At 60.3% G+C, this 112,327-nt stretch carries 112 protein-coding genes and 1 pseudogene (2 of these 113 cut by a window edge); 56 read left to right on the forward strand and 57 right to left on the reverse strand.

Annotated features, from left to right (window positions below):
• The 5 genes from mnmE to rpmH form a co-directional block, all read right to left on the reverse strand.
• A protein-coding gene (gene mnmE, locus M2397_RS19840; protein ID WP_259244283.1) for a tRNA uridine-5-carboxymethylaminomethyl(34) synthesis GTPase MnmE crosses the window boundary here: on the reverse strand, positions 1-122 show its 5' end (the start). It extends 1,249 nt beyond the left edge of the window; 122 of the gene's 1,371 nt are visible here — the first part of the coding sequence; the start codon lies at positions 120-122; the stop codon falls past the left edge of the window.
• Between the two features lie 79 nt (positions 123-201).
• The gene (gene yidC / locus M2397_RS19845; RefSeq protein WP_259244284.1) at positions 202-1,905 is read right to left on the reverse strand and encodes a membrane protein insertase YidC; all 1,704 of its coding nucleotides are present in this window, start codon (positions 1,903-1,905) and stop codon (positions 202-204) included.
• A 2-nt stretch (positions 1,906-1,907) separates the two neighbouring features.
• Positions 1,908-2,153, reverse strand: coding sequence for a membrane protein insertion efficiency factor YidD (gene yidD / locus M2397_RS19850; RefSeq protein ID WP_010207715.1), 246 nt, complete (start codon positions 2,151-2,153; stop codon positions 1,908-1,910).
• The gene (gene rnpA, locus M2397_RS19855; protein ID WP_053128141.1) at positions 2,146-2,550 is read right to left on the reverse strand and encodes a ribonuclease P protein component; all 405 of its coding nucleotides are present in this window, start codon (positions 2,548-2,550) and stop codon (positions 2,146-2,148) included. The genes yidD and rnpA overlap by 8 nt, the downstream gene beginning before the upstream one ends.
• Positions 2,551-2,566: 16 nt before the next feature.
• Positions 2,567-2,701 (reverse strand): 50S ribosomal protein L34, encoded by a 135-nt coding sequence (rpmH, locus tag M2397_RS19860; RefSeq protein ID WP_003213577.1) that lies wholly within the window; start codon positions 2,699-2,701, stop codon positions 2,567-2,569.
• Between the two features lie 585 nt (positions 2,702-3,286).
• Between rpmH and dnaA the strand changes: the two genes are divergently transcribed.
• Genes dnaA through gyrB form a run of 4 tightly spaced genes read left to right on the forward strand, consistent with a single transcriptional unit; the run spans position 3,287 to position 9,495 of the window.
• A complete protein-coding gene (gene dnaA, locus M2397_RS19865) occupies positions 3,287-4,807 on the forward strand; it encodes a chromosomal replication initiator protein DnaA (RefSeq protein ID WP_259244285.1) in 1,521 nt (506 codons plus the stop codon).
• A gap of 38 nt (positions 4,808-4,845) precedes the next feature.
• Positions 4,846-5,949, forward strand: a complete 1,104-nt coding sequence (dnaN, locus tag M2397_RS19870) for a DNA polymerase III subunit beta (RefSeq protein ID WP_065926810.1) — start codon at positions 4,846-4,848, stop codon at positions 5,947-5,949.
• Positions 5,950-5,969: 20 nt separating this feature from the next.
• Positions 5,970-7,073: a DNA replication/repair protein RecF gene (recF, locus tag M2397_RS19875; protein ID WP_012721452.1), complete on the forward strand. Its 1,104-nt coding sequence runs from the start codon at positions 5,970-5,972 to the stop codon at positions 7,071-7,073.
• A gap of 4 nt (positions 7,074-7,077) precedes the next feature.
• Entirely contained in the window at positions 7,078-9,495 is a 2,418-nt protein-coding gene (gene gyrB / locus M2397_RS19880) for a DNA topoisomerase (ATP-hydrolyzing) subunit B (protein WP_027608163.1), read from the forward strand.
• Between the two features lie 99 nt (positions 9,496-9,594).
• Here the strand turns inward: gyrB and M2397_RS19885 are convergent, their stop codons facing one another.
• Positions 9,595-10,317 (reverse strand): response regulator transcription factor, encoded by a 723-nt coding sequence (locus M2397_RS19885; RefSeq protein WP_131699626.1) that lies wholly within the window; start codon positions 10,315-10,317, stop codon positions 9,595-9,597.
• A gap of 286 nt (positions 10,318-10,603) precedes the next feature.
• On the opposite strand from M2397_RS19885, the pseudogene M2397_RS30570 reads away from it, so the two are divergent.
• Both M2397_RS30570 and M2397_RS19890 read left to right on the forward strand, forming a co-directional pair.
• Positions 10,604-10,764: pseudogene (locus tag M2397_RS30570) on the forward strand (hypothetical protein); the annotation flags it as partial.
• 3 nt (positions 10,765-10,767) lie between these two features.
• Entirely contained in the window at positions 10,768-13,050 is a 2,283-nt protein-coding gene (locus M2397_RS19890) for a CHASE2 and HATPase_c domain-containing protein (protein WP_259244286.1), read from the forward strand.
• A gap of 178 nt (positions 13,051-13,228) precedes the next feature.
• On the opposite strand, the gene M2397_RS19895 is transcribed toward M2397_RS19890, so the two are convergent.
• From M2397_RS19895 to glyQ, 4 genes are all read right to left on the reverse strand, one after another.
• A complete protein-coding gene (locus M2397_RS19895; RefSeq protein ID WP_131699624.1) occupies positions 13,229-13,999 on the reverse strand; it encodes a 1-acyl-sn-glycerol-3-phosphate acyltransferase in 771 nt (256 codons plus the stop codon).
• 82 nt (positions 14,000-14,081) lie between these two features.
• Positions 14,082-14,621 (reverse strand): D-glycero-beta-D-manno-heptose 1,7-bisphosphate 7-phosphatase, encoded by a 540-nt coding sequence (gmhB, locus tag M2397_RS19900; RefSeq protein WP_178116801.1) that lies wholly within the window; start codon positions 14,619-14,621, stop codon positions 14,082-14,084.
• Positions 14,621-16,675 carry a glycine--tRNA ligase subunit beta gene (glyS, locus tag M2397_RS19905; protein WP_131699623.1) on the reverse strand — a complete coding sequence of 685 codons (2,055 nt, stop codon included), beginning with the start codon at positions 16,673-16,675 and terminating at the stop codon, positions 14,621-14,623. The genes gmhB and glyS overlap by 1 nt, the downstream gene beginning before the upstream one ends.
• On the reverse strand, positions 16,672-17,625 hold the full coding sequence (glyQ, locus tag M2397_RS19910) for a glycine--tRNA ligase subunit alpha (RefSeq protein WP_003187265.1): 954 nt from the start codon (positions 17,623-17,625) through the stop codon (positions 16,672-16,674). Before glyQ ends, glyS begins: the two co-directional genes overlap by 4 nt.
• Before the next feature lie 81 nt (positions 17,626-17,706).
• Between glyQ and M2397_RS19915 the strand changes: the two genes are divergently transcribed.
• Positions 17,707-18,264, forward strand: a complete 558-nt coding sequence (locus M2397_RS19915) for a DNA-3-methyladenine glycosylase I (RefSeq protein ID WP_145338372.1) — start codon at positions 17,707-17,709, stop codon at positions 18,262-18,264.
• A 40-nt stretch (positions 18,265-18,304) separates the two neighbouring features.
• Entirely contained in the window at positions 18,305-19,192 is an 888-nt protein-coding gene (locus tag M2397_RS19920; protein ID WP_131699621.1) for a lysophospholipid acyltransferase, read from the forward strand.
• Between the two features lie 123 nt (positions 19,193-19,315).
• Here the strand turns inward: M2397_RS19920 and M2397_RS19925 are convergent, their stop codons facing one another.
• The 5 genes from M2397_RS19925 to def all read right to left on the reverse strand — a co-directional run bounded on the left by M2397_RS19925 (position 19,316) and on the right by def (position 23,878).
• Positions 19,316-19,627, reverse strand: a complete 312-nt coding sequence (locus tag M2397_RS19925) for a lipopolysaccharide assembly protein LapB (RefSeq protein ID WP_131699620.1) — start codon at positions 19,625-19,627, stop codon at positions 19,316-19,318.
• 18 nt (positions 19,628-19,645) lie between these two features.
• Complete coding sequence (trkA, locus tag M2397_RS19930) at positions 19,646-21,019, reverse strand: Trk system potassium transporter TrkA (protein WP_131699619.1); 1,374 nt, start codon at positions 21,017-21,019, stop codon at positions 19,646-19,648.
• A 22-nt stretch (positions 21,020-21,041) separates the two neighbouring features.
• Complete coding sequence (rsmB, locus tag M2397_RS19935; RefSeq protein ID WP_131699618.1) at positions 21,042-22,352, reverse strand: 16S rRNA (cytosine(967)-C(5))-methyltransferase RsmB; 1,311 nt, start codon at positions 22,350-22,352, stop codon at positions 21,042-21,044.
• Positions 22,349-23,302 carry a methionyl-tRNA formyltransferase gene (fmt, locus tag M2397_RS19940; protein WP_131699617.1) on the reverse strand — a complete coding sequence of 318 codons (954 nt, stop codon included), beginning with the start codon at positions 23,300-23,302 and terminating at the stop codon, positions 22,349-22,351. The genes rsmB and fmt overlap by 4 nt, the downstream gene beginning before the upstream one ends.
• Positions 23,303-23,371: 69 nt before the next feature.
• Positions 23,372-23,878 (reverse strand): peptide deformylase, encoded by a 507-nt coding sequence (def, locus tag M2397_RS19945; protein ID WP_053127413.1) that lies wholly within the window; start codon positions 23,876-23,878, stop codon positions 23,372-23,374.
• Between the two features lie 136 nt (positions 23,879-24,014).
• Between def and M2397_RS19950 the strand changes: the two genes are divergently transcribed.
• The 3 genes from M2397_RS19950 (at position 24,015) to M2397_RS19960 (ending at position 26,591) form a co-directional block, all read left to right on the forward strand.
• Positions 24,015-24,791, forward strand: a complete 777-nt coding sequence (locus tag M2397_RS19950; protein ID WP_184745271.1) for a peptidoglycan-binding protein — start codon at positions 24,015-24,017, stop codon at positions 24,789-24,791.
• Positions 24,792-24,854: 63 nt separating this feature from the next.
• Positions 24,855-25,958 carry a DNA-processing protein DprA gene (gene dprA / locus M2397_RS19955; RefSeq protein ID WP_184745273.1) on the forward strand — a complete coding sequence of 368 codons (1,104 nt, stop codon included), beginning with the start codon at positions 24,855-24,857 and terminating at the stop codon, positions 25,956-25,958.
• A gap of 75 nt (positions 25,959-26,033) precedes the next feature.
• Positions 26,034-26,591, forward strand: a complete 558-nt coding sequence (locus M2397_RS19960; RefSeq protein ID WP_027608149.1) for an L-threonylcarbamoyladenylate synthase — start codon at positions 26,034-26,036, stop codon at positions 26,589-26,591.
• A gap of 102 nt (positions 26,592-26,693) precedes the next feature.
• Here the strand turns inward: M2397_RS19960 and M2397_RS19965 are convergent, their stop codons facing one another.
• A complete protein-coding gene (locus M2397_RS19965) occupies positions 26,694-27,671 on the reverse strand; it encodes a quinone oxidoreductase (protein ID WP_184745275.1) in 978 nt (325 codons plus the stop codon).
• Between the two features lie 160 nt (positions 27,672-27,831).
• Between M2397_RS19965 and hemF the strand changes: the two genes are divergently transcribed.
• Positions 27,832-28,764, forward strand: a complete 933-nt coding sequence (hemF, locus tag M2397_RS19970; RefSeq protein ID WP_053127403.1) for an oxygen-dependent coproporphyrinogen oxidase — start codon at positions 27,832-27,834, stop codon at positions 28,762-28,764.
• Positions 28,764-29,585 (forward strand): shikimate dehydrogenase, encoded by an 822-nt coding sequence (gene aroE / locus M2397_RS19975; RefSeq protein ID WP_184745277.1) that lies wholly within the window; start codon positions 28,764-28,766, stop codon positions 29,583-29,585. The genes hemF and aroE overlap by 1 nt, the downstream gene beginning before the upstream one ends.
• Here the strand turns inward: aroE and M2397_RS19980 are convergent, their stop codons facing one another.
• The 3 genes from M2397_RS19980 to betC all read right to left on the reverse strand — a co-directional run bounded on the left by M2397_RS19980 (position 29,586) and on the right by betC (position 33,758).
• The gene (locus tag M2397_RS19980) at positions 29,586-31,154 is read right to left on the reverse strand and encodes a SulP family inorganic anion transporter (RefSeq protein WP_167655877.1); all 1,569 of its coding nucleotides are present in this window, start codon (positions 31,152-31,154) and stop codon (positions 29,586-29,588) included. It abuts the gene before it with no gap.
• A 159-nt stretch (positions 31,155-31,313) separates the two neighbouring features.
• Entirely contained in the window at positions 31,314-32,228 is a 915-nt protein-coding gene (gene choX, locus M2397_RS19985; protein WP_053127397.1) for a choline ABC transporter substrate-binding protein, read from the reverse strand.
• A gap of 15 nt (positions 32,229-32,243) precedes the next feature.
• Complete coding sequence (betC, locus tag M2397_RS19990; RefSeq protein WP_145338366.1) at positions 32,244-33,758, reverse strand: choline-sulfatase; 1,515 nt, start codon at positions 33,756-33,758, stop codon at positions 32,244-32,246.
• Positions 33,759-33,861: 103 nt separating this feature from the next.
• Between betC and M2397_RS19995 the strand changes: the two genes are divergently transcribed.
• The 6 genes from M2397_RS19995 (at position 33,862) to M2397_RS20020 (ending at position 39,558) form a co-directional block, all read left to right on the forward strand.
• Positions 33,862-34,812, forward strand: a complete 951-nt coding sequence (locus M2397_RS19995; protein WP_167655874.1) for a choline sulfate utilization transcriptional regulator — start codon at positions 33,862-33,864, stop codon at positions 34,810-34,812.
• Between the two features lie 31 nt (positions 34,813-34,843).
• Entirely contained in the window at positions 34,844-35,170 is a 327-nt protein-coding gene (locus M2397_RS20000) for a DOPA 4,5-dioxygenase family protein (protein WP_131699609.1), read from the forward strand.
• Between the two features lie 177 nt (positions 35,171-35,347).
• Complete coding sequence (locus M2397_RS20005; RefSeq protein ID WP_131699608.1) at positions 35,348-36,313, forward strand: 2-dehydro-3-deoxygalactonokinase; 966 nt, start codon at positions 35,348-35,350, stop codon at positions 36,311-36,313.
• A 1-nt stretch (position 36,314) separates the two neighbouring features.
• Positions 36,315-36,935 (forward strand): 2-dehydro-3-deoxy-6-phosphogalactonate aldolase, encoded by a 621-nt coding sequence (locus tag M2397_RS20010; protein ID WP_131699607.1) that lies wholly within the window; start codon positions 36,315-36,317, stop codon positions 36,933-36,935.
• Between the two features lie 48 nt (positions 36,936-36,983).
• Complete coding sequence (gene dgoD / locus M2397_RS20015) at positions 36,984-38,132, forward strand: galactonate dehydratase (RefSeq protein ID WP_003170741.1); 1,149 nt, start codon at positions 36,984-36,986, stop codon at positions 38,130-38,132.
• A 115-nt stretch (positions 38,133-38,247) separates the two neighbouring features.
• Positions 38,248-39,558: an MFS transporter gene (locus M2397_RS20020; RefSeq protein ID WP_131699606.1), complete on the forward strand. Its 1,311-nt coding sequence runs from the start codon at positions 38,248-38,250 to the stop codon at positions 39,556-39,558.
• A gap of 113 nt (positions 39,559-39,671) precedes the next feature.
• Here M2397_RS20020 and M2397_RS20025 read toward each other — a convergent pair whose 3' ends face one another.
• The 3 genes from M2397_RS20025 to trpB form a co-directional block, all read right to left on the reverse strand.
• Entirely contained in the window at positions 39,672-40,112 is a 441-nt protein-coding gene (locus tag M2397_RS20025) for an anti-virulence regulator CigR family protein (RefSeq protein ID WP_131699605.1), read from the reverse strand.
• Positions 40,113-40,247: 135 nt separating this feature from the next.
• Complete coding sequence (gene trpA, locus M2397_RS20030; protein ID WP_131699604.1) at positions 40,248-41,057, reverse strand: tryptophan synthase subunit alpha; 810 nt, start codon at positions 41,055-41,057, stop codon at positions 40,248-40,250.
• Positions 41,058-42,284 (reverse strand): tryptophan synthase subunit beta, encoded by a 1,227-nt coding sequence (gene trpB, locus M2397_RS20035; protein ID WP_131699603.1) that lies wholly within the window; start codon positions 42,282-42,284, stop codon positions 41,058-41,060. It lies immediately after the preceding gene.
• A gap of 110 nt (positions 42,285-42,394) precedes the next feature.
• On the opposite strand from trpB, the gene M2397_RS20040 reads away from it, so the two are divergent.
• A complete protein-coding gene (locus tag M2397_RS20040; RefSeq protein WP_131699602.1) occupies positions 42,395-43,291 on the forward strand; it encodes a LysR family transcriptional regulator in 897 nt (298 codons plus the stop codon).
• A gap of 8 nt (positions 43,292-43,299) precedes the next feature.
• On the opposite strand, the gene M2397_RS20045 is transcribed toward M2397_RS20040, so the two are convergent.
• Positions 43,300-43,626, reverse strand: coding sequence for a YqjD family protein (locus tag M2397_RS20045; protein ID WP_003170746.1), 327 nt, complete (start codon positions 43,624-43,626; stop codon positions 43,300-43,302).
• Positions 43,627-43,782: 156 nt separating this feature from the next.
• On the opposite strand from M2397_RS20045, the gene M2397_RS20050 reads away from it, so the two are divergent.
• Positions 43,783-43,998 (forward strand): dodecin, encoded by a 216-nt coding sequence (locus M2397_RS20050; protein ID WP_027608132.1) that lies wholly within the window; start codon positions 43,783-43,785, stop codon positions 43,996-43,998.
• 115 nt (positions 43,999-44,113) lie between these two features.
• On the forward strand, positions 44,114-44,338 hold the full coding sequence (locus M2397_RS20055) for a DUF1161 domain-containing protein (RefSeq protein WP_131699601.1): 225 nt from the start codon (positions 44,114-44,116) through the stop codon (positions 44,336-44,338).
• A 59-nt stretch (positions 44,339-44,397) separates the two neighbouring features.
• On the opposite strand, the gene M2397_RS20060 is transcribed toward M2397_RS20055, so the two are convergent.
• Complete coding sequence (locus tag M2397_RS20060; RefSeq protein WP_145338362.1) at positions 44,398-45,399, reverse strand: LLM class flavin-dependent oxidoreductase; 1,002 nt, start codon at positions 45,397-45,399, stop codon at positions 44,398-44,400.
• 216 nt (positions 45,400-45,615) lie between these two features.
• Between M2397_RS20060 and M2397_RS20065 the strand changes: the two genes are divergently transcribed.
• A complete protein-coding gene (locus M2397_RS20065; RefSeq protein ID WP_027608131.1) occupies positions 45,616-46,047 on the forward strand; it encodes an OsmC family protein in 432 nt (143 codons plus the stop codon).
• 207 nt (positions 46,048-46,254) lie between these two features.
• On the forward strand, positions 46,255-46,494 hold the full coding sequence (locus tag M2397_RS20070; protein ID WP_017734725.1) for a DUF1161 domain-containing protein: 240 nt from the start codon (positions 46,255-46,257) through the stop codon (positions 46,492-46,494).
• Here M2397_RS20070 and M2397_RS20075 read toward each other — a convergent pair whose 3' ends face one another.
• On the reverse strand, positions 46,495-46,917 hold the full coding sequence (locus M2397_RS20075) for a hypothetical protein (RefSeq protein WP_145338361.1): 423 nt from the start codon (positions 46,915-46,917) through the stop codon (positions 46,495-46,497).
• A gap of 110 nt (positions 46,918-47,027) precedes the next feature.
• Between M2397_RS20075 and M2397_RS20080 the strand changes: the two genes are divergently transcribed.
• Positions 47,028-48,065 carry an aminopeptidase gene (locus M2397_RS20080; RefSeq protein ID WP_259244287.1) on the forward strand — a complete coding sequence of 346 codons (1,038 nt, stop codon included), beginning with the start codon at positions 47,028-47,030 and terminating at the stop codon, positions 48,063-48,065.
• Positions 48,066-48,104: 39 nt separating this feature from the next.
• Here M2397_RS20080 and M2397_RS20085 read toward each other — a convergent pair whose 3' ends face one another.
• Entirely contained in the window at positions 48,105-48,764 is a 660-nt protein-coding gene (locus tag M2397_RS20085) for an HAD family hydrolase (RefSeq protein ID WP_259244288.1), read from the reverse strand.
• Positions 48,761-49,303, reverse strand: a complete 543-nt coding sequence (locus tag M2397_RS20090) for a gamma carbonic anhydrase family protein (protein WP_259244289.1) — start codon at positions 49,301-49,303, stop codon at positions 48,761-48,763. The genes M2397_RS20085 and M2397_RS20090 overlap by 4 nt, the downstream gene beginning before the upstream one ends.
• Positions 49,304-49,357: 54 nt before the next feature.
• Here M2397_RS20090 and prlC point away from each other — a divergent pair, with 54 nt between their 5' ends.
• The 8 genes from prlC to M2397_RS20130 all read left to right on the forward strand — a co-directional run bounded on the left by prlC (position 49,358) and on the right by M2397_RS20130 (position 59,562).
• Positions 49,358-51,457: an oligopeptidase A gene (gene prlC, locus M2397_RS20095; protein WP_259244290.1), complete on the forward strand. Its 2,100-nt coding sequence runs from the start codon at positions 49,358-49,360 to the stop codon at positions 51,455-51,457.
• The gene (locus M2397_RS20100; protein WP_167655865.1) at positions 51,454-51,729 is read left to right on the forward strand and encodes a YheV family putative zinc ribbon protein; all 276 of its coding nucleotides are present in this window, start codon (positions 51,454-51,456) and stop codon (positions 51,727-51,729) included. Before prlC ends, M2397_RS20100 begins: the two co-directional genes overlap by 4 nt.
• A 262-nt stretch (positions 51,730-51,991) precedes the next feature.
• Positions 51,992-52,744: a gluconate 2-dehydrogenase subunit 3 family protein gene (locus M2397_RS20105; RefSeq protein WP_259244291.1), complete on the forward strand. Its 753-nt coding sequence runs from the start codon at positions 51,992-51,994 to the stop codon at positions 52,742-52,744.
• A gap of 2 nt (positions 52,745-52,746) precedes the next feature.
• Positions 52,747-54,531, forward strand: coding sequence for a GMC family oxidoreductase (locus M2397_RS20110; protein ID WP_131699596.1), 1,785 nt, complete (start codon positions 52,747-52,749; stop codon positions 54,529-54,531).
• 12 nt (positions 54,532-54,543) lie between these two features.
• Positions 54,544-55,842 (forward strand): cytochrome c, encoded by a 1,299-nt coding sequence (locus M2397_RS20115; RefSeq protein WP_259244292.1) that lies wholly within the window; start codon positions 54,544-54,546, stop codon positions 55,840-55,842.
• Positions 55,843-55,912: 70 nt separating this feature from the next.
• A complete protein-coding gene (locus tag M2397_RS20120; protein WP_259244293.1) occupies positions 55,913-56,971 on the forward strand; it encodes a PA0069 family radical SAM protein in 1,059 nt (352 codons plus the stop codon).
• Between the two features lie 226 nt (positions 56,972-57,197).
• A complete protein-coding gene (locus tag M2397_RS20125) occupies positions 57,198-57,929 on the forward strand; it encodes a carbonic anhydrase (protein WP_027608119.1) in 732 nt (243 codons plus the stop codon).
• Positions 57,930-58,014: 85 nt separating this feature from the next.
• The gene (locus M2397_RS20130) at positions 58,015-59,562 is read left to right on the forward strand and encodes a SulP family inorganic anion transporter (RefSeq protein WP_259244294.1); all 1,548 of its coding nucleotides are present in this window, start codon (positions 58,015-58,017) and stop codon (positions 59,560-59,562) included.
• Positions 59,563-59,631: 69 nt separating this feature from the next.
• On the opposite strand, the gene M2397_RS20135 is transcribed toward M2397_RS20130, so the two are convergent.
• A complete protein-coding gene (locus M2397_RS20135) occupies positions 59,632-60,279 on the reverse strand; it encodes a hypothetical protein (protein ID WP_259244295.1) in 648 nt (215 codons plus the stop codon).
• Positions 60,280-60,646: 367 nt separating this feature from the next.
• Between M2397_RS20135 and coxB the strand changes: the two genes are divergently transcribed.
• From coxB to M2397_RS20155, 4 genes are read left to right on the forward strand one after another with little or no spacing between them, the layout of a single operon-like run.
• Positions 60,647-61,774, forward strand: coding sequence for a cytochrome c oxidase subunit II (gene coxB, locus M2397_RS20140; RefSeq protein ID WP_259244296.1), 1,128 nt, complete (start codon positions 60,647-60,649; stop codon positions 61,772-61,774).
• A gap of 58 nt (positions 61,775-61,832) precedes the next feature.
• Positions 61,833-63,422: a cytochrome c oxidase subunit I gene (gene ctaD / locus M2397_RS20145; RefSeq protein ID WP_131699590.1), complete on the forward strand. Its 1,590-nt coding sequence runs from the start codon at positions 61,833-61,835 to the stop codon at positions 63,420-63,422.
• A 33-nt stretch (positions 63,423-63,455) separates the two neighbouring features.
• Positions 63,456-64,007: a cytochrome c oxidase assembly protein gene (locus tag M2397_RS20150; protein WP_065926844.1), complete on the forward strand. Its 552-nt coding sequence runs from the start codon at positions 63,456-63,458 to the stop codon at positions 64,005-64,007.
• A gap of 35 nt (positions 64,008-64,042) precedes the next feature.
• Positions 64,043-64,930: a cytochrome c oxidase subunit 3 gene (locus M2397_RS20155; RefSeq protein WP_259244297.1), complete on the forward strand. Its 888-nt coding sequence runs from the start codon at positions 64,043-64,045 to the stop codon at positions 64,928-64,930.
• 6 nt (positions 64,931-64,936) lie between these two features.
• On the opposite strand, the gene M2397_RS20160 is transcribed toward M2397_RS20155, so the two are convergent.
• On the reverse strand, positions 64,937-65,140 hold the full coding sequence (locus tag M2397_RS20160; protein WP_016978774.1) for a twin transmembrane helix small protein: 204 nt from the start codon (positions 65,138-65,140) through the stop codon (positions 64,937-64,939).
• A gap of 45 nt (positions 65,141-65,185) precedes the next feature.
• Between M2397_RS20160 and M2397_RS20165 the strand changes: the two genes are divergently transcribed.
• Genes M2397_RS20165 through M2397_RS20185 form a run of 5 tightly spaced genes read left to right on the forward strand, consistent with a single transcriptional unit; the run spans position 65,186 to position 69,109 of the window.
• Positions 65,186-65,950, forward strand: coding sequence for an SURF1 family protein (locus M2397_RS20165; RefSeq protein ID WP_259244298.1), 765 nt, complete (start codon positions 65,186-65,188; stop codon positions 65,948-65,950).
• Entirely contained in the window at positions 65,916-66,500 is a 585-nt protein-coding gene (locus M2397_RS20170; RefSeq protein WP_131699587.1) for a hypothetical protein, read from the forward strand. The genes M2397_RS20165 and M2397_RS20170 overlap by 35 nt, the downstream gene beginning before the upstream one ends.
• 10 nt (positions 66,501-66,510) lie before the next feature.
• Complete coding sequence (locus M2397_RS20175) at positions 66,511-67,590, forward strand: heme A synthase (protein WP_145338350.1); 1,080 nt, start codon at positions 66,511-66,513, stop codon at positions 67,588-67,590.
• Positions 67,578-68,477 carry a heme o synthase gene (cyoE, locus tag M2397_RS20180; protein WP_259244299.1) on the forward strand — a complete coding sequence of 300 codons (900 nt, stop codon included), beginning with the start codon at positions 67,578-67,580 and terminating at the stop codon, positions 68,475-68,477. The genes M2397_RS20175 and cyoE overlap by 13 nt, the downstream gene beginning before the upstream one ends.
• The gene (locus M2397_RS20185; RefSeq protein WP_259244300.1) at positions 68,474-69,109 is read left to right on the forward strand and encodes an SCO family protein; all 636 of its coding nucleotides are present in this window, start codon (positions 68,474-68,476) and stop codon (positions 69,107-69,109) included. Before cyoE ends, M2397_RS20185 begins: the two co-directional genes overlap by 4 nt.
• A gap of 144 nt (positions 69,110-69,253) precedes the next feature.
• On the opposite strand, the gene M2397_RS20190 is transcribed toward M2397_RS20185, so the two are convergent.
• From M2397_RS20190 to M2397_RS20200, 3 genes are read right to left on the reverse strand one after another with little or no spacing between them, the layout of a single operon-like run.
• Positions 69,254-70,024, reverse strand: coding sequence for a MetQ/NlpA family ABC transporter substrate-binding protein (locus M2397_RS20190; protein WP_259244301.1), 771 nt, complete (start codon positions 70,022-70,024; stop codon positions 69,254-69,256).
• Between the two features lie 51 nt (positions 70,025-70,075).
• Complete coding sequence (locus M2397_RS20195) at positions 70,076-70,768, reverse strand: methionine ABC transporter permease (RefSeq protein WP_259244302.1); 693 nt, start codon at positions 70,766-70,768, stop codon at positions 70,076-70,078.
• A complete protein-coding gene (locus tag M2397_RS20200) occupies positions 70,768-71,775 on the reverse strand; it encodes a methionine ABC transporter ATP-binding protein (protein WP_131699581.1) in 1,008 nt (335 codons plus the stop codon). Before M2397_RS20200 ends, M2397_RS20195 begins: the two co-directional genes overlap by 1 nt.
• Positions 71,776-72,040: 265 nt before the next feature.
• Between M2397_RS20200 and katE the strand changes: the two genes are divergently transcribed.
• Complete coding sequence (gene katE / locus M2397_RS20205) at positions 72,041-74,182, forward strand: catalase HPII (RefSeq protein ID WP_131699580.1); 2,142 nt, start codon at positions 72,041-72,043, stop codon at positions 74,180-74,182.
• 97 nt (positions 74,183-74,279) lie between these two features.
• On the opposite strand, the gene M2397_RS20210 is transcribed toward katE, so the two are convergent.
• Genes M2397_RS20210 through zur form a run of 4 tightly spaced genes read right to left on the reverse strand, consistent with a single transcriptional unit; the run spans position 74,280 to position 77,085 of the window.
• Positions 74,280-74,999, reverse strand: coding sequence for a PA5502 family lipoprotein (locus tag M2397_RS20210; protein ID WP_167656820.1), 720 nt, complete (start codon positions 74,997-74,999; stop codon positions 74,280-74,282).
• Between the two features lie 37 nt (positions 75,000-75,036).
• Complete coding sequence (gene znuB, locus M2397_RS20215; RefSeq protein WP_167656819.1) at positions 75,037-75,825, reverse strand: zinc ABC transporter permease subunit ZnuB; 789 nt, start codon at positions 75,823-75,825, stop codon at positions 75,037-75,039.
• Positions 75,818-76,603 carry a zinc ABC transporter ATP-binding protein ZnuC gene (gene znuC, locus M2397_RS20220; RefSeq protein WP_167656818.1) on the reverse strand — a complete coding sequence of 262 codons (786 nt, stop codon included), beginning with the start codon at positions 76,601-76,603 and terminating at the stop codon, positions 75,818-75,820. The genes znuB and znuC overlap by 8 nt, the downstream gene beginning before the upstream one ends.
• The gene (gene zur, locus M2397_RS20225; protein ID WP_026136513.1) at positions 76,603-77,085 is read right to left on the reverse strand and encodes a zinc uptake transcriptional repressor Zur; all 483 of its coding nucleotides are present in this window, start codon (positions 77,083-77,085) and stop codon (positions 76,603-76,605) included. The genes znuC and zur overlap by 1 nt, the downstream gene beginning before the upstream one ends.
• A 58-nt stretch (positions 77,086-77,143) precedes the next feature.
• On the opposite strand from zur, the gene M2397_RS20230 reads away from it, so the two are divergent.
• The gene (locus M2397_RS20230) at positions 77,144-78,073 is read left to right on the forward strand and encodes a zinc ABC transporter substrate-binding protein (RefSeq protein ID WP_131699577.1); all 930 of its coding nucleotides are present in this window, start codon (positions 77,144-77,146) and stop codon (positions 78,071-78,073) included.
• A gap of 125 nt (positions 78,074-78,198) precedes the next feature.
• Here the strand turns inward: M2397_RS20230 and M2397_RS20235 are convergent, their stop codons facing one another.
• Both M2397_RS20235 and M2397_RS20240 read right to left on the reverse strand, forming a co-directional pair.
• A complete protein-coding gene (locus M2397_RS20235) occupies positions 78,199-79,152 on the reverse strand; it encodes a homoserine kinase (protein ID WP_145338346.1) in 954 nt (317 codons plus the stop codon).
• A gap of 56 nt (positions 79,153-79,208) precedes the next feature.
• A complete protein-coding gene (locus M2397_RS20240; protein ID WP_131699575.1) occupies positions 79,209-79,499 on the reverse strand; it encodes a DUF2782 domain-containing protein in 291 nt (96 codons plus the stop codon).
• Between the two features lie 74 nt (positions 79,500-79,573).
• On the opposite strand from M2397_RS20240, the gene polA reads away from it, so the two are divergent.
• Positions 79,574-82,357, forward strand: a complete 2,784-nt coding sequence (gene polA / locus M2397_RS20245) for a DNA polymerase I (RefSeq protein ID WP_259244303.1) — start codon at positions 79,574-79,576, stop codon at positions 82,355-82,357.
• A 269-nt stretch (positions 82,358-82,626) separates the two neighbouring features.
• Here polA and yihA read toward each other — a convergent pair whose 3' ends face one another.
• Positions 82,627-83,268 (reverse strand): ribosome biogenesis GTP-binding protein YihA/YsxC, encoded by a 642-nt coding sequence (gene yihA, locus M2397_RS20250; protein WP_145338344.1) that lies wholly within the window; start codon positions 83,266-83,268, stop codon positions 82,627-82,629.
• Positions 83,269-83,460: 192 nt separating this feature from the next.
• Here yihA and M2397_RS20255 point away from each other — a divergent pair, with 192 nt between their 5' ends.
• From M2397_RS20255 to M2397_RS20280, 6 genes are all read left to right on the forward strand, one after another.
• Entirely contained in the window at positions 83,461-83,763 is a 303-nt protein-coding gene (locus M2397_RS20255) for a cytochrome c5 family protein (protein ID WP_259244304.1), read from the forward strand.
• A 33-nt stretch (positions 83,764-83,796) separates the two neighbouring features.
• The gene (locus M2397_RS20260; protein ID WP_145338343.1) at positions 83,797-84,423 is read left to right on the forward strand and encodes a cytochrome c4; all 627 of its coding nucleotides are present in this window, start codon (positions 83,797-83,799) and stop codon (positions 84,421-84,423) included.
• A 168-nt stretch (positions 84,424-84,591) separates the two neighbouring features.
• The gene (gene dsbA / locus M2397_RS20265) at positions 84,592-85,227 is read left to right on the forward strand and encodes a thiol:disulfide interchange protein DsbA (protein ID WP_065937861.1); all 636 of its coding nucleotides are present in this window, start codon (positions 84,592-84,594) and stop codon (positions 85,225-85,227) included.
• A gap of 10 nt (positions 85,228-85,237) precedes the next feature.
• Positions 85,238-86,116, forward strand: a complete 879-nt coding sequence (locus tag M2397_RS20270) for an endonuclease/exonuclease/phosphatase family protein (protein WP_131699571.1) — start codon at positions 85,238-85,240, stop codon at positions 86,114-86,116.
• Entirely contained in the window at positions 86,113-88,188 is a 2,076-nt protein-coding gene (locus M2397_RS20275) for a GGDEF domain-containing protein (RefSeq protein ID WP_259244305.1), read from the forward strand. The genes M2397_RS20270 and M2397_RS20275 overlap by 4 nt, the downstream gene beginning before the upstream one ends.
• Positions 88,189-88,276: 88 nt before the next feature.
• Positions 88,277-89,053, forward strand: coding sequence for an N-acetylmuramoyl-L-alanine amidase (locus tag M2397_RS20280; protein WP_145338342.1), 777 nt, complete (start codon positions 88,277-88,279; stop codon positions 89,051-89,053).
• An 8-nt stretch (positions 89,054-89,061) separates the two neighbouring features.
• On the opposite strand, the gene M2397_RS20285 is transcribed toward M2397_RS20280, so the two are convergent.
• Both M2397_RS20285 and algB read right to left on the reverse strand, forming a co-directional pair.
• A complete protein-coding gene (locus M2397_RS20285; RefSeq protein ID WP_131699568.1) occupies positions 89,062-90,849 on the reverse strand; it encodes a KinB sensor domain-containing domain in 1,788 nt (595 codons plus the stop codon).
• 10 nt (positions 90,850-90,859) lie between these two features.
• Positions 90,860-92,206, reverse strand: a complete 1,347-nt coding sequence (gene algB, locus M2397_RS20290; protein WP_053127283.1) for a sigma-54-dependent response regulator transcription factor AlgB — start codon at positions 92,204-92,206, stop codon at positions 90,860-90,862.
• A 378-nt stretch (positions 92,207-92,584) separates the two neighbouring features.
• Here algB and M2397_RS20295 point away from each other — a divergent pair, with 378 nt between their 5' ends.
• The 5 genes from M2397_RS20295 to M2397_RS20315 all read left to right on the forward strand — a co-directional run bounded on the left by M2397_RS20295 (position 92,585) and on the right by M2397_RS20315 (position 96,959).
• The gene (locus tag M2397_RS20295; RefSeq protein WP_131699567.1) at positions 92,585-92,869 is read left to right on the forward strand and encodes a hypothetical protein; all 285 of its coding nucleotides are present in this window, start codon (positions 92,585-92,587) and stop codon (positions 92,867-92,869) included.
• Between the two features lie 82 nt (positions 92,870-92,951).
• Entirely contained in the window at positions 92,952-93,116 is a 165-nt protein-coding gene (locus tag M2397_RS20300; protein WP_003170804.1) for a DUF1328 domain-containing protein, read from the forward strand.
• Between the two features lie 2 nt (positions 93,117-93,118).
• A complete protein-coding gene (locus M2397_RS20305; protein WP_131699566.1) occupies positions 93,119-93,586 on the forward strand; it encodes an inhibitor of vertebrate lysozyme family protein in 468 nt (155 codons plus the stop codon).
• A gap of 716 nt (positions 93,587-94,302) precedes the next feature.
• Positions 94,303-95,634 (forward strand): glutamate/aspartate:proton symporter GltP, encoded by a 1,332-nt coding sequence (gene gltP, locus M2397_RS20310; protein WP_259244306.1) that lies wholly within the window; start codon positions 94,303-94,305, stop codon positions 95,632-95,634.
• Between the two features lie 95 nt (positions 95,635-95,729).
• Entirely contained in the window at positions 95,730-96,959 is a 1,230-nt protein-coding gene (locus M2397_RS20315; RefSeq protein WP_259244307.1) for a nucleoside recognition domain-containing protein, read from the forward strand.
• A gap of 91 nt (positions 96,960-97,050) precedes the next feature.
• On the opposite strand, the gene lptE is transcribed toward M2397_RS20315, so the two are convergent.
• From lptE to M2397_RS20395, 16 genes are all read right to left on the reverse strand, one after another.
• A complete protein-coding gene (gene lptE, locus M2397_RS20320) occupies positions 97,051-97,662 on the reverse strand; it encodes an LPS assembly lipoprotein LptE (protein ID WP_145338339.1) in 612 nt (203 codons plus the stop codon).
• On the reverse strand, positions 97,659-98,597 hold the full coding sequence (locus M2397_RS20325) for an MlaD family protein (RefSeq protein ID WP_027608016.1): 939 nt from the start codon (positions 98,595-98,597) through the stop codon (positions 97,659-97,661). Before M2397_RS20325 ends, lptE begins: the two co-directional genes overlap by 4 nt.
• Before the next feature lies 1 nt (position 98,598).
• Complete coding sequence (locus M2397_RS20330; RefSeq protein WP_131699563.1) at positions 98,599-99,402, reverse strand: ABC transporter ATP-binding protein; 804 nt, start codon at positions 99,400-99,402, stop codon at positions 98,599-98,601.
• The gene (locus M2397_RS20335; RefSeq protein ID WP_259244308.1) at positions 99,399-100,547 is read right to left on the reverse strand and encodes an ABC transporter permease; all 1,149 of its coding nucleotides are present in this window, start codon (positions 100,545-100,547) and stop codon (positions 99,399-99,401) included. Before M2397_RS20335 ends, M2397_RS20330 begins: the two co-directional genes overlap by 4 nt.
• 54 nt (positions 100,548-100,601) lie before the next feature.
• On the reverse strand, positions 100,602-101,633 hold the full coding sequence (locus M2397_RS20340; protein WP_131699561.1) for a DUF5924 family protein: 1,032 nt from the start codon (positions 101,631-101,633) through the stop codon (positions 100,602-100,604).
• Between the two features lie 72 nt (positions 101,634-101,705).
• On the reverse strand, positions 101,706-103,088 hold the full coding sequence (locus tag M2397_RS20345) for a pitrilysin family protein (RefSeq protein WP_259244309.1): 1,383 nt from the start codon (positions 103,086-103,088) through the stop codon (positions 101,706-101,708).
• A 57-nt stretch (positions 103,089-103,145) separates the two neighbouring features.
• Positions 103,146-104,804 (reverse strand): Na/Pi cotransporter family protein, encoded by a 1,659-nt coding sequence (locus M2397_RS20350; protein WP_145338335.1) that lies wholly within the window; start codon positions 104,802-104,804, stop codon positions 103,146-103,148.
• Between the two features lie 212 nt (positions 104,805-105,016).
• Positions 105,017-105,784, reverse strand: coding sequence for a TerC family protein (locus M2397_RS20355; protein WP_131699558.1), 768 nt, complete (start codon positions 105,782-105,784; stop codon positions 105,017-105,019).
• A gap of 64 nt (positions 105,785-105,848) precedes the next feature.
• The gene (locus tag M2397_RS20360; protein WP_053127258.1) at positions 105,849-107,156 is read right to left on the reverse strand and encodes a CitMHS family transporter; all 1,308 of its coding nucleotides are present in this window, start codon (positions 107,154-107,156) and stop codon (positions 105,849-105,851) included.
• A 376-nt stretch (positions 107,157-107,532) separates the two neighbouring features.
• Positions 107,533-109,494, reverse strand: a complete 1,962-nt coding sequence (locus tag M2397_RS20365; RefSeq protein ID WP_131699556.1) for a DUF4105 domain-containing protein — start codon at positions 109,492-109,494, stop codon at positions 107,533-107,535.
• The gene (locus M2397_RS20370) at positions 109,491-109,811 is read right to left on the reverse strand and encodes a DUF2388 domain-containing protein (RefSeq protein WP_131699555.1); all 321 of its coding nucleotides are present in this window, start codon (positions 109,809-109,811) and stop codon (positions 109,491-109,493) included. Before M2397_RS20370 ends, M2397_RS20365 begins: the two co-directional genes overlap by 4 nt.
• A 26-nt stretch (positions 109,812-109,837) precedes the next feature.
• The gene (locus M2397_RS20375; protein ID WP_131699554.1) at positions 109,838-110,146 is read right to left on the reverse strand and encodes a DUF2388 domain-containing protein; all 309 of its coding nucleotides are present in this window, start codon (positions 110,144-110,146) and stop codon (positions 109,838-109,840) included.
• Positions 110,147-110,249: 103 nt separating this feature from the next.
• Positions 110,250-110,570: a DUF2388 domain-containing protein gene (locus M2397_RS20380; RefSeq protein WP_184745314.1), complete on the reverse strand. Its 321-nt coding sequence runs from the start codon at positions 110,568-110,570 to the stop codon at positions 110,250-110,252.
• Between the two features lie 135 nt (positions 110,571-110,705).
• Positions 110,706-110,891, reverse strand: coding sequence for a DUF1127 domain-containing protein (locus tag M2397_RS20385; RefSeq protein ID WP_259244310.1), 186 nt, complete (start codon positions 110,889-110,891; stop codon positions 110,706-110,708).
• A gap of 259 nt (positions 110,892-111,150) precedes the next feature.
• Positions 111,151-111,366 (reverse strand): DUF1127 domain-containing protein, encoded by a 216-nt coding sequence (locus M2397_RS20390; protein ID WP_003187413.1) that lies wholly within the window; start codon positions 111,364-111,366, stop codon positions 111,151-111,153.
• A 318-nt stretch (positions 111,367-111,684) separates the two neighbouring features.
• A protein-coding gene (locus M2397_RS20395; RefSeq protein WP_167656810.1) for an acetyl-CoA hydrolase/transferase family protein crosses the window boundary here: on the reverse strand, positions 111,685-112,327 show its final stretch. The gene runs 851 nt beyond the window's last position; the window shows 643 of its 1,494 coding nt (coding positions 852-1,494); the start codon falls outside the window, past its right edge; the stop codon is at positions 111,685-111,687.

Consider the following 112,327-nt stretch of genomic DNA (forward strand, 5'->3'; position numbering starts at 1 on the left):
TCTCTCCCGCTGATGGCCTTCGCGGCAATGCCGGCGAGCGGTCCGGAAATACGAACGATACCGACGCCGCCGCGACCCTGAGCGGTAGCGACAGCAGCGATGGTTTCACGAGTAGCGCTCATCAGCAGGTTCCAGAATAAAAATGACGGAAAGCAAAACGCCCCACTAGGGGGCGTCTTGAGTGGTTATCCACAGAGTAAATTACGCCTCGGCTTTTTTGGTAGCCGCTTCGATTTTACGTGTGATGTACCACTGTTGAGAGATCGACAACACGTTGTTGACCACCCAGTACAGAACCAGACCAGCTGGGAACCACAGGAAGAAGAAGGTGAAGATGATTGGCATCATTTTCATCACTTTGGCCTGCATCGGATCCGGTGGTGTCGGGTTCAGGCGCTGCTGGATAAACATGGTCGCGCCCATGATGATCGGCAGGATAAAGAACGGGTCTTTGATCGACAGGTCAGTTATCCACAGCATGAACGGTGCCTGACGCATTTCCACGCTTTCCAGGAGTACCCAGTAAAGCGACAGGAATACCGGCATCTGCACCAGAATCGGCAAGCATCCACCCAGCGGGTTGATCTTCTCTTTCTTGTACAGCTCCATCATGGCCTGCGACATTTTCTGCCGGTCATCGCCATGTTGTTCTTTCAGCGCGGCCAGTTTAGGGGCCACGGCACGCATGCGCGCCATCGACTTGTAGCTGGCGGCCGACAGTGGGAAGAAGATCCCCTTGATCAGCATGGTCAGGAAGATGATCGACCAGCCCCAGTTACCGACAATGCTGTGGATATGTTGCAGCAGCCAGAAAATCGGCTGGGCAATGAACCACAGGATGCCGTAATCCACAGTCAGTTCCAGACCTGGGGACAACTCTTTCAACACCGCTTGGCTTTTCGGGCCGGCGTACAGGGTTGCGCTGGTTTCAGCCTTGGCACCTGGAGCGACAGTCAACGCCGGGCCGGTGTAGCCAATGATGTAGTTACCTTTGCTGTCCTTGCGCGCCAGTACTGCATTGTTCTGGCCAGGCTGAGGAATCCACGCGGTCACAAAGTAGTGTTGCAGCCAGGCTACCCAACCACCGTTCACGTTATAGGTGATCGGTGCCTTGGTTTTGTCTTCGGCCACCTTATCCATGTCTTTCATGGATACTTTTCTGTACGGCTCCGAACTTGTCCACAGGGCTGCGCCCAGGTAAGTCGCGGTACCGGTCGCAGTGCTGGACGATGGATCGGAGCTGGCGTCACGCTTGAGCTGCGCAAACATTGCGCCGGTCCAAGGCTGAGCGCTCTGGTTGTCGATCAAATAGGTGACAACGATGTCGTACAGCCCGCGCTTGAGTGTGAAACGCTTGATGTAGTTGACGCCGTCCTTGCTGAACTTCAAGTCCACGACCAGTTGGTCTTGGCCATCTGCCAGTTGGTAGCTCTTCTTCTCCGAAGAGAAAATCGGACGACCGGTTGCGCTCGCATCAGGACCGTTGGTGCCGATCAGGCCACTTTGTGCCTGGTAAACACGTTCGCCACCGTTATCGAACAACTGGAATGGAATTTCCGGGTGATCCTGACGACGCGGATACAGCGGAAGTGTCAGTTTGGCAACATCGCCACCTTGCGGGTCGATAGCCAAGTCCAATACATCCGTCTTGATCTGGATGAGGTCGGTGCTTGTGGCAACTGCAACTTCGGCAGGTGCTTTTGTTTCGCCCGCTGCGCGTGGAATGTCATCACTGGCGGCAGTATTGGTGCCACTAACTGTATCGGGAAGTCCCGCTGGAACAGCATTGGCAGCAACATTCTGAGTCGGCAGGGCAGCTTGGCCATAGTCCTGGTTCCACTTAAGGACCATGACGTAGGACACGATTGCCAGGGCGACGATCAGGATCGTGCGTTTAATATCCATGATTACTCGGCCATCGAAGAAGAACGGGAGGTAGGGATAGGTGGAACCGGGTCATAACCACCGGGATTCCACGGATGACAGCGACCTAAACGACGAAAGGTCAGCCAGCCACCGCGCAGAAGACCATGATTTTCTATGGCCTCTAACGCGTAGCAGGAACAACTGGGGTAGAAACGACAGTGGCTGGCCATCAGAGGACTAATGGCATAGCGGTAAAACTGGATCGGAACGAGTGCCAGCTTACGCATCAGTACTGTCTACCCCTACAGTTTCGGTGCTGACTGCTGGTGCTGGCTTGTTGGTACGCGCCAGACGTTTCCAGAGCTTGCCGAAATGCTGAATCAATTCGGGGTTTTCTACATCCCCCAAGCCTTTGCGCGCGACGATAACAATATCCCAACCAACCAGAGTGTCCTGGTGGAGGCGAAACGATTCGCGCATCAGACGCTTGAGGCGATTGCGCTCAACGGAGAGCTTTACGCTCTTCTTGCCGATCACCAACCCGAGACGGGGGTGATCAAGATCGTTGTTACGCGCAAGGAGCAGGAGATTTTTCCCCGGAACCTTGCCGGTGGGGGAGTCAAAGACTGCCTTGAAGTGCCGGGGGGTTAGCAGACGCTTTTCCCGACTGAAGTCCTGACTCACCACCAGTACCGGATTATCAAACTGCCAGACGCGCACGACCTTTGGCGCGGCGACGCGACAGGACAGCACGGCCGTTCTTGGTAGCCATGCGAGCACGGAAGCCGTGGGTACGGGCGCGTTTGATGGTGCTTGGTTGGAAAGTACGTTTCATGGCGTTGTTACCTGGTTCGTCCACAACGGGCCGGAATGGCCCCCGTTTTAAGAGACCGGCGATTCTAGAGAAAGCAAGCCTCTAGGTCAATTTCCAACCAGCTTTTCCTTCAATTAGATCTTTACGGACCTCCAGCCCTTTTCTTTCCGTTCTGCTTCCATGAGCAATGCCATAGATATAAAAATAAAGAAGGAAGTTATTTAAAGCTTTTCTGTAAAGCTTATAAAAGCTAGGCAGGCCATCCTCTGTGGATAACTTCCTTGAGGCCTTATTCCACGTGATGTACAGAGAATGACAACACGGGGGAGAAACGGTGCTCTGCCTGTGCTGCGCTGTCGGATAAGCTGTGTGTGGAATGGCATGTTATCCACAGGCCAGTTACCCACAGACTTTCGCCCCCACTTGTACAACGAGCTCAGGCACGCTTATCCACAGAGCTTATGCACAGACCATCTGTCGCATTTTTTGCGGTTAAGGCATTGATTTTGGCTGGCCTGTGAGCAACCTACATGTGGATAAGTGGGCTGCTGGCCGCTACAATGGCGGCTGTTTTTGCCTCACCGGCTTTCAACTTAGGGGATATCCGTGTCAGTGGAACTTTGGCAGCAGTGCGTTGAGCTTTTGCGCGATGAGCTGCCTGCCCAGCAATTCAACACCTGGATCCGCCCGCTACAGGTCGAAGCCGAAGGCGACGAGTTGCGTGTCTATGCGCCCAATCGTTTTGTTCTCGACTGGGTCAACGAAAAGTACCTGAGCCGCGTTCTCGAATTGCTCGATGAACACGGCAATGGCCTCGCGCCCGTGCTCTCCTTATTGATAGGCAGCAAACGCAGCTCAACACCTCGTGCTGCACCGAATGCTCCGCTCGCAGCGAGTGCCTCGCAGGCTCAAGTCGCCGCGGCGCCTGTTAATAACTCGCCAGCGCCGGTTGCCCAGACGCCTTCGAAATCCTCGTCGCAGAAAAACGCGCCTATAAATGAAGAGCCGTCCCGCGACAGCTTCGATCCGATGGCGGGCGCCAGTTCCCAGCAGGCTCCGGTCCGCGCCGAGCAGCGCACGGTACAGGTCGAAGGCGCGCTCAAGCACACCAGCTACCTGAACCGCACGTTCACCTTTGAGAACTTCGTCGAAGGTAAATCCAACCAGCTGGCCCGCGCGGCCGCCTGGCAGGTCGCAGACAACCCCAAGCACGGTTACAACCCGCTCTTCCTTTATGGCGGCGTTGGCTTGGGTAAGACCCACTTGATGCACGCTGTGGGTAACCACCTATTAAAGAAGAACCCGAATGCCAAGGTTGTATACCTGCACTCGGAGCGCTTCGTGGCTGACATGGTCAAGGCCCTGCAGCTCAATGCGATCAACGAGTTCAAGCGGTTCTACCGCTCCGTTGATGCATTGCTGATCGATGACATTCAATTCTTCGCGCGTAAGGAGCGTTCCCAGGAAGAGTTTTTCCACACGTTCAACGCCCTGCTCGAAGGTGGCCAACAGGTCATCCTGACCAGTGACCGTTACCCGAAGGAAATCGAAGGCCTGGAAGAACGCTTGAAGTCGCGCTTTGGTTGGGGCCTTACCGTTGCGGTAGAGCCGCCGGAGTTGGAAACCCGCGTTGCGATCCTGATGAAAAAGGCCGATCAGGCGAAAGTCGATCTGCCCCACGACGCTGCGTTTTTCATCGCCCAACGCATTCGCTCCAACGTGCGTGAGCTGGAAGGTGCGCTCAAGCGTGTCATCGCGCACTCTCACTTCATGGGCCGCGACATCACCATCGAGCTGATTCGCGAATCCCTGAAAGACTTGCTGGCATTGCAGGACAAACTGGTGAGTGTGGATAACATCCAGCGCACCGTGGCCGAGTACTACAAGATCAAGATTTCCGACCTGTTGTCCAAGCGCCGTTCGCGCTCGGTGGCTCGTCCGCGTCAGGTGGCCATGGCACTCTCCAAGGAGTTGACCAACCATAGCCTGCCGGAAATCGGTGATGTGTTTGGCGGCCGCGACCACACCACGGTCTTGCACGCGTGCCGCAAGATCAACGAGCTTAAGGAATCCGACGCGGATATTCGCGAGGACTACAAGAACCTGCTGCGTACACTGACTACTTGATGACACCAGCGCAGCTTATTAAGGCAAGGGACTAGACCATGCATTTCACCATTCAACGCGAAGCCCTGTTGAAACCCCTGCAACTGGTCGCAGGCGTCGTCGAGCGCCGACAGACCTTGCCGGTGCTCTCCAACGTATTGCTGGTGGTCGAAGGCCAGCAATTGTCCCTGACCGGTACCGACCTGGAAGTCGAGCTGGTCGGTCGCGTGCAACTGGAAGAACCCGCTGAACCTGGCGAGATCACAGTGCCTGCGCGCAAGTTAATGGACATCTGCAAAAGCCTGCCGAACGACGCGCTGATCGACATTAAGGTTGATGAGCAGAAGTTGGTGGTCAAGGCGGGACGCAGCCGTTTCACGCTGTCTACTTTGCCGGCCAATGATTTCCCGACTGTGGAAGAAGGCCCTGGCTCACTGACCTGCAGCCTGGAGCAAAGCAAACTGCGCCGTCTGATTGAGCGTACCAGCTTCGCCATGGCTCAGCAGGACGTGCGTTACTACCTCAACGGCATGCTGCTGGAAGTGTCGGAAGGCATCATCCGCGCCGTGGCCACCGACGGCCACCGTCTGGCGATGTGCTCGATGCGCGCCGATATCGGTCAACCTGATCGTCATCAGGTGATCGTGCCGCGTAAGGGTATTCTCGAACTGGCGCGCCTGCTCACTGAGCCGGATGGCAATGTCAGCATCGTACTGGGTCAGCACCATATCCGCGCGACCACCGGCGAGTTCACCTTCACCTCCAAGCTGGTTGACGGCAAGTTCCCGGATTACGAGCGCGTTCTGCCTAAAGGCGGCGACAAGTTGGTGATCGGTGATCGCCAGGCCCTGCGTGAAGCGTTCAGCCGTACTGCGATTCTGTCCAACGAGAAGTACCGTGGTATTCGTCTGCAACTGGCCAATGGTCAGTTGAAAATCCAGGCCAATAACCCGGAGCAGGAAGAAGCGGAAGAGGAAGTGGGCGTTGATTACAACGGCGGCACTTTGGAAATCGGCTTCAACGTGAGCTACTTGCTGGACGTGCTGGGTGTGATGACCACCGAACAGGTTCGCCTGATCCTGTCCGACTCCAACAGCAGCGCCCTGGTGCAGGAATCCGATAATGACGACTCGGCTTACGTTGTTATGCCGATGCGTCTGTAATCATGCTCAGCAGAAGCTAGATGTCCCTTAGTCGCGTCTCGGTCACCGCGGTGCGCAATTTGCACCCGGTGACCTTCTCCCCCTCCCCCCGCATCAATATCCTTCACGGCGCCAACGGCAGTGGCAAAACCAGCGTGCTGGAAGCCATCCACCTGCTAGGACTCGCCCGTTCCTTTCGCAGTGCCCGCTTGTTGCCGGTGATTCAGTATGAACAACTGGCCTGCACAGTATTTGGCCAGGTTGAACTTGCAGAAGGTGGGCACAGCAGCCTGGGGATTTCTCGTGATCGCGGCGGTGAGTTCCAGATTCGCATCGACGGGCAGAATGCTCGCAGTGCTGCGCAACTGGCAGAGATCCTGCCATTGCAACTGATCAACCCTGACAGCTTTCGCTTGCTGGAAGGCGCGCCAAAAATCCGCAGGCAGTTCCTCGACTGGGGAGTGTTCCACGTGGAACCGCGATTCATGGCCACTTGGCAGCGCCTGCAGAAGGCCCTGCGGCAGCGGAACTCATGGCTGCGGCATGGTACACTTGACGCCGCTTCGCAAGCGGCCTGGGACCGGGAATTGTGCCTGGCCAGCGACGAAATAGATGAATACCGCCGCGCCTATATCAAAGCCTTGAAACCAGTCTTTGAGCAGACCTTGAGCGAGTTGTTGGATCTCGAGGGGCTGACGCTGAGTTACTACCGTGGTTGGGATAAAGAACGTGAGCTGAGTGCAGTGCTCGCGACGTCCCTGCAGCGGGATCAGCAAATTGGCCATACCCAGGCCGGACCCCAACGGGCTGATTTGCGTCTTAGATTAGGCGCACACAATGCTGCGGACATCTTGTCCCGCGGCCAGCAGAAGTTGGTGGTGTGTGCACTGCGTATCGCCCAGGGTCATTTGGTTAGCCAAGCCCGACGTGGTCAGTGTATTTATCTGGTGGATGACTTGCCGTCTGAACTCGACGAGCAACATCGCCGTGCGTTATGCCGCTTGTTGGAAGAATTACGCTGCCAGGTGTTTATCACCTGTGTAGACCACGAATTATTGAGGGAAGGCTGGCAGACGGAAACGCCAGTCGCTTTGTTCCACGTGGAACAAGGCCGTATCACCCAGACCCACGACCATCGGGAGTGAAGGCATGAGCGAAGAAAACACGTACGACTCGACCAGCATTAAAGTGCTGAAAGGTTTGGATGCCGTACGCAAACGTCCCGGTATGTACATTGGCGACACTGATGACGGTAGCGGTCTGCACCACATGGTGTTCGAGGTGGTCGACAACTCCATCGACGAAGCTCTGGCCGGTCACTGCGACGACATCAGCATCATCATCCATCCGGACGAATCCATTACTGTGCGCGACAACGGTCGTGGCATCCCGGTAGATGTGCACAAAGAAGAAGGCGTTTCGGCGGCAGAGGTCATCATGACCGTGCTCCACGCCGGCGGTAAGTTCGACGACAACTCCTATAAAGTCTCCGGTGGTTTGCACGGTGTGGGTGTGTCGGTGGTGAATGCTCTGTCCGAAGAGCTGATCCTGACCGTTCGCCGCAGTGGCAAGATCTGGGAGCAGACCTATGTCCACGGTGTGCCACAGGAGCCGATGAAAATCGTTGGTGACAGTGAAACCACCGGTACCCAGATCCATTTCAAGCCATCGGCTGATACCTTCAAGAACATCCACTTCAGCTGGGACATCCTGGCCAAGCGTATTCGTGAACTGTCCTTTCTTAACTCCGGTGTGGGTATCGTCCTAAAGGACGAGCGCAGCGGCAAGGAAGAACTGTTTAAGTACGAAGGCGGCTTGCGTGCGTTCGTTGAATACCTGAACACCAACAAGACTGCGGTCAACCAGGTATTCCACTTCAACATCCAGCGTGAAGACGGCATTGGCGTGGAAATCGCCCTGCAATGGAACGACAGCTTCAACGAGAACCTGTTGTGCTTTACCAACAACATTCCACAGCGTGACGGTGGTACTCACTTGGTGGGTTTCCGTTCCGCGCTGACGCGTAACTTGAACACCTACATCGAAGCCGAAGGCCTGGCGAAGAAGCATAAAGTTGCCACCACCGGTGACGATGCGCGCGAAGGTCTGACCGCGATTATTTCGGTGAAAGTGCCGGACCCTAAATTCAGCTCCCAGACCAAAGATAAGCTGGTGTCTTCCGAAGTGAAGACAGCGGTTGAACAGGAGATGGGCAAGTACTTCTCCGACTTCCTGCTGGAAAACCCGAACGAAGCCAAACTGGTTGTCGGCAAGATGATCGACGCCGCGCGTGCCCGTGAAGCGGCGCGTAAAGCTCGTGAGATGACTCGTCGTAAAGGCGCGCTGGATATTGCCGGCTTGCCAGGCAAACTGGCTGACTGCCAGGAGAAGGACCCTGCCCTCTCCGAACTGTACCTGGTGGAAGGTGACTCTGCTGGCGGTTCCGCCAAGCAGGGTCGTAATCGTCGCACCCAGGCTATCCTGCCGTTGAAAGGTAAGATCCTCAACGTTGAGAAGGCTCGCTTCGACAAGATGATTTCCTCCCAGGAAGTCGGCACCTTGATCACGGCACTGGGCTGCGGTATTGGCCGTGACGAGTACAACATCGACAAGCTGCGCTATCACAACATCATCATCATGACCGATGCTGACGTCGACGGTTCGCACATCCGTACCCTGCTGCTGACCTTCTTCTTCCGTCAGTTGCCGGAGCTGATTGAGCGTGGCTACATCTACATCGCCCAGCCGCCGTTGTACAAAGTGAAGAAAGGCAAGCAAGAGCAGTACATCAAAGACGACGACGCCATGGAAGAGTACATGACGCAGTCGGCCCTGGAAGATGCAAGCCTGCACTTGAACGACGAAGCCCCGGGCATCTCCGGCGAGGCGCTGGAGCGTCTGGTTAACGACTTCCGTATGGTGATGAAGACGCTCAAGCGCCTGTCGCGCCTGTACCCACAGGAACTGACCGAGCACTTCATCTACCTGCCGTCCGTAAGCCTGGAGCAGTTGGGCGACCACGCCCACATGCAAGAATGGCTGGCCCAGTACGAAGTACGCCTGCGCACTGTCGAAAAATCCGGCCTGGTGTACAAAGCCAGCCTGCGTGAAGACCGTGAGCGTAATGTCTGGCTGCCAGAGGTCGAATTGATCTCCCACGGCCTGTCGAACTACGTCACCTTCAACCGCGACTTCTTCGGCAGCAACGACTACAAGACCGTTGTGACCCTCGGCGCGCAACTGAGCACCCTGCTGGACGACGGTGCTTATATTCAGCGTGGCGAGCGTAAGAAAGCGGTGAAGGAGTTCAAGGAAGCCCTGGACTGGTTGATGGCGGAAAGCACCAAGCGCCACACTATCCAGCGATACAAAGGTCTGGGCGAAATGAACCCGGACCAACTGTGGGAAACCACCATGGACCCAGCCCAGCGCCGTATGCTGCGTGTGACCATCGAAGACGCCATTGGCGCAGACCAGATCTTCAACACCCTGATGGGTGATGCGGTCGAACCTCGTCGTGACTTCATCGAGAGCAATGCCTTGGCGGTGTCTAACCTGGACTTCTGATCCAGGCGCGCCCCCAAAAATAAAAAAGGCCAACGCTATGCGTTGGCCTTTTTTATTGCGAATGGTCTGCAAAATGCTCCACGTGGAACATCATGGTTTTTATCCAGAAGAAGCCGCAGCTACGCTCTCCAACCGATACCCATACCCATAGATCGTCAACAACTGCCAACCCCTATCAGCGGTAAGCCCGAGCTTGTTGCGTAGCCGATAGATATGCGTATCCAGCGGCCGAGAGGACACCATTTCTTCATGGGTCCAGAACCGCTCATAAAGGTACTCGCGCGATAGCGGCCGAGCCAGGTTGGCGAACAAGCAGCTCGCCAGACGGTATTCGCGCTCGGTGAGGTTGATCGGTTTGCCTGCGCGCGTGACGGTCAACTCTGCGTCGTCGAAGGTCAGGTCATTGAAACTCTGCACTTCGGGGGTCGCCGATTTCTGCAGGCCATGCCGACGCAGAACGGCTGTAACTCGCGCCTTCAGTTCGTTAGGGCGAAAGGGCTTGCTGACGTAATCGTCGGCGCCACTGTTCAATGCGGTAACGATATCGCTTTCGGCATCACGGCTGGTGAGCATGATGACAGCGGGTGGTGACTCCATGTGCTCACGGGTCCAGCGTAGCAAAGCAATACCGGTGATGTCGGGCAGTTGCCAGTCGAGTATCAACAGGTCGAAGGTCTCCCGGCGCAATTGACGCAGCAGGTCTTCGCCGCGCTCGAAGCAATGCAGGGTCCAGGATTGTTCGGCGGTGCTGGGGATTTGTCGCAGTGTCTGTTCCACCCGTCGCAATTCTGCGGGTTCGTCATCCAGTATTGCGACACGCATGGGAGGGTCCTTTCTTTTTGAAGAGTACGGCAGTCGTATATTGAGGGGCACGTACTGCGCAGATGCCGGTCATTGAATCTGAAGAATTGTGCTCAGGTTCGTCGACCCCTTGGATCTCTCGGTAGGCTGGGATCAATAAGCGAATACGCCATTGAAAGTCTTCCATACCTATGTGGGAAAGATACCGACTCCAGGCGTTAAGGAAAAGGATCAGCCGACGCATGCGCTGTCGTAAACTCCTGTGCCCTGATAGTGGATGCCCTTTGGAATCCCCGCCGTTATGAACATCAAGCAGGAAATTTTTTCCACCGCGCCGAAAATGAGCTTCACTGGGCTCAAAGCGTCGTTCTATCACGTACGTATGTCGGCTTACGACGTGCAACGCCTGAGGAGGAATCGGGGGCCTATGCCATCATCTACCGCCTGCCAACAACACCGGCGCGTTGATCCATGATGCTCTGGGGAAAGGCCGAAAAGCGCCAACCCACCCATGCCCAGCGCCTGTTCCACGGTCTGGTACGGGAGTGGTTATGGATTGGTTTGCTGCTGTTGCCAATCACTGCCTACCTCTCGATGAGTCCAGGTCTGGCCTTGAACAACCCGCTATACGACAGCCTTCGCCGCCTGGCGCCACTGCCGGTGGACCCGCGCATCCTGCTGGTGACCATCGATGACCCTAGCCTGAAGAAACTCGGCCAGTGGCCTTGGCCGCGTAGTTTGCACGCCGACCTGATCGATCGTCTTAGCGCAGCGCAGCCGGCCGGTATCTTGTTTGATGTGATCTTCAGCGAGCCCGGTGACCCGGTTAATGACAAGCGCTTGGCCGACTCGGTGTGCAACGCCGGCAACGTATTGTTGCCCTTGGCCCGTGACGATTCCACCAGCTACAGCCAGCCCGGGACACAAATGCTGTCACTGCTCAAATGTGCCAAGGGTGTCGGGCATATCAATGTGGAGGCGGATAGCGATGGCGTGGTGCGCAGGCTGTATATGCGTGAGGGGCCAGCCGGCGCCACAGCGCTTCAGTTAGCGTGGCTGGCCTTCGCGATGAGCGGGCAATCGGCCGAGATGCCCGGGCAGGCCCTGACGTCGATCACCCAGGATTGGCACCGGGAGCATGCCGTCCGTATCCCGTTTATTGCTGCCGACACCCATTTCCCGAGCGTGTCTTATGTCAGCGTATTACGCGGTGAGGTCCCTCCCGAGCGGTTGCGGGGCCGTCTGATTCTGGTGGGGGCGACAGCGTCGGGCATGGGCGATCGTTTTGTCACACCGCTCTCTCCTATGGCCGGCACCACCGCGGGTGTGGAGATCCAGGCCAATGTGCTCAATGGCTTGCTGCAAGATCGAAGTATTGTGGACTTGCCCGGATGGCTGGCCGCACTGATCGCAACGTCCCTGGTGGCGATGCTGCTGGGCCTGCTGCTCTACCGCCCGCGCTATGCGCTGTGGATGACCCTGGGGTGCATGTTCATGGCCTTGGTGGGTTCAGCGGCCTTGTTGCGCCTGGGCTACTGGTGGTCGCCTGCGGCCTGCTTGATCGGTTTGCTGCTCAGCTACCTGATCTGGAACTGGCGTCGTTTGAGTGTGATCCTGGCCTACTTCGGCTGGGAATTGGCGCGCCTGGATAACGAACCCAAAGTCTTGCCCGAACGCCGTCGCGCACCCGCCAACAAAGGTGACGTGTTGCAGGGCCGTATCTTTGCCCTGGAGCAAGCCGTAAGTCGTACGCGGGACACCCGACGTTTTATGGCCGATGGGTTGGAATGCTTGCCGGTGGCGACACTGATCACAGACACCCAGGCTAATATCCTGTTGGCCAACCGCATTGCGCGGGAAGTGTTCGGCAATGACTTGATCAACCATAACCTTCTGGAGCAGCTGGCTGACCTCGGTTATCCGCCGCTGCACAATGGCGTACGCCCCACCCTCTCAACGCTGGAACTCGTTGAGTTTCGTGATATCCACCAACGCAGCCTGCGCATGGAGCTTGCCCCCCTGCTGCCGGCGGAAGGGGATGTGACGCTGGGCTGGCTGCTGAGCCTCACCGACCTGAGCAAGGAACGCGAGGCCCAGCAGCATCGGGAAACCATGCTGCGCTTCCTCTCCCACGACTTGCGCGCACCCCACTCGGCGATCCTCGCACTGTTGGATGTGCACAACAGTGAGTCGCCGATTTTTGCCCAGATCGAGCAGCAGGTACGCCGCGCCTTGGGCCTGACCGAATCATTTGTGCAACTGGCTAGGGCTGAGGCCGATGGCTACCAGTTCGAGCCTACGCTGTTCGCCATGTTGGTAATGGATGCCTTTGATCAAGTGGCAGTGATCGCCCACCTCAAAGGTATTCACTTGGTCCACGATCTGGACGAGGCTGACGAAGGGATGGTGTCAGCCGATCAATCATTGCTCACCCGCGCATTGTTCAATGTGCTGGAGAACGCGATCAAATACTCCCGGTCCGGTACCACCGTTCGGCTGCGACACAGCAGCGCGCAAGGCTGGTTGGAATGCCGCATCAGCGACCAGGGCCCCGGGATAGCCGCCGAGGATTTGCCTGAGCTGTTCAGCCAGTACAAGCGCTTTGACTCGGCCCAAGGCAGCGAAGGGTTGGGGTTGGGACTGAGCATGGTCAAGGCGGTCGTTGAGCGTCATGGGGGCCGTATCGGGTGTGAAAGCACCGTGGGCAAAGGCACCACTTTCAGCCTGCAGCTGCCCTTGCTGGACGACTGCTAAAACGTACTTTTCTGCTGTGCATAAAAAACCGGTCTCAAGGACCGGTTTTTAATGCGGAAAAAACTTATGCACGTTTTTTTAGATTTTATCTGTTTTGGAAATATCTAAGTAAATCAACTTATTAGGATCAAAAAAAGCCAATTCGCCAACAAACCGTGCACAGGTTATCCACAGATACTCATACCACCGGCGTCTCCACCACAATCGGCTCCGGCGGCAGAGAGCCCATGGCCCGCTGCTGCGCTTCATTCCATGCCTGGGCACGGTCATTCAGCGCGGCAATCGCGCGTGGGCCTTCCCCTTCTGCGTACATTGGCTCGCCTATCACCACAGTGATAGTGCCTGCGCGTTTTGCCCAACCTGTCTTCGGCCAGAACCTGCCGGCGTTATGCGCAATCGGCAGCACCGGCAGGTTGGCGTTGACCGCCAATGCCGTACCTCCACGGGAGAACTTGCCTACGGTCCCAAAGGGGACTCGTGTACCTTCCGGAAAGATCAGCACCCACACGCCGTCCTTGAGCAGCTCATCGCCCTTCTTGGCGACATGCTTGAGCGCCGCCTTGGGGTTGTCACGGTCGATAGCGATCGGGCGCAACATGGCCATGGCCCAGCCGAAGAACGGCACGTACAGCAGCTCACGCTTGAGCACCTGGCTCAAGGGCGAGAAGTAAGCCGAGAGGAAGAAGGTCTCCCAAGTGCTCTGGTGATTCGACAGAATCACGCACGGCTGGTCCGGTACGTTTTCAGCGCCCTTGATCTCGAAACGAATGTTCAGGAACACCTTGGTCAGCCACAACGCGCAGCGGCACCAATAGACGTTGATAAAGCGATAGCGCGCCTTGAACGGCAGGAACGGCGCAATAAAAAAGCTCAGGGTGCACCAGAGAAACGAACTGGTGCCCAACAGCAGGTAAAAGAAAAAGGTTCTGATGGCCTGCAAAATCGACATGGCGGCATTTACCGTTGCGGGACATGGCCCGCCTGTTAAAAGCGCACTCCCGAACAGTCCTTGGCCAGGAAGTCGAGGGCGGCTAGTTGTTGATAAGTTCTGCGGCAACCGCCGCCAGATCGTCAAAAATCAAGGTGCCTACCGGCAGGTTTTTCGCCTGGGTCTTTTCGCCTTTCCCGGTCTTTACCAAAACTGGCTGAGAGTCGACGGCTTTGGCCGCCTCCAGGTCACCGAGGCTGTCCCCGACGAACCATATCCCAGCTAAAGGCACCTTGTAATGTTCTGCAATGGTTTTCAACATGCCGGGTTTGGGTTTGCGGCAATCGCAGCCCTCATCCGGCCCGTGAGGGCAGTAAACCACCAGCCCCACCTCACCGCCCTGCTCCGCCACCAGCGTGCGCAAGCGCGCGTGCATGGCGTCCAGGGTGGCGATGTCGTAATAGCCACGGGCGATACCGGACTGGTTGGTGGCGATGGCCACCGTCCAGCCGGCTTTGCTCAACTGCGCGATGGCCTCGATCGAACCGGGCAGTGGAATCCATTCCGCCACCGACTTGATGTAAGCGTCGGAGTCGTAGTTGATCACCCCGTCCCGATCGAGAATCAGCAGTTTCAACATGATCAGCTCAGCGTCGAAATGTCAGCGATGTTGACGAACAAGCCACGCAGACGCGCCAGCATGGCGTAGCGGTTTTTCCGCACGCCGGCATCTTCGGCATTGATCATCACCGCTTCGAAGAACGCATCCACCGGCTCACGCAAGGTAGCCAGGCGTGCCAAGGCTTCGGCGTAATTGCGTTCGGCGATCAGCGGCTTCACCGCATTCTCTGCCTTGGCAATGGCCGAGTTCAGCGAGAACTCCTTGGCGTCGGCAAACAGGCCAGGGTCGACATCGGCGTTGCCCAGGCCTTCGGCCTTGCTCAGCAGGTTCGACACTCGCTTGTTCACGGCGGCCAGGGCATCGGCTTCCGGCAGCTTGCGGAAGGCCTGTACGGCTTGTACGCGCTGATCGAAGTCCAGCGCCGAACCCGGTTGCAGGGCACGTACCGACAGGTAGACGGAAACGTCCACGCCTTCGTCTTCATAACGCGCACGCAGGCGGTCGAACACGAACTCCAACACTTGCTCGGCCAGGCCGGCTTGCTTGACCTTGCCACCGAACTGGCCGACCGCGAACACCACGGCCTGGGTCAGGTCGAGGTCCAGCTTCTTGTCGATCAGGATACGCAGCACGCCCAGGGCCGCACGACGCAGGGCATACGGGTCTTTGCTACCGGTGGGCAGCATGCCGATACCGAAGATACCGACCAGGGTATCCAGCTTGTCGGCAATGGCCACGGCCGCACCGGTCAGGGTGGTCGGCAGCTCGGCGCCGGCGCCACGCGGCATGTACTGCTCGTTCAGCGCCAGCGCGACATCGTCCGCCTCGCCATCGTTGAGGGCGTAGTAGTAACCGGCGACGCCCTGCATCTCTGGGAACTCGCCGACCATCTCGGTGGCCAGGTCGCACTTGGACAGCAAGCCTGCACGCGCAGCCCAGGCGGCATCACCGCCAATACGTGGGGCAATGTAGGCCGCCAGCTTGGAAACGCGCACAGCCTTGTCGTAGACGCTGCCGAGTTTTTCCTGGAACACCACGTTCTGCAGGCGCAGGTTGAAGTCTTCCAGCTTCTGCTTCTTGTCTTGCTTGAAGAAGAACTCGGCGTCAGTCAGGCGCGGGCGAACGACTTTCTCGTTACCGGCGATGATCTGCTGCGGGTCCTTGCTGTCGATGTTGGCCACGGTGATAAAGCGCGGCAGCAACTTACCGTCCACGTCCAGCAGGCAGAAATACTTCTGGTTGTCCTGCATGGTGGTGATCAGTGCTTCCTGCGGCACGTCGAGGAAACGCTCTTCGAACGAGCACACCAGCGGCACCGGCCATTCAACCAGCGCGGTCACTTCATCGAGCAGGCTTGGCGGCACGATGGCGGTGCCTTCCTGCAGGCGGGCCAGTTCTTCGGTACGCTTGCTGATCAGCTCGCGACGCTCGTTGGCATCGGCCAGCACGTAAGCAGCCCGCAGATCGGCGGCATAGTTAGCCGGCGAAGTGATGCGCACCGCTTCTGGATGGTGGAAGCGATGGCCGCGGGAATCACGGCCAGCCTTCTGGGCGAGGATGGTGCAGTCGATGACCTGGTCACCGAGCAGCATCACCAGCCACTGGGTCGGGCGCACGAACTCTTCCTTGCGCGCGCCCCAGCGCATGCGCTTGGGGATCGGCAGATCGTTCAGGGAGTCTTCGACGAGGGTCGGCAACAGGCTGGCGGTCGGCTTGCCTTTGATGACCTGGCTGAAACGCAGTTTCGGGCCGCTCTGGTCGATCTCGCTCAGCTCGACGCCACACTTCTTGGCGAAGCCCAGTGCGGCTTGGGTCGGGTTGCCTTCGGCGTCGAAAGCCGCCTGGCGTGGTGGGCCGTCGAGGTTGATGCTGCGGTCCGGCTGCTGGGTTTCCAGCGCGGTCAGCAACACGGCCAGGCGGCGCGGTGCGGCGTAGACTTTTTTCGCTTCAAACTTCAGGCCGGCGCTCTGCAGGCCTTTTTCGATACCGGCCAGGAACGCATCGGCCAGGGTATTGAGTGCCTTGGGTGGCAGCTCTTCGGTGCCCAGTTCAACCAGGAAATCTTGAGCACTCATTGTGCAGCCTCCAGCTTAGCCAACACTTCATCACGCAGGTCCGGGGTGGCCATCGGGAAGCCCAGCTTGGCGCGAGCCAGCAGGTAGGCTTGGGCGACGGAACGTGCCAGGGTGCGTACACGCAGGATGTATTGCTGACGCGCGGTTACCGAGATGGCACGGCGGGCGTCCAGCAGGTTGAAGGTATGGGACGCCTTCAACACCATTTCATAGCTTGGCAACGGCAGCGGCTGGTCGAGTTCGATCAGGCGCTTGGCTTCGCTTTCATAGAAGTCGAACAGTTCGAACAGTTTGTCGACGTTGGCGTGTTCGAAGTTGTAGGTCGATTGCTCCACTTCGTTCTGGTGGAACACATCGCCATAAGTCACTTTGCCGAACGGGCCGTCAGCCCACACCAGGTCGTAGACCGAATCCACGCCCTGCAGGTACATGGCCAGGCGTTCAAGACCGTAGGTGATCTCGCCGGTCACCGGGTAGCACTCGATGCCGCCGGCCTGCTGGAAGTAAGTGAATTGCGTCACTTCCATGCCGTTGAGCCAGACTTCCCAGCCCAGGCCCCAGGCGCCCAGGGTTGGGGATTCCCAGTTGTCTTCGACGAAACGGATGTCGTGCACCAGTGGGTCGAGGCCCACGTGCTTGAGCGAGCCCAGGTACAGTTCCTGGAAGTTGTCCGGGTTCGGCTTCAGGACTACCTGGAATTGATAGTAGTGCTGCAGACGGTTCGGGTTTTCGCCGTAGCGGCCGTCAGTCGGTCGACGACTGGGCTGCACGTAAGCGGCGTTCCAGGTTTCCGGGCCGATGGCCCGCAGGAATGTAGCGGTGTGGAAAGTGCCGGCGCCTACTTCCATATCGTAGGGCTGAAGTACCACACAACCTTGCTCGGCCCAGTATTGCTGGAGGGCGAGGATCAAGTCTTGGAAGGTACGCACGGCTGGCGTAGGCTGGCTCACGAAATTCACCTGTTACTTGGGCTGCGATTTAAAGAGCGGGAGTATACCCGATTCGGCCGCGCCACCATCCCCTGGAGCCTTATGCCACGCTGCTTTTGGTGTTCTGAAGATCCGCTGTACATGGCTTATCACGATCAGGAGTGGGGAACGCCGCTGCGCGATGCGCAGGGTTTGTTCGAGTTGCTTTTGCTCGAAGGGTTCCAGGCGGGCCTGTCCTGGATCACCGTTTTACGCAAACGCGAGCATTATCGAAAGGTCTTGTTTGGTTTTGATGCCCGGCGTTTGGCACAGCTGACCGATGCCGAGATCGAAGCACTGATGCTCGACCCAGGCATTGTGCGTAACCGCCTCAAGCTCAACGCCACCCGGCGCAACGCTGCGGCCTGGCTGGCGCTTGAAGATCCGGTGGGGTTGCTCTGGTCGTTTGTCGGCGGCGTGCCCAAGGTCAATCACTTCAAGGATCGCAGCGAAGTCCCGGCGATTACGCCGGAGGCTGAAGCCATGAGCAAAGCACTCAAGAAAGCCGGCTTCACCTTTGTCGGCCCTACCATCTGTTACGCGTTCATGCAGGCCTCGGGCATGGTCATGGACCACACTCAGGACTGCGACCGTTACGCGGACTTGGCCAACGCCGGTTAGAATGGCGGCTTTGCGCACCACACACGATCAGGAGTGACCTGTGGAAAAGTTTAAAGGCGCCTTGCTGGTAGGCGCTCTTCGGTTGTTTGCCCTGCTGCCATGGCGCGCGGTGCAAGCCGTGGGTTCGGCCATCGGCTGGGTCATGTGGAAAACCCCCAACCGCTCCCGTGAAACGGTGCGGATCAACCTCTCAAAATGCTTCCCCGACATGGACCCCGCCGCGCGCGAGCGCCTGGTCGGCCAGAGCCTGAAGGACATCGGCAAGTCCCTGACCGAAAGCGCCTGCGCCTGGATCTGGCCGGCCCAGCGTTCCATCGACCTGGTGCGCGAAGTCGAAGGCCTTGAGGTGCTGCACGAAGCTCTGGCCTCGGGCAAAGGTGTAGTCGGCATCACCAGCCACCTGGGCAATTGGGAGGTGTTGAACCACTTCTATTGCAGCCAGTGCAAACCGATCATTTTTTACCGCCCGCCCAAGCTCAAGGCGGTGGATGAGTTGCTGCGCAAGCAGCGCGTACAACTGGGTAACCGCGTGGCGGCGTCCACCAAGGAAGGCATCCTCAGTGTGATCAAGGAAGTGCGCAAAGGCGGCCAGGTGGGTATTCCGGCCGACCCGGAGCCGGCCGAATCCGCGGGGATCTTCGTGCCGTTCTTCGCCACCCAGGCGCTCACCAGCAAGTTCGTGCCGAACATGCTCGCCGGCCACAAGGCCGTGGGGGTGTTCCTGCACGCACTGCGGCTGCCGGACGGTTCGGGCTACAAAGTGATCCTGGAAGCGGCGCCGGAAGACATGTACAGCACCGACACCGCCACCTCCTGCGCGGCGATGAGCAAGGTGGTGGAGCGCTACGTCGGCGCTTACCCGAGCCAGTACATGTGGAGCATGAAGCGCTTCAAGAAACGCCCGCCGGGTGAAGAGCGGTGGTATTGACCCAGAGCCAATACCAAACCAAATGTGGGAGGGGGCTTGCCCCGATAGCAGTGTGTCAGCCAATGCATATTTGACTGAACCGCCGCTATCGGGAGCAAGCCCCCTCCCATATTTTCGATCTGCTTAGCTTTGGCGGTCGAGTTTCTTCAGGAACACCGTCATCTCTTTCTCGGCCTGCTTGTCGCCATGGGCCTGGGCCGCTTCGATGCCCTTCTCCCACGCCTGTCGCGCTGCGGCGCTATCACCCTGACCCAACTGCGCCTTGCCCAACAACTTCCACGCCGCCGAATACTTCGGATCGAACTCGACGCACTTGCCTAGATGCTCCGCCGCCTTGGTATTGTCCTTCAAGTCCAGATAACCCTTGCCCAGCCCAAAGCGCAGCAGCGAGTTATCCACCCCCTTGGCGAGCATTTTTTCCAGGGATTCGAGCATGTCGGTCACTCCGGTTGATCAGAAAAAGCTCAATCCCACGTGGAACAACTTCTCCACATCGCGGATATGTTTTTTATCCACCAGGAACAGGATCACGTGGTCACCCGTGGCGATCACCGTGTCGTCGTGGGCGATGATCACTTCCTCATCACGAATAATTGCGCCAATGGTGGTGCCCGGCGGCAGGCCTATATCGCGGATGGCCTTGCCGATCACTTTGCTCGATTTCGAATCACCGTGGGCAATCGCCTCGATGGCCTCCGCCGCCCCCCGGCGCAGGGAGTGCACGCTGACGATATCGCCCCGGCGCACGTGGGCGAGCAAGGTACCGATGGTGGCCAGCTGCGGGCTGATGGCGATGTCGATATCGCCGCCCTGGATCAGGTCGACATAGGCCGGGTTGTTGATGATGGTCATCACCTTCTTCGCCCCCAGCCGCTTGGCCAGCAGCGACGACATGATGTTGGCCTCGTCATCGTTGGTCAGGGCCAGGAAGATGTCGGCGTCGGCGATGTTTTCTTCCATCAGCAGGTCGCGGTCCGAGGCGCTGCCTTGCAGTACGACAGTGCTGTCCAGGGTGTCGGACAAATGCCGGCAGCGTGCCGGGCTCATCTCGATGATCTTCACCTGGTAACGACTCTCGATCGCTTCGGCCAGGCGCTCGCCAATCTGTCCGCCGCCGGCGATGACGATGCGTTTGTAGTTCTCATCGAGCCGACGCATTTCACTCATGACGGCACGAATATTCGCTTTGGCAGCGATGAAGAATACTTCGTCATCGGCCTCGATCACCGTATCGCCCTGGGGCAGGATCGGCCGGTCACGCCGAAAAATCGCGGCTACGCGGGTTTCCACATTCGGCATGTGTTCACGCAGTTGACGCAACTGCTGACCCACCAGCGGCCCACCGTAATAGGCCTTCACAGCCACCAACTGCGCCTTGCCGCCAGCGAAGTCGATCACCTGCAAGGCGCCCGGAATTTCGATCAGGCGCTTGATGTAATGGGTCACCACTTGTTCCGGGCTGATCAACACGTCAACCGGAATAGCGTCGTTATCAAACAGCCCGGCGCGGGTCAGGTAGGCGGCTTCACGCACCCGGGCGATTTTGGTCGGGGTGTGGAACAGGGTATGGGCCACCTGGCACGCGACCATATTGGTCTCATCGCTGTTGGTAACGGCAACCAGCATGTCGGCATCGTCGGCGCCCGCCTGACGCAGCACGGTAGGAAACGATGCACGCCCTTGCACAGTGCGGATGTCCAGGCGGTCGCCCAGGTTGCGCAGGCGCTCGGCATCGGTGTCGACCACGGTGATGTCATTGGCTTCACCGGCCAAATGTTCGGCCAGTGTGCCGCCAACCTGCCCTGCTCCAAGGATGATGATTTTCATCCGGTCACTCCCTTAAACCCGTTCAGCCGCGCGCGGCGGCGATCTTGATCAGTTTGGCGTAGTAGAAACCATCATGCCCGCTTTCCTGCGCAAGTAACTGGCGGCCATGGGGCTGCTTGATACCGGCGGCCGTGGCGAGGTCCAGTTCCCGCGCGCCGCTGGTGCGGGCGAGGAAGGCTTGGATGACTTCGGTGTTTTCGGTCGGCATGGTGGAGCAGGTGGCGTAAAGCAGGATGCCGCCGACTTCGAGGGTCGGCCACAGTGCGTCGAGCAGTTCACCTTGCAGCACCGCCAGGGCGGCGATGTCGTCGGGTTGGCGGGTGAGCTTGATGTCCGGGTGACGGCGGATCACACCGGTGGCGGAACACGGCGCGTCGAGCAGGATGCGTTGGAACGGTTTGCCGTCCCACCAGCTGTCGGTGTCGCGGCCGTCGGCGGCGATCAGCTCGGCGCTGAGGCCCAGGCGTGCGAGGTTCTCCCGTACGCGTACCAGGCGCTTGGCTTCCAGATCGACAGCCACTACACCGGCCAGGTCCTTTTCAACTTCGAGGATATGACACGTCTTACCGCCCGGAGCACAGCAGGCGTCCAGTACACGCTGACCGGGAGCCAGGTCTAGCAGGTCGGCGGCCAGTTGCGCGGCTTCGTCCTGCACACTGATCCAGCCTTCGGCGAAGCCCGGCAGGCTGCGCACGTCGGTGGCCGCTTCCAGCACGATGCCGTCGGTGCTGTACACGCATGGCGTGGCGTTGATACCTGCGTTCGTCAGCAATTGCAGATACGCATCACGGCTGTGATGGCGACGATTGACCCGCAGGATCATCGGCGGGTGCGCATTGTTGGCCGCGCAAATGGCTTCCCATTGCTCGGGCCAGAAGGCCTTCAGGGATTTTTGCAGCCAGCGCGGGTGAGCGGTGCGCACCACCGGGTCATGTTCCAACTCGGCCAGCAGTGCTTCGCTTTCGCGCTGGGCGCGGCGCAGTACCGCGTTGAGCAGGGCCTTGGCCCAGGGCTTTTTCAGCTTGTCGGCGCAACCGACGGTTTCACCGATGGCGGCGTGGGCCGGCACGCGGGTGTAGAGCAGTTGATAGAGACCGACCAGCAGCAGCGCCTCGACATCAGCATCGGCCGCCTTAAACGGCTTTTGCAGCAGCTTGGCTGCCAGTGCCGACAACCGTGGTTGCCAGCGGGCGGTGCCGAAGGCCAGGTCTTGGGTGAAACCGCGATCGCGGTCTTCGACCTTGTCCAACTGCATGGGCAGCGAACTGTTCAGCGAAGCCTTGCCGTTGAGTACGGCGGCCAGAGCCTTGGCGGCGGCCAGACGTGGGTTCATTGGGCTGCCACCCCGAGGATCGTGCCCAGGGAAAATTTCTCACGTCGACTGTTGTACAAATCGCTGAAATTAAGCGCTTTGCCACCGGGCAATTGCAGACGGGTCAGGCACAGCGCCTGTTCGCCGCAAGCGACCAGCAGGCCGTCCTTGCTGGCGCCGATGATTTCACCGGGTGCGCCTTTGCCGTCGGCCAAGGTCGCGGCCAACACTTTCAAGGCTTCGCCATTGAGGGCGCTGTGGCAGATCGGCCACGGGTTGAAGGCACGCACCAGGCGTTCCAGCTCCACCGCCGGGCGGCTCCAGTCGATGCGGGCTTCGTCCTTGTTCAGCTTGTGGGCGTAGGTGGCCAGGTTGTCGTCCTGCACCTCACCGTGCAGGGTTCCGGCAGCGAGACCGGCAATGGCCTGAATCACGGCGGGCGGGCCCATCTCGGCGAGGCGGTCGTGCAGGCTGCCACCCGTGTCTGCGCCCGTGATCGGGGTGGTGACTTTGAGCAGCATCGGGCCGGTGTCCAAACCCGCCTCCATGCGCATCACGGTCACGCCGCTTTCGCTGTCGCCTGCCTCCACGGCACGTTGGATCGGCGCTGCACCGCGCCAGCGTGGCAGCAGTGAGGCGTGGCTGTTGATACAACCCAGGCGGGGAATATCCAGCACGACCTGGGGCAGGATCAAACCGTAGGCCACCACCACCAGCAGGTCCGGTTGCAGCGCCGCCAGTTCAGCCTGGGCCTCGGCGTTGCGCAGGGTCGGCGGTTGCAGCACGGGGATGTTGTGTTCCAGCGCCAACTGCTTGACCGGGCTCGGCATTAGTTTTTGCCCGCGACCGGCCGGGCGGTCCGGCTGGGTGTACACCGCGACGATGTCATAAGGGCTGGCAAGCAGGGCCTTGAGGTGTTCGGCGGCAAATTCAGGCGTGCCGGCAAAAACAATGCGCAATGGCTCGGTCATGGGAAGTCTCGGTTAAAAGCAGTCACAAAAGAAAAAGGCTTGCCGCAGCAAGCCTTTGGAAGGAGGGCATCAAGCTTGCTGGCGATGCTTTTTTTCCAGCTTCTTCTTGATCCGGTCGCGTTTGAGCGTGGACAGGTAATCGACAAACAGCTTGCCGTTGAGGTGGTCGCATTCGTGCTGGATGCACACGGCCAGCAGGCCTTCGGCGATCAGTTCGAACGGCTTGCCGTCGCGGTCCAGGGCCTTGATCTTCACGCGCAATGGCCGTTCGACGTTCTCGTAGAACTCCGGCACCGACAGGCAACCTTCCTGGTATTCGCCCATCTCGTCGGTCAGCGGTTCGAACTCGGGGTTGATGTACACCCGTGGTTCGCTGCGATCTTCCGACAGGTCCATGACCACGACGCGCTGATGCACGTTGACCTGGGTCGCGGCGAGGCCAATACCCGGGGCTTCATACATTGTTTCAAACATGTCATCGACCAGCTGACGAACCTTGTCGTCCACTACGGCCACCGGCTTGGCGATTGTGCGCAGGCGCGAGTCGGGGAATTCGAGGATGTTCAAAATAGCCATAAGCGTAATTGCTGCACATGTGAGGTAGAGGCAAATCGGCGGTGGGAATGGACCCATACGGCCGGTGTGAAACGCCCGAAAGCCGCGAAGGCTGTGGCATTTCACGCGAACGCACATAATAAAGGAGATTCACCCCATGAGGAAATCGCTACTCGTCTTGCTGCTATGGGCCCCGTTCGCCATGGCCCTGCTTCCACAACCCGGCCCGCGGCTGGATCAAGCGACGCAACAGGCCATTCAACGTTTCTTGTTACACAATCGCATTCTCGATACTCCCATGGACTTGGACAACGCGCCCTACGTCGTCGCGGCGGATGCAGGTCGGGTATTGGGCGCCCAGGGTGAGCGTGTATACGCCAGGGGCGTGTTGGACCCGGCCCAGCCAAGCTACGGGATCTTTCGCCGAGGCAAGGTCTACACCGATCCGCAAACCCGGGAGCTGTTGGGGATCAACGCCGACGACATCGGCACCGCACGGTTTGTGACGGCTGGCGACCTGAGCACCCTGGCCCTGCAGCGCGTGACCCAGGAAGTACGCCCCGGCGACCGTTTGCTCCGTGCTCAACCGCCTGTCGCACTGGACCGCGTAGAACGGTCGAAGCCCGTGTCTTTTATAGAAGGACACATCATCGACGTTCCCAAAGGCGTCACCCATATCGGCGTACTGGACGCCGTGATCCTGAATAAAGGTCGTCGCGAGGGGCTGGTCGAAGGCCAGTTGCTGAGCGTTATCAAAACCGGCGGCACCGTACGCGACACCCTCACTGGCGCTCCGGTGAAGCTTCCCGATGAGCGTGCCGGCACCCTGCTGGTGTTTCGCACCTACGAAAAGCTCAGCTACGGCCTGGTCCTCAGTGCCTCGCGCGCACTGGCGATAACGGACCGTTTCGAGACTGCCCCTCCAGCGCAATAAATAGCCTGCTAAATAAGTTACCAACAGAGTTATCCACAGCTTGTTCCGGTCAAGGATGATCAGATGTTTCCGATAAGCAGCAGTGAAATTTCCCCTTCAGAACTGGAAGCCCGCCTACGCTTGCACAGGCTGCCGGAAGTAGGCCCGAAGCGTTTTAGGTTGTTAATCGAAGCGTTCGGTAGTGCCTCAAAGGCCATCAGTGCCCCTGCCAGTGCCTGGCGTTCTCTGGGATTGCCGCCCATCAGCGCCGATGCCCGACGTAGCCATGAAATTCGCGACGGTGCCAGTGAGGCATTGGCATGGTTGGAGCGTCAGGGCCAGCATTTGCTGATGTGGGACCAACCTGAGTACCCGGCACTGCTCGCCCAGATAGACGACGCCCCGCCACTTTTATTCGTCACCGGCGACCCCGGGATCCTGGAAAAACCGCAACTGGCGATGGTCGGCAGCCGCCGTGCGTCCCGCCCCGGCATGGACACGGCCGCTGCATTTTCCCGCAGCCTGGCGAGCGCCGGTTTTGTCATCACCAGTGGCCTTGCGCTGGGTATCGACGGTGCGGCCCATCAAGCAGCGTTGGATGTGGGGGGGCATACAATCGGTGTACTCGGCACGGGCCTGGAAAATCTTTATCCACAGCGCCATCGGCGGCTTGCGGCGGCGATGATTGCCCAGGGCAGCGCCGTGGTTTCTGAGTTTCCGCTGGACGCCGCGCCCCAGGCCGGTAACTTTCCTCGGCGCAACCGCATCATCAGCGGCCTATCCCTGGGCGTGCTGGTGGTGGAAGCCAGCATGGCCAGCGGCTCGCTGATCACTGCCAAGCTTGCGGCCGAGCAAGGGCGAGAGGTGTATGCGATCCCGGGCTCCATCCATCATCCCGGAGCCAAGGGCTGTCACCAGTTGATCCGTGATGGCGCGATGCTGGTGGAGACCATTGAACACATCCTCGAAGGTTTGCGTGGCTGGCAGGCATTGTCGCGCCCGGCGCCGATGCCCGTCATACATCCTTTGGTGGCGCTGTTGCACGCGGCACCCCATACCAGCGAAGCCCTGGCGATTGCCAGCGGGCGCTCGTTGGCCCAGGTGCTGGCGACCCTCACGGAGTTGGAGCTTGAAGGCCAGGTGATCTGCGAAAGCGGGCGCTGGCTTGCGCGTCACCAGCTTTTGTAGCGGCCGGTTTTTTGGAACTAGGTTTTGTAAAGAAGATCGGTAAACTGCCCAGAGCTTTAGTCCGGAGAGTAAACAATGGTCAACAGGTGGCGTGTGCTGGAAGCCGCACGAGAAATTCGCGCAGGCGCGGTGATTGCCTATCCAACCGAAGCGGTCTGGGGCTTGGGCTGTGATCCTTGGAACGAAGAGGCGGTGGATCGGCTGCTGGCGATCAAGAACCGTTCAGTGGACAAGGGCCTGATCCTGGTGGCAGACAATATTCGCCAGTTCGACTTTCTGTTCGAAGACTTCCCGGATACCTGGATCGAACGTATGGCCAGCACCTGGCCTGGGCCGAATACCTGGCTGGTACCGCATCAGGATTTGTTGCCGGAATGGGTCACCGGTGTGCACGACACGGTGGCGCTGCGGGTGAGCGATCATCCACTGGTGCGGGATTTGTGCGCGCTGGTGGGACCGTTGATTTCTACCTCAGCCAACCCCCAGGGCCGCCCGGCGGCACGCACGCGGATTCGTGTGGAGCAGTATTTCCGCGGGCAGGTGGATTTGGTTTTGGGTGGTGCCTTGGGTGGGCGCAAGAACCCGAGCCTGATTCGTGATTTGGCAACGGGTGAGGTGGTGCGGCCTTCCTGAGACCGCGTCGCATCCATCGCGGGCAAGCGACCTCCCACATTGAACCGCGTCCGTCATGACAACACGGTCAAATGTGGGAGGCGCTTGCCCCCGAAGATTCCCTCAAGGCAACAGAATTGTCGACCCAGTGGTACGCCGCCCCGACAACTCCGTCTGTGCCTTCGCCGCGTCTGCCAGCGAATACCGCTGGTTGATATCAATGCGCACCTTGCCGCTCTTGATCATCGAAAACAGATCATCCGCCATCATCTGCAAGTTCGCCGGGTTGTTGGCGTAGGTCGCCAGGGTCGGCCGTGTTACGTACAGCGAGCCTTTGGCCGCGAGTATCCCCAGGTTCACCCCATCCACCGCGCCCGAAGCATTGCCGAAGCTCACCACCAGACCACGTGGTGCCGCGCTGTCCAATGAGGTCAGCCAGGTGTCCTTGCCGACACCGTCGTACACCACGGGCACCTTTTTGCCGTCGGTCAATTCCAGCACGCGTTGTGCGACGTTTTCCTTGCTGTAGTCGATGGTTTCCCACGCGCCGAGGGATTTGGCCAGGGCGGCTTTCTCTGGCGAGCTGACGGTGCCGATCAGCTTCACGCCCAGTGCCTTGGCCCATTGGCAGGCCAGGGAGCCCACGCCACCAGCAGCGGCGTGGAACAGGATGGTCTCGCCAGCTTTCAGCTCATAGGTCTGGCGCAGCAGGTATTGCACGGTGAGGCCCTTGAGCATGGCACCGGCGGCTTGTTCGAAGCTGATGTCGTCCGGCAGGTGCACCAGGTTGGCGGCGGGCAGCACGTGCAATTCGCTGTAGGCCCCGAGTGGGCCACTGCCGTAGGCCACGCGGTCACCGACTTTAAATTGCGTGACTTCGCTGCCCACCGCATCAACCACGCCGGCGCCTTCTGCGCCCAACCCTGATGGCAGGGCCGGCGGCGCGTAAAGGCCGCTGCGGAAATAGGTATCGATGAAGTTCAGGCCAATCGCCTCGTTACGCACTCGAACCTGCTGCGGGCCCGGCTCTGCCGGTGTGTAGTCCACATATTCAAGTACGTCGGGGCCGCCATGGGCGCTGAACTGGATACGTTTGGCCATCTGCACATCTCCTTGGGTCGATCTCGCGTAGCTCCCTATCGGACTCCTAAGCTTGATCTTCGTCAACTGTGGCGACATGGAGTGCAGTGGTATCCTGTGCGCCCATTTGCCGCCGACGCCCCACGGCCTCGCGTAGCTTTGCCCGATTCAAGGTGATGCCATGACTACCCGCACCGAGGCTGTAAAGGCCTACCTGCTCGACCTGCAAGACCGCATTTGCAGCGCCCTGGAAACCTTCGAGACGGACACTCGCTTTATCGAAGACGCCTGGACCCGGCCTGCCGGCGGTGGCGGTCGCACCCGTGTGATCGAAAACGGTTCGGTCATCGAAAAGGGCGGCGTTAACTTTTCCCACGTATTCGGCAGCGGCCTTCCTCCGTCAGCCAGTGCGCATCGCCCTGAACTGGCCGGTCGCGGCTTTGAAGCCCTGGGCGTGTCGCTGGTGATTCATCCGCACAACCCGCACGTGCCGACGTCCCACGCCAACGTGCGTTTTTTCATCGCCGAAAAAGAAGGCGAAGAGCCGGTGTGGTGGTTCGGTGGCGGCTTCGACCTCACGCCCTACTACGGCAACGAAGAAGACTGCATTCACTGGCACCGCGTGGCCGAGCAGGCCTGCGCGCCCTTTGGCCCGGACGTTTACTCGCGCTACAAGGCCTGGTGCGATACCTACTTCCACATCAAGCACCGCAACGAGCCCCGTGGCATCGGCGGCCTGTTCTTCGATGACTTGAACGAGTGGGACTTCGACACCTGCTTCGCGTTTATCCGCGCCATCGGCGATGCCTACATCGACGCCTACCTGCCGATTGTGCAACGCCGCAAAGCCAGCGCTTATACCGAACAGCAACGCCAGTTCCAGGAATTCCGTCGTGGCCGTTACGTGGAATTCAACCTGGTCTATGACCGTGGCACTTTGTTCGGCCTGCAATCGGGCGGCCGTACCGAGTCGATCCTGATGTCGCTGCCGCCCCAAGTGCGCTGGAGCTACGACTGGAAAGCCGAGGCCGGCAGCGAAGAAGCGCGCCTCACCGACTACTTCCTGCAAGACCGCGACTGGCTGGGCGTCGCCGCGCCCAAGGCGGCTGTCTGATGGATCGTTATGTGGTGTTCGGCAACCCTATCGGCCACAGCAAGTCGCCGCTGATTCACCGTATGTTCGCTGAGCAGACCGGCGAGCAACTGGACTACAGCACCTTGCTCGCGCCCCTGGAGGATTTCACCGGCTGTGCCCGTGAGTTTTTCCAACAGGGCCGAGGTGCCAACGTTACCGTGCCGTTCAAGGAAGACGCCTACCGCCTGGCCAACAGCCTCACCGAACGCGCCCAGCGTGCCGGGGCGGTGAATACGTTGAGCAAACTGGCTGACGGCACGTTGCTCGGCGACAACACCGACGGCGCCGGCCTGGTACGTGACCTGACGGTAAACGCCGGCTTGAATCTGCAAGGCAAACGCATCCTGTTGCTGGGCGCGGGTGGCGCGGTAAGGGGCGCGTTGGAGCCGTTGCTGGCTGAACGGCCCGCTTCGTTGATCATCGCCAACCGCACCGTGGAAAAAGCCGAATTGCTCGCCGAGTTGTTCGACGACCTGGGCCCGGTGTCTGCCAGTGGTTTCGACTGGCTGCGTGAGCCGGTGGACGTGATCATCAATGCCACGTCCGCCAGCCTATCAGGTGATGTACCGCCGATTGCCGGCAGCCTGATCGAACCGGGCAACACGTTTTGCTACGACATGATGTACGCCAAGGAACCGACTGCGTTCTGCCGTTGGGCCAGTGAGCAAGGCGCAGCCGTGGCGATGGATGGCCTGGGCATGCTGGTGGAGCAAGCGGCTGAAGCGTTCTTCCTGTGGCGCGGTGTGCGCCCGGATTCGGCGCCGGTGTTGGCTGAACTGCGCCGGCAGTTGGCGCAGTAATCAATCTTCAAACTGGATGGGGCATTTATCGGCCCCCTCCAGTTTTTTCAACTCGTCCACCACCTGCGGCCTGGCTCGGCGCAATGTCAGGCTACGGCCCAGCCCCCTAAGGCGACGCGCCTCCTGGTGCAGCATCTCCACCCCGGAATAGTCGATAAAGTTGATCTGCTGCGCCTCGATCACCACCCGCTCACCCTGCAAGCTTTGCAGGCGCACTTGCAGGTAATGGCTGGCGCCAAAGAAGATCGACCCGCCCACCCGCAGCACATCCTCTTCTCCATCACGCCATTGTTGAACCCGTGGCTGTGAGGTGCGCTTGAGGTAGAAAAACAACGACGCCAACACGCCCGCATAAATCGCCGTTTGCAACTCAAGCAGCAAGGTGGCGACACAGGTCAGGCTCATCACCACGAATTCTGCACGGCTCACGCGGAACAACGCACGAATACCCCGCCGATCCACCAGGCCCCAGGAAATCAGCAAGATGCTGGCGGCCATGCTCGGGATGGGAATATGCGCGATCAGTGCGGCGCCAAACAGCGCAAATAAGGCCACCCATAATGCGGAAAACACCCCTGCCAGCGGCGAACAGGCGCCTGCCTCATAGCTGAGGCCGGAGCGGGTGAAGGACCCTGCCGACAGATACCCGGAGAAAAATCCGCCAACGATGTTGGATAAACCCTGCGCACGAACTTCCTGGTTGGCATCAAGCAATTGTTGCGAGCGTGCCGACAGCGAACGCGCAATCGACAGGCTGGTCACCAGCCCGAGCATGCCCACCGCAACGGCGCTGGGCAGCAGGCGCAGGATCATGTCCAGATCCAGCGGCAACGGGCTGAACGGCGGCAGCTTGCCGATAAACGAACTGACCAGCGCCACATGCCCGAACGCCCCCGGCCACAGCCAGGCTGCCAGGCTGCCCAAGCCCAGGGCGATCAGCAGCGTTGGCCAGCGAGGCACAAGGTATTTGAGCAGTGCGCCCACCAGCAAAGTACCGAGCCCAAGGGCAAGGGATGCGTGGTCCCACTCGCCAGCGTGGTCGATCAGCGCCAGCAGGCTATTGATCGCTGTGGCCTGGCTCGGTAAATCCAGGCCCAGCAGATTAGGCAGCTGCCCCAGGGCAATCACCACGGCGGCGCCCAAGGTGAAACCCAGCACCACCGAATGCGAGACGAAGTTCACCAGCGCGCCAAAGCGCAGCATGCCCAGCAGCCACTGGAACACCCCGGCCAGGAATGTCAGCAACAGGATCAGGGTGATGTAGTCCTGAGACCCCGGCACAGCCAATGGGCTGACGCTGGCGTACAGCACGATGGAAATCGCCGCCGTGGGGCCACAGATCAGGTGCCAGGATGAACCCCACAGGCACGCGATCAGCACCGGGATGATCGCGGCGTACAGACCGTACTCTGGTGGGAGACCGGCGATCAGCGCGTAGGCAATCGATTGGGGCAGCGCGAGCACGGCGCCGCTGAGGCCGACCAGCGCGTCCCGGCCGACGCTGGCGCGCGTCTGGCGCGCAAGCCAACTGAGGAAGGGGAAGAGTGTATGGCGGTTGGGCCGGGGCATTTATAACTCGGCTGAAAAGGTTTGACTCAGGGTATCAGTACACACGGGTCCTTGTGGGAGGGGGCTTGCTCCCGATATAGGTGGACCCGTCTAAATCTCTCTGACTGGCACTCCGCTATCGGGAGCAAGCCCCCTCCCACATTGGAATAGCGCAAGGCCCTAGAGTTTGGCTTTTACTGCCGGCAACGCGTCCTTGCCATCCACGGTTTTCACGCCGTCCAGCCATTTATCCAGCACCGCTGGGTTCGCCTTGATCCACGCCTTCGCCGCCTCGGCATTGCTGACTTTTTTGTTGACCACCTCAGCCATGATGCTGTTCTCCATCTCCTGGGTGAAACTCAGGTTGGTCAGCAGCTTGCCTACGTTGGGGCAGGCCTGTGCATAACCTTTACGGGTCAAGGTATACACGCTGCCGGTGTCACCAAAGTATTTCTCGCCGCCTTTGAGGTAGTGCATTTTCAACTGCACGTTCATCGGGTGCGGTGTCCAGCCGAGGAAGGTGACGAATTTCTGCTTCTTCACCGCCCGTGATACTTCCGCCAGCATCGCCTGTTCACTGGATTCGATCAGCTTCCACTGGCCGAGGTCGAAGTCATTCTTCTTGATGATCTCCTGCAGCGAGATATTCGCCGGCGCGCCCGAGCCGATGCCGTAGATCTTCTTGTCGAACTTGTCGGCAAATTTGTTCAGGTCGGCAAAGTCATGCACCCCGGCATCCCAGACATAATCCGGCACGGCGAGGGTGAACTCGGTGCCGTCGAGGTTCTTCGCCAGTTGCACCACATCGCCGTTGGCCACGAACTTGTCGTAGAAACCTTGCTGCGCCGGCATCCAGTTACCCAGGAACACATCCACCTGGCCGTCCTTGAGCCCGCCGAAGGTAATCGGCACCGCCAGGGTGTCGACCTTGGCCTTGTAGCCCATGCCGTTGAGCAGAAACCCGGTGATGGCATTGGTGGCGGCGATATCGCTCCAGCCTGGGTCGGCCATCTTTACCGTGTCACAGCTGGTGTCCGCATACGCATTGGCGCTACTCAGCACTAACATGCCCACTACCGCAGTTAACTTTTGCATGGCCTTCCCTCAGTGTTATTGGTTTTGGCAGGGTTGTGGATAACGTGCCTTGCGCTCCAGGTCGTCGAGGTCGATATGGTTGCGCATGTATTGCTGACTGGCGTCTACCAGTGGCTGGTGATCCCAGCTCTTCAGCTTGCCTTCGGTCAGCGCCTCGAACACCAGGCGACGACGGCGTTGGCTGGCGAGCACCTGCTGGTGGATCGCCGGGATGTCCCATTTGGCCCGCGCTTCATTCAAAAACGCCTCGAACAGTGGCCGGTGTTCCGGTGACTGGCTAAGGTCTTCCCGCTCGTGCGGGTCGTTGTGCACATCGAACAGTAGACAAGGGTCGTCTTCGCTGTAGATGAATTTGCAGGCGCCGCGGCGAATCATCATCAGTGGGCTGATGGTGCCTTCGGCCATGTATTCGCCAAAGACTTCGTCGTGCCCGCCCTGCCCTTGCAAGTGCGGGACCAGCGAGCGGCCGTCCAGCGGCAGGCGCGGGTCCAGCTCGCCGCCGGCCAGTTCCACCAGGGTGGGCAGCAGGTCGGCGGTGGACACGGCCTTGGTCACCCGGCCCGGCGCAAATTGCCCCGGGGCACTGACCAGCAGCGGCACGCGGGCGGCCATTTCAAACCAGTGCATTTTGTACCAGAGGCCGCGCTCGCCGAGCATGTCGCCGTGGTCGCCGGAGAAGATGATGATGGTGTCGTCGGCCAGGCCGGTGTCTTCCAGGGTTTGCAGCAGCTTGCCGACATTGCTGTCGATGTAGCTGCACGCGCCGAAGTAGGCGCGGCGGGCGTCGCGGATTTTATCCACAGGCAGCGGCTTGTCCCACAGGTCATAGACCTTGAGCAGACGCTGGGAATGCGGGTCGAGATCTTCCTGGTTCGGCGTTGCAGGCAAAGGGATGTCGTTATCGTCGTACAGGTCCCAGAACGGCTTGGGAATGGTGTACGGGTCGTGGGGATGGGTCATCGACACGGTCAGGCAGAACGGCTGGTCGCCGTCTTCGCGGATGTGGTCGAACAGGTATTGCTGGGCCTTGAACACAACCTCTTCGTCGAAATCCAGCTGGTTGGTACGCACGCACGGGCCGGCTTGCAGCACCGAGGACATGTTGTGGTACCAGGTGGGGCGTACGTCCGGCTCATCCCAGTTCACCGCCCAGCCATAGTCAGCGGGATAGATGTCGCTGGTCAGGCGTTCTTCATAGCCGTGCAGTTGGTCGGGGCCGCAGAAGTGCATCTTGCCCGACAGCGCGGTGCGATAACCGAGGCGCCGCAGGTAGTGGGCATAGGTCGGCACATCGGCAGGGAAATCCGCCGCGTTGTCGTAGGCGCCGATCTTGCTCGGCAATTGGCCGCTGACCAGGGTGAAGCGTGACGGTGCACACAGCGGGCTGTTGCAATAGGCCGCGTCGAACACCACGCCCTGTTCGGCGAGGCGACTCAAATTCGGCAGCTTGATAGGGGAAGGTCCGTAGAACGGAAGCATCGGCGCGGCCATTTGATCGGCCATGATGAAAAGAATGTTCTTGCGCTTCATAGGTCTTCGGCATTCCATAGGCGGTGTTTATGCGAATGAGCATGCAGCCCATGAAAAATGGGGTAAAGCCCATGACGAGCAATGTCTAGGATAAGCACAGCTTATGTATGAAGCCCTTGGAGACCTGTCCCTCGACCTGCTGCGTGCGTTCGAGGCGGCCGCGCGCCATCGCAGCTTTACCGCAGCAGCGATGGAGCTGGGCACCACTCAGCCGGCCATCAGCCAGCAGATCAAGCGCCTGGAAGAACAACTGGCGATCCGCCTGTTTGACCGCATCTATCGGGGCATCGAACTGACCGACGCCGGCGCCCTGCTGTTCGAGCATGTGCAAGGCGGTTTGCAGAGCATCAACCAGGGCCTCAGTGTGATTACCCAGCAGGACCAGCACGAAGTGCTGCAAGTGGCCACAGACTTTGCGTTCGCTGCCTACTGGCTGATGCCGCGCCTGCATCGCTTCCACGCCGCCAACCCGCAGGTGGACGTGAGCCTGGTGACCAGCGAGCGCAACCACGCCACCTTGCGCAGCGATATCGATGTGGCGGTGCTGTTTGGCGATGGCCGTTTCAAGCAGGGCGACAGCCTTTGGCTGTTCAACGAGGAAGTGTTTCCGGTGTGCAGCCCGCAGTGGCTCAAGGACCAGGCCACGCCGCTGACCCTGCAGAACTTGCACGACGTTCCTTTGCTGCACCTGCGCCAGGAAAACAACAACCAGTGGTTCGACTGGAGCGGCGTATTCCGCGAACTGGGCATCACCGCCGCGCCCACGCCCGGCCAGCTGCGATTCGACAACTACACCTTATTGATCCAGGCAGCGATTGCCGGCCAAGGGGTGGCGATCGGCTGGCGCCATTTGGTGGATAACCTGCTGGAACAGAATTGGTTGTGCCGACCGATCGGCAACACGGTGGTTTCGCGCTTTGGCTATTACGTGGTGCAGCCCCAGCGCAAGCGGCGTGGGCAGTTGGTCGAACGTTTCGTCGACTGGTTGCAGGCAGAACAGGCCAGCAGCGCGCAGTCCCTGACCGGACTGGCCCTGCCGTCGATTGCGGTCTAGGATTTGCCGCACATTGGATCCGGAGTCCGTCATGCAACGTATCAAGGGCTACCATGCCCATATCTACTTCGATGCCAGCACCCTCGATCAGGCGCGTGCCTTGTGCGAGGACGGCGCGAAACTGTTCCCGCTGCGCATGGGCCGCGTGCATGAGCGGCCCGTAGGCCCGCACCCGGACTGGAGCTGCCAGTTGGCGTTCGACCCCGAATACATTGGGGTGGTGCTGCCGTGGCTGGCGCTGCATCGCAATGGGCTGGTGGTGTTCCTGCACCCTGAAACCGGCGATGACCTGAAGGATCACACCGATTACGCGATCTGGATGGGTGCGATGCGCGAGCTGGACTTGTCGGCTTTTTAACCCCTCCTTATCAGATAGAACCAGTTTCCTCCCGCAGTAAAAAGCGAGGAGCCTGTAGGATTTATCTCGTTTCATCTCAATATGTGGGACAGTTATTTATATATTGAGATATTGCCAGCCGTAGGTTTATATTCGCCCATCTGCTTTTTTCAGCACCCACTCATTTCAGGTGAAGCGATGCAGGCGCAATTGATCGCGCTCGATTGGGGGACCAGCTCCCTTCGTGCTTACAAACTCGGTCCCGCGGGCGTAGTGCTGGAACAGCGCTCGCTGGCGTCGGGCATCATGCATTTGCCCAGCGAGCCCCGGGACATCGGCGGCGTTCGCTGCAGCGATGGCTTCGAGTTGGCGTTTGATGCAGCGTGCGGCGACTGGCTCGACGCCGAGCCAAACCTGGCGGTGATCGCCTGCGGCATGGTCGGCAGCGCCCAGGGTTGGAGCGAGGCGGCGTATCGCAGTACGCCGGTCGACGTCGCCAGCCTGGGCCAGGCGTTGCACAAGGTGCGCAGCCTGCGCGGTGTCGATGTGCATATCGTGCCCGGAGTGATCGAGCAGGTCGGCTTGCCCAATGTGATGCGCGGTGAAGAAACCCAGGTGCTGGGCGTGCTGCAAAGCCTGTCGGCCAGCGGTGAAATGCTGATCGGCCTGCCCGGCAGCCATTCCAAATGGGTCGAGGTGGTGGAAGGCTGCATCACTCATTTCGACACCTTCATGACCGGTGAACTGTTCGCGGTGCTGAGCAAGCACAGCCTGCTTGGTCGTACGCAAAAGGTATCCGAGCAGTTCCAGGCCGAGGCCTTTGACCGCGGTGTTCAAGTGGCGCTGTCGAACGATGGCCAGCGTGGCGTGCTGTCGACCTTGTTCAGTGCGCGCACTCTGGGACTGACCGGCGAACTCACCCCTGAGCAGCAGCCCGACTACCTGTCCGGCCTGCTGATCGGCCATGAACTGGCCGGCTTGCCAGCCAGTGCACGGCACATACCCATCATCCTGGTGGGCGCCGGCCTGCTCTGCGTGCGCTACCAACGCGCCCTCGCCCTCTGCGGTTTCGCCCACGTCAGCCTGGCGCAGGAAGCGACCGAGCGCGGGCTGTGGCAACTGGCAGTGGCCGCCGGACTCACTCAACCTGCAATGGAGGCCTGACATGCTCAAGCAAGCACTCGCACAAAACGGTTTGATCGCCATTCTTCGCGGCATACGCCCGGACGAAGCCCAGGCGGTCGGCCAAGTGCTGTACGACGCCGGGTTTCGCGTGATCGAAGTCCCGCTCAATTCGCCGGACCCTTACACCAGCATTCGCACCCTGCGCGACAGCCTGCCCGCCGATTGCCTGATCGGCGCCGGCACGGTATTGACGCCTGGGCAGGTCGAACAAGTGAAAGCTGCCGGTGGCCAAGTGATCGTCATGCCCCATAGCGATGCCAAGGTCTTGCGCGCCGCGAAAGCCGCCGGCCTGTACCTGTCGCCGGGTGTGGCCACGCCCACCGAAGCGTTCGCGGCGTTGGACGAAGGTGCCGACGTGTTGAAGCTGTTCCCGGCCGAGCAAATGGGCCCTTCTGTGATCAAGGCTTGGCTGGCGGTATTGCCTGCAGGCACGTTGCTGCTGCCGGTGGGCGGCATTACCCCGGACAACATGCAGGTGTTTATCGACGCCGGCGCCAAGGGGTTCGGGCTGGGTTCCGGGTTGTTCAAACCGGGTATGACAGTGGATCAGGTAGCGAGCCGCGCCCAGGCTTATGTCGCCGCCTGGAAAGCCCTGAACTGAGATCAAGTTCCGCGCCCGCAGGCGCTGCATCTATAAGAGAGATAACAGATGAAAATCACCAAACTGACGACCTTTATCGTCCCGCCGCGCTGGTGCTTCCTCAAGGTCGAGACCGACCAGGGCGTGACCGGTTGGGGTGAGCCCGTGGTCGAAGGCCGCGCTCACACCGTGGCCGCTGCTGTCGAGGAACTGTCCGACTACCTGATCGGCAAAGACCCACGCAATATCGAAGACATCTGGACCGTGCTCTACCGCGGTGGCTTCTATCGAGGCGGCGCCGTGCACATGAGCGCCCTCGCCGGCATCGACCAGGCGCTGTGGGACATCAAGGGCAAGGCCCTGGGCGTTTCCGTCAGCGACCTGTTGGGTGGCCAGGTGCGTGACAAGATCCGCGTGTACTCGTGGATCGGCGGCGATCGCCCCGCCGACACCGCCCGCGCCGCCAAAGAGGCCGTGGCCCGTGGTTTTACTGCGGTGAAAATGAACGGCACTGAAGAGTTGCAGTTCGTCGACAGCTTCGAAAAAGTCGACCTGGCCCTGGCCAACGTCGCGGCTGTGCGTGATGCGGTCGGTCCCAACGTAGGCATCGGCGTCGACTTCCATGGTCGTGTGCACAAGCCCATGGCCAAGGTGCTGATGAAAGAACTGGACCCCTACAAGCTGATGTTTATCGAAGAGCCGGTGCTCAGCGAAAACTACGAAGCCCTCAAGGAACTGGCGCCGCTGACCAGCACTCCGATTGCCCTGGGCGAGCGCCTGTTCTCGCGCTGGGACTTCAAGCGCGTGCTCAGCGAAGGCTACGTCGACATCATCCAGCCGGATGCTTCCCACGCGGGCGGTATCACCGAAACCCGCAAGATCGCCAACATGGCCGAAGCCTACGACGTGGCCCTGGCGCTGCACTGCCCGCTGGGCCCGATTGCGTTGGCGGCGTGCCTGCAACTGGATGCGGTTTGCTACAACGCGTTTATCCAGGAGCAAAGCCTGGGCATTCACTACAACGAGAGCAACGACCTGCTCGACTACGTGCGCGACCCGGGCGTGTTCGACTATGACCAGGGCTTTGTGAAGATCCCCAACGGGCCGGGCCTGGGGATCGAGATCAACGAGGAATACGTGATCGAACGTGCAGCCATCGGTCACCGCTGGCGCAACCCGATCTGGCGCCACGCCGACGGCAGTTTCGCCGAGTGGTGATTTCTGCCTGAAAGAACACGGTCAAACATGTGGGAGGGGGCTTGCCCCCTTCCACATTTTGAGCCGGTTTCTTCAGAAGTCCCTTCCTCAACAAACATAAGAATAGGCACCTACCATGCAACCTGAATCCTTGAGCGGGCAGGCTTCTTTAGTCACGCCTACCCGAAAGCGCTACTTCATCATGGTGTTGCTGTTTATCACCGTCGTGATCAACTACCTCGACCGCAGCAACCTGTCGATTGCCGCCCCGGCGCTGACCAGCGAGCTGGGCATCGATCCGGTACATGTCGGGCTGATTTTCTCGGCGTTCGGCTGGACTTACGCCGCCATGCAGATTCCCGGCGGCTGGCTGGTGGACCGGGTGCCGCCGCGCATCCTCTACACCGCCGCCCTGTTGCTCTGGTCCATCGCCACCGTGATGCTCGGCTTTGCCGCCAGCTTCATTGCGCTGTTTGTGCTGCGCATGGCGGTAGGCGCCCTGGAAGCACCGGCCTACCCTATCAACAGCCGCGTGGTCACCAGTTGGTTTCCCGAGCGTGAGCGCGCCACGGCCATTGGCTTTTACACCTCCGGGCAGTTTGTCGGGTTGGCGTTCCTGACGCCGGTCCTGGCCTGGTTGCAGCATCATTACGGCTGGCACATGGTGTTTGTCGTCACTGGCGGAGTGGGCATTCTGTGGGCGGCGATCTGGTATGCCGTGTATCGCGAGCCCCGGGACTTCAAAGGCGTCAACGCAGCCGAAATCGAGTTGATCCGCGAAGGTGGCGGGCTGGTGGACCTCAGTGCACAAGCGGGTAAGACCAAGGCGCCATTCAGCTGGGTCGACCTGGGCATTGTCCTGAGCAAGCGCAAATTGTGGGGCATCTACCTGGGGCAGTTCTGCCTGAACTCCACGTTGTGGTTCTTCCTGACCTGGTTCCCGACCTACCTGGTGAAATACCGCGGCATGGACTTCATCAAGTCCGGCATGCTCGCATCACTGCCCTTCCTCGCGGCCTTCGTCGGCGTGTTGTGCTCGGGGTTGTTTTCCGACTGGCTGATCCGCCGTGGCGCCTCGGTGGGGTTTGCCCGCAAGTTGCCGATCATCAGCGGCCTGCTGATCTCTACGGCGATCATTGGCGCCAACTTCGTCGAATCGACACCGTTGGTCATCGCCTTCCTGGCCTTGGCGTTCTTCGGCAACGGCCTGGCCTCAATCACGTGGTCCCTGGTTTCGACCCTTGCCCCTGCACGTCTGCTGGGACTGACTGGCGGTGTGTTCAACTTCATCGGCAACCTGGCGGCGATTACCACACCAATCGTTATCGGCTTCCTGGCCAGCGGCGATTCGTTTGCGCCGGCGATTACCTATATCGCGGTACTGGCATTGCTTGGGGCGCTTTCTTACATATTGCTCGTAGGTAAAGTTGAACGCATCGAGCTTTAAGCCGGTAGCGGGAAGATTGCTTTCTGGAGACTGACCTCTAATGGCGAGCAGACTTCCCGTGGCGAGCGGGCTTGCCACAGGAAGCTACGTTGCTACAACGTTATTGCGTGGTTTTAGTTGAGTACGCCGTCAAGGATTTCGTAGACGATGCCCGTGCCTACAGCGATCAGTACCACGTCCGGCCCCGAACGGCGCCATTCATAACCTGGATAGACCGGCAGGCGCGCCAGGGCACGGTTGTCCAAGCGCTCGCCGTAGTAGCCATGCGGCAGGGGGCGGCCGCGCACCAGACGCACATTCGGCGGCGGCGGTGCGCCACGGGAGAACTGGCCGTGGTTGTCGCGAATGATCTGGCGTACCGGGCCGAAGTCCTGGGGCGGGCCGCCGCGACGGTCGTCCTGCGGGCCGCGATGGTCGTCGCCACGTTGCTCGTGCTGGCCCTGCGGGCCGCCACGATCGTCACCCCGCGGGTCAGGCGGCGCGGCTTGCACCAGGGCGCTGGCGCCAAGTACCAGCACACCAAGACCTGCAATCACGGATTTAGGCATTTTCATCGGGTATTCCTCAGGGCACACATACAAAAAAGGGATCTCGAACGCGGTTCGAAATCCCTTGGTCTTGCTGTTTAGGCCGTGATTGCGCGCGTTGATTCCTCTGTATCAGGAACTTTACCTCTCGCTACATGGCGCTTACTTACGGGCGTTGCGCACACCTTCCGACAGCGCCGCGCACAGGCTCAATACGCCATCGATCGCTTGTTGATCGTTACTGGCATTGGCGATGTGATCGATCAGGGCCGAGCCGACCACCACGCCATCGGCCAGGCGCGCGATGGCCGCCGCTTGTTCCGGTGTGCGGATACCAAAACCGATGCTGATCGGCAGGTCGGTATGCCGACGCAGGCGGGCCACGGCTTCTTCGACGTGTTCCAGGGTCGCGGCGCCGGCACCGGTCACACCGGCCACGGATACGTAGTACACAAACCCGGAACTGCCGTTGAGCACGGTCGGCAGGCGCACGTCATCGGTGGTCGGCGTGGTCAGGCGGATAAAGTCGATACCTGCGGCCTGGGCCGGGTCGCACAGCTCGCCGTTATGCTCGGGCGGCATGTCGACCACGATCAGGCCGTCGACGCCGGCCTCTTTGGCGTCAGCGATGAACTCAGGCACACCGTATTTGTGGATCGGGTTGAAGTAGCCCATCAACACCAGCGGGGTATCGCTGTTGTCCTCGCGGAACTCACGCACCATCTGCAGGGTTTTCAGCAGGTTCTGCTTGGCTTCCAGCGCACGGATGTTGGCCAGTTGAATGGCCGGGCCGTCGGCCATTGGGTCGGTGAAGGGCATGCCCAACTCGATCACATCGGCGCCAGCAGCAGGCAAGCCCTTGAGGATCGCCAGCGAAGTGTCATAGCCCGGGTCGCCGGCAGTGACGAAGGTCACCAGGGCGGCGCGGTTCTGTTCTTTGAGTTGCGCAAAGCGGGTTTGCAGGCGGCTCATTTAGTGTTTCTCCTGCTGAGACTGTTCCATGTGGTGCATCACGGTCTGCATGTCTTTGTCGCCACGGCCGGACAGGTTGACCACCATCAGGTGATCCTTCGGCAGGGTCGGCGCGCGCTTGAACACTTCGGCCAGGGCGTGGGCGCTTTCCAGGGCAGGAATGATCCCTTCCAGGCGGCAGCACTTGTGGAAGGCATCCAGGGCTTCGTGGTCAGTCACCGAGGTGTACTGGACGCGGCCGATATCGTGCAACCAGGCGTGTTCCGGGCCGATGCCTGGGTAGTCGAGGCCGGCGGAAATCGAGTGGGCGTCGATGATCTGGCCGTCGTCGTCCTGCAGCAGGAAGGTACGGTTGCCGTGCAGCACACCCGGTACGCCGCCGTTGAGGCTGGCGGCGTGCTTGCCGGTCTCGATGCCGTGGCCGGCGGCTTCAACGCCGATGATCTCGACGCTGGTGTCGTCCAGGAACGGATGGAACAGGCCCATGGCGTTGGAACCACCGCCGATGCATGCCACCAGGCTGTCCGGCAGGCGGCCTTCCTGAGCTTGCAGCTGGGTGCGGGTTTCCTTGCCGATCACGGCCTGGAAGTCACGCACCATCGCTGGGTATGGGTGTGGGCCGGCCACGGTGCCGATCAGATAAAAGGTGTCGTCGACGTTGGTCACCCAGTCGCGCAGGGCTTCGTTCATCGCGTCCTTGAGGGTGCCGGTGCCGGCGACCACTGGGATCACTTCAGCGCCCAGCAGCTTCATGCGGAACACGTTGGCCTGTTGGCGCTCGATGTCGGTGGTGCCCATGTAGATCACGCATTGCAGGCCGAAACGCGCGGCCACGGTAGCGGTCGCCACACCGTGCATGCCGGCGCCGGTCTCGGCGATGATGCGTTTCTTGCCCATGCGCCGTGCCAGCAGGATCTGGCCGATGCAGTTGTTGATCTTGTGCGCGCCGGTGTGGTTCAGCTCTTCGCGCTTGAGGTAGATCTTGGCACCGCCGCAGAACTCGGTCAGGCGCTCGGCGAAATACAGCGGGCTTGGGCGGCCGACGTAGTCACGCTGGAAGTAGGCCAATTCTTCGTTGAACGCCGGATCGATCTTGGCCGCTTCGTATTCGCGGGCCAGTTCGAGGATCAACGGCATCAGGGTTTCGGCGACGTAGCGGCCGCCGAACGCGCCAAACAGGCCGTTGGCGTCAGGGCCGTTGCGCAGATCGGTCTGGGACTGAGTCATGGGACGCTCCAGGTAGGAATTTGTGTGAGAAGCAATGACGGCCACTCTACCCCTCACATCCAGCGCTGAAAACCGATAAGATCGCTGCAACCTGTCAGGAAAACTCACAGATGAGCCGAGACCTCCCACCCCTCAATGCCCTGCGCGCCTTTGAAGCCACCGCCCGCCTGAACAGCGTCAGCCAGGCTGCCGAGCAACTGCACGTGACCCACGGCGCGGTCAGCCGCCAATTGAAGGTGCTGGAAGAGCATTTGGGTGTCAGCTTGTTCATCAAGGATGGACGCGGCATTAAACTCACAGATGCAGGTGTGCGGTTGCGAGATGCCAGCGCCGAGGCGTTCGAGCGCTTGCGCGACGTCTGCGCCGAACTCACCCAGGCCAGCGCTGATGCGCCGTTCGTGCTCGGTTGTTCGGGCAGCCTGCTGGCGCGCTGGTTGATCCCGCGCCTGGGTCGCTTGAATGCCGACCTGCCGGACCTGCGCCTGCACCTGTCGGCGGGTGACGGCGACCTCGACCCCCGACGCCCCGGTCTCGATGCCCTGCTGGTCTTCGCCGAACCACCGTGGCCGGCGGATATGCAAGTGTATGAGCTGGCGAGCGAGTGTATCGGGCCGGTGATGAGCCCGCGTTTTGCCGGGTACGAACGCCTGCGCCAGGCGCCGCCGCAAGCCTTGTGTGGCGAAGCCTTATTGCACACCACTTCACGCCCGCAAGCCTGGCCCAGTTGGGCGCAACAGCACGGCATCGAGCCCGGCGCGTTGAAACACGGCCAAGGTTTTGAGCATTTGTATTATTTGCTGGAGGCGGCGGTGGCGGGGTTGGGCGTGGCGATTGCGCCGCAGCCGCTGGTGGCAGAGGACCTGCGCGCGGGTCGCCTGGTGGCGCCGTGGGGTTTCAGTGAAACCCCGGCGCACCTGGCGTTGTGGCTACCCAAGCGCGCCGCAGACGGGCGCGCGAGTCAGTTGGCGCACTGGCTCAAGGCTGAGCTGGCGCGCCAGCCGGTATAGCCGGTCAATCAGTCACCGCGTTTGCACAGCAGGTAAGCCGCCAGCAGGCCCAACGCGCCAACGGCGACGCCGGCGGTAGTCCATGGGTGCTCTTGTGCGTAGTCCCGGGTGGCAACACCGGTTTCACGGATTTTGACTTTGCTTTCTTCGTAGGCGTCGCTGATCAGGTGACGAGAGTGCTTGAGGGCATTCTCGGCATTGCTTTTCAGGGCCTTCAGCGTTTTGCGCGACTCATCGGACGCATCGTCCTTGAGGCTCTCAAGGGACTTGAGCAGGCTCGAAATCTCGGCTTCCATGCTTTCCAGCGACGCTTTGCGTAAAGAAGTGTTGGCCATTTGGAATCTCCTGAAGTGATTGAGTGGCGTGTGTAGATACCGACTGCGGCCGTTTCAGAAAGTGCAGTAAATCTGAACTTTCAGGTAGGAACGGTCGCCAGAAGCAGTATGAACAATGACTGCTAGGCTTTATTGACGACCCTCAGGAGAAACACCATGTCTGATCATCACACCTACAAGAAAGTGGAATTGGTAGGTTCGTCCACCACCAGCATCGAAGACGCAATCAACAATGCCCTGGCCGAAGCCAACAAGAGCATCAAGCACTTGGAATGGTTTGAGGTGACGGAAACCCGTGGTCATATCAAGGACGGCAAGGTCGCGCACTATCAGGTTACGCTCAAGGTGGGGTTCCGAATTGCCAGTAGTTGATCGCGTCGGTTGAACTTGCCGGCTGGCCGATTGCCATAACTTGCGCTACAAACAATGGGTGCCGATGCCAGCAGCGTCGGCACGCTCGTTTCAATCAGCGCAAGGAAAGTGACGGATGAAGAAGCTCCTGTTAGCGGTAGGTTTGTTGAGCATTGCGGGCACGGCCCTGGCGGCGGGCAAGCCTTGTGAAGAGCTGAAAAGCGAAATTGCAGCGAAAATCGACGCCAAGGGCGCTTCGGGTTATTCGCTGGAAGTCGTGGATAAAGGCACCTCGACCGACGCTAAAGTGGTCGGTACCTGTGAAGGTGGTACCAAGGAAATCGTCTACAAGCGCGGTTAATCCCGTGTGGCAGACATAAAAAACCGACGCGGGTGCGTCGGTTTTTTTTCGTCGGGGGTTTAGCCCTTCATCAACTGCGCCAGCAGCTCGTAGGAATGAATCCGGTCGGCGTGCTCGTACAGGTCGCAGGTGAAGATCAATTCGTCCGCGCCGGTCTGTTCGATCAACACTTCCAGCTTGGCGCGGATCTTCGCTGGGCTACCCACCATCGCCAGGCCAAGGAAGCTGCCGACCGCGTCTTTTTCATGGGGCAGCCACAGGCCGTCCATGGTTTTCACCGGTGGGCGCTGCACCAGGCTCTGCCCGCGCATCAAGGCGAGGATGCGTTGGTACACCGAGGTGGCCAGGAAGTCGGCGTGCTCATCGGTGTCGGCCGCCACCAGCGGAATGCCGAGCATCACGTAAGGCTTGTCCAGCACAGCCGAAGGCTTGAAGTGATTGCGGTACACGCGAATCGCCTCGTGCATCAAACGCGGTGCGAAATGGGAGGCGAAGGCGTAGGGCAAACCGCGTTCGCCCGCCAGTTGCGCGCTGAACAGGCTGGAGCCCAGCAGCCACACCGGTACGTTGGTGCCGGTGCCGGGCACCGCAATCACCCGTTGGTCCGGTGTGCGTGGCCCGAGGTAGGCCATCAGCTCGGCCACGTCTTCCGGGAAGTCATCCGCGCTGCCGGAGCGCTCGCGGCGCAGAGCGCGAGCGGTCATCTGGTCGGAGCCGGGCGCGCGGCCCAGGCCCAGGTCGATACGCCCGGGGTAGAGGCTTTCCAGGGTGCCGAACTGCTCAGCGATCACCAGCGGTGCATGGTTGGGCAGCATCACGCCGCCGGAGCCGACGCGAATCGTCGAGGTACCGCCGGCCAGGTAACCCAGCAATACCGAGGTGGCCGAGCTGGCGATGCCATCCATATTGTGGTGTTCCGCCACCCAGAAACGGTGGTAGCCGAACTTTTCCACATGCTGGGCCAAATCCAGGGAATTGCGCAGCGACTGCGCCGGGCTGCCGTTGGCGCGCACCGGCACGAGGTCGAGGGTCGAGAACTTTACGTCGGACAGCGATTTCATAAGCCTGCTTCTCCAAAGGGGGGCGCAGGCTTCTTAGACGAACCAAAACCTGCCGCTTCATGTGCATGTCCTATGCAATGAGGGCATATACCCGAGATTCAATAGCGAGGGTTAAATTTCCTACTTAATCGCTAGGTCTCTCTTACAAATGAACTTTGCCTTGGCGTCTATCCTCAGAACCTTACCGACGCAAAACCACCGTTCGAGGAGAAAGCTATGAGTATCGTTAAAAAGGCATCCGCGCATTGGGAAGGTGATCTGAAGACTGGCCTGGGCTCCATTTCCACCGAAACCGGCGTGCTGCGCGAAGCACCCTACGGCTTCAAGGCCCGTTTCGAAGGCGGCAAGGGCACCAACCCCGAAGAATTGATCGGCGCGGCCCACGCTGGCTGTTTCTCCATGGCCTTTTCCATGATTCTGGGCGACGCTGGGCTCAAGGCTGACAGCATCGACACCCAGGCCGAAGTGACCCTGGACCAGGTCGATGGCGGCTTCGCGATCACCGCCGTGCACTTGGTGCTCAAGGCCAAGATCCCAGGCGCCAGCCAGGCGCAGTTCGATGAATTGAGCAAGAAGGCCAAGGAAGGGTGCCCGGTGTCCAAGGTACTGAATGCGAAGATCAGCCTGGATGCCACGCTGGTTAGCTGACACAGCAGGTCCACTGTGGGAGGGGGCTCGCCCCCGATAGCGGTCTATCAGTAACAGCGATGTTGACTGATGCACTGCTATCGGGAGCAAGCCCCCTCCCACATTTTGTTCTGCGTTAAATCAGAACTCGTGTTTCCCGAATGTGGTCCTATAGCCTATGCAGCCTTAGGCGCACACCCGTGCGCATGCATTCAGGGAGCTTCACACATGAAACGTTTTGCCTTGGCGATCATCTGCGGTGTGTTGGCCACATCGGCTGTGGCCGCACCAAAAGACTGCGAAGAGCTCAGGAAAGAGATTGAGGTCAAGATCCAGGCGAACGCCGTTCCGTCCTACACCTTGGAAATTGTCAGCAAGGAAGAAGCTGACAAGCACGACGTCGCCATGGTCGTCGGCAGCTGTGAGAACGGTACCAAAGCCATCATCTATCAGAAGAACAACGACTGATCAGAGACAGTTGACGCTGCGTTCTTCCGCCAGCAATTGGCGAGCGGCGTTATACAGCCGGATATTCGGCGTGAAGGCCAATGAGCGCCCTTCCAGGCGATAGCGTTGGCCAGCCTCGAAATGGTCGTACTGCAGGGTGATGAAACAGGTGCGGTCGGCGGTTTGCCCAAAGCCATTGAGGCTGCCGCCGGTGGGCACCTCGAAATCAAAGCGCACCATCAGCTCGTGACTGCCCGGTGGCACCTGGAAGTAGCGTCCGTCCGGCAGGTTCTTACCATCCAGGCGCTGCGCCATCACCAGCTTGGCTCCAGGCGTCGGCGTAGCAAAATCGACCCAGGCCTGATGCGGGTCGACCGGCGGCAGGGGGGTCGAAGCGCAGGCGCTGAGGAACAGGGCGACGACGGGAAGCAGAAGCTGGCGCATGGCAGTTACTCAACGCAAGGAGAGCTTTGAGTATAAACACGCCACGCCGTGGAAAAATCCCCTTCAGGCGCGATAGTCTGGCGAACAAATCACCCAGGAGCGATCGGTGCATGGTCAGGCGTTTTCTTTCAGGGTTGGTGGTTGTGCTGCTCAGTGGTTGCTCCAGCGTCAGTTACTACAGCCAATTGGCGGACGGCCAGTGGCAGCTGTTGCGGGCTCGGGAGCCGGTTGCCGAGGTCATCGCCGATCCATCGAGGCCGCAGTTGCTGCGTGATCATCTGGCTCAATCACAAAAAGCTCGAACCTTCGCCAGCGAACACCTGCATCTGCCTGACAACCAAAGTTACCGGCTGTATGCCGATATTGGCCGTCCTTATGTAGTCTGGAATGTCTTCGCTACGCAGGAATTTTCCCTGGCGCCTCAAACCCATTGCTTCCCCATTGCCGGTTGCGTGGCCTATCGCGGCTATTACAGCCAAGGCGCGGCGCGCGGTGAAGCGGCGTTGTTGCGCCAACAAGGCATGGACGTGTCGATTGGCGGCGTGGAAGCCTATTCAACCTTGGGTTGGTTCAACGACCCGATCATGAATTCGATGATGAACTGGGGCGACGAACGCCTGGCCACGCTGATCTTCCATGAGCTGGCGCACCAGCGTTTCTACGTGAAGGACGACACCGAGTTCAACGAGTCATTTGCCAACTTCGTCGAGCAGGAAGGCACCCGCCAGTGGCGCGCGGCCCAGGGTCTGGCGCCGCTTGGCAACGCGGCGCGGCAGCAGCGGGACCAATTTACCCAACTGATCCTCGATACACGTCAGCGCCTGGAAAAACTCTACGCGCAACCGCTGGCTGCCGAGGCGATGCGCCAGGCCAAGGCGGCCGAATTCGAGGATTTGCGTCGTGAGTATCGGCATATGCGCGATAGCCAATGGGGTGGAGACAAGCGTTATGACGCCTGGATGAACCTGCCGATGAACAATGCGCGGTTGTTGCCGTTCGGGCTGTATGACCGGTGGGTACCGGCGTTTGCGGCGTTGTTCAGGCAGGAAGGTGGGGATTGGCCGAAGTTCTACGCGGCGGTGGAGAAGATGGGCGAGTTGCCGTTGGTGCAGCGCAAGGCTGCGTTGAGGCAGTTGGAAGGAGGTTGATCTGTAGGGCCTCATCGGGGCTTGCCCCCGATGGCGGTCTCAGGGCCGCTGCAAAAACGCCTGATGCATCTGCGCCAGCGTCTCAAAGTGCCAGGTCGGCGCCTCAGCATTCAACTCTTCGAAACTACCAAACCCATAACCGACAGCTGCCGAATCCAGCCCATTGCTACGCGCCCCGATCAGGTCGTGCTTACGATCACCAATCATCAAGGTGGTGGCCGGGTCCAGGCCTTCTTCGCTGATCAAATGCGCAATCAACTCGACCTTGTTGGTGCGTGTCCCGTCCAGTTCGCTGCCGTAGATCACTTTGAAGTGCCTGGCAAAATCGAAATGCCGCGCGATCTCGCGGGCAAACACCCAGGGCTTGGATGTGGCGACGTACAACTGGCGGCCCTGTTTGCCCAGGTCTTCAAGTAGCGGCATCACGCCGTCGAATACGCGGTTTTCATACAGCCCGGTGACTTTGAAGCGCTCGCGGTAGAAATTCACTGCCTCCCAGGCCTTGGCCTCATCGAAGTCGTAGAACTGCATGAAGGCTTGCAGCAATGGCGGGCCGATGAAGTATTCGAGTTGGGTCAGGTCGGGTTCGTCGATGCCCAATTTGCCAAGGGCGTACTGGATCGAGCGGGTGATGCCCTCGCGCGGGTCGGTGAGGGTGCCATCCAGGTCGAACAGCACGGTTTGGTAATGGAGGGTCATTGGTCGAATCCTTCAGCCAGGTGCAGGTCTTTGAGCTTCACGTAGTTCGCGGCGCTGTAGGTGAAAAAGGCGCGTTCCTTGTCAGTCAGCGGGCGGATTTGTTTAACCGGGCTGCCGACATACAAAAAACCGCTGTCGAGCTTCTTGCCCGGTGGCACCAGGCTGCCGGCGCCGATGATGACGTCGCCCTCCACCACGGCGCCGTCCATCACGATGCTGCCCATGCCGATCAAAATCCGGTTGCCCACCGTGCAGCCGTGCAGCATGACTTTGTGTGCGATGGTCACGTCATCGCCGATCAGCAAGGGAAAACCGTCCGGATTGAAGGGGCCTGCGTGAGTGATGTGCAGCACGCAGCCGTCCTGCACGCTGGTGCGCGCGCCGATACGGATGCGGTGCATGTCGCCGCGAATCACGGTCAGCGGCCAGACCGAGCTGTCGGTGCCGATTTCGACATCGCCGATCACCACCGCCGAAATATCGACAAAAGCCCCGGCGCCCAGGGTTGGCGTGTGGTTCTGATAGGTGCGAAGGGTCACGATAGCCTCTCTCTTATGTGCTGATAGCTGCGGTGGACGTTGATTGTAATTAAGATGGCCCCATCTTTGTTCTTACATGTTTCTTCAGCCAAGGTGCCAACCGTGAGCGCGAACAACCCTCTTCTGCAGTCCTACGACCTGCCGCCGTTCTCGGCGATCCGTGCCGAGCACGTGCAGCCGGCCATCGAACAGATCCTCGCCGACAACCGTGTTGCCATCGAAGGCATCCTGCAAAGCCAGGGTAAAAATCCGACATGGGCCGGTCTGGTGCTGGCCATGGACGAACTGAATGATCGCCTGGGCGCCGCCTGGAGCCCGGTCAGCCATCTCAATGCTGTGTGCAACAGCGCCGAGCTGCGCGAAGCCTACGAGGCGTGCCTGCCGGCATTGAGCGCCTATTCCACCGAGATGGGCCAGAACCGCGCGCTGTTCCAAGCCTTCGAAGCCCTGGCCAACAGCCCGGAAGCCGCCGGTTTCGACGTGGCGCAAAAAACCATCCTTGAACACTCCCTGCGCGACTTCCGCCTCTCGGGTATCGACTTGCCGCCTGAGCAGCAAAAACGTTACGCCGAAGTGCAGAGCAAGCTTTCCGAGCTGGGCAGCAAATTCTCCAACCAACTGCTGGACGCCACCCAGGCGTGGACCAAGCACGTCACCGAGGAAGCCACCCTCGCCGGCCTGACCGATTCGGCCAAGGCGCAGATGGCCGCTGCCGCGCAGGCCAAAGGCCTCGACGGCTGGCTGATCACCCTGGAGTTTCCGAGCTACTACGCGGTCATGACCTACGCCCAGGACCGCGCCCTGCGAGAAGAAATCTACGCGGCCTACTGCACCCGTGCGTCAGACCAGGGCCCGAATGCCGGTCAGAACGATAACGGCCCGATGATGGAACAGATCCTCGACTTGCGTCAGGAACTGGCCAAGCTCCTGGGTTACGCCTCGTTCTCCGAGCTGAGCCTGGCCACCAAGATGGCCGAGTCCAGCGACCAGGTGCTGAGCTTCCTGCGGGACCTGGCCAAGCGCAGCAAGCCGTTCGCTGCCCAGGACCTGCAACAGCTCAAGGCCTACGCCGCCGAACAAGGCTGCGCCGACCTGCAAAGCTGGGACAGCGGTTTCTACGGCGAAAAGCTGCGTGAGCAGCGCTACAGCGTGTCCCAGGAAGCCCTGCGCGCCTACTTCCCGATCGACAAGGTGCTGGGCGGCCTGTTCGCCATTGTGCAGCGTTTGTACGGCATCGAGATTGCCGAGCAAAAAGGCTTCGACACCTGGCACCCGGATGTTCGCCTATTTGAAATCAAGGAAAACGGCCAGCACGTCGGGCGCTTCTTCTTCGACCTGTACGCCCGCGCCAATAAGCGTGGCGGTGCCTGGATGGACGGCGCACGCGACCGCCGCCGCACCATCGACGGCGTGCTGCAAAGCCCGGTGGCGAACCTGGTGTGCAACTTCACCCCGGCCGACAGCGGCAAGCCTGCCCTGCTGACCCACGATGAAGTGACCACCCTGTTCCACGAATTCGGCCATGGCCTGCATCACCTGCTGACCCGCGTCGAGCATGCCGGCGTGTCCGGTATCAATGGTGTGGCGTGGGATGCGGTGGAATTGCCGAGCCAGTTCATGGAGAACTGGTGCTGGGAGCCGGAAGGCCTGGCGCTGATCTCCGGCCACTATGAAAGCGGCGAGCCACTGCCCCAGGACCTGCTGGAAAAAATGCTCGCGGCGAAGAACTTCCAGTCCGGCCTGATGATGGTGCGCCAGCTGGAGTTCTCGCTGTTCGACTTCGAGTTGCATGCCACCCATGGCGATGGCCGCAGCGTGGCCCAGGTGCTCGAAGGCGTGCGCGATGAGGTGTCGGTGATGCGTCCTCCTGCCTACAACCGTTTCCCCAACAGCTTTGCGCACATCTTTGCCGGCGGTTATGCCGCGGGTTACTACAGCTACAAATGGGCCGAAGTGCTGTCGGCGGATGCCTTCTCCAAATTCGAAGAAGACGGCGTGCTCAACGCCGAGACCGGTCGTGCCTTCCGTGAGGCAATCCTGGCGCGTGGCGGTTCCCAGGCGCCGATGGTGCTGTTCGTCGACTTCCGCGGACGTGCACCGTCGATTGACGCACTCTTGCGCCACAGCGGCCTGAGTGAGGACGCAGCAGCATGAGCGAAGGGCCTGTGACTACCAAAAAGCAATTTATCGCCGGGGCGGTGTGCCCGGCGTGCAGCGAACCGGACAAGTTGAAGATGTGGACCGAGGACAGCGTGCCGCATCGCGAATGCGTGGCCTGCGGGTATACCGATACGCTCAATGACCAAGGGCTGTCGGTGCCCAAGGAGTTGGGGACGCGGGTGAATACGTCTGCGCTTAAAGCGCCAGCCGATCCCAAGGTTCAGGCAGTGCAATTCTTCCCGAATCCGAAATTGAAAAAAGACTAACGGCCCTACGCGGGCCAATGTGGGAGGGGGCTTGCCCCCGATAGCGCAAGGTCAGTCAGCCTCTGGATTGGCTGACCCGCCGCTATCGGGAGCAAGCCCCCCTCCCACATTTTTTTGCCTGCAATTATTCGACTTAGGTCGCTGAACCCATAATCTACATCCTTAGCCTGCTATCATTTGTAACTATTGATTGCCCAAATACCGACGAGCCGCTCCCCAGAAGTGGCCGAATAAACCCGTGACCACATGATGAGGTGCACCCATGTCTGATCAAGATCAAGACAACCCCCGGCGTGATTTTTTGCGCAAATCCTTGACCTTGATCCCGGTGGTCACGGTTGCGAGTACCGGCCTTGGTGGCTCGATACTGATGGCCACGCCTGAGCCTGCCCACGCGGCGCCGGCCAAACCTGCGAAGAACGACAAGGCCTACGAGCCGAGCTATTTCACCGCTGAGGAATGGGTGTTCATCAACGCCGCCGTCGAGCGTTTGATCCCCGCAGATGCCCAAGGCCCCGGTGCCCTGGAAGCCGGCGTGCCGGAGTACATCGACCGTCAGATGAACACGCCTTACGCCAGCGGCGCGCTGTGGTACATGCAAGGTCCGTTCAACGCCGACGCCCCGCCGGAGATGGGCTGGCAGAGCAAGTTGGTGCCCAAAGAAATTTATCGCCTGGGCATTGCCGCGACGGATGCTTGGTCGAAAGCTTTCAACGGTAAAGCTTTTGCTGCGCAAGACAGCGCTACCCGAGATGATATGTTGCGGCGTCTGGAGGCGGGTGGCAGTGAAGTCACGGCACATTTCGACGCGGTGCCGCCGAAGATGTTCTTCAACTTGCTGCTGCAAAACACCAAGGAAGGGTTCTTCTGCGACCCGATCCACGGTGGCAACAAAGGCATGGTCGGCTGGACCATGATCGGCTTCCCCGGCGCCCGCGCCGACTTCATGGATTGGGTGGAACGCAACGAGCAGTACCCCTTCCCGGCAGTTTCCATCCGCGGCGAGAGGGCATAAACGTGGCGACCATCATGAAGAAAGTGGATGCGGTGATTGTCGGCTTCGGCTGGACCGGCGCGATCATGGCCAAGGAGCTGACGGAAGCAGGCCTCAACGTGCTGGCGCTGGAGCGCGGGCCGATGCAGGACACTTACCCGGACGGCAACTATCCCCAGGTCATCGACGAACTGACCTACAGCGTGCGTAAAAAACTCTTCCAGGACATCTCCAAGGAGACGGTGACGATTCGTCATAGCGTGAATGACGTTGCCCTGCCTAACCGTCAGCTCGGCGCGTTTTTGCCGGGTAACGGCGTGGGCGGTGCGGGCCTGCACTGGTCGGGTGTGCATTTCCGTGTCGATCCGATTGAACTGCGCATGCGCAGCCATTACGAAGAACGTTACGGCAAGCACTTTATTCCCAAGGACATGACCATCCAGGACTTCGGCGTGAGCTACGAAGAGCTGGAGCCGTTTTTCGACTATGCAGAAAAAGTCTTCGGCACCTCAGGCCAGGCCTGGACCGTGAAAGGTCAGTTGGTGGGCGAAGGCCGTGGCGGCAACCCTTATGCGCCGGATCGTTCCAACCCGTTTCCGCTGGAGGCGCAGAAGAACACAGTCTCCGCACAGCTGTTTCAGAAAGCGGCCGCCAGCGTCGGGTATAAGCCCTACAACCTGCCGTCAGCCAATACTTCGGGGCCTTACACCAACCCCTATGGCGCGCAGATGGGCCCATGCAACTTCTGCGGTTTTTGCAGCGGTTACGTGTGCTACATGTACTCCAAGGCCTCGCCGAACGTGAACATCCTGCCGGCGCTGCGCCAGGTGCCGAATTTCGAGCTGCGGCCTAACTCCCACGTGCTCAAGGTCAATCTGGACAGCACCAAGAGCAAGGCCACCGGCGTGACCTACATCGACGCCCAAGGCCGAGAGTGCGAACAACCGGCAGACCTGGTGATCCTCGGCGCGTTCCAGTTCCACAACGTGCGGCTGATGCTGCTGTCGGGCATCGGCAAACCCTACGACCCGATTACCAATGAAGGCGTGGTGGGCAGAAACTTCGCTTACCAGAACATGGCCACCATCAAGGCGTTCTTCGACAAGGACACCCACACCAACAACTTTATCGGTGCGGGCGGCAATGGCGTGGCCATCGATGACTTCAACGCCGACAACTTCGACCACGGCCCTCACGGCTTTGTTGGGGGCTCGCCGATGTGGGTCAACCAGGCGGGCAGCCGCCCGATTGCCGGTACGTCCAACCCGCCCGGCACACCGGCCTGGGGCAGCGCGTGGAAGCGCGCCACCGCCGATTACTACACCCACCAGGTGTCGATGGATGCTCATGGTGCCCATCAATCCTACCGGGGTAACTACCTCGATCTGGACCCGGTCTACCGCGATGCCTACGGCCTGCCGTTGCTGCGCATGACGTTCGACTGGCAGGAAAACGACATCAAGATGAACCGCTTCATGGTCGAGAAAATGGGCAAGGTCGCCGAAGCGATGAACCCCAAGGCGATTGCCGTGCTCGGCAAAAAAGTCGGTGAGCACTTCAACACCGCGTCCTACCAGACCACCCACCTCAACGGTGGCGCGATCATGGGCACCGACCCGAAGACCAGTGCGTTGAACCGCTATCTGCAATGCTGGGATGTACACAACGTGTTTGTTCCGGGTGCATCTGCTTTCCCACAGGGCTTGGGCTACAACCCTACTGGCCTGGTGGCGGCATTGACCTACTGGTCGGCTCGCGCGATCCGCGAGCAGTACCTGAAAAATCCCGGCCCACTGGTTCAGGCATAAGGAGCGATGACCATGAAAGCATTTGTTATCGCGACGTTTGCCCTGCTCAGCAGCTGCTCCATCAGTGCCGCCGAAACCGACCTGATCAAGCAGGGCGAATACCTGGCGCGCGCCGGCGACTGCGTGGCCTGCCACACCGCCAAGGGCGGCAAACCGTTCGCCGGTGGCCTACCGATGGAAACCCCCATCGGTGTGATCTATTCCACCAACATCACCCCGGACAAGACCGGTCTGGGCGACTACAGTTTCGAGGACTTCGACAAGGCCGTGCGTCACGGCGTCGCCAAGAGTGGTAGTACGCTTTACCCGGCGATGCCTTACCCGTCTTATGCGCGCGTCAGCGAAAGCGACATGCAGGCGTTGTATGCGTACTTCATGAAGGGCGTGGAACCGGTCGCCCAGGAGAACAAGGCCAGCGACATTCCGTGGCCGCTGAGCATGCGTTGGCCGTTGGCGGCGTGGCGCTGGATGTTTGCACCTGAGGTGGCGGATAAACCGGCCGTGGCGAGCGCGGACCCAGTGATCAGCCGCGGCGCTTACCTGGTGGAAGGCCTTGGCCACTGTGGCGCATGCCATACACCACGCGCTCTGACCATGCAGGAAAAAGCCCTGAGCGCGACTGACGGCAAGGACTTCCTGTCCGGCAGTGCGCCACTGGAAGGCTGGATCGCCAAGAGCCTGCGCGGCGACCACAAGGACGGTCTCGGCGGTTGGAGCGAGGAGCAACTGGTGCAATTCCTCAAGACCGGTCGCAGTGACCGCAGCGCGGTATTTGGCGGTATGAGCGATGTGGTCGTGCATAGCATGCAGTACATGTCGCAAGACGACCTGACCGCTATAGCCCGTTACCTCAAGAGCCTGCCGGCGGTGGACCCAAAAGACCAGCCGCACCAGTATGACAAGCAGGTGGCCGAGGCGCTGTGGAAAGGCGATGACAGCAAGCCCGGCGCGTCGGTGTATATCGACAACTGCGCGGCCTGCCACCGTACCGATGGCCATGGCTATACGCGGGTATTCCCGGCGTTGGCGGGCAACCCGGTGTTGCAGACGGCGGATGCCACGTCGTTGATCAACATCGTGTTGAACGGCGGCACGTTGCCGGCCACTCACACGGCGCCGTCGACCTTTACCATGCCGGCGTTCGCCTGGCGCCTGTCGGACCAGGAAGTGGCGGATGTGGTCAGTTTCATCCGTGGCAGTTGGGGTAACCAGGGCGCCCCGGTGAACGCCAGTGACGTGGCCGACCTGCGCAAGAACGACATGCGCACCACCTCGGGCGATGACCTGGGGCAGGTCACACAAAAGCACTGACCGCCCAACGGCACTGGTCAGGAACCTCGTGCCTCGATACTGTATATAAAACCAGTATTGAGGCGCCTTCATGTCTACTCCGCTGCCGCCCCGTGGTCGGGGCACGGCCACCAACCTGCATAACCGCTTTGCGCCCACCGCCAGCGTGGCCGAGGACGACGGCTGGTACCAGGAAGTGCCGCCGACCCAGGGCACCGAAGTACGCATCGAGACGGCCAAGACCATCATCACCCGCAACAACTCTCCGGACCTGCCGTTCGACCGCTCCATCAACCCCTACCGTGGCTGCGAGCATGGCTGTATCTACTGCTATGCACGGCCCAGCCACGCCTATTGGGATATGTCGCCGGGGCTGGATTTCGAAACCAGGCTGATCGCCAAGAGCAACGCGGCCGACGTGCTGGAGCAGCAACTGTCGAAGCCGGGCTATGTGTGTGCGCCGATCAATCTGGGCTCCAACACCGACCCTTACCAGCCTATCGAGCGTGAGTACAAGATCACCCGGCAAACCCTCGAAGTGCTGCTGCGCTATCGGCATCCGGTGACCATCATTACCAAGGGCTCTCTGATCCTGCGCGACCTGGACCTGCTGGCGGAGCTGGCCAGGCAACGCCTTGTGGCGGTGATGATCAGCCTCACCAGCCTCGATGATGAACTCAAGCGCATCCTGGAACCGCGTACAGCGGCGCCCAAGGCGCGGTTGCGGGCCATCCGGGTGATGCGCGAGGCGGGCATCCCGGTGGGTGTGTTGTGCTCACCGATGATCCCGATGATCAACGACAGCGAGCTGGAAAGCCTGCTCACCGAAGCCCATGCCGCCGGTGCGCAGAGTGCGGCCTACATGATGTTGCGACTGCCGCTGGAGGTGGCGCCCCTGTTCGAGGAGTGGCTGGCGGCGCATTACCCGCAGCGGGCGGCCCATGTGATGAGCCTGGTGCGCCAGGTGCGCGGTGGTGAGGTGTACGACAGTCGGTTCGGCGTACGCATGCGGGGTGAGGGGCCATTTGCCGACCTGCTGGCCCAGCGTTTCAGCAAGGCAATCAAACGCTTGGGGCTCGATCGCAGAGAAGGCTTCAATCTGGATTGCACAGCGTTCTGTCCACCGGGCAGACAGATGACATTGTTGTAGACTGAAAAGGAAGAATGCACCATGCCTGTAGGAATAGTCGCGTTTTGATATCACTGAAACCCGCGATCTAGAGCGGTTCATTCAGTTTGAGTTAAGTTTCGGTGGTTACCTTGTTCAGCGAGTGACTGATGAGTCGGCAGCCTGGTTTTTGGCTTTTACAACTATTCCACTGGCCTGGCGTCGAACTGACCTGAAAACTCCCCTGCATTAATCAAGAGGATGAATCATGAGTGACAAGGATAAACAGCCGTTGGCTGCGTCGGCTTCAGCCCCTCAGGTGGCAGAGTCTGCTGATGCAGCGCTAAAACACATCGTTGACGGCTTTTTGCATTTCCATCACGACGTCTTCCCCCAGCAGGAAGAACTCTTCAAGAAACTCGCCACGGCCCAGAGCCCACGGGCGATGTTCATTACCTGCGCCGACTCGCGCATCGTGCCTGAGCTGATTACCCAAAGCTCTCCCGGCGACCTGTTCGTGACCCGCAACGTCGGCAACGTCGTGCCGCCTTATGGGCAGATGAACGGCGGCGTTTCCACTGCCATCGAGTACGCCGTACTGGCCTTGGGCGTGCAGCACATCATCGTGTGCGGGCACTCCGATTGTGGCGCCATGCGTGCGGTCCTCAACCCCGCCAGCCTGGAGAAGATGCCGACGGTAAGGGCCTGGCTGCGACACGCCGAAGTCGCCAAGTCCATGGTCGAGGACAACTGCGACTGTGCCAACGAAGGCGAGAGCATGAAAGTGCTCACCGAAGAAAACGTCATCGCCCAACTGCAGCATTTGCGTACCCATCCCTCGGTGGCGTCGCGCATGGCCAATGGTCAGCTGTTTATCCACGGCTGGATCTACAACATCGAAACCAGTGAAATTCGAGCCTACGATGCTGATCAGTCGGCATTCCGACCGTTGAGCGGCGAAGGGCCGATTCCTTCCGCGACGCCTAAAGCGCGCTTCTAAAACACTTCCCTGCCGGGTAAAGCGGTGGCTGCCATGGATGCAGCCAGGCTTTGCCGCGCCCGGCGAATGCCTCGGGAGAGCCATCATGCGTGCTGCTCAATTGAAAGCTGTATTGCCACGGGAGCTGCTCGCCTCCGTGGTTGTGTTTCTGGTCGCCCTGCCCCTGTGCATGGGGATCGCCATCGCGTCCGGCATGCCGCCGGCCAAGGGCCTGATCACCGGGATTATCGGTGGCCTGGTAGTGGGCTGGTTGGCGGGTTCGCCGCTGCAGGTCAGCGGCCCGGCAGCGGGTCTGGCGGTATTGGTGTTCGAGCTGGTGCGCCAGCACGGGATGATGATGCTCGGGCCGATCCTGCTGCTGGCCGGTTTCCTGCAGCTGGTGGCCGGGCGTCTGCGCCTGGGCTGCTGGTTCCGCGTCACGGCGCCAGCAGTGGTGTACGGGATGCTGGCGGGGATCGGTGTATTGATTGTGCTATCGCAGATCCATGTGATGCTCGACGGTGCGCCCAAGCCCTCAGGGCTGGATAACCTGGCGGGCTTCCCCGCCGCGCTGGTGGAGGCGATTCCAACCTTGGGCGGCGGCCTGGGTTGGCAGGCCGGATTGCTCGGTTTGTCGACGATGCTGGTGATGTACCTGTGGGATAAATTCCGTCCGCAAACCCTGCGTTTCGTGCCCGGAGCCCTGTTGGGCGTGGGCCTGGCAACGGTGACCAGCCTGGTGCTGGCGTTGCAGGTCAAGCGTGTGGAAGTGCCGGAGAACCTCGCCGACGCCATCGATTGGCTGCGTCCCAGCGACCTGTTGAACCTGGCCGACCCTCAGTTGCTGATCGCCGCGTTTGCAGTGGCATTTATCGCCAGTGCCGAAACCCTGCTCTCTGCTGCAGCGGTAGACCGCATGCACAGTGGTCAGCGTTCTGATTTCGATAAGGAATTGTCCGCCCAAGGTGTGGGCAACATGCTGTGCGGCCTGGTGGGTGCCCTGCCGATGACCGGTGTGATCGTGCGCAGCTCGGCCAACGTGCAGGCCGGGGCCACCACGCGGTTGTCAGCGATGTTCCATGGCGTATGGCTGTTGGGGTTCGTACTGTTGTTGTCGAGCGTGCTGCAAAGCATTCCCGTGGCGAGCCTGGCGGGTGTGTTGGTGTACACCGGGATCAAGCTGGTGGATATCAAGGCCTTCAAGGCTCTAGGTCGTTATGGGCGTATGCCGATGTTTACCTACGCGGCCACGGCGTTGGCGATCATTTTCACCGACCTGCTGACCGGCGTGCTGGTGGGCTTCGGGCTCACATTGGTCAAGTTGGCGCTCAAGGCCTCGCGCCTGAAAGTCAGTCTGATCGACCTGCCCCAAGAGGGGGAAATGGAGCTGCGTTTGACCGGTGCGGCGACCTTCCTGAAAGTGCCGGCGTTGACCCAGGTGCTGGCGACGGTGCCTGCGGGCACGACTGTGCACGTACCGCTGAGTAACCTGAGTTATATCGACCATTCCTGCCTGGAGTTGCTGGAGGAATGGGGCCGGGCGAATGCGGCCAAGGGCTCGAAGCTGGTGATCGAGGCGCGTGGGTTGAAGCGCCGGTTGGAGGGCCGCGTCAGGACGACAACGGGGATCGGCTCGGCGCCATCAATCGGCTGAGGGAGCCGGATCAACATGTGAGAAGGGGCCAGCCCCCTCTCACATTCGTTTTATGTCTAAATTCAAGATTTAAGCTGGCTGATCCAGCTCCAGCTCAACACCCAGCTGGCGGGACAGGCACGGCCAGCGCTTCCACGCGGCTTCCGTTTCCGGGCTTTTCAGCTGCTCGCGATACGCCTCGACAGACTCCAGTGCAAAGCTGTCTTCGTTGAGCATTTCATCCACTGCATGATGAACGGCTTCATCCAGCTGGTTGGCGAATGCTTCGCCGATCAACTGATGGGCAATCACGTTGGCCACGGTGGTGTCTGCCGGAATCAACGGCTGGCCAAAGTGTTTGATATACAAGTCGTTGACCTCTTCCACCAGGCGATGGGCCAGGTAAGCCTCGTCCAGCAGGCCGTCGAGCCCTTCATGTCCGACCAGGATCGCGGGGGGCTGGAGGAAGAAATGTTCGGCAATCTTCAGCACCGGTTTGATCTGGCTTTCGATACCGGCCTCGCGGGCCACGTCGTTGGCCGCGTCCAGCAGGTCTGGCACGAGGTCGATGTAGGCGGTGACAAAACGGGTCATGACAATGTTGCGGTCACCGTCAGCCAGGGAAATGGCCGAATGCAGGTGCGGCAATTGCTCTTCCAGCTGCTTGGCTAGCTGGCCAGTGCTGGATTCGTGTTGATGGGCACGGGAAATCTGCTCGCGCAATGCGGCGGTGTTCATGAAGGCTCCAGTGAAGCAGGCGTAGGAATAGGGACAGCATAAGGTAGCTCGTTTATACGAGCGCTTAAGACGCATTTGTCATAATTATTTCATGGTTATGCACAGGCGTTATATCGAATTGCCATCGTTCGTCGGATAAACGATTCCGCCCCCGGTTTTATTGGGCCTGATCACTCATTTTTGCTCATTTGCCCCTACACATTGCGGGGTTGCAGTGCGTGTCTATACTCGGGTTTGTACGCGATTAGCTGATGACGCCAGACTGCATAAGCAGGTAAGGCTAAGCGGTTGTAAGCAGTATGGAAGCCGCTCCCTTCGACGCAGGTGCAAACCGGCGGGATAACAAGAACGATAAGGGGAACCCGCAATGACGCGACATCCACATGTTTGGATGGGCCTCCTGTTGTGGTCAGTATTCGGCCAGGCGCACGCCGCCTGGACAACGAATATGGCGCCAGGGGCAACTGAAGTCAGTCACGCTGTGTTCGACCTGCACATGACCATTTTCTGGATCTGTGTGGTAATCGGCATTGTCGTGTTTGGCGCGATGTTCTGGTCGATGATCGTCCACCGCCGCTCCACGGGCCAGGTTGCGGCCAAATTCCACGAGAGCACCACCGTGGAAATCCTCTGGACCGTGGTGCCCTTGCTGATTCTGGTCGCGATGGCCATTCCGGCGACCAAGACCTTGATCAATATCTACGACAGCACCGAGTCGGATATCGATATCCAGGTCACCGGCTATCAGTGGAAGTGGCATTACAAATACCTGGGCCAGGATGTGGAGTTCTTCAGCAACCTGGCCACGCCTGCCGAGCAGATCCATAACCAGGCCACCAAGGGCGAACATTACCTGCTGGAAGTCGACCAGCCGCTGGTGTTGCCGGTGGGCGCCAAGGTGCGCTTCCTGGTGACCGCCGCCGACGTGATCCACTCCTGGTGGGTGCCGGCTTTTGCGGTCAAGCGTGACGCCATTCCAGGGTTCGTCAACGAGGCCTGGACCCGCGTCGAGAAGCCCGGCATCTACCGTGGCCAGTGCGCCGAACTGTGTGGCAAGGACCACGGTTTCATGCCCATCGTGGTCGAGGTCAAGTCCAAGGCCGACTACGACACCTGGCTCGGCGAGCGCAAGGCAGAGGCCGCCAAGCTCAAGGAGTTGACCTCCAAGGAGTGGACGCTGGAAGAGCTGGTTGCGCGCGGCGACAAGGTCTACCACACCACCTGCGTCGCCTGTCACCAGGCCGAAGGCCAGGGCCTGCCACCGATGTTCCCGGCGCTCAAGGGCTCGAAGATCGCCACCGGGCCCGCTGCAGACCACTTGAGCATCGTCTATCACGGCAAGCCCGGTACCGCGATGGCGGCCTTCGGCAAACAGCTCTCGGAAGTCGATATCGCCGCAGTGGTGACCTACGAGCGCAACGCGTGGGGCAACAACAAAGGCGACATGGTCACGCCTAAAGACGTGCTGGCCATCAAGCAGGCGGAAAGCAAATGACCGACTTCATCGCTTTTACCTCGACCCGCCCCGCCCACTCGCTTGCAGGAGAACGGCCATGAGCACTGTGATCGATGACCATGGCCACGCCGGTGACCATGCCCACGGCCCCGCCAAGGGTTTGATGCGCTGGGTGCTGACCACCAACCATAAAGACATCGGCACGATGTACCTGTGGTTCGCGTTCATCATGTTCCTGCTCGGCGGCTCGTTCGCCATGGTGATCCGTGCCGAACTGTTCCAGCCTGGCCTGCAGATCGTCGAGCCGGCGTTTTTCAACCAAATGACCACCATGCACGGCCTGATCATGGTGTTCGGTGCGGTGATGCCGGCGTTTGTCGGCCTGGCCAACTGGATGATCCCGCTGATGATCGGCGCACCGGACATGGCCTTGCCGCGCATGAATAACTTCAGCTTCTGGCTGTTGCCGGCGGCGTTCCTGCTGCTGGTCTCGACCCTGTTCTCGCCCGGTGGCGGTCCGAATTTCGGCTGGACGTTCTACGCCCCGCTCTCCACCACCTACGCGCCGGAAAGCGTGACGTTCTTCATCTTCGCCATCCACTTGATGGGCATCAGCTCGATCATGGGCGCGATCAACGTGGTCGCCACCATCCTCAACCTGCGTGCGCCCGGCATGACCTTGATGAAAATGCCGCTGTTCGTCTGGACCTGGCTGATTACCGCCTTCCTGCTGATCGCGGTGATGCCGGTGCTGGCCGGCTGCGTGACCATGATGCTGATGGACATCCACTTTGGCACCAGCTTCTTCAGTGCGGCCGGTGGCGGTGATCCGGTGCTGTTCCAGCATGTGTTCTGGTTCTTCGGCCACCCCGAGGTGTACATCATGATCCTGCCGGCGTTTGGCGCCGTCAGTTCGATTATCCCGACCTTCTCGCGCAAGCCGTTGTTCGGCTATACGTCGATGGTGTACGCCACGGCGAGCATCGCGTTCCTGTCGTTTATCGTGTGGGCGCACCACATGTTTGTGGTGGGCATTCCGTTGGTCGGCGAGTTGTTCTTCATGTACGCCACGTTGCTAATTGCGGTGCCGACCGGCGTGAAGGTGTTCAACTGGGTCAGCACCATGTGGCAAGGCTCGCTGACCTTCGAGACGCCGATGCTGTTTGCCGTGGCCTTTGTGATCCTGTTCACCATCGGCGGTTTCTCCGGATTGATGCTGGCGATTGCCCCTGCGGACTTCCAGTACCACGACACCTACTTTGTGGTGGCGCACTTCCATTACGTACTGGTGCCTGGTGCGATCTTCGGCATCTTCGCCTCGGCCTACTACTGGCTGCCGAAATGGACCGGCCACATGTACGACGAAACCCTGGGCAAGCTGCATTTCTGGTTGTCTTTCGTGGGCATGAACATGGCGTTCTTCCCGATGCACTTCGTGGGGCTGGCCGGCATGCCGCGCCGGGTGCCGGACTACAACCTGCAGTTCGCCGACTTCAACATGGTCTCGTCCATTGGGGCCTTCATGTTTGGCGCCACGCAGATATTCTTCCTGTTTATCGTGATCAAGTGCATCCGAGGTGGCCCGCCCGCGCCGGCAAAGCCGTGGGACGGCGCCGAGGGGCTGGAGTGGAGCGTGCCTTCGCCCGCGCCGTACCACACCTTCACCACGCCACCGGAGGTCAAGTGAACACGCTGATTGCATTCGCTTCAGGGGGATGTCATGGCTGACTCCGTGCCCCTCAAGCGCCTGGTCACCCGCCTGCTGATCCTGGTGGTGGCGATGTTCGCCTTCGGCTTTGCCCTGGTGCCGATCTACGACGTGATGTGCAAGGCGTTCGGCATCAACGGCAAGACGGCCGGGCAGTACGAGGGCGAGCAGGTCGTCGACCTCACGCGGCAGGTACGGGTGCAGTTCCTCTCCACCAATGCCATCGACATGGTCTGGGAGTTTCATTCCAAGGCTGACGAGGTGGTGGTCAACCCCGGCGCAGTCACCGAGATGCTGTTCGTGGCCTACAACCCCACCGACAAACCGATGACCGCCCAAGCGGTGCCGAGCATTTCCCCCGCAGAGGCGGCGATGTATTTCCACAAGACCGAATGCTTTTGCTTCACCCAGCAAGTGCTGCAGCCAGGCCAGCGCATTGAGATGCCGGTGCGTTTTATTGTCGACCGCGACATGCCCAAGGATGTGAAGCATTTGACCCTGGCGTACACGCTGTTTGATATCACTGCGCGCCAACCGCCGGTGGCTGTCCGTACCGGCGGCTAGCTACTGTTTGCCCGCTCAATCAGGAGAGCGAATACATGTCGACTCATGATACGTACTACGTACCAGCGCAAAGCAAATGGCCGATAATTGCCACGATTGGCATGCTGGTCACCGTGTATGGCCTGGCCGTGTGGTTCAACGACCTGAAGGCGGCACGCCCGGAATCCCACGGGCCGTGGATCTTTTTCGTCGGTGGGCTGTTGCTGGCCTACATGCTGTTTGGCTGGTTCGGTGCGGTGATCAAGGAAAGCCGTGCCGGTTTATACAGCGCGCAGATGGACCGCTCGTTTCGCTGGGGCATGACCTGGTTCATTTTTTCCGAGGTGATGTTCTTTATCGCGTTCTTCGGTGCGCTGTTCTACGTGCGCCACCTGTCCGGTCCCGCGTTGGGCGGCGAAGGCCCCAAAGGCATTGCTCACATGCTGTGGCCGAACTTCGAGTTTGCCTGGCCGTTGCTCAACAACCCGGACCCGAAACTTTATCCCGCGCCGGAGGGCACTATCAGCCCGTGGGGCTTGCCGTTGGTCAACACCATCCTGCTGGTGAGTTCCAGCGTGACCATCACCATTGCCCACCACGCCTTACGCAAGGGGTATCGCGGCGCGCTGAAGATCTGGCTGGCGATCACCGTCTTGCTGGGCCTTGCATTCCTCGGGTTCCAGGCCGAGGAGTACATCCACGCCTACAAAGAGCTGGGCCTGACCCTCGGCTCAGGTGTGTATGGCGCAACCTTCTTCATGCTTACGGGCTTTCACGGCGCCCACGTGACCATCGGCACCATCATTTTGTTTGTGATGCTGATGCGCATCCTGCGCGGGCATTTCAACGCCGAGCACCAGTTCGGCTTCGAGGCGGCCAGTTGGTATTGGCACTTCGTGGATGTGGTGTGGATCGGGCTGTTTTTCTTCGTATACGTGCTGTGAGGCGACTTACCAGGGCGCGTGAGATACCAGCTGGCCGCTGAAAAAGCCCCAGGCAATCAAGGCCACGGTGATCACGGCCAGTACGACACGCACGGTCAAGGCAGTGACGAGGCGGTTGGAGTTGCCCTCGTCCTTGACCAGAAAGAACAAGCCACTGAACAGGCTCACGACGGTCGCGATCAGCATCAGGGCAATGGCTGCTTTGAGCATGGTCTGGTTCCTGGCTTTGGTGGGCATTGAGGGGATGGGCGGGCAATGAAAACAAGTATAGCCAGCGCCATGAAACGCTTTCGTCCAGGTATCGCACCGACGTTGGTGGTGATGATTCTGCTGCCTTTGATGGTGGGCTTGGGCGTCTGGCAACTGTCGCGCGGCCATGAGAAGCAGCTGCTGGTGGACAGCTATGCCGAACGCCGCGCCGCTGAGCCGATCAGTAGTGTGCAGCTCAGCGACATGGCGGACCCGGCCTTCCGCCGCGTGCATCTGCGCGGGCAATTCGATGCCGAGCACAGCGTATTGCTGGATAACCGCATGCGTGACGGCAAGGCGGGCGTCGAGTTACTGCAACCCTTTCATGACCAGGCCAGCGGCCTGTGGCTATTGCTCAATCGGGGCTGGTTGCCGTGGCCGGATCGGCGCACCCCGCCCGTCTTCACCACTCCGGACCAGCCTTTGAATCTTGACGCCTGGGTGTATGTCGCGCCCGGCGAAACCTTCCAGCTGCATGCGGACCCCACGACCGCGCACTGGCCGCGCCTGTTGACCGCGCTGCACCCCGCCGCGCTGTGGGCTGAGCTGGGCCGCAACGGTTTTGCCTACGAACTGCGTACCGAAGCCGGCCCCGGTACGTACGAAACCACCTGGCCCATCGTTGCGATGGGCCCGGAAAAACACCTGGCCTACGCGGTGCAGTGGTTCGCCATGTCCCTGGCGCTACTGGCTCTTTACCTCTACCTCGGATGGCACACCACAAAGGAGAAGCCCCATGGGAACGGCCACGAATCCACTCAACATGTCTGAGGTAGCTGATCGGCGCAAAGGCCGCTGGCAGCTGATGCTGATCCTGCTGATGGTGGTCGGCCCGATGGCGCTGGCCACCTTTATGTACAAGCTGCAGTTCTGGGTGCCCGACAGTCGCAGCTACCACGGAGAAATGATCGGCAACGGTCAGACCCGCGCCGATATCGGCGTGCAGGCCGATGAACAGCGCTGGCAGTTGCTGGTCACCGCGCCTGCCGCCTGCGCCGCCGATTGCCAGCAACTGGTGTACCTCGCGCGCCAGTTGCAGATCGGCCTGGGGCGCGACGCCTCGCGCGCCAGCCATGCCCTGGCCAGTGCGCAACCGGTCGGTGCCGACTATGACGCCAAGTTGAAGGTCGAATACCCGCAATTGCAGCGCTACTCACTGGACCTCTCGACTTTCACCAAAAACGCCGCTGCGCCGGGCGATGCGCAACTGTGGATCGTCGACCCCCACGGCAACCTGGTGCTGCGCTACGACGCCAAGATCAAGGGCAAAGACTTGCTCAATGACCTGCGCCACCTGTTGAAACTGTCGAACATCGGATAAGGGCATCGTCATGGCCAAACCTGGATTTCGCCTCGCGTTGTTTGCCACCTTGCTGGCGCTGATCGTCGTGCTGCTTGGCGCCTACACCCGCCTGACCCACGCCGGCCTCGGTTGCCCGGACTGGCCGGGCTGCTACGGCTTTATCAGCGTGCCGCAAAGCGAGGCCCAGCTGGCCCATGCCCAATTGCATTTTCCCGATACGCCGGTGGAGGCTGACAAGGGCTGGGCCGAGATGACTCATCGCTATTTCGCCGGCACCCTGGGCCTGTTGATTGTGCTGTTGGCGGCGCGCTCGTGGAGCCATCGGCGTGATCCGGGCCAGCCGGTGAAGTTGCCATTGTTTCTGCTGGCGGTGGTGTTCGCCCAGGCGGCATTTGGCATGTGGACAGTGACGTTGAAGCTCTGGCCTCAGGTTGTGACGGGCCACCTGCTGGGCGGCTTTGCGACCTTGAGCCTGCTGTTTTTGCTGACCTTGCGCTTGTCCGGCGTGTTGCCCGCGTTGATTGTGCCCAAGCGCCTGCAATATTGGGCGACGGCGGGACTGGTGCTGGTGATCGGGCAAATCGCGTTGGGCGGTTGGGTGAGTTCCAACTACGCCGCCGTGGCCTGCGTCGACTTGCCCACCTGCCATGGCGCGTGGTGGCCGGCGGCTGACTTCGCCAACGGCTTTCACCTGACCCAGCACATCGGGCCCAATTACCTTGGCGGCCAACTCGACAGCGAAGCGCGTACCGCCATTCACCTGACTCACCGCATGGGCGCGGTGCTGGTCACCCTGGTGCTGCTCGGCCTGGCCTGGCAGTTGCGCGCCGTAGGCATGACGCGGCTTGCAGGCCTGCTGTTGATCGCCCTGTTCGCGCAAATCAGCCTGGGCCTGAGCAATGTGTATTTCGGCTTGCCGCTGCCGGTGGCGGTCGCTCATAACGCCGGCGGTGCTGCGCTGCTGCTGACGTTGGTGCTGGTTAATTACCACGCCCGCACCAGCCTGGTCCGGGTGCGTGATCAGTTGCTCTTCGGCTGGCGCTTCAGCCCGCGCAAACACGTATCGGGCCTCATCACCCTTAAAGGAGAGATGCCATGGCGACCTTGATCGGCGCGCGTCAAGGCCGGGCGGTCTGGCGCGATTACCTGGAGCTGACCAAGCCGAAAGTGGTGGTGCTGATGCTCATCACTTCTCTGGTGGGTATGTTCCTCGCCACACGCGCAGGCGTGCCGTGGACGGTGCTGGTGTTCGGCAATCTCGGCATTGCCCTGTGTGCGGGCGGCGCGGCGGCGGTGAACCATGTGGTGGACCGGCGGATTGATGCGGTGATGGCTCGCACCCATAAGCGGCCGTTGGCGGAGGGGCGTGTGTCGCCGGTGGCGGCGCTGGCCTTTGCTTTGTTTCTAGCCGTTGCAGGATTGGCCTTGTTGCTGGCGTTCACCAACCCCCTGGCGGCATGGCTGACGCTGGCTTCGCTGCTCGGTTACGCGGTGGTCTACACCGGTTTTCTCAAGCGTGCGACGCCACAAAATATTGTCATCGGAGGCCTGGCCGGTGCCGCGCCACCGCTGTTGGGCTGGGTCGCCGTCACCGGCCACGTCAGCGCCGAGCCCTTGTTGCTGGTGCTGATTATCTTCGCCTGGACCCCGCCGCACTTCTGGGCGCTGGCCATTCACCGCAAGGAGGAATACGCCAAGGCCGATATCCCGATGCTGCCGGTCACCCACGGCGAGCATTACACCAAGGTGCATATCCTGCTCTATACCTTTGCGCTGCTGGCGGTGAGCCTGATGCCCTACGTGATCCACATGAGCGGCCCGCTGTACCTGGTATGCGCACTGTTGTTGGGCGGACGCTTTCTGCAATGGGCCTGGGTGCTGTACCGTGGCGCTCAGCCGCACGCGGCGATCAACACCTTCAGGTACTCTATCTGGTACCTGTTCCTGCTGTTTATCGCCCTGCTCGTAGACCACTACTTACTGTTGAACCTATGACTCGAACTCAAAAAACCGTCTTTATCCTGGTGGCCATCGTCGCGTTGATCATGGGCCTGACCGTTAACAAAGTACTGTCTGGCAAGGGCCAGGGCGACCCTACCGCGTTGATCGACGCCGGCATCATCCTGCTGCCGCAAAGCCGTCAGCTGCCACCAGTGACCATGACCAACCAGGACGGCCAGCCGGTGCTGGTCAACGAGTTGAAAGGCAAGTGGAGCCTGCTGTTCTTCGGCTACACCTTCTGCCCCGACATCTGCCCGACCACCCTCGCCCAGCTGCGCCAGATCAAGAGCGAGTTGCCTAAAGAGGCTGTGGATAAGTTGCAGGTGATTCTGGTCAGCGTCGACCCGAACCGCGACACCCCGACCCAGCTCAAGCAGTACCTGGGCTACTTCGACCCGCAATTCCAAGGCGTCACCGGCGCGAACGTGGAGGATGTGCAGAAGGTCTCGAATGCCGTGAGCATCCCGTTCATACCGGCAGACACCAGCAAGCCCAACTACACCGTCGACCACAGCGGCAACCTCGCGCTGATCGGCCCGGATGGTACCCAGCGCGGGTTTATCCGTGCGCCGTTGAACAACCAGAAGCTGGTGGCGCAACTGCCAGGGTTGTTGCAGCGCAAGTAACAGGCAACGCAAAACACATGTGGGAGGGGGCTTGCCCCCGATGGCGGCAGATCAGTCAGCTCATGCAGCGACTGATACTCCGCAATCGGGGGCAAGCCCCCTCCCACATTTTTTGATCTCCAGCGTGTTGGAGACCGAGTCGGATCAGAACGCCGGCAGGATCGCGCCTTTGTACTTCTCTTGGATGAATTGCTTCACCTCAGGGGTGTGCAGGGCTGCAATCAGCTTCTTCATCGCGTCCGAATCCTTGTTGTCTTCGCGGCTCACCAGGATGTTCACGTAAGGCGAGTCATTGCCTTCGATCACCAGGGCGTCCTTGGACGGGTCCAGCTTGGCTTCCAGCGCATAGTTGGTGTTGATCAGCGCCAGGTCGACCTGGGTCAGCACGCGCGGCAGGGTGGCGGCTTCGAGCTCGCGGAACTTCAGGTTTTTGCTGTTACCGGTGATGTCCTTGATGGTCGACAGGATGTTGGTCGGGTCCTTCAGGGTGATCAGGCCGTTGTTGGCCAGCAGCAACAGGGCACGGCCGCCGTTGGTGGCGTCGTTCGGGATCACCACGTTGGCACCGTTTGGCAGGTCTTCCAGCTTCTTGTACTTGCTGGAGTAAGCCCCCAGGGGCTCCAGGTGCACAGCGCCGACACTCACCAGGTGAGTGCCTTTGGCTTTGTTGAATTCATCCAGGTATGGCTGGTGCTGGAAGAAGTTCGCGTCCAGGCGCTTTTCGGCCACTTGTACGTTGGGCTGTACGTAGTCGGTGAAGACTTTGATCTGCAGGTCCACGCCTTCTTTGGCGAGGGCAGGCTTCACGAATTCGAGGATTTGCGCATGAGGCACCGGCGAAGCCGCGACCTTGATGGTCTCGGCGTGGGCGGAAAACGCGGCAACGGCGGCGAAAGCAACCAGTAGTTTTTTCATCCAGCAAGCTCCTTGTTCGGGCATCTGCCGGCACCAGGCCGGCCATGGCCGTTATTTTCGAGAAAAGTGCACCACCAGCTTGTCGCCGACGGTTTGCAGAATTTGCACCAGGATCATCAGCATCACCACGGTAACCACCATTACATTGTCCTGGAAACGCTGGTAACCGAAACGGATCGCCAGGTCGCCCAGCCCACCGGCACCGACCACGCCGGCCATCGCCGTGTAGGAAACCAGTGTAATCGCGGTCACGGTAATTGCCGCGAAAATGCCGGGGCGTGCTTCGGGCAGCAAGGCGTTGGTGATGATCTGGCGCGTGCTGGCACCCATCGACTGCGTGGCCTCGATGATTCCGCGGTCCACTTCACGTACGGCGGTTTCCACCAGGCGTGCAAAGAATGGTGTGGCGCCGATAACCAGCGGCGGAATCGCGCCCGCAACGCCCAACGTGGTGGCCTCATCCATATATATGCCAGTGATCAGTTTGGTTAATGGAAGCATCACGATCAGCAGGATGATGAACGGCAGCGAACGCAGCATGTTCACGATCAGCGACAGAAAGGCGTACAAGCCTTTCTGCTCGAACAGCTGACGTGGGCTGGTCAAGAACAGCAGCACGCCCAGGGGCAGGCCCAGCACGACCGTGAAGAACAGCGAGCCGAACAGCATGGTCATGGTATCGCCGGTGGCGAGCCAGATTTCGGACCAGTCGATGTCGGCGAAGAAATTCAGGAACAGGTCCATTAGCGCAGCACCTCCATATGGACGTCGGCGGCGGTGAAGCGCGCAAACGCGGCTTCCATGTCACCGCCAGTGACGGCGAGGGTCAGTTGCCCGTAGGGGATGTCTTTGATGCGGTCGATTCGACCGGCCAGGATGCTGTAGTCCACCCCCGTTTCGCGGGCGACGGTACCCAGCAATGGCGCGTAGGTCGCTTCGCCTTGGAACGTGAGCCGCACGATGCGGCCCGGTACGTGGGCGAAGTCATCGCGCTGTTCGCCTTCGTCGACCTGCTCGGCTTCCTGTACGAAGCGCTTGGTGGTCGGGTGCTTGGGGTGCAGGAACACGTCGGCCACCGAGCCTTGCTCGACGATCACGCCGGCATCCATCACGGCTACCTGGTCACACACGCGGCGGATCACATCCATTTCATGGGTGATCAGCACGATGGTCAGTTTCAACTCGCGATTGATCTCGGCCAGCAGTTGCAGGACCGAGGCGGTGGTTTGCGGGTCGAGGGCGCTGGTGGCTTCGTCGCACAGCAGGATTTTCGGCTTGGTCGCCAGGGCGCGGGCAATACCGACGCGTTGCTTCTGGCCGCCAGACAACTGCGCCGGGTACTTCTTGGCGTGGTCCGACAGGCCGACGCGGGCGAGTAGCTCGGCGACACGTTGGTCGATCTCCTTGCGCGACAATTCGCCGGCCAGGGTCAGTGGCAGCGCCACATTGTCGGCAACGGTCTTCGACGCCAGGAGGTTGAAGTGCTGGAAGATCATCCCGACCTGTTGACGGAAACGGCGCAGGCCGTTGGCATCCAGGGCGGTGACTTCTTCGCCGTCCACCGTGATCTGGCCGCCGCTGGGCTCTTCCAGGCGGTTGATCAGGCGCAGCAGTGTGCTTTTACCTGCACCCGAGTGGCCGATCAAGCCAAACACCTGGCCGTTCTCGACGCGCAGGCTGGTGGGGTGCAGCGCGGGAATATCCTTACCGGCGACGCGGTAGGTTTTATGGACGTTTTGAAACTCGATCACGTAGCGAACCTTGTGGGGCGCATTGAAAAGGGATCAGCGGTTAGCCGGGCGCGCATTTTAGCCTGTCCGAATAGCGTTTCTTAGCATTTATTTCGCATTCAACCAGTGATTTGGCAATAACGCGATCAAAGGTCACAAAAAAGGAACGGTGCAAAACCGTGTCAGTCACTACTTAAGCAACTCGATTTCCCAGGTGCCGTGCCTGGGGTTTTGCTCAAACGAGCCGGGGACCGCTCTGGCCACTTTGAATAAGGAGTTTTGACTGATGAGTACCAAGAAGCCAGCCACCCCGTCGAAGAGTGAGCTCGCGGGCACCGATACCCTGGACCGTGGCAACACCAACGCCAAGCTGCAGGCCCTGGAGGAATTCCGTTCCGATGCGACCGGCCAGGCCCTGCGTACCAACCAAGGCGTGAAGATTTCCGACAACCAGAACACCTTGAAAGTCGGTGCCCGCGGCCCTTCGCTGCTGGAAGACTTCATCATGCGTGAAAAAATCACGCACTTTGACCATGAGCGCATCCCCGAGCGCATCGTGCATGCCCGGGGCACCGGTGCCCATGGCTATTTCCAGACCTATGAAAACCATTCTGCGCTGAGCAAGGCGGGTTTCCTGCGCGATCCCGGCCATAAAACCCCGGTGTTCGTGCGTTTCTCCACGGTGCAGGGCCCGCGTGGTTCCGGCGATACGGTGCGTGACGTGCGCGGTTTCGCGGTGAAGTTCTTCACCGATGAAGGCAACTTCGACCTGGTCGGCAACAACATGCCGGTGTTTTTCATTCAGGATGCGATCAAGTTTCCCGACTTCGTACACGCGGTAAAACCTGAGCCGCACAACGAAATTCCTACAGGCGGCTCGGCCCACGATACGTTCTGGGATTTTGTTTCGTTGCAGCCGGAATCGGCGCACATGGTGATTTGGGCGATGTCTGACCGTGCCATTCCAAAAAGCCTGCGTGCCATGCAGGGTTTTGGCATTCACACCTTCCGCTTCATCAATACCGAAGGTAAGTCGAGCTTTGTGAAGTTTCATTGGCACCCGAAGGTCGGCACCTGCTCCCTGGTGTGGGACGAAGCGCAAAAGCTTGCCGGTAAAGATACCGATTACCACCGTCGTGACCTGTGGGAAGCGATTGAAAGCGGCGACTACCCTGAGTGGGAGCTGGGTGTGCAGATCGTTGCGGAGGAAGACGAGCATAAGTTCGACTTCGACCTGCTCGACCCGACCAAGATCATCCCCGAGGAACTGGTGCCGATCACGCCGCTGGGCAAGATGGTGCTTAACCGCAACCCGGATAACTTCTTTGCCGAAGTCGAGCAGGTCGCGTTTTGCCCGGGTCATATCGTGCCGGGCATCGACTTCACCAACGACCCTTTGCTGCAAGGCCGTCTGTTTTCCTACACGGATACGCAGATCAGCCGTCTCGGTGGGCCGAACTTCCATGAGCTGCCGATCAACCGACCTGTGGTGCCTTTCCACAACGGTCAGCGCGACGCCCAGCATCGCACCGTGATCGACAAGGGCCGTGCGGCGTACGAGCCGAATTCTATTGATGGTGGTTGGCCGAAGGAAACGCCACCGGCTGCCCAGGATGGCGGTTTCGAGACCTATTACGAGCGCGTCGACGCCAATAAGGTGCGTGAGCGCAGTGAGTCGTTTGGCGATCACTTCTCGCAAGCCGCGCTGTTTTTCCACAGCATGAGCCATCACGAGAAAGAGCACATCATCGCGGCCTACAGCTTCGAGTTGGGCAAGGTGGAGCGTGAGTTCATTCGCGCACGTCAGGTCAACGAGATTCTGGCCAATATCGATCTGGAACTGGCCAAGCGCGTTGCGCAGAACCTCGGTTTGCCTGCACCGACCAAAGGCACGGTTGCGCCGCGTGAGACTTCGCTGAAAGAGTCGCCGGCGTTGAGCCAGGTGAACTTGCTGTCGGGTGATATCAAGACGCGCAAAGTCGCGATTCTTGCGGCTGACGGTGTGGATGGCGCGGCGATTGATGCGCTGAAAAAAGCACTGGAGGCAGAAGGTGCCCATGCGAAGTTGCTTGGGCCGACCTCGGCGCCGGTGAAGACGGCCGATGGCAAGAGCCTGCCGGTAGATGCGTCGATGGAAGGCATGCCGTCCATTGCGTTTGATGCCGTGTTTATCCCGGGTGGAAAAGAGTCGGTGAAAGCACTGAGCGGCGATGGTGTGGCGTTGCATTACGTTCTGGAAGCCTACAAACACCTGAAGGCGATTGCAGTTGCCAGTGACGTGAAGCCACTGCTGGATCTGCTGAAGCTAGAGGCGGATGCGGGGCTTATCGTTGGCGCGGATGCGAAAGCGTTCAAGGCGTTTTTTGCCGCGATTGCACAACATCGGGTTTGGGATCGTGAGCCGAAGGCTAAGGCGATTCCAGCTTAAGTTATTGGTTGCTTGTTAGACCGCTATCGGGGGCAAGCCCCTCCCACATTTGAATTGTGAATAAATTCAATTGTGGGAGGGGCTTGCCCCCGATGCGTTATTCCGCCTTGCGCGGAATCAAAACCACCTGCGCCGGAATATGTTTCAAAATCTGCCGGTGAATCTTCAGCTCATACTCCGAATCAATGCGCTTCACCCGTTTGGTCAGCAACGTGGCCAGCCATGGGTAATCCTGGGTACGCGGCGCCTGGATCGTCACATCACACTGGTAATTCACCACATCGGTGGCGATTGCATCCAGTTGATGGCGCAGCTCTTCGATGTCGGTGAGGTTCAGCGCCACGGTGGTGCTTGGCGCCGCCGGGTCGATGACCTTGGCTGCAGGCTTGGCTTCGGCGGCCTTGAGGGCCTCTTCGGCCTTATCCAACTCGGCCTTGCGGGCGTGGGTGATGGCGCTGTTTACGCCGCCGGTCAGCGCCGGCGCCTTGGGCATCAGCGCGCGGGCACGGCTCAGGGCGGTGGCGGCGGCGTTTACGTCGCCTTTTTGCAGCACGATCTGGCTGCGCTGCAGGTAAGCCTCGGCCAATTGACGTTGGTAGGGTTCCAGCGTCGGGTCATTGGGCGACTGGGCCTGCATCGCGGCCAGTTGGTCTTCGGCGGTGGCCAGCTCACTGCTGGCCAGGTTTTGCTCCAGCTGCGCGATGGCCGCAGCACGCGGATCCGTAGCCTCTGGGGCGGCGGGCGGTGTGCTTTGACAGGCGCCCAGCAGCAGGGAAAACGCGGCAAGGAGCAGATAACGGGAGGTGAACAGCTTCATTCCTGCGACTCTCTATTTGCGCAAAAAGCGAGCAAGTCTACACCCCTCGACGGGGCAGGACAAAACTCAGCAGAAACAGGGCGGCGGCCGTCACCACAATGGACGGCCCTGCCGGTGTGTCCTTGAACCACGACAACGCCAGGCCCCCGCACACTGCCAGCATGCCCAACAGGCTGGCACCGATCGCCATCTGCTCCGGTGAGCGGGCATGGCGCTGGGCGGCGGCGGCGGGGATGATCAACAGCGACGTGATCAACAATACGCCGACAATCTTCATCGCGACAGCAATCACCACCGCGATCAACAACATGAGCGCCATGCGCAGGGCGGGCACCGGCAAGCCTTCTACGGTTGCCAGTTCTTCGTGCACGGTGATTGCCAGCAATGGGCGCCACAGGGTCACCAGCAGCGCCAGTACGGCAGCGCTGCCGCCGAGGATCCATGCGAGGTCGGTGGGGCTGATCGCCAACAGGTCGCCAAACAGGTAGGCCATCAAGTCGATGCGCACTTCATGCATAAAGCTCAGCACCACCAGGCCCAGGGACAGCGTGCTCGGCGCCAGGATGCCGAGCAGGGTGTCGGAGGCCAGCGGTTGGCGTTGCTGCAGGGTCACCAGCAATACCGCCAGGAGCAGGCAGCCCACGGTTACCGCGATGGTCGGGCTGACATCCAGCAGGAAGCCCAGGGCCACCCCCAGCAGTGCGGCGTGGGACAACGTGTCGCCAAAGTACGCCATGCGTCGCCAGACCACGAACGAGCCCAGTGGGCCCGCCACCAACGCCAGAGCCAAGCCTGCCAGCAGGGCGTAAAGCAGAAAATCAGCCATGCTTGCAGCTATCTCCATGAACGTGGGTGTGGGGCGCCGCGGGATCGTCAACGACAGCGCCATGCAGGTCATGGGCATGGTCGTGATGGTGGTGATAGATCGCCAGGCTCTGGGCGTTCTTGCCGAACAGCTCGACGAACGCCGGGTCGCTGCTGACTTGTTCCGGGTGGCCGGAGCAGCACACGTGGCGATTGAGGCATACCACCTGGTCGGTGGTGCTCATCACCAGGTGCAGGTCGTGGGAGACCATCAGCACGCCGCAGCCATGGCGGTCGCGCAGGCGGGTGATCAGGCTGTACAGCTCGGCCTGGCCGGCGACGTCGACGCCCTGCACGGGTTCATCCAGCACCAGCAACTCGGGCTCGCGCAACAGGGCGCGGGCCAGCAGTACCCGCTGCATTTCGCCGCCGGAGATGCTTTGCACCGGGCTGTCGATGACCTGTTCGGCCCCGACTTCCTTGAGGGCGGCCTGCGCGCGGGCGCGGTCCACACCGGGCACCAGGCGCAAAAAACGCAGTACGGATAAGGGCAGAGTCGGATCAACGTGCAGCTTTTGCGGCATATAGCCCACACGCAGCCTGGGCTTGCGCCACACGCTGCCGGTGTCGGGTTTGAGCAGGCCGAGTACGGCGCGCACCAGGGTGGTCTTGCCGGCGCCATTGGGGCCGATCAGGGTGACGATCTGCCCCGGCTCGACGCTCAATGCGATGTTATCCAGCACGTTTTGCCCGGCGAACGTGACGCCGACCTGCTCCAGGCGGATTAACGCGTTGCTCATCAAGCCCCCTGGCAGCCCGAGCACAGGCCGACCACTTCGACCGTTTGCCCTTCGACCCGGAAGCCCACGTCGGCGGAGCTCTTGATGATGGCGTCGCTGATGCTTTTTTGTTCAAGTTCGATGGCGGCGTGGCACTCGCGGCAGATCAGGAACTGGCCCTGATGCGCGTGTTCCGGGTGGTTGCAGCCGACAAACGCGTTGAGCGAGGCAATGCGGTGCACCAGGCCATTTTCCAGCAGGAAATCCAGCGCGCGATACACCGTAGGCGGCGCGGCGCGGCGGCCGTCCTGCTCGCTGAGCACACCCAGGATGTCGTAGGCGCCCAGGGGTTTGTGGCTCTGCCAGACCAGTTCCAGCACCCGGCGGCGCAGAGCAGTCAGGCGCAAGCCCTTCTGTGCGCAGAGGGTGTCGGCCTCCGACAGCGCGGTATGCACGCAGTGAGAGTGGTCGTGTGGACGGCTGGCAAGCGGTGTTTTAGGCATGAGCGGCGACAGATATTTGATAGAGACGTTATTATGTTACCCGTTCCTACGCCATTGAGTGGTCATCGTGTCCCGACTTTTTCCCGTTTTTGTCGTATTTGTCACCAGTTTGTTCATGACTGGCGCCGCTCAGGCTGAGGTCAAGGTGCTGACCAGCATCAAGCCGTTGCAGTTGATTGCCGCTGCTGTGCAAGACGGTGTGGCCGTTCCGGAGGTGTTGTTGCCGCCGGGTGCGTCGCCGCATAACTATGCGTTGCGCCCATCCGACGTACGGCGCGTGCAGTCAGTCGATCTGCTGTATTGGATCGGGCCGGATATGGAGAGCTTCCTTCCTCGCGTGCTCAAAGGTCGTACAGCCGCGACCGTTGCTGTCCAAGACCTGCCAGGCATGAAGCTCCGCCGCTTCGCCGAAGATAGCCATTCCCACGCCGACGATGCCGACGAACATGACCATGATCATCGCCCAGGCAGCGTGGATGCGCACTTATGGTTGTCGACGGTCAATGCTCGTGTGATCGCCGCGCGCATGGCGTCTGACCTCAGCGCTGCCGACCCGAGCAATGCCGCGCGTTACCAGAGCAACGTGAAGGCATTCGACGAGCGCCTGGATGCCCTTGATGCGCGCCTTAAAAAGCGCATGGCGAGCATCGGTGACAAACCTTACTTCGTGTTCCACGAAGCCTTTGATTACTTCGAAGACGCTTACGGGCTCAAGCACACCGGTGTGTTCAGTGTTGCTGCCGAAGTGCAGCCTGGCGCCCAGCATGTGGCGGCGATGCGTACGCGTTTGGAGGAAGTGGGCAAGACCTGCGTGTTCAGCGAGCCGCCTTTGCGTCCGCGCCTGGCTGAAACCCTGGTGGCTGGCCTTCCGGTGAAGTTGGCGGAATTGGATGCGCTGGGCGGCTACACCCCGGCCACAGCCCAGGGTTACGAACAGGTGCTGGAGAAATTGGGGAACGACTTGGCAGGGTGCCTGGAGTCGTTATAAGCCGCAGCGCAGATCAAATGTAGGAGGGGGCTTGCTCCCGATGACGGCGTTTCAGTCGATGATAAGTTGACTGGTCCACCGCCATCGGGAGCAAGCCCCCTCCCACATTTTGACCGGGTTGGTCCTTAGAGCGCGAATGGCAGGTGGACGGTGACCTGCTGACGCTGCGTCAACCGATGCTCGAACTCGGCGGGATCGTGAATCAGCACATCCTGCCCGGCAAACGACTCGGCAGCGATCAGGCGCGACAACCAGAACCGCACGCACGCCACCCGCAACATGATCGGCCACAACTCGGCCTCCTTGGCGGTAAACGGACGCAGCCCGGCGTAGGCACCCAGCAGCGCACGGGCGCGCGGGCCATCGATGACGCCATCGGCGTCCGAACACCAGTCATTCAGGGCGATTGCCACGTCGTAGAGCATCGGACCCGAGCAGGCGTTGTAGAAGTCGATCAGGCCCGTCAGGTGCGTGCCCTCGAACATCGCGTTGTCGCGGAACAGGTCGGCGTGAACGTTCGCGCGTGGCAGAGCGAGGATGTCGGCCTTGTGGGCTTCGATCTCGGTCAATGCAGCGTGCAGCAGGCTTTGCTGTGCATCGTTCAAGTGCGAAATCAGCTGCGCACCCTCGTTGAGCATCCAGTCCAGGCCGCGATCGGTCTTGCGCTCCAGCACTTTCTCGCCTTGCGTCGCCAGGTGCAGATGACCGAGAAGGTCGCCTACCTGGGCGCAATGCTGTGCGTTGGCGTCCTTGATGTGTTTGCCGGCCAGGCGTGGTTGCAGCAGGGCCGGTTTGCCTTTCAGTTCGCGCAATGCCACGCCATCGGTGGTGCGCAGGGCATAGGGCACCGGCAGGTCGGCGTCGTGGAGCACGTCGAGCAGTTCGATGAAGAACGGCATTTCCGCGACGGGGCCGCGCTCAACCAGGGTCAGGACGAATTCGCCCTGTTCCAGGCTGATAAAGAAATTGGTGTTTTCGCTACCAGCGGCAATCCCCTGGAAGTCAAGCAGGCGGCCGAGCCCGTAGGGGGCAAGAAAGGTTTCCAGCTCGGGCCGAGCCAGGGGGGTGAACACAGACATGGTTAAAACTGCCAGTACGGGCGCCGCGGTGCGCGGCGCCAATTGAAGTTAAGAAATCATTTCCATTCGAAGATCTTCCATGACGGAATCAGCATATCCGGCTGGTCAGAGCGGATGAAGTTCGCGTCGGTTCCGTCCGCGCGCACGAGGAAATACGGCGGAAAGCCTTTCTTCGTTATCTTGATTGCGTACAGGAAACCGTTTTGGCGGTACTCCTGAATGGTTCTGTCGCCCTCCGTGCGAATGGTAACTTCCGGATCACCCGAAGGGGCACTGTCTGCTGCGATGGCAACCATCGGAGCGAGTGCAATCAGGCCGGTCAACAGCAGGCGATTGAATGTACGCATGATAACCTTGTCCCTTTGTTTTCATTGGTCCGGCTATTCTAGCGCCTGACCCGCCGAAAAGGTTGATCCTGCTCATGAGCCAAGCACCCCTCGTCCTGGTGGACGGTTCTTCATATCTGTACCGCGCCTTCCACGCGCTGCCACCGCTGACCACCTCCAAAGGCCTGCCGACCGGTGCGGTCAAGGGCGTGTTGAACATGCTCAAAAGCTTGCGCAAACAGTATCCGGACAGCCCGTTCGCAGTCGTGTTCGACGCAAAGGGTGGAACCTTTCGCGATGACATGTACGCCGAATACAAGGCCAATCGCCCGAGCATGCCCGATGACATGCGTCTGCAGATCGAGCCACTGCACCAGAGCGTGATAGCCCTCGGTTTCCCGTTGCTGTGCGTCGAAGGCGTCGAGGCCGATGACGTGATCGGCACCCTGGCCCGCAGCAGTGCGGCCGCTGACCGTCCGGTGGTGATCTCCACCGGCGACAAGGACATGGCGCAGTTGGTCGACGGGCACATTACCTTGGTCAACACCATGACCGGTAGCTCAATGGACATTGAGGGCGTAAAGGAGAAATTTGGTGTCGCTCCGGAGCAGATCATCGACTATCTGGCGTTGATGGGGGATTCGTCCGACAACATCCCTGGCGTCCCGGGCATTGGTCCTAAGACGGCTTCCGGCTTGCTGGTAGGTGTGAATGGCGGTCTGAAAGAGCTTTATGAGCAGTTGGATATCGTGCCGACCTTGCCGATCAGGGGTGCCAAAACGTTACCCGCCAAGCTCGAAGAGCACCGGGAGATGGCGTTCCTCTCGTATCAGTTGGCGACGATCAAGATCGATGTGCCGCTGGATGTGGGCCTGGATGACTTGCACTTGATCGAACCGGACCGCGAGAAACTCCTGGAGCTGTATACCCTGCTGGAGTTCAAGAGCTGGTTTGATGAGATTCAGCGTGATGCCAAGCGCGTGGAGCTCAAGGCCGCGCCTGTTGCCGAGGACATTGTTGAGGTTGCCCCCGCAGCACCCGCAGAGACGATCTACACCACCATTCTCGACCAAGGCACATTCGATGTCTGGATGAAGAAGCTCAACGACGCGACGTTGTTCGCTTTCGACACCGAAACCACCGGGATCGACGCCCAGCAGGCGCAGTTGGTCGGGGTGTCCTTTGCCGTGAAGCCCCATGAAGCTGCCTACATCCCGCTGACCCACTCCTACATCGGTGCGCCGCCGCAGTTGGATCGCGACACCGTGTTGCTGGCCTTGAAGCCATTGCTGGAAGACCCGAGCAAGCTCAAGGTCGGCCAGCACGCCAAGTTCGACATGAATATCCTGGTCAACTGTGCCATCGGCGGCGACCCGGCGAATGGCATCAGCGTGCGCGGCATCGCTTTCGACACCATGCTTGAATCCTATGTGTTGAATTCCACTGCGACCCGCCATGACATGGACAGCCTGGCCAAGAAGTACCTGGACTACGACACCGTCAGTTTCCAGGACATCGCCGGCAGAGGCGCCAAGCAGCTGACGTTCGACCAGATCCCGCTCGAACAGGCTGGCCCTTATGCCGCCGAGGATGCCGACGTGACGCTGCGCCTGCATCAGGCATTGCACGCACAACTCACGGCCATACCAAGCCTGGCGAGTGTGCTGACGGACATCGAAATTCCCTTGGTACCGGTGCTGGCACGTATCGAACGCCAGGGCGCCCTGGTGGATGCGCAGCTGCTCGGTGTCCAGAGCATCGAGCTGGGCAATAAGATGGTTGAGCTGGAGCGCCAGGCGTTCGAGATCGCCGGCGAAGCATTCAACCTGGGTTCGCCCAAGCAGCTCGGGGCGATTCTCTACGAGAAACTCGGCCTGCCGGTGCTGAAAAAGACGGGCAAGGGACAGGCGTCCACGGCAGAGGAAGTGCTGGCCAAGCTGGCCGAAGATGACTATCCGCTGCCCAAGGTACTGATGCAGTACCGCAGCATGAGCAAGCTGAAAAGCACTTACACCGACCGCTTGCCGGAGCAGATCAACCCGCGTACCGGGCGTGTTCACACCTCTTACCATCAGGCGGTGGCCGCGACCGGGCGACTGTCTTCCAGCGACCCGAACCTGCAGAACATCCCGGTGCGCACCGCCGAAGGGCGGCGCATCCGCCAGGCATTCGTGGCGCCGAAGGGCTACAAACTGCTGGCGGCGGACTATTCGCAGATCGAACTGCGGATCATGGCGCACCTGTCCAAGGACGAGGGGCTGATGAATGCGTTCCGCAACGACCTGGACGTGCACACCGCCACGGCGGCCGAGGTGTTCAAGGTTGAATTGGCTGAGGTCACGTCCAATCAGCGTCGCAGTGCCAAGGCGATCAACTTTGGCCTGATCTACGGTATGGGGGCACAGAAGCTCGGCAAGGACATCGGTGTCGATACCAAGACCGCAAAGGCTTACATCGATGTGTACTTCGCCCGCTACCCAGGGGTTCGCGAGTACATGGAGCGCACCCGTGCCCAGGCTGCCGATCAAGGCTACGTGGAAACGTTCTTCGGGCGTCGGCTGTATTTGCCGGACATCAATTCCAACAAACCTCAGGAGCGCGCGGCCGCAGAACGCACGGCGATCAATGCGCCGATGCAGGGCACGGCGGCGGATATCATCAAGAAAGCCATGGTGCTGGTGGATAACTGGCTGACCGAGTCGGGCCTGGATGCCAAGGTGATCCTGCAGGTACACGATGAACTGGTGCTGGAAGTGCGTGAGGATCTGGTGGCAGAGGTCAGCGAGAAGATTCGCGAGCACATGAGTGCGGCCGCGCAGTTGGATGTGCCGTTGGTGGTGGACGTTGGTGTAGGCGATAACTGGGACGAAGCGCACTGATTTCGCGGCGCCGCCATCACCGGGCGTGATGGCGGAGTGCTTTAGACCGGAAATCCGTTTCAGTTATTACCAATAGTTTTTTGAACCTGCCGGAACTTAACCCGTGAATTGCTACTCAGAGTTACTGAATGGGTGGTGAAGCCCTTCAATGCTCCTATGTTGTGTTAAGTGTTGGCAGATATCCGGACCCCGCCCTAGCGGTCCGGTACTTGAACCCCGAACTTCCCCTCCCCATACGAAGTCCGGGGTTTTTTTTGCCCGCAGAAAAGTTATTCGGCGAGTTCCGCACCTTTGTCTGCCAGTTCCATCCAGCTGGCCAGTACGGTATAGGCATCTTCCAGGCCCATGCGCTTGGGGGCCGAGAACAGCTGGATAGTGATTGTGTCGCCCCAGCCCTTACGAATTTCGGACTGCACTTTGAGCAGGGTGTTCTTGGCGGCGCCGTAGGTGAGCTTGTCGGCCTTGGTCAGCAGGATATGCATCGGCATGCCGCTGGCGACGGCCCAGTCGAGCATCAGCAGGTCGAAGTCGGTCATTGGATGACGGATGTCCATCATCAGGATCAACCCCTTCAAACTCTCCCGGCCGCCCAGGTAAGCCTCCAGGTGACGCTGCCAGTGCAGCTTCAGCGGGATAGGTACTTTTGCATAACCGTAGCCCGGCAGGTCGACCAGACGCCGATCATCGTCTAGCTTGAAGAAGTTGAGTAACTGCGTGCGGCCTGGTGTTTTCGAGGTGCGCGCCAGGCTGGCGTGGGTCAGTGTGTTCAGTGCGCTGGATTTACCGGCGTTGGAGCGACCGGCAAAGGCGACTTCAAAGCCTTCGTCATCGGGGCATTGGTCAACTTTGGCGGCGCTGAGCATGAAGGTGGACTGTTGGCACAGGCCGAGGATGGGGTTCTTGAGTTGCATGAGATTTCCGATGTGGGCGGTGCCGAAAAAGGGTGCGGCAAGCGGTGTCGTTTCCGTTTCAGTAGCGCCAGTATATAATGCCGCAGATTTTGTGTGTGCTTTGTCCCAGCGAAGGATGAAGTTCACGGGAGCGATAGACCTTTATTGCGCATTAGAACGCAAAACGCTCTCAAACCCTGAAAAGGTCGATGTATGACCCGATGGTTGCTCGCTTTCGGTGCCCTGATTCCGCTTTCTGGCGCTCAGGCTACAGAGGATCCGGAAGTGGTGTACAACCGAGTTTGCGTGGCTTGCCATGCTGGCCAACTGCCGAATGCCCCGAGGCGGGGTGACCAGGCAGCCTGGGCGCCAAGACTGGCGCAGGGCATGGACACGCTGGTGCAACACGTGACCCAGGGTTTCAAGGCAATGCCGCCGCGTGGTTTGTGCATGGACTGCAGTACCGAGGATTACCAGGCCATCATTGAGTTGATGGTGAGTAAACCCGGTAGATAACTCTTAAACCCTTAGCCGTAGTTGGATTAGCTGATGAACAAACTGATCGTGAGTCTGCTGTTGACCTTGGGCATCACCGGTGTTGCCTTTGCTGCAGAGGGCCCCCCTAAAGGTGTTGCCACTGCCGGCCAAGCGAAAGCCGCCGTATGTGGTGCCTGCCATGGGCCGGATGGTAACAGTCCGGCGCCGAACTTCCCCAAATTGGCCGGCCAGGGTGAACGTTACCTGACCAAGCAGATGCACGACATCAAGGACGGCAAGCGCACGGTCCTGGAAATGACCGGCTTGCTGACCAACCTCAGTGATCAGGACTTGGCGGATATCGCGGCGTATTTTGCCAGCCAGAAGGGCAGTGTGGGAGCTGCTGATCCGAAACTGGTGGCTCGTGGCGAAAAACTGTTCCGCGGCGGAGACTTGGATAAAGGCCTGCCTGCCTGCACGGGTTGCCACTCGCCCAATGGCGCGGGCATAGCCGCCGCCGGCTTCCCGCACCTGAGCGGCCAGCACGCTACCTACATTGCCAAGCAGCTGACCGATTTCCGTAAGGAAGAGGCAGGGCGAGCCAATGATGGCGACGCGGCAATCATGCGCACCATCGCTCGCAAGCTGAGTGATGAAGACATCGCCGCCGTCTCCAGCTACATCCAGGGCCTGCACTAAGGTGCACGCAACGTTAACGCTCGATTAATCCATCGATGCAAGCATAAAAAGGGTGGCTTAGGCCGCCCTTTTTTGTGGCCGCTGCCGTTACACTAACGAACTCATGTCCGCGTAGACCTGTCACAACAAAGGTCGCGTGAGGCGACTTTATTTGTCCAGGAGTAAAGCATGCGTAATCTGATCCTCAGCGCCGCTCTCGTCACTGCCAGCCTCTTCGGCATGACCGCGCAAGCTGCCGATGTGCCGCTTGAAGCCGGTAAAACCTACGTTGAATTGGCCAACCCAGTGCCGGTTTCGGTACCGGGCAAGATCGAAGTGGTGGAGTTGTTCTGGTACGGCTGCCCGCATTGCTACGCTTTTGAGCCGGTCATCAACCCTTGGGTCGAGAAGCTGCCTAAGGACGTGAACTTCAAGCGTATCCCCGCCATGTTCGGCGGCCCATGGGATGCCCACGGCCAACTGTTCCTGACTCTGGAAGCCATGGGTGTGGAGCACAAAGTTCACAATGCAGTATTCGACGCAATCCAGAAACAAGGCAAGCGCCTGACCAAGCCTGACGAAATGGCTGACTTCGTTGCCACCCAAGGTGTCGACAAGGACAAGTTCCTGGCCACCTTCAACTCCTTCGCCATCCAGGGCCAGATCAAACAGGCCAAGGAACTGGCGCAGAAGTACGGCGTGCAAGGCGTACCGACCATGATCGTCAACGGCAAGTACCGTTTCGACCTGGGCACCACCGGTGGTCCTGAAGCGACCCTCAATGTTGCTGACCAGTTGATCGCCAAAGAACGCGCAGCCAAGTAAGGGGCTTCTCATGCGCCGCTGGGGTACTCAACGTGTGGTTGGCCTGCATGAACCGCAGGTCAACGAACATCACCTGGATTCCACGGGCCTGCCGGCGGACAGCCGCCTGCGCCTGCTCAGCTTCAATATCCAAGTGGGCATCAGTACCGAGAAGTACCGGCACTACCTCACCCGTGGCTGGCAGCACTTGCTGCCCCACAACGGCCGGGCCGGTAACCTGCAGAAGATCGGCGACCTGTTGAATGATTTCGACCTGGTCGCCTTGCAGGAAGCCGACGGCGGCAGCATGCGTTCCGGCTATATCAATCAGGTCGAACACCTGGCGCACCTCGGGGCCTTCCCCTACTGGTATCAGCAACTCAATCGCAACCTCGGGCGCCTGGCGCAGCACAGTAATGGTGTGCTCAGCCGTTTGAAGCCAACGGCCATCGAAGATCACCCGTTGCCGGGCCCCAAGGGGCGCGGGGCGATTCTCGTGCGTTTTGGCGAAGGGCCTGAGGCCTTGGTGGTGGTGATGATGCACCTGGCGCTCGGAGGGCGTACGCGCAACCTGCAGTTGGCCTACGTGCGCGACCTGATTGGCAACTACAAACATCAAGTGTTGATGGGTGACATGAACACCCATGCGAACGACCTCCTGCTGAATTCCCCGTTGCGTGACCTCGGGTTACTGGCGCCGCAAGTCGAAGCCACGTTCCCCAGCTGGCGCCCGCAACGCTGTCTTGACCATATTCTGCTCAGTCCGACTCTCACACTTGAGAGTGTGCAGGTGCTGGCGCAGCCCATCTCCGATCACCTGCCGGTCGCGGTAGAGATTCGTCTGCCGGGTTCGCTCACGGCTGATGCATTGCCCGCGTTGAGCCCCGGCCCTCGCGGACCCCTTGCATGAGCGACGACGCACAGCGCTGGAAAGAAAAATACCTGTTAAGCATTGAGCAACAAGAAAAGCTCGAACGCCGCTGGGCCGCCCGCCTCGACCTGCTGCGTCGTGGGCTGGTGCGCAGCACGCTGGCGGCGGAAGGCACCGACCGCGCAGTTGACCAATGCATGAAGGAAATGCGCGACGTTGTGCGTACCGACGACATGGACGCCGCCCTCGCCGCCTTGCTGCCGCGCCTGGAAAAGGCGGTACTGGATTCGGAGCAGCGCCGCGAAACCCGGATCGACCAGATGAGCACCGCACTGACGTCCCTGGTTACGCAGTTGCAAAAGCTGCCGCTGCCCCGTGAAGTAGCCCGACCGCTGAAAACCTTCGCCAAGCAGTTGGATGGCCGCGTCAGCCAGGCACGTGAGATTCCCTTGTTGCTCAGCGAGTTGAGCAGCCTGCAAGGGCAGGCACTGAATAACCTGGAGCCGGACGGTGAAACCGTGCGTCCTGGGCCGGGTTTGCTGCAACGTCTGTTTGGTGCCAAGGACGTTTCGAACGAGGCCGCGCCCAGCGAGCCTGTCCCCAGCCCGCCCCCGGTACCTGCTGCGCCTGTTGCGCCCAAGCCCGCCGCCGAGCCTCAGGAGCCCGAACAGTCCGACGCGTTGACGCAAGCGTTGCGGGCCTTTGCGTCGCCGCCTCAGGCGCCGGTTGCCGCGCAGCCTGAAGCCACAGCGCCCGCCAAGGCTGTCGATATCGCCAGTGAAAAGTTTGTGTACGAGGCGCCTGCTCAAAGGGTCACAGTGGCTGCGCCTGTCGGCGTATCTCCAGCGCCTGACGAGCTCAGGGAGCCTGAGCCTCAGGTGGAAGAGCCCGCCTCCGAAAGCGCTCTCGCTGCCTTTATCGAAACGCCGCAGGTTGCCGTCGAGGCGCCAGAGGAGACGGTGATCGGCAGCCTCTCGCTCCCTCCGGTTTTTGACGCCGAAGAACTGGACCCCGATGAACTTCAATCGGATGGCCTCTACTCCTTGCCGGATTCACCGGAGCCGTCCTACAGCTCCGTGGCCAAGCATATCGAAGATACCCTGATCGGCCTGTTGGAGGAGCTGGCCCTACCCGAGCGCCATCGTCCCCAGGCCGAAGCCATGCGCGAGCGCCTGGCCCACGGTTTGAACTGGTACGAATTGCTGCCGATCCTCGATGACCTGGCGGTGCTGATGCTGGCGATCACCGACAGCGGCCAGCACGAGTTTGAGGCTTACCTCAAACAGCTCAACGAACGCCTCGAAGCCTTCCAGGGCCATCTGCAAGTGGCCAGCGACGGTCATGCTGACAGCCGCTCCGCTGCCAGGGAGCTGGACACGCAGATTCGTGAACAGGTCGACGGCCTGCAAAGCAGCGTCCAGGACGCGGCCGACCTGGACAGCCTCAAGCAGGTGCTGGAAAGCCACCTTGAGGGTTTGCTCGGTACCATGGACGAGCACCAGCAACAACGTGACCAGCGCGAGCAGGAAGTGGCGGCGCGCCTGAAAGGGCTGGCCGAGCGGGTCGCCAATATGGAGCAGGAAGCCCAAGGATACCGTGAGCACCTCGAGGTGCAGCGCCAGAAGGCCCTGATCGATCCGCTCACCGGCTTGCCTAACCGCGCGGCCTGGAGCGAGCGCCTGGACCACGAGGTCAATATCTGGCACCAGCGTGGCAATAGCCTGTCGCTCGCGATGCTGGACCTGGATCACTTCAAGCGCATCAACGATGGCTATGGCCATCTGGCGGGCGACAAGGTGCTGAAAATCATCGCCAACGTCCTGCGCAAGCGCCTGCGGCCCAACGACTTTATCGCGCGGTTTGGCGGTGAGGAGTTTGTGTTGCTGATGCCCGACTCATCCCTGTCGGATGCCCTGGCGGTGGGTGAAGTACTGCGTGCCGCGATTGCGGCCTGCCCGTTTCACTTCAAGGGCGAACCGGTGACGATTACCGTGTCCATGGGCGTGGCGCAGTTGCAGCCGAGTGAGCGCAGCGAGCTGGCACTCAAGCGGGCCGACGAGGCGTTGTATCGGGCCAAGGCGGCTGGGCGTAATCAGGTGCAGGCGGCGTAAAAGATGTTCCATTGTGTAATTTGACCGCCGGGCCACAAACGGTACGTTACACTGTTGCATTATCGTCTTCAGCGTACCGTCTTCCGCCATGAAATCCTTGTACTTTGCCTGTGTATTTCTTCTGCTCGCCGGCTGCGCCAGTGGTCCGCGCCTGGACACCAGCCATCCCTCGGCGAACCACGACAACCGCGTGCAGTTCGTGGTCGTCCACTACACCTCCACCAATCTTGAACGTTCCCTTGCCCTGTTGACCCACGGCCAGGTCAGCGCTCATTACCTGATCGGCGACGACGCCGGCGCCACCATCTACAAGCTGGTGGATGAAAGCCAGCGTGCCTGGCATGCCGGGGAAAGCGAGTGGATGGGGCGTACCTGGCTCAATTCCAGTTCCATCGGTATCGAGATCGTAAACCCCGGCTACAAGGACACACCCACAGGCCGTTTGTGGTACCCGTATTCCGAGGCCCAAGTGAAATCGCTGGTGGTGTTGCTCAAGGACATCAGCAAGCGCAATGGCATCGACCCCAGGAACATCATTGGCCATAGCGATATCGCGCCCCTGCGCAAGCTCGATCCGGGGCCGCTGTTCCCCTGGAAGCGCCTGGCCGATGAAGGCCTGAGTGTGTGGCCGGATGCCCAGGCCGTCGCCCGCTTCCAGGTGCAGTACGCCGCTGAATTGCCGAGCATCACCTGGTTCCAGGAAGAATTGGCGCTCCTCGGTTACCCGACACCCCAGACGGGGGAGTTGGATGTCGCCACGCGACATGTGATCGCGGCGTTCCAGATGCGGTTCCGGCCATCGCTGTTCGATGGCATGCCGGACGCCGAAAGTGCTGCCATCCTGCGTGCCCTGAACCGGCGTTAAGCTCCCTTCTACAAGGGCAGCGCCATATAGAACTGGGTGCCCTGCCCCGGTCGCGAATACACACCCATGCGGCCGCCGTGCAATTGCACGATCTCCTTGCACAGCGCCAGCCCCAGGCCGGCGCCACCCTTCTTGCGGCCAACCTGGACAAAGGGTTCGAAGATGCGCCCTTGTTGGCCATAAGCGATACCTTCGCCGTTGTCTTCGACGCTGATAATCACCCGTTCGCCATGTCTTCGCGCCTGCAGGCGAATTTGCCCACCGTCGGCGGTATGACGCAGGGCATTGCCCAGCAGGTTGTCGAGTACCCTTTCCAGCTGCGCCTGGTCGGCATACAGCCGTGGCAGATCTGATTGGACTTCGACCAGCAGTTCGATGTGTTGCGCATTGGCGGGCTCCACGAAGCGCGCGCGCGCGTGTTCGAGCAGATCGGTCACGTCGCACGGTCCCAAGGTGAGTTTCTGCAGGCCGTTCTGGTAGCGCGAGAAGTTGAGCAGGTCGTTGATCAACTGCATCAGGCGCTGCATTTCTTCATTGACCGTATCCAGCAGGTCCGCTTCACGGGATTCCGGCGGGAACTTCGCGCGTTCACGGAACAGGCCGAACGCCATATGCATGCCGGTCACCGGCGTGCGCAGTTCATGGGAGGCGCGCAAGACGAATTCGCTGCGTACCCGCTCGAAGGCGCGCTGTTCGGTGACGTCGTGCAGCACCATCACCGCCCCAAGAATGTGTCCCTGGGTATGGCTGACAGGGGTGAGGCTGTAGGTCAGCAGACGAAGTTCGCCCTCGACTTCGACTTCCAGATCTTCCGGCGCGCGCTCCAGATTGCCGCCGCGCAACACCAGTTGCAGTTGTTCATCCAGCTCCGGGCGCACCAGCGCTTCGCCAAGGCCTTGGCCGAGGCGCTCCTCGTCCCAGCCCAATTGGCGTTGCGCAACGGGGTTGAGATGCTCCAGACGGCCTTGGCGGTCAATCATCAGCAGGCCGTCGTCGATGCTGTCGAGCACTGCTTGCAGGCGCTGCTGGCCCGCCAGCAGTTCGTCAACATTCGTCGCCTGATGCTGGCGCACCGCCTCGGCCATAAGGCCGAAGCGACGGGTCAACAGGTTCATTTCCGCTGCCGAAGAGATCGGTAGCGTCACTTCAAAATCGCCCTGACCGATCTTGTCCGCCGCTTTTGCCAGCGCTTCGATCGGCGCGCCAAATCGCCGGGCGATGCCATGGGCCGTGACAAATCCGATGATCAGCACTGCAAGGCCCACCAACCCCAGCAAGCCGGCGATCAGCAAGGCGCGCGCGCGGGATTTGTGCTCGCTGTTGCTGATGTTTTGCAGGGCCTGCTTATGTTGATCAATCAGCCCATTGCGCAGCGCATTGAAGGCTTCGGTGAGTTTTTCCTTGCTGCCCGGCGGTGGCGACGCTTGCTGGGATTGCTCGAATGCGTCCAGCAGGTTCTGGTATTGGGCTCGCGCCTGGCTGAAACCGTGGCTATGACCGTCGCGTTGCTCATGGGCGATGCCTTGGTCCAGCAGGTCGAAGTACCGCTGCTTGGCGCGTTGCAATGCCTGCGGATCGGGACGATGTTCCAGCATCATGATCAATTGGTCGCCAAGGCTTTGGCGCAGTTTGAGCCCCAGGTCCAGCGTGACGAAGTTGCTGCGAATCAGGGACTCCTGGGTCTTGGCCATTTGCATGACGCTGACCAGACCCAGGATCAGACCCAACAGGGCGACGGTGATCAGCGCTGAGATACTCAGAAACAACCGAGTGCGCAGTGTCATCGCGAGCTTCATAGGGTGCAGCTCACAGGTTGTACTGTTTGCGTTTGCGGTACAGGGTCGACGCGTCGATGCCGAGGGTACGGGCCGCCTGGTCCAGGGTGTCGCTGGTGGCGAGCACGGCGCCGATATGCGCTTTCTCCAGCTCGTCCAGGCTCAGCGCCGCGCCAATCCGTGGGGCGTTATTGGTGGGTTGCTCAGCCATGCCGAGGTGGATGATTTCGACCTTCTCCTGCGGGCAGATAATGCTGGCGCGCTCCACCACGTTGCGCAGCTCACGGATATTGCCGGGCCAGCGATAGTTGAGCAGGGCTTCGCGTGCCTGATCACTGAAGCCTCGCGCCGGGCGGGCATACTCCTTGACGAAGCGCGCCAGGAAGCGGTCTGCGAGGGTGAGGATGTCTTCACTGCGCTCGCGCAGCGGTGGCAGGTGCAAGGTGATGACATTGAGGCGATACAACAAGTCTTCGCGGAAACGACCGTCGCGCACCATGTCTTCCAGGTTCAGGTTGGTGGCGGCAAGGATGCGCACATCGGCGCGCCGGGTGACCGGGTCGCCCACCCGCTCATATTCCTTGTCCTGGATAAATCGCAGCAACTTGGGTTGCAGCGTGAGGGGAAAGTCGCCGATCTCGTCGAGAAACAGCGTACCGCCGTCCGCCTGGTTGACCCGGCCCAACGTGCTCTCACTGGCACCGGTAAAAGCGCCACGGCTATGGCCGAACAGTTCGCTCTCCATCAGCTCTGCCGTCAGCGACGGACAGTTGATGGTCACGCAGGATTTTTTCGAGCGCTTGCTCCAGCCGTGAATGGCCCGGGCCAGCTCGCCTTTACCGGTACCGGATTCGCCGAGGATCAGGATGTTGGCATCCGTCCCGGCTACCTGGCGTGCGGTTTCCAGCACCACCATCATCGACGGGCTGTGGGAGTCGAGGCCGTCTTTCTGCTGGCGTACGGCGCCTTCCAATGCTTCCAGGCGTGCGGAAAGCTGGCGCACTTCCAACTGCTTGGCGGTAGCCAGGCGCAACTGATCGGGGCTGCAAGGCTTGACCAGGTAGTCGGCAGCACCGGCCTGGATCGCATCCACGGCGGTATCGACGGCGGAATGGGCGGTGACGATCACCACACGCATCCACGGCGCCTGGACCCGCATCTGGGCCAGCACATCCAGGCCATTGTCTTCACCCAGGCGCAGGTCCAGGAAGCACAGATCGAACACCTGGCGTTGCATCAGGGCATCGGCCTGGGCGGCGCTGTTGGCGGTGGCGACGGTGTAGCCTTCATCTTCCAGGCAATAACGGAAGGTGCGGAGGATCGCGGACTCGTCATCCACTAAAAGAATGCGGCCTTGAAGTTCCTTGGCTGATTCCATCTGTCCCGCGCTCCTTAAACTATGAATGATGGTGTTTAGTCCCGGAATAATCGGGCAAGTTGCATGGTTTATTCTGATCGATAAAAGGCAGCGTCGTGCGGGTATCTGCATTGCTTCCTACAAAGCCCCGCCTGATGGCGTTTTCATGCTGTCTTGCCAGTTCGGCAACATCCCATCCGCTTTCTATCCCTTCACCCGACCATTGACCATCGTGCATTTCGCACGGCGTACGGGGGGGCATCGTGCAGGATGCTGGGCGATTGCCCTAGCACGTATATTTAACCTATTGATTTTATTGAATTTTATTTTGTAAAAAAGCTGGCATGCGCTCTGCAATAGCTATCCCAACGAATAATCAGAATGCGGGAGAACAGCAGCATGACTCGCCAAAGCCTCAGCCAACTGCGTGTATCGCCGCTGCGCTTGCAACAAGGGCTGTTTGCCAGCCTGGCCCTGATGGTCACGCTGATCGCAGGCCAGCAGTTGCAGCAATGGCAGCAGAGTCCGCAGCAAGTCCCGTCGTTCGACCGTCCGGTAACGGCCCAGACCCATTTCAGTTCCATTGGCAGCCGTACCGCTGATGTAACCGCCCCGCAACTGCGTGTGGCCGATCAGGATTCCACCCTGGGCGAGCTGCCGACCCAAGAGCGTTGGGTGTTTTAGGCAACAAAGTCGGTCGCTTGATGTCGAGCGACCGTCCGGCACTACCGCTGTTACCTCTTAAAGAAGCGTAAGGAGAATCACCATGTTGAGTTGGGCAATCACATTTCTGATCATCGCCATTGTGGCTGCAGTCCTGGGCTTCGGTGGTATCGCGGGCACCGCCACGGGTATCGCCAAGATTCTCTTTGTCGTCTTCCTGGTGATGTTCATTGCTTCGTTCTTCTTTGGTCGTCGCGGCCGAGGCTGAATATGACCACTTTGTCCCTCAAAGCTATTGCTGCCGCCTTGCTCTTGGGCGGCAGTGGCTTGGCGATGGCCGCCAATGATGGCCAATCCCGGGCCAACGAATTGCTCAGTGCGGATCCGCAGTACCGCGAGACTTGGCAAGACGTAGTGAAGAAAGAAGAGCGCCTGCCGGAATGGGTGTTGAACTTGTCCGGCACGGCCGAGCAAATGAATGCCGTGGAAGAAGATGGCGACAAGTATCTTGTGGGGCCGCTCTGCGAAACCGCGGACACATGCCTCAATAAGCGCCTGATCGTCGCCTTCAGCCTCGACAAGGAAGATGCCTACGCCATGTTGGTGGAAGTCCCGGCGGGTTTGCCGGCTGATAAGTCCCCGACGCGGCACGCCGATTACCGTTTTATCGGTAAACCGGACGAAGGCATGCAAAAGCTGCTGATGGAGCAGCTGAAGAAAGATCCGAATTGGTACTAGGTTGCGTCTGACGCGTCTGTCGTCTGCGCAATCAGCGTCCATAGAAAGAAGCCCCCCGCTTCTTTCTGTTTGCATCGCCCGCCAAGGGCGATGCATGACCAGGGGGCCGGGTTGTTCTGATCAATTGGGATCGGCGTGACCTACGGGCACAGGGAGTGCCTGCGCAAGGGCCGGGTCAGGCGAAAAGCTGCGACGCAGGTTCACAAGCCCACGGCTTGCTGAACTTGCGGCGGGCTTGTGACCCTCATATGCCGCCCATAGCCGCAAATCTTGGTTCTGTTTTTTACCAACCATTACTTGATGTGTCGGGGCGACCATCTATCGAGAAAGTTTTGCTCGCGCTATAGGACGTTTCCGACGTTCGACGGCAGACTTCTCGGGCATTTCTGCCAACCTCGTCATGACGTGCAGAATCTCTGCGCGAGCCTGAACTGGCCGGTTCACGGCATATTCACTGGACAAAATGTCACATTTGAACTGACCGTTCGGACAGTTATTATGAAAAAAAGTCATGCCGATTCGGCATAGGGTAGGCGTTTACGGCATTAGACGTCGTCCCCTTGCATGGGAATAGTTGCGCCTTTTTTCGCCTGCCAGTAAGCCATTTCGGCCACGCTGCGGTGACCTTTCATGGAGGCAGATGCACACACTTTTTCGCTCTCGAGCGTTCCAGCTGGCGCATTTGCCTTAAGTTCACTTGAAGTAAGGGTAATGACATGAAGAAGGCAAAGCTAAGCCTCGCCTGGCAGATCCTCATCGGTTTGGTATTGGGGATTGCAATCGGTGCAGTGCTCAACCATTTCAGTGCTGAAAAGGCCTGGTGGATCAGCAATGTGCTGCAGCCGGCGGGCGATATCTTTATCCGCCTGATCAAGATGATCGTGATCCCGATTGTGATTTCCTCGCTGATCGTCGGCATTGCCGGTGTGGGTGATGCGAAGAAGCTCGGGCGCATTGGTGTCAAGACTATCCTCTACTTCGAAGTGGTTACGACCATCGCCATCGTGGTCGGTCTGCTGTTGGCCAACCTGTTCCACCCGGGCGCGGGCATCGACATGAGCACCCTGGGGACTGTGGATATCTCCAAATACCAGGCGACCGCCGCCGAGGTGCAGCATGAGCATGCGTTCATCCAGACCATCCTCAACCTGATTCCATCGAACATCTTCGCCGCTGTCGCCCGTGGTGAAATGCTGCCGATCATCTTCTTCTCCGTGCTGTTTGGCCTGGGCTTGTCGAGCCTCAAGCCTGAACTGCGGGAGCCGTTGGTGACCATGTTCCAGGGCGTGTCCGAGAGCATGTTCAAAGTCACCCACATGATCATGAAGTACGCCCCCATTGGTGTATTCGCGCTGATCGCGGTGACCGTCGCCAACTTCGGCTTCGCTTCGTTGCTGCCACTGGCCAAGCTGGTGATCCTGGTTTACGTCGCCATCCTGTTCTTCGCCTTTGCGGTGCTGGGCTTGATCGCTCGCCTGTTTGGCTTCTCGATCCTCAAGCTGATCCGCATCTTCAAGGACGAGCTGGTGCTGGCCTACTCCACTGCCAGCTCCGAAACCGTGCTGCCGCGCGTGATCGAGAAGATGGAAGCCTACGGCGCACCGAAAGCGATCTGCAGCTTCGTGGTTCCTACCGGCTACTCGTTCAACCTTGACGGTTCGACCCTGTACCAGAGCATCGCGGCGATCTTTATCGCCCAGCTCTATGGCATCGACCTGTCGATCGGCCAGCAACTGATGCTGGTATTGACCCTGATGGTCACCTCCAAAGGCATCGCCGGTGTGCCGGGCGTGTCCTTCGTGGTGCTGCTGGCCACCTTGGGCAGCGTTGGCATTCCGCTGGAAGGCCTGGCGTTCATCGCCGGTGTCGACCGCGTCATGGACATGGCCCGTACCGCACTGAACGTGATCGGTAACGCCCTGGCCGTGCTGGTCATCTCCCGTTGGGAAGGCATGTACGACGACGCCAAGGGCGAGCGCTACTGGAACTCCCTACCGCACTGGCGCACCAAGCAGGCGCTGCCGGTCGGTGAGGTCAGCCGCGGCTGATAACCCGCTGAACAAAACAAACCCCGGGAAATCCGGGGTTTGTCGTTTCTGTCAGCCCCGCTATCATTCGCCCCATCTTTCGGGGGATTCAACTGATGCTCAATGGCCTGTGGCTTGGCTTCTTTGTCGTGGCAATGGTGTCAGCACTGGCGCAATGGCTGGTGGGCGGTAACGCCGGGATTTTTGCGGCGATGGTCGAAAGCATTTTCGCCATGGCCAAATTGTCGGTGGAAGTGATGGTGCTGTTGTTCGGCACCCTGACGTTATGGCTGGGCTTTTTGCGTATCGCCGAAAAAGCCGGGATTGTCGAATGGCTGGCCAAGGCCCTTGGCCCGCTGTTCCTGCGCTTGATGCCGGAAGTGCCAGCCGGTCACCCGGCCATTGGCCTGATCACCCTCAACTTTGCCGCCAACGGCTTGGGCCTGGATAACGCAGCAACACCTATCGGCCTGAAGGCCATGAAGGCGCTGCAAGAGCTCAATCCCATCCCTAACACGGCGACTAACGCGCAGATCCTGTTCCTGGTGCTCAATGCATCCTCCCTGACCCTGTTGCCGGTGACGATCTTCATGTATCGCGCCCAGCAAGGTGCGCCAGATCCGACACTGGTATTCCTGCCGATCCTGCTGGCCACCAGTGCATCCACATTGGTCGGCCTGCTGTCGGTAGCGGTGATGCAGCGACTGCGGCTGTGGGACCCGGTGGTGCTGGCCTATCTGATTCCAGGCGCGTTGGTACTGGGTGGGTTCATGGCCCTGCTGGCGACCCTCTCGGCCACCGCATTGGCCGGGCTGTCGTCGATCCTCGGCAACCTGACGTTGTTCGGCCTGATCATGCTGTTCCTGCTGATCGGCGCGTTGCGCAAGGTGAAGGTGTACGAGGCGTTTGTCGAAGGGGCCAAAGAAGGCTTCAATGTCGCCAAGAACCTGTTGCCGTACCTGGTGGCGATGCTGTGTGCGGTGGGCGTGTTACGGGCCTCCGGCGCGCTGGATCTGGGCCTCGAAGGTATTCGCCATGTGGTGGCCTGGACGGGCATGGACACACGCTTTGTCGACGCCTTGCCGACCGCGATGGTCAAGCCATTCTCCGGCAGCGCGGCGCGGGCGATGTTGATCGAGACCATGCAGACCCAGGGGGTGGACAGCTTCCCGGCGTTGGTGGCGGCGACGATTCAGGGCAGTACGGAAACCACCTTTTATGTGTTGGCGGTGTACTTCGGCTCGGTGGGCATCCAGCGGGCGCGGCATGCCGTAGGGTGCGCGTTGCTGGCTGAGTTTGCCGGTGTGGTGGCGGCGATTGCGGTGTGCTACTGGTTCTTTGGCTGAGTCTTAAATAGCTATCGGGAGCAAGCCCCCTCCCACATTTGAATGTGTTCGCAGATCAACCTGTGGGAGGGGCTTGCCCCCGACGAGGCCCTCAGCGTTTCACCGCCCCGTTGCCCTGCTGAACAACCCACTCCATCACCTGCCTGTTCAACTGATCTCCCGCCAACCCAAACCCGGCCACCACGGCCGGCACTTTGGTGTCGGTCACCGCCTGGTGCACTTCAAACCGCCGGCTGGCAATAATCCGCTGATCACTCCCACGCACCAGGCGTGCGTCGAGGCGGATCACTACCTCCACCGCACTCCCCCGGTACTCACTCTGAAACGCCTGCAACTGCCCGCCCAGCTCATAGTCGGCCTGCAGGTTGGTGTCGTCGGTGCTCAACAGCGTCACTCGCCCATCGCGCTGGAACCCGTCCATCAAGCGATTACGCAACAGCACGGGTGCCGGGTCGCTCCAGCGTGAGTTCGCATAGCTGCTGATTAAATCGCCATTGGGCACCACAGCGATGCGCGAGCTGTCGAGAAACTCACTGGTCTGCGGCTTGGCCAGGCGCAGCGACCAACTGACCGGCGTGCCTTGGGCCGTGCCCTGAGCCGCAGGCAGTCGGTAGACGTCCGACGGATCAGCCTTGGGCAGGATCGAGCACGCGCTGATCAGCGCCAAGGCCACAGGGGCGATCATTTGGTAAGCACGCTTCATGGCGTGAACTCCTTGTTCTTGTCGCTGCCCAGCAGGTAACCGCTGGGGTTGGCTTCCAGGCGGCGGGAAATGGCGCGCAGTGAACCGAGGGTTTCGCGTAGTTCACGTACGGCCGGCGCCAGTTCGTTGAGGCCCTGCATGCCACTGTTCACCGAGTCCTTGTTGTTGGTCAGCAAGGTGTTGATGGTGGCGGTGCTTTGTTCAAGGGATTTCATGGCCTGTTCGGCGCTGCCGAACACCTGTTTGCCTTGATCGCTGAGCAGGCCGTTGGCGTTGCGCATCAGCGCGGTAGTCTGCTCCAGGGCGGCCCCGGCCTGTTTGCTCACCTGCATCAATTGCTGCATCACTACCTTGATATCTCCACGCTGATCGGCAATCGCGCCGGTGGTTTGTTCCAGATGGTCCAAGGTGTTGCTGAGGCGCTCGACATTCTGCGCAGAGAACATGTCGTTGGCGTTGTGCAGCAGCAGGTTGATGCTGGTCATCAGGTCGTTGCTGTTATTCAGCAACCGCGCGATCGGCGATGGCGAGGCGATGATTTCCGGCAGGTTGCCGTCCTTGCCCTTGAGCTCCGGGCTTTGCGGCGTGCCGCCGCTGAGTTGGATGATCGAGGTGCCGGTGATGCCGGTCAGTGCGAGTTTGGCCTGGGTGTCTTCCTTGATCGGTGTCTGGCCGGCCAGGCGAATGCGCGCGAGTACGCGGCGCGGGTCCTTGGGGTCCAGGCGCAGGCTGATGACGTCGCCCACCTTGATCCCGCTGTATTGCACTGAGCTGCCCTGGGACAGGCCGCTGACCGCTTCGTTGAAGATCACTTCGTAATCCTGAAAGGCGCTGTCGACGCTGGATTTGGCCAGCCACAGGCCAAACAGCATCGCGCCGACCACCACGATCACGCTGAACAGACCGATCATCACATGATGGGCTCGGGTTTCCATGTCATACCTCGTTGAGCGGTTGAGCGGCATCCAATGCCGCGCGGCCTCGGGGGCCGTGGAAGTATTCGTGAATCCAGGCGTCGTTCGTTTCCGAGACGATATCGATGGCATCTGCCACCAGCACCTTCTTCTGCGCCAGCACCGCCACGCGGTCGGTGATGGTGTAGAGCGTGTCCAGGTCATGGGTGACCAGGAACACGCTCAGGCCCAACGCATCGCGCAGGGTGAGGATCAGTTGATCGAATTGCGCCGCGCCGATCGGGTCGAGGCCGGCGGTGGGCTCGTCGAGAAACAGGATGTCCGGGTCCAGCGCCAACGCCCGCGCCAGGGCAGCGCGCTTGATCATGCCGCCGGACAGCGACGCGGGGTATTTATCGGCCGCCGACAGCGGCAGCCCGGCCAAGGCCAGCTTGACCGCAGCCAAGTGCTCGGCATCACGGCGGCTGAGCCCGGCATGTTCGATCAGCGGCAGCGCCACGTTCTCGGTCACCGTCAGCGAGGAAAACAGCGCGCCCTTCTGGAACAGTACGCCAAAGCGCCGTTCCACCAGCGAGCGTTCATGTTCCGGCAAGCTCGGCAGGTTCTTACCGAACACCCGCACTTCGCCTTCACTGGGCCGGCGCAGGCCGACGATGCTGCGCAACAGCACCGACTTGCCGCTGCCTGAGCCGCCGACCACCGCAAGGATCTCGCCCTTGTACAAATCCAGGTCGAGATTCTCGTGCACGCTCTGGCTGCCAAAGCGATTGCACAGGCCACGCACTTCAATCACCGCCTCGGTGGGCGCACGGTGTAGACGACTCACCAGCCCATCTCCATGAAGAACAACGCGGCAACCGCATCCAGCACGATCACCACAAAGATCGATTGCACCACGCTGGAGGTGGTGTGGGCGCCGACCGATTCGGCGCTGCCGCTGACCTTGAAGCCTTCCAGGCAGCCGATGGCGGCGATCAGAAAGGCGAAGAACGGGGCTTTTACCATGCCGACCAGGAAGTGCTGTACGCCAATGTCCGATTGCAGCAGCGAGAGGAACATCGCTGGCGAGATGTCCAGAGCCACGGCGCACACCACGCCGCCGCCGACGATCCCCGCCAGCATTGCCATAAATGTCAGCATCGGCAGTGCAACCAGCAACGCCAGCACGCGCGGCAACACCAGCAACTCCATCGGGTCCAGGCCCAAGGTGCGGATGGCGTCGATTTCTTCATTGGCCTTCATTGAGCCGATTTGCGCGGTAAAGGCGCTGGCGGTGCGACCGGCAATCAGGATGGCGGTGAGCAATACGCCGAACTCCCGCAAGAAAGAGAACGCCACCAGGTCCACGGTAAAAATAGTCGCGCCGAAGCTCTTGAGCACTGTAGCGCCGAGGAACGCCACCACGGCGCCCACCAGAAAGGTCAGCAACGCGACGATGGGCGCGGCGTCGAGGCCGACCTGCTCAAGATGGGCGACCATCGGCGTCAGGCGCCAGCGCTTGGGCCGGAAAATACCCCGGGCGAAGGTTTCGAGGATCAGGCCGATAAAGCCCAGCAGTTGCTTGCTGTCTTGCCAGACCTTGTCTACGGCGCCGCCGATACGCGCCAGCACCTGAATGCCGGTGGCTTCTTCCGGCGCTTTGTCCGGCACGCAAAAATCGTTGAGGGAGCGGTAGACGGTCTTGAGCAGCGCGCGGTCGGCGGCGGACAGGTTGCAGTCGGTCTGTTCGGCGGATTGCTCGATACGGGTGGGCCCCAGCAGCTCCACCAGCAGCGAGGCACCCGCGGTATCCAGGGCGCCAAGGCCATTGAGGTCGATGCGCGCGCCGGCGTCGTATTGGCCGTCGAGCTCGTCCGACAGCTTCTTCAGGTTTGCGTAGTGGGCAAGCGTCCAGTCCCCTGTAATCCGCAGTAAGGGGGGAGCGGTGGACGTATCGAGGTGGGCTGCGCCGGCCGTGGTACTACTGGTCATAAGCTCCGAGCTTGTCTGGCTATCCACAATTCCTACGTAATAGCACGATCCTGCCTACTTTGGGTTGTCGGTTTGTGCTGTGTCCGTCACTTTAAAACGCAGCACGCCGATCACCTGACCGTCCTCCGTCAACACCTGGACTTGCCAGCGCCCTACCGCTTCGGGCGGGAAGTTCTGCTTGTGGGTCCAGGCGCGGTAGCCCTCCTTGCGTCCGCCGTGGATGTCCAGGGCGATGCGGTCGACCTCTTTGCCGTTGAATTTCCACACGTGGTAGATGCGCTCATCCAGGCCGCGCGGCGCGTTGATCGCGGTGTAGGCGTAGAGCCCGGTGCCGCGCAGTTGGCTGGCGTTGACTTCCTTGAGGTCGTCGCCGGGCGTGCGGTCCTGCAATTGGGTACTGATCGCCACTTCGGTCATCCACAACGTGGCCGGCGGCACCCAACTGCGCAGGAACCAACCCGCACAGCCAATGGCGGCCGTCACTCCGAGCAACATCGCCCAGCCTTTGAGGCTGCGCAGCGGCAGGCTGACCGCCAGGCTTGGAATCGACAAGGCCATGGCCACGCCGAGGGCGAGTTTGTAACTTTCGGCGGTGGTCAGGTGCAAAATGATCGGCAGCGCAGTAAGCAGTGCGGCGAACAAGGTCAGGGTGTGCAGCGCGAGGAACAACGAGCGCTTGGGCGCCAGCCACTTGTAGTACAGCGGGTCGACGATCGACACCAAGGCGGCCGCGCCGAGCAGGCCGGTGAACACGGATTGGCCGCTGTTCCAGGCCGTGGTGACGAAAAAGAACGGCAATACGAAAAACAGACTCTCCTGATGGATCATCTGGGTCGCGTAGCGCAGTAGGGGTTCGGGGATTTCGCGCTTGAAGACCTTGGTGAACAGCTGGGTAAAGCTGTTTTCCAACATCAGCCACAGCCAGCTCACCAGCATGATCACCGCGATCCAACTGGCCATGCCCTGCTGGCGATCCACCAGGATGAAGCTGCACACACCCGAGACAAAACCGCCGAGTGCAATCACCCCTGGGTAGCGCTTCATCAGTTCGAGGATGCGGGTGATTAAGCGGGTCAGGTTTTGCATTCGGCGGTTCGCATTCTTTGTAGGAAAAAATCCCAGACAGAATAACGTCTTAGGCCAGGGTTCGGTGCCTCATTACGTGATCCGTTTGCGATAACGGCGCACGCCGATCAACACAATGGCAATCAGCACGAGGACGCCGGCGCCGATCCAGTTGAGCATGTCGTAACTCAGCAGCGGCTTTTCGATGCGCCAGTAACCTGGTTGCTTGAGCAACTCGCGCATGGCCTGGCTGGTCTGCTCCAGGTTCACGGCCTTGATGCGTTTGACCGGGTCGCTGAAGTGGCCGTTGTCATAATCGCCCGAGGCGCTCCAATAATAGTCGGCCAGCGCGCTGTTGCCCTGCACGGCCCAGGCCTGGCGGGCGATGGCGGCCTGTTTGAGGCGCGCGAATACCGTCGGGTCAAGGCCATCCTTGAGCAGTTGAGTCTTGAGATCCAGCAGCACCTGCTCGGCCTCGGGGAGGTTGTCCCGCTCGAGGTCGGCATTCAGGCTGAGGAAGCCAACGCCACCGAGCACTTCGCGCTCGCTCCAGGGGCCGTAGGACAACCCATGCTTGAGGCGCAGTTGGCGGTACAGCGCCCAGTCCAGGTAATCCTTGAGCAGGTCGTAGGTTTCATCATGCTGGTCGTCCAGCACCGGCTCGGGGAACAGCCAGTGCAGTTTGGCACTGTCACCCACCCAGCCGTGGATCAGGTCGCGGTGGCTGGCGGCGGCGTGCTGGATTTGCGGCAGCGCCGGGTGCTCGCTGGGTTCGACCGGGTCCAGTCGGCCGTAGGTGCGTTCCAGATAGGCGGGCAGCAGTTTGTCGAGGTCACCGACGATGATCAAGGTCATGTTGTTGGGGGCGTACCAATTTTTGCGCAGCGTCTGCAGTTGATCGCGGGTCAGGTGATCGACCTGGGCGCGTTCGGCGCATTTGAGCCCCAGCTCAACCGCCAACTGATTGCTGGCGGTGTGGCCCAGGTCCTGGCGGTCAAGCAGGCGTTGCAGGTGGGAGTAATGACCGCCGTCTTCGCGCTCGACCACCTGCTTGGCCGCGTTGATATTGGCGTCGGTCAACTCGGTGCGGGTGATGATCGCCAGCAGCAGGTCCAGCACCTTGCGCTGGTTTTGTGCTGGCGCCTCGATCACAAAAGTGGTGTCGGCGTTGCTGGTGTAGGCGTTCCACTCACCGCCCAGGGCTTGCATGCGGTCTTCCAGCTCGCCTTCGCCGCCACCGTCGATGCCGCTGAACAGCAAGTGTTCGAGCAGGTGCGGCAGTTCCTTGTCTTCGCAGCTGAAATCGTCCAGGCCCACGCCGACCACCAGGCGAATCGCCACATGGCCACGCTCGGTGCCCGGTTTAAGCAACAATTGCAGGCCGTTGGGCAAGGTGTAACCCTCGACCTGCAGGCGGTCAAAGGCGAAGACGTGGGCAGAACCCATGAGCAGGCAAGCGAACAACAGGCGACGCATAACAAGCTTCCTGGCGAGTGAGGTCAGCTTTAACTGACTTCACGGGCCATCGTACGTTCAGGGCGAATGTGTGATGTCGGCAATATCTTCGGCGGAGAGTGCGCCGGTGTCGGACGTTTCCAAGACTACATAAGCACTGCTGCAAAACAACGAGTTCAAGCGCTTCATGTCGGCAATCAGCTCCAAGTGCAGGGAGCTGGTCTCCAGGCTCTGCACGATCTTGCGTTGCAGGCGGCTGACGTGAGCGTGGGCCAGGCGGCGCTCCTGGGCGCGGAAGCGGCGCTTTTCACGCAGCAGTTGGCGGGCGCTTTCCGGGTCGGCACTGAGGAATACCGACAGCCCCAGGCGCAGGTTGGCGATCAACTGGCTGTGCAGGCCGGTGAGTTCTTCCAGGCCCACTTCGGAGAATTGGCGACGCTGCGAGGTTTTCTGCTGCTGGACTTTACGCAGCATGCGTTCGATCAGGTCACCGGCCAGTTTCAGGTTGATCGACAGCTCGATGATTTCCGCCCAGCGCCGACTGTCTTGCTCGCTGAGGTCTTCGCGGGGCATCTGCGCCAGGTAGAGCTTGATCGCGCTGTAGAGTGCCTCAACGTCATCGCTGAGGCTGCGTATTTCCTGGGTAATGGCAGTCTGTTTGCCGCGCAGTACTTCCTGCATGGCGGTGAGCATGTTGTCGATCAGGTCGCCCAGGCGCAGGGTTTCGCGCGCGGCATTGGCCAGCGCCAGGCTCGGCGTGGCCAGGGCTGTGGGGTCCAGGTGGCGCGGTTTGGCCTTGCCGTTGACCTCGTCCCGCTCCGGCAGCAACCCGGCGCACAGCTTGGCCATCGGACCGATGGTGGGCAGCAGGATCAGGCAGCGGCTGACGTTGTAGAGCAGGTGGAAGGTGATGACCATGCCTTGTGCGCTGTAGTCCAGGCCGTCCATCCACAGCACCAGCGGGTCGAGCACCGGGATAATCAGCAGCAGGCCGATCAGTTTGTACAGCAAGCTGCCCAACGCGACCTGGCGACCGGCAGCGTTCTGCATGCTGGTGCTGAGGAAGGCCAGCACGCCGCTGCCGATGTTCGCCCCGATCACCAGACCGATGGCCACGTGCAAGCCGATCACCCCGGCGCCGGCCAGAGTGGCGGTCAGTAGGACGGCGGCGAGGCTGGAGTAGGAAATCATCGCGAACAACGCGCCGATCAGTGCATCGAGCAAAATATCGCCGGTCAGTGAGGCGAACAGCACCTTCACACCCTGGGCATGGGTAATCGGCCCGGCGGCTTCGACGATCAATTGCAGCGCGAGGATGATCAGCCCGAGGCCTATTCCGACCCGACCCAACTGCCCTGCCCGCGTCTGTTTGCGCGACAGGAAGAAAATCACCCCGAGAAAGATCAGCAACGGCGACAGCCAGGACAGGTCGAACGTCAGCACCCGTGCCATCAGTGCGGTACCGACGTCGGCCCCGAGCATGGTCGCCAGGGCGGGCACCAACCCCATCAGGCCTTGGCCGACAAAGGACGTCACCAGCATCGCCGTGGCGTTGCTGCTCTGCACCATGGCGGTCACCAGGATACCGGCGACAAATGCCAGCCAGCGCTTGGACATGTTCTGCCCGATGACTTGACGCAGGTTGGAGCCGTAGACTCGCAAGATGCCGGTACGGACGATGTGCGTGCCCCAGATAAGCAGGGTCACGGCGGAAAGCAGATTGAGCAAGGTCAGCATGCTCGGCCCCCCGTGTGGGTGTGCGCCATTTGGCGCAAATGAGAATTGCCGCGTGCCGTTCTACGTCTTGTAGTTAAGCTGTAGTTGGCGAATGGGCTCGGCGCCAGCATCGCATAGCTAAAGTTGGGATTGAAACAAAACTGTCATGAAATCAGCTTTTTATGGATGAAAAAAAGGGGCTTATAAAAGCCCCTTTTTTGTCTGGCTCGGGTTTATTGACCCGGAATGTCCTTGCGCAGTTTCACAGGATCCTGCTGTTTCTTCTTTTTCGCGATCGCGGTACGCATCTTGATATTGACCGCTTCCACCGCCAGCGAGAACGCCATAGCGAAGTAGACGTAGCCTTTTGGCACGTGCACGTCGAAGGATTCGGCGATCAGCACGGTACCCACCACCAGCAGAAATGACAGCGCCAGCATCTTCAGCGACGGGTGCTTGTCGATGAAGTCGCTGATGGTGCCGGCAGCCAGCATCATCACCAATACCGCAACGATGATCGCGGCAACCATGACGGGTACATGGGAGACCATGCCCACGGCGGTGATCACCGAGTCCAGGGAGAACACGATGTCGATGATCGCGATCTGGATGATGGTGTAGATGAACTTGCCACCGGCGCCCTTGGGTTCGTCGTGGGTTTCGTCTTCACCTTCCAGGGCGTGGTACATCTCCTGGGAGCTTTTCCACAGCAGGAACAGGCCACCGAAGAACAGGATCAGGTCGCGACCCGAAATACCCTCGCCGAAGACCACGAACAGGTCGTCGGTCAAGCGCATGACCCAGGTGATCGACAACAGCAGCAGAATACGCGTGACCATGGCCAGGGCCAGGCCGAAGATCCGGGTGCGTGCCTGCATATGCTTGGGCATGCGGCTGACCAGGATCGAAATCATGATGATGTTATCGATGCCCAGGACGATCTCGAGGGCCGTCAGGGTGAAGAAGGCAATCCAGATTTCCGGATTGGTCAGCCATTCCATGTGTATTCCTTTGAGCAAGTGTTAAACCGCGCCAGCAGTGGGGCCGGCGCAGTGGGTTGTACGATTATAGAGTGCTGAACAGCGGAAAAATCCCCATCAGCAATGCGGCGAACATTATGCACAGGCATACCAGTACTGCCCACTTCAGGGTGAAGCGCTGGTGATCGCCAAATTCGATACCGGCCAAGGCCACCAGCAGGTAGGTCGACGGTACCAGGGGGCTGAGCAAGTGCACGGGCTGGCCAACGATGGAAGCGCGGGCCATTTCCACGGCGGTGATGCCGTAGTGGCTGGCGGCTTCAGCCAGTACCGGCAGTACGCCGTAGTAGAACGCATCGTTGGACATGAAGAAAGTGAACGGCATGCTCACCAGCGCGGTGATCACCGCCAGGTAAGGGCCCATGGCTTCCGGAATCACGGCCAGCAGGCTCTTGGACATGGCATCGACCATGCCGGTGCCCGACAGGATGCCGGTGAAGATCCCAGCGGCGAAGATCAGTCCCACCACGGCCAATACGCTGCCGGCGTGGGCGGCGACGCGGTCTTTCTGCTGTTGCAGGCACGGGTAGTTGACGATCATCGCGATACTGAACGCCACCATGAACAGCACCGGCAGCGGCAACAGGCCGGCGATCAGGGTGCACATCAGAGCCAGGGTCAGGGCGCCGTTGAACCAGATCAGCTTCGGACGGCGGGCATCCGGGTATTGCGACACGCTGATCTCGCTGTGGTCGATCTCGTCGACTTGCAGGTGCAGTTCACCCAGGCGCGCACGTTCGCGCTTGCCGTACATGTAGGCAATCACCAGGATCGCGACTACACCGGCGGCCATTGCCGGGATCATCGGTACGAAAATATCCGAGGGGTCCACGTGCAGCGCACTGGCGGCACGGGCGGTCGGGCCACCCCAAGGCGTCATGTTCATCACGCCACCGGCGAGGATGATCAGGCCGGCCATGATCCGCGGGCTCATGCCGATGCGCTGGTACAGCGGCAGCATGGCGGCCACGCAGATCATGTAAGTGGTGGCGCCGTCACCGTCGAGGGACACCACCAGGGCCAGCACGGCGGTGCCGACCGATACCTTCAGCGGGTCGCCCTTGACCATCTTGAGGATCTTGCGCACGGCCGGGTCGAACAGGCCGGAGTCGATCATCAGGGCAAAGTAGAGGATGGCGAACATCAGCATCACGCCGGTCGGCGCGAGCTTGGTGATGCCTTCGAGCATCATCGGGCCGATCTTCGGTGCGAAACCGCCGAACAGCGCGAACAGGATAGGCACGATGATCAGGGCGATCAGCGCGGACAGGCGCTTGGTCATGATCAGGAACATGAACGTGATGACCATGGCAAAGCCAAGGAAAGTCAGCATAGGAATACTCCAGGCGTAGCGCGGCTAGGGAATGGCGAACCGGGGTGGGGTCAGCGCAGAACGAAGGGCACGAGGCTTACGTGTGGAGTTGGGGCGAACAGGCGGGTACGGACGGACATCGGGGATCACCATTGTTGTTGTGTACAGCCGGTCTGTTGCCGGCAGTTGGGGGCGATCCTAGACGCGTAAGCTTTCAGCCAGCTTTCGTTGGCAAAACAGTTGGTGGTGGGAAGATGCACGGTCTTCAGACGTACACATTTCAAATGTGGTGGGGCTTGCTCCCGATAGCGGCGTGTCAGTCAGCTTATTTGCTGCGGAGACACCGTAATCCGGGGCAAGCCCCCTCCCACATTGGAATGTGTTTATCTCAGGTACTTCAGGGCAGCTCGAGGCCGCCCGCTGCTTTGTGCAGTTTGCGCAGGTGTTCACCCACCTGCTTGAGGTTGGCTTCACACGCGGCAATCTCGGCGGCGCGGGACGGGTCCAGCAGCGCCCTCACCTCTTTATCCAGCTCACCGGTGAGTGATTGCAACTGCTTCTGGCGCTCGGCGCTTTCCGACTCCAGGCGCTTTGCTTCCGACGGTTGCGGCAGGCCATAGCCACCGCTGCCGAGCAGTTCCGCCGGGCGGCTGAGGAAGCCACTGTTGGCGAGGATCTGCTGCAGTGTGGCGTTGGCTTTTTCCATGCCGCCGTTCTTCAGTTCACGGGCGCCGAGGTAGCGTTGCTTGACTTCGTCTTGGGCCAGCATCAGCTGTTTGCGAAAGCTCGCCTGTTCCAGCAGCAGCAGTGCGGCGCTGGTGCGCAGGTCTGCCTGGTCGAACCACTGGCGGCGCTCTTCGGCGCTGAGGGACAGCCAGTCTTCAACCTGGGTCTGCTTGATCGGCAGGTGTTTGCGCAGAACGTCGAACATGGCCTGGTAGCGTTCGCGGAAGGAGTCGAAGTGATACCCCAGACGCATGGCCTCGCGTTTGTCGTTGAGTACGCTGGTATCCGCCAGGCCACGGGCTTGCAGCACTTCCAGCAGGCCATTAGGCGTGATGTTGTCCAGGCCGGTCAGCTGCGGGTTGGCGCTGCCGCTGCGCAGAAGCTTCAGGCTTTCGACCGCGCAGTTGTTGGAAAGGAAGTAATAGTTGCCGTCATAGCTCCAGTGCATTTCAGCAGCGTGCTCGACGGTGTCGTTGATCTCTTGGCGTGACAGTTTCAGGGGCACGGACGCCAGGCCGCGCAGTTCGGTCTTGGTGTATTCGTCGATCACCTGAGCCAATGGCAACACGAACAGCCGTGACGGGTACTTGCCCACCAGGCCATCCCAGCTGGACAACTGCACGTCACCGACGAACGCCCGATAGGACAGCACCAGGTGCTGGTCCAAATCGAGCCGGCAGTCCGGCCCACGGGGGCGGCCCGGCGCGCAGATCACCAGGCGCAACATGCTGTGGCCCCAGCGGCTGACCAGGTTCTGGTTGGCTTCGGCCAGCAGGTAGTCGATTTCGTAGACCCGCTCCGGGTCGACGTGGCCCAACGGTGTCTTGGCGAAATCATTGCCGGCGTTGAGGAACGCGTAGGTCTTGGCGCAGGTGTCTTGTTCCGGTGGGGCCCAGCCGAAGTGTTCCTTGTAATAGCGGAACAGCGCGGGGCGTCGGCAGGCATAGCTTGGGTCGAGGAGGAAGTACTCCATATTGACCGCTACGAACTCCAGCGGGCTGGTGGTTTCGTAGATGTCCGGGCTGCGCGCGACCTGACGGTTATGTTGTTCGCGTTCACCGCGACGGCCGACATATTGCGGCCAGCCCGCCAGGTCCAGCAGGCGCGGGTCATCGCTGAGGGTGAAGCGCCGGTCATTCTGGCCACGGCATTGATCGGGCAGGCCGATCAGGCCGGTGATGTTGTTCTGGCGGCTGCAACGCTGTATCAGCGCGCGTTCGTCTTTGGACCACAGGCGTGCGCGGTCATAGATGTGGGTCAATTCATGCAGCACAGTGGCGAGCATTTCCCGGCGCACGGTGCCGTGGGGACGATTGGTTTTCTGGGTGGCGGCGCTGCCGTCGGTCAGGCTGGCCAGGAGGTTGCGGTTGAGGTCCAGTTCGGACACCAGGGAGGCCTGGCCGTAAGCGTTTTGGGGCATCTTGTCGGTCCAGCCGACATCGATGCGCCGGTCCAACTGCTCGATAAAGCGTGGCGGCAATGCGCGCATCGCCTCATCAAGCAATGCCTGGCTGGCCTGCTGTTCGGCCGGGCTCAAGCCTTCTGGCTTGAGCCGCAGTTGCAGGCTGGCCTGGGCTGCGCTGGCACACAGCAGCACAGTCCCGGCCAGGAGCCAGGCGACAAGGCGCCTCACAGAGCGAGAATAGCTTCGGCGAGGGTCTGGTCACTGGCGTCGCGCGCTTCCGGCAGGCGGGTGCGCAGGGTGTCGAAGGCCGCTTCCAACTGTGCGCCACGAATCTCGCCGTTGGTGGCGACGAAACTGGCCGCGTCATCGTGGGCTTCGCGCACGACTTTGGAGTCGCGGATGGAGGTGGTGGTGTCCGAGGTGAAATCAATGGTGCGGCCAGAGGCGCGAACAATGATGTTACTGGTGGCCACCAGGGTTTGTGCCTGGGCAACGTCGGCCAACAACAGCAGGCCAAGGGTGGCGGCGATCAGCGGGCTACGCATGGAATGACTCCGAAATACAAAGATGATTATTGGACGAGAATTGCTTGCGCCAGTTCAAGGTCGCTGGCGTTAAGTTTTGGTTGGGTGCGGCGCAGATAATCCAGCGCGGACTCCAGCCGTGCACCCCGCCATTGGCCGTCAGTGGCGATAAATGCAGCGGCATCATCCTGGGCAGCCACGACCACTTTCCGGTCGAAAGGCGCGGAAGTCACCTTGCTGGTGGCATACGCACTCGCGACGGTACCTTGGATGGTCAGGTCAAAGGCCGAAGCCAATGGCGACCAACTGGCACACAACAACACAGGGACTATTAGCAGACGGTATGAAAAAGCCATGGGACTCGACAACTGAAAGCGAGCGCCAAGGCTAGCGTAATGCCCGGGAGAGAGCCAGTGCGGCGGCATCAGGGAGCGACGGGCGCTCCCTTTGTCAGCTCCCTCAAATAGCCAGGATGGCTTGGGCCAGTTGTGCGTCAGTCGCGGTGTTCAGTTGCGGTGCTTGTTGGCGGATCTGGGCCAAGGCGCTTTCCAGCTTCACACCACGAATGGCACCTTCGCTGGCGACGAAGCTGGCTGCGTCGTCACGGGCGGCGCGCACGACTTTGTTATCCCGCAGGGACGAAGTGGCATCGGAGGTGGCGTCGGAAGTAGCCTTCAATGCGCCGACGATGGAGTCGGTGGTCACGATGAAGCTGGTCGCGCTGGCGTTGGTGGCCAGGGCCAACAGGGCTGCAGCACTCAGCAGGCGAATAAGGGGCATGGGGTGACTCCTGTAGGTGAACGAATAAGGTGGCGCAGGGCAGCCATTGGGGATCAGACGCCTGTTCTAACGGTTCGCCACGTTGTGGCTGGATATTAAGCCGCTGTTTATCCGTTCGGAAAGCTTATTGACTGCCTAGTCTCGCCAGAACGGCTTTGACAGCTCGGCCATTCGGTCTCCCGGGCTGATGCCGACATCGGAGAGTTCTCGAAGATCAAGCTGCGCCAGTTGGCGTCGTTCGTAGGCGTGGCGTACCCATTTGGCCAGCGTGGAAACGGTCCTGTGTAACAGCCGTTTATAGAGAGAGGGTTGGGTGTCCATGGTGAGCGCCTTTCGTGAGGTCCTGGAACACCATGGTGGGCGAGTTGCTTTGACCGTTACAGATACACCAATGCTTAATTGTACTGCTTAACTGTTATATTTTTTAAACTGTACCTGTCCGGACTAACGGCTTCTGTTTGGCCTGGAAAAAGGCAGGTTCGGAAACAACAAAGCCCGCCTCCGGTTTCCCGGGGCGGGCTTTGTTTTGACAAATCAGTGCTGGCAGTGGACCCGGTGGGTCAGGGCCAGCGGGCGCCAATTAGCGCCAGAACGGCTTGCTCAGCTCTTCGTAGCGTTGAGCTTCGCTGATACCGGCGTCAGCCAGCAGACGCGAATCCAGACGAGCCAGTTGATGGCGGCTGGAGATGCGGCGCTGCCACAGCATCAGGTTGGCGAGAACGCGCAAAGGCAGGGAAGCCTGGGTGTTTACAGCTTTTTCTTCGAAGAACAGTTCGGAACTGAGTGTACGTTCCATGATGACATCCTTCCGCTTGTGGCGGGATTAGGTAGTGGTTTAACTGATGCCAATGATCCTCTTCCGGCGCAAGACTCTCTAGATACAGTTCACCTGTATTGTGAGGGGCCAGTTAACTGTTTAAAGGTGCTGTACTGTACGGAAATGGGGCAACTGTACCTGTCCGCACTTAAATGGTGCGAAATGGGCATTTTACAACGCTGGTGTGGGAATTTTCGGTAGGAAATGACCGGTACAGCAGTACAGTTTTTTCAAGAAGCGAGGGTTATGCAATCGAGCTGACGAAACTGTGTTTGCATCAGCTCGAATCTGTACCAATCAAGCCTTGAGCATATGCCCGGTTTCTTCCAGGTTAATGTGCCAACTCAGTGCTTCGCGCAGGATGTGTGGGGTGTGTCCGCCGATGGCGCAGGCAGCAGTGAAATAATTGTTCAGCGCATCGCGGTACGCCGGGTGCACACAGTTGTCGATGATCACCCGGGCTCGCTCCCGCGGCGCCAGGCCACGCAAGTCGGCGAGGCCTACTTCGGTGACCAGGATGTCGACGTCATGCTCAGTGTGGTCCACATGGCTGACCATCGGCACCACGCTGGAAATCGCGCCGCCCTTGGCAATCGACTTGGTGACGAAGATCGCCAGGTGCGCGTTGCGCGCGAAGTCGCCGGAACCGCCAATACCGTTCATCATCCGCGTGCCGCAGATGTGGGTGGAGTTGACGTTGCCGTAGATGTCGAATTCCAGCGCGGTGTTGATGCCGATAATGCCCAGGCGACGCACCACTTCAGGGTGATTGGAGATTTCCTGCGGGCGCAGCACCAGCTTGTCTTTGTAGTGCTCCAGGTTGCCGAACACGTCGGCATTGCGCCGCTCCGACAAGGTGATCGAGCTGCCCGAGGCGAAGCTCAGCTTGCCGGCGTCGATCAGGTCGAACGTCGAGTCCTGCAACACTTCCGAATACATG

Origin of the sequence: Pseudomonas sp. BIGb0381 (assembly GCF_024809815.1) — a bacterium.
GTDB lineage: Bacteria > Pseudomonadota > Gammaproteobacteria > Pseudomonadales > Pseudomonadaceae > Aquipseudomonas.

Excerpts from the sequence above, each read along its gene's own strand:
- M2397_RS20280 (WP_145338342.1), top strand. The coding sequence starts at position 88,277 with ATGAAATCCTTGTACTTTGCCTGTGTATTTCTTCTGCTCGCCGGCTGC.
- betC (WP_145338366.1), bottom strand. The coding sequence starts at position 33,758 with ATGAAGCGCAAGAACATTCTTTTCATCATGGCCGATCAAATGGCCGCG.
- M2397_RS19885 (WP_131699626.1), bottom strand. The coding sequence starts at position 10,317 with ATGCGTGTCGCAATACTGGATGACGAACCCGCAGAATTGCGACGGGTG.
- M2397_RS19890 (WP_259244286.1), top strand. The coding sequence starts at position 10,768 with ATGATGCTCTGGGGAAAGGCCGAAAAGCGCCAACCCACCCATGCCCAG.
- M2397_RS20115 (WP_259244292.1), top strand. The coding sequence starts at position 54,544 with ATGAAAGCATTTGTTATCGCGACGTTTGCCCTGCTCAGCAGCTGCTCC.
- M2397_RS20385 (WP_259244310.1), bottom strand. The coding sequence starts at position 110,891 with ATGGACACCCAACCCTCTCTCTATAAACGGCTGTTACACAGGACCGTT.
- M2397_RS20285 (WP_131699568.1), bottom strand. The coding sequence starts at position 90,849 with ATGAAGCTCGCGATGACACTGCGCACTCGGTTGTTTCTGAGTATCTCA.
- dsbA (WP_065937861.1), top strand. The coding sequence starts at position 84,592 with ATGCGTAATCTGATCCTCAGCGCCGCTCTCGTCACTGCCAGCCTCTTC.
- M2397_RS20305 (WP_131699566.1), top strand. The coding sequence starts at position 93,119 with ATGACCACTTTGTCCCTCAAAGCTATTGCTGCCGCCTTGCTCTTGGGC.
- M2397_RS20295 (WP_131699567.1), top strand. The coding sequence starts at position 92,585 with ATGACTCGCCAAAGCCTCAGCCAACTGCGTGTATCGCCGCTGCGCTTG.
- M2397_RS20350 (WP_145338335.1), bottom strand. The coding sequence starts at position 104,804 with ATGCTGACCTTGCTCAATCTGCTTTCCGCCGTGACCCTGCTTATCTGG.
- M2397_RS20120 (WP_259244293.1), top strand. The coding sequence starts at position 55,913 with ATGTCTACTCCGCTGCCGCCCCGTGGTCGGGGCACGGCCACCAACCTG.
- yidD (WP_010207715.1), bottom strand. The coding sequence starts at position 2,153 with ATGCGTAAGCTGGCACTCGTTCCGATCCAGTTTTACCGCTATGCCATT.
- M2397_RS20025 (WP_131699605.1), bottom strand. The coding sequence starts at position 40,112 with ATGAAAATGCCTAAATCCGTGATTGCAGGTCTTGGTGTGCTGGTACTT.
- coxB (WP_259244296.1), top strand. The coding sequence starts at position 60,647 with ATGACGCGACATCCACATGTTTGGATGGGCCTCCTGTTGTGGTCAGTA.
- M2397_RS20010 (WP_131699607.1), top strand. The coding sequence starts at position 36,315 with ATGCTCAAGCAAGCACTCGCACAAAACGGTTTGATCGCCATTCTTCGC.
- M2397_RS20100 (WP_167655865.1), top strand. The coding sequence starts at position 51,454 with ATGAGCGAAGGGCCTGTGACTACCAAAAAGCAATTTATCGCCGGGGCG.
- M2397_RS20150 (WP_065926844.1), top strand. The coding sequence starts at position 63,456 with ATGGCTGACTCCGTGCCCCTCAAGCGCCTGGTCACCCGCCTGCTGATC.
- dprA (WP_184745273.1), top strand. The coding sequence starts at position 24,855 with ATGTTTCCGATAAGCAGCAGTGAAATTTCCCCTTCAGAACTGGAAGCC.
- M2397_RS20210 (WP_167656820.1), bottom strand. The coding sequence starts at position 74,999 with ATGAAGCTGTTCACCTCCCGTTATCTGCTCCTTGCCGCGTTTTCCCTG.
- M2397_RS19960 (WP_027608149.1), top strand. The coding sequence starts at position 26,034 with ATGGTCAACAGGTGGCGTGTGCTGGAAGCCGCACGAGAAATTCGCGCA.
- M2397_RS20345 (WP_259244309.1), bottom strand. The coding sequence starts at position 103,088 with ATGCGTCGCCTGTTGTTCGCTTGCCTGCTCATGGGTTCTGCCCACGTC.
- M2397_RS20165 (WP_259244298.1), top strand. The coding sequence starts at position 65,186 with ATGAAAACAAGTATAGCCAGCGCCATGAAACGCTTTCGTCCAGGTATC.
- M2397_RS20270 (WP_131699571.1), top strand. The coding sequence starts at position 85,238 with ATGCGCCGCTGGGGTACTCAACGTGTGGTTGGCCTGCATGAACCGCAG.
- M2397_RS20005 (WP_131699608.1), top strand. The coding sequence starts at position 35,348 with ATGCAGGCGCAATTGATCGCGCTCGATTGGGGGACCAGCTCCCTTCGT.
- M2397_RS20020 (WP_131699606.1), top strand. The coding sequence starts at position 38,248 with ATGCAACCTGAATCCTTGAGCGGGCAGGCTTCTTTAGTCACGCCTACC.
- M2397_RS20125 (WP_027608119.1), top strand. The coding sequence starts at position 57,198 with ATGAGTGACAAGGATAAACAGCCGTTGGCTGCGTCGGCTTCAGCCCCT.
- M2397_RS20300 (WP_003170804.1), top strand. The coding sequence starts at position 92,952 with ATGTTGAGTTGGGCAATCACATTTCTGATCATCGCCATTGTGGCTGCA.
- M2397_RS19950 (WP_184745271.1), top strand. The coding sequence starts at position 24,015 with ATGAGGAAATCGCTACTCGTCTTGCTGCTATGGGCCCCGTTCGCCATG.
- gltP (WP_259244306.1), top strand. The coding sequence starts at position 94,303 with ATGAAGAAGGCAAAGCTAAGCCTCGCCTGGCAGATCCTCATCGGTTTG.
- lptE (WP_145338339.1), bottom strand. The coding sequence starts at position 97,662 with ATGAAGCGTGCTTACCAAATGATCGCCCCTGTGGCCTTGGCGCTGATC.
- M2397_RS20335 (WP_259244308.1), bottom strand. The coding sequence starts at position 100,547 with ATGACCAGTAGTACCACGGCCGGCGCAGCCCACCTCGATACGTCCACC.
- M2397_RS20340 (WP_131699561.1), bottom strand. The coding sequence starts at position 101,633 with ATGCAAAACCTGACCCGCTTAATCACCCGCATCCTCGAACTGATGAAG.
- dnaN (WP_065926810.1), top strand. The coding sequence starts at position 4,846 with ATGCATTTCACCATTCAACGCGAAGCCCTGTTGAAACCCCTGCAACTG.
- M2397_RS20390 (WP_003187413.1), bottom strand. The coding sequence starts at position 111,366 with ATGGAACGTACACTCAGTTCCGAACTGTTCTTCGAAGAAAAAGCTGTA.
- trpB (WP_131699603.1), bottom strand. The coding sequence starts at position 42,284 with ATGACTCAGTCCCAGACCGATCTGCGCAACGGCCCTGACGCCAACGGC.
- M2397_RS20050 (WP_027608132.1), top strand. The coding sequence starts at position 43,783 with ATGTCTGATCATCACACCTACAAGAAAGTGGAATTGGTAGGTTCGTCC.
- M2397_RS19995 (WP_167655874.1), top strand. The coding sequence starts at position 33,862 with ATGTATGAAGCCCTTGGAGACCTGTCCCTCGACCTGCTGCGTGCGTTC.
- M2397_RS20070 (WP_017734725.1), top strand. The coding sequence starts at position 46,255 with ATGAAACGTTTTGCCTTGGCGATCATCTGCGGTGTGTTGGCCACATCG.
- M2397_RS20000 (WP_131699609.1), top strand. The coding sequence starts at position 34,844 with ATGCAACGTATCAAGGGCTACCATGCCCATATCTACTTCGATGCCAGC.
- M2397_RS20135 (WP_259244295.1), bottom strand. The coding sequence starts at position 60,279 with ATGAACACCGCCGCATTGCGCGAGCAGATTTCCCGTGCCCATCAACAC.
- hemF (WP_053127403.1), top strand. The coding sequence starts at position 27,832 with ATGACTACCCGCACCGAGGCTGTAAAGGCCTACCTGCTCGACCTGCAA.
- algB (WP_053127283.1), bottom strand. The coding sequence starts at position 92,206 with ATGGAATCAGCCAAGGAACTTCAAGGCCGCATTCTTTTAGTGGATGAC.
- M2397_RS20080 (WP_259244287.1), top strand. The coding sequence starts at position 47,028 with ATGGTCAGGCGTTTTCTTTCAGGGTTGGTGGTTGTGCTGCTCAGTGGT.
- aroE (WP_184745277.1), top strand. The coding sequence starts at position 28,764 with ATGGATCGTTATGTGGTGTTCGGCAACCCTATCGGCCACAGCAAGTCG.
- fmt (WP_131699617.1), bottom strand. The coding sequence starts at position 23,302 with ATGACCGAGCCATTGCGCATTGTTTTTGCCGGCACGCCTGAATTTGCC.
- M2397_RS20375 (WP_131699554.1), bottom strand. The coding sequence starts at position 110,146 with ATGGCTTTTTCATACCGTCTGCTAATAGTCCCTGTGTTGTTGTGTGCC.
- polA (WP_259244303.1), top strand. The coding sequence starts at position 79,574 with ATGAGCCAAGCACCCCTCGTCCTGGTGGACGGTTCTTCATATCTGTAC.
- rpmH (WP_003213577.1), bottom strand. The coding sequence starts at position 2,701 with ATGAAACGTACTTTCCAACCAAGCACCATCAAACGCGCCCGTACCCAC.
- M2397_RS20155 (WP_259244297.1), top strand. The coding sequence starts at position 64,043 with ATGTCGACTCATGATACGTACTACGTACCAGCGCAAAGCAAATGGCCG.
- M2397_RS20130 (WP_259244294.1), top strand. The coding sequence starts at position 58,015 with ATGCGTGCTGCTCAATTGAAAGCTGTATTGCCACGGGAGCTGCTCGCC.
- katE (WP_131699580.1), top strand. The coding sequence starts at position 72,041 with ATGAGTACCAAGAAGCCAGCCACCCCGTCGAAGAGTGAGCTCGCGGGC.
- M2397_RS20170 (WP_131699587.1), top strand. The coding sequence starts at position 65,916 with ATGGGAACGGCCACGAATCCACTCAACATGTCTGAGGTAGCTGATCGG.
- M2397_RS20175 (WP_145338350.1), top strand. The coding sequence starts at position 66,511 with ATGGCCAAACCTGGATTTCGCCTCGCGTTGTTTGCCACCTTGCTGGCG.
- M2397_RS20235 (WP_145338346.1), bottom strand. The coding sequence starts at position 79,152 with ATGTCTGTGTTCACCCCCCTGGCTCGGCCCGAGCTGGAAACCTTTCTT.
- M2397_RS20380 (WP_184745314.1), bottom strand. The coding sequence starts at position 110,570 with ATGCCCCTTATTCGCCTGCTGAGTGCTGCAGCCCTGTTGGCCCTGGCC.
- yihA (WP_145338344.1), bottom strand. The coding sequence starts at position 83,268 with ATGCAACTCAAGAACCCCATCCTCGGCCTGTGCCAACAGTCCACCTTC.
- M2397_RS20075 (WP_145338361.1), bottom strand. The coding sequence starts at position 46,917 with ATGCGCCAGCTTCTGCTTCCCGTCGTCGCCCTGTTCCTCAGCGCCTGC.
- M2397_RS20315 (WP_259244307.1), top strand. The coding sequence starts at position 95,730 with ATGCTCAATGGCCTGTGGCTTGGCTTCTTTGTCGTGGCAATGGTGTCA.
- M2397_RS20355 (WP_131699558.1), bottom strand. The coding sequence starts at position 105,784 with ATGGAATGGCTGACCAATCCGGAAATCTGGATTGCCTTCTTCACCCTG.
- M2397_RS19925 (WP_131699620.1), bottom strand. The coding sequence starts at position 19,627 with ATGCTCGAATCCCTGGAAAAAATGCTCGCCAAGGGGGTGGATAACTCG.
- M2397_RS19915 (WP_145338372.1), top strand. The coding sequence starts at position 17,707 with ATGCCACGCTGCTTTTGGTGTTCTGAAGATCCGCTGTACATGGCTTAT.
- M2397_RS19895 (WP_131699624.1), bottom strand. The coding sequence starts at position 13,999 with ATGTCGATTTTGCAGGCCATCAGAACCTTTTTCTTTTACCTGCTGTTG.
- M2397_RS20360 (WP_053127258.1), bottom strand. The coding sequence starts at position 107,156 with ATGCTGACTTTCCTTGGCTTTGCCATGGTCATCACGTTCATGTTCCTG.
- M2397_RS20195 (WP_259244302.1), bottom strand. The coding sequence starts at position 70,768 with ATGGACCTGTTCCTGAATTTCTTCGCCGACATCGACTGGTCCGAAATC.
- M2397_RS20055 (WP_131699601.1), top strand. The coding sequence starts at position 44,114 with ATGAAGAAGCTCCTGTTAGCGGTAGGTTTGTTGAGCATTGCGGGCACG.
- M2397_RS20255 (WP_259244304.1), top strand. The coding sequence starts at position 83,461 with ATGACCCGATGGTTGCTCGCTTTCGGTGCCCTGATTCCGCTTTCTGGC.
- yidC (WP_259244284.1), bottom strand. The coding sequence starts at position 1,905 with ATGGATATTAAACGCACGATCCTGATCGTCGCCCTGGCAATCGTGTCC.
- M2397_RS19980 (WP_167655877.1), bottom strand. The coding sequence starts at position 31,154 with ATGCCCCGGCCCAACCGCCATACACTCTTCCCCTTCCTCAGTTGGCTT.
- M2397_RS20260 (WP_145338343.1), top strand. The coding sequence starts at position 83,797 with ATGAACAAACTGATCGTGAGTCTGCTGTTGACCTTGGGCATCACCGGT.
- def (WP_053127413.1), bottom strand. The coding sequence starts at position 23,878 with ATGGCTATTTTGAACATCCTCGAATTCCCCGACTCGCGCCTGCGCACA.
- znuB (WP_167656819.1), bottom strand. The coding sequence starts at position 75,825 with ATGGCTGATTTTCTGCTTTACGCCCTGCTGGCAGGCTTGGCTCTGGCG.
- M2397_RS20040 (WP_131699602.1), top strand. The coding sequence starts at position 42,395 with ATGAGCCGAGACCTCCCACCCCTCAATGCCCTGCGCGCCTTTGAAGCC.
- M2397_RS20370 (WP_131699555.1), bottom strand. The coding sequence starts at position 109,811 with ATGCGTAGCCCGCTGATCGCCGCCACCCTTGGCCTGCTGTTGTTGGCC.
- znuC (WP_167656818.1), bottom strand. The coding sequence starts at position 76,603 with ATGAGCAACGCGTTAATCCGCCTGGAGCAGGTCGGCGTCACGTTCGCC.
- M2397_RS20045 (WP_003170746.1), bottom strand. The coding sequence starts at position 43,626 with ATGGCCAACACTTCTTTACGCAAAGCGTCGCTGGAAAGCATGGAAGCC.
- zur (WP_026136513.1), bottom strand. The coding sequence starts at position 77,085 with ATGCCTAAAACACCGCTTGCCAGCCGTCCACACGACCACTCTCACTGC.
- recF (WP_012721452.1), top strand. The coding sequence starts at position 5,970 with ATGTCCCTTAGTCGCGTCTCGGTCACCGCGGTGCGCAATTTGCACCCG.
- M2397_RS20325 (WP_027608016.1), bottom strand. The coding sequence starts at position 98,597 with ATGGAAACCCGAGCCCATCATGTGATGATCGGTCTGTTCAGCGTGATC.
- M2397_RS20190 (WP_259244301.1), bottom strand. The coding sequence starts at position 70,024 with ATGAAAAAACTACTGGTTGCTTTCGCCGCCGTTGCCGCGTTTTCCGCC.
- M2397_RS20060 (WP_145338362.1), bottom strand. The coding sequence starts at position 45,399 with ATGAAATCGCTGTCCGACGTAAAGTTCTCGACCCTCGACCTCGTGCCG.
- M2397_RS20085 (WP_259244288.1), bottom strand. The coding sequence starts at position 48,764 with ATGACCCTCCATTACCAAACCGTGCTGTTCGACCTGGATGGCACCCTC.
- prlC (WP_259244290.1), top strand. The coding sequence starts at position 49,358 with ATGGCCCCATCTTTGTTCTTACATGTTTCTTCAGCCAAGGTGCCAACC.
- choX (WP_053127397.1), bottom strand. The coding sequence starts at position 32,228 with ATGCAAAAGTTAACTGCGGTAGTGGGCATGTTAGTGCTGAGTAGCGCC.
- dgoD (WP_003170741.1), top strand. The coding sequence starts at position 36,984 with ATGAAAATCACCAAACTGACGACCTTTATCGTCCCGCCGCGCTGGTGC.
- M2397_RS20065 (WP_027608131.1), top strand. The coding sequence starts at position 45,616 with ATGAGTATCGTTAAAAAGGCATCCGCGCATTGGGAAGGTGATCTGAAG.
- ctaD (WP_131699590.1), top strand. The coding sequence starts at position 61,833 with ATGAGCACTGTGATCGATGACCATGGCCACGCCGGTGACCATGCCCAC.
- M2397_RS20160 (WP_016978774.1), bottom strand. The coding sequence starts at position 65,140 with ATGCTCAAAGCAGCCATTGCCCTGATGCTGATCGCGACCGTCGTGAGC.
- trkA (WP_131699619.1), bottom strand. The coding sequence starts at position 21,019 with ATGAAAATCATCATCCTTGGAGCAGGGCAGGTTGGCGGCACACTGGCC.
- M2397_RS19965 (WP_184745275.1), bottom strand. The coding sequence starts at position 27,671 with ATGGCCAAACGTATCCAGTTCAGCGCCCATGGCGGCCCCGACGTACTT.
- rsmB (WP_131699618.1), bottom strand. The coding sequence starts at position 22,352 with ATGAACCCACGTCTGGCCGCCGCCAAGGCTCTGGCCGCCGTACTCAAC.
- cyoE (WP_259244299.1), top strand. The coding sequence starts at position 67,578 with ATGGCGACCTTGATCGGCGCGCGTCAAGGCCGGGCGGTCTGGCGCGAT.
- glyS (WP_131699623.1), bottom strand. The coding sequence starts at position 16,675 with ATGAGTGCTCAAGATTTCCTGGTTGAACTGGGCACCGAAGAGCTGCCA.
- trpA (WP_131699604.1), bottom strand. The coding sequence starts at position 41,057 with ATGAGCCGCCTGCAAACCCGCTTTGCGCAACTCAAAGAACAGAACCGC.
- M2397_RS20185 (WP_259244300.1), top strand. The coding sequence starts at position 68,474 with ATGACTCGAACTCAAAAAACCGTCTTTATCCTGGTGGCCATCGTCGCG.
- M2397_RS20105 (WP_259244291.1), top strand. The coding sequence starts at position 51,992 with ATGTCTGATCAAGATCAAGACAACCCCCGGCGTGATTTTTTGCGCAAA.
- gyrB (WP_027608163.1), top strand. The coding sequence starts at position 7,078 with ATGAGCGAAGAAAACACGTACGACTCGACCAGCATTAAAGTGCTGAAA.
- M2397_RS20240 (WP_131699575.1), bottom strand. The coding sequence starts at position 79,499 with ATGCGTACATTCAATCGCCTGCTGTTGACCGGCCTGATTGCACTCGCT.
- M2397_RS20275 (WP_259244305.1), top strand. The coding sequence starts at position 86,113 with ATGAGCGACGACGCACAGCGCTGGAAAGAAAAATACCTGTTAAGCATT.